Origin of the sequence: Methanobacterium formicicum DSM 3637 (assembly GCF_000302455.1) — an archaeon.
Lineage (GTDB): Archaea > Methanobacteriota > Methanobacteria > Methanobacteriales > Methanobacteriaceae > Methanobacterium > Methanobacterium formicicum_A.
The window spans coordinates 1-111,173 of sequence record NZ_AMPO01000011.1; the positions used below are offsets into that span (position 1 = coordinate 1).

Sequence of the window (111,173 nt, forward strand, 5' to 3'; positions counted from 1 at the left end):
TCCTATTTTGCCGGGGCCGATCAGTCCGTAAGGGGCTGCTTGTTGGTTGTTGTTCATGTAGTCGTTTAGTCTTTGGGCGAAGTCGACGTAGTCGTTGAGGGTTAGGCTGCCGGTGTTCAATTGTTCCTGGGTGTATGATGGTGCTTGGTCATTTTTAAGAAGTATAGGGTTGTTATTGTTATTTTTTAACTGTGTTATTGCTGTTATGGCCAGGTGTAGGAATTGTGCGGTGTTGATGGTTGTTCCGTTGATGGTTACGGTGTTGGGTATTGTTTTGGTGGTTTCTATAATATTTTGTAGGTTGGTTGCTGTTTGGATGATCTGTGTAGGTGTGAATGTGGTTGGTGGTGTGTAAGGTATGGGTATGTTGTTGGGTGTGAATGGTTTTATGGTTACTGCAAGTGGTAGGCTTCCTGTGCTGTTGTAGATGGCTAGTATTCTTGCGAAGAGATATACTTGTGATTGGTATCCTATTTTGCCGGGTCCGATCAGTCCGTAAGGGGCTGCTTGCTGGTTGTTGTTCATGTAGTCGTTTAGTCTTTGGGCGAAGTCAAGGTAGTCGTTTTTGGTTAAGGTGCCGGTGTTGAGTTGTTCTTCAATGTTTTTTGGGGCTTGGTCTTTTTGTAGTGTTATGGGTGTGTTGTTATTGTTCTGTAGTTGACTGGTGGCTTGTATGGCTAAATGGAGATACTGAGCTGTGCTGACGGTTTGGTTACCTATTGTTACGTTATTTGGTAGGTTATCGTTGGTTTCGATCTGTTTTTGAACTGTAACTGAAGCATTTGCGATTTCACTGGGAGTAAAACTGGTGGTATTGGTAGAATTAGCTGCAGATACTGCACTGACACTGGAAACAAACAAAATTCCTATGAATAACGTCAAACACAAGAGTCTCTTAATATTAGCATTATTGAAAATTTTAACGCCTCCATCTTGCAAAAAATTTAACATTATATTAGGTCCAAATGTGTGAATCCTAAATAATTTAGGTCCAAGTGTATGAATCCTAAATAATATTAATTATCATCTAATGTATGTCATTTTAAATATATAAACTTACTTTACTCTCTATTAAATCTCATAAACCTAATTTTTATTCTATCTAAACCTAGATCATGATAATAAAACTTATTTGTTTTTTAAATAGGATTCTGCTTCATTTTCTTAAATTCATAGCAACATAGATCCAGATTAAAAGGGAAGGCTGGTATAGGTACCCTTTAGAACATAAGATCCAGTATCCCAGTTGCTGATTGTTCCAAAATCATTCCAGTAACTGGTAGCATCTGCCCAGTACCATTGATTGTTAACATAAATCATGGCCCACACATGACCGTACCAGTTACCACTACTGAAGTAACAGTCTCCCTGCACATACCTGGCAGGTATACCTGATGCGCGACATAGAGCTACCAGTAAATGGGTAGTATCAACACAGTTACCTGCTCCGGATTGTAAAGTGCCCACTGCACCTTTTACTGTGTTATAATAGAATTCAAAACCAATATTATCCCTTACCCATTCAAATATAAGCACGGCTTTATCATAAACCGAAAATGCACTCACTGTAATGCTATTGGCAAGAGCAATTATACTTGGATCATCAGACTGACAGTAGCGTGTTGGCACACAGTACTGTTCATAGCCAGCTGGTATATTATAAATAACTGACAACCAGGGTTTAATGTTATCTGAAACAGCAGGTAATGAACCCCTTATTCTATAGGAATCTAATATGCGGCTGTAAATGCAGACCTGCGATTGGAAACCAATTTTACCCAGTCCAATGTATCCGTATGGTGGGGCCTGCTGGTTTTCATTCATGTAATCCCTGATTCTTTTTGCAAAATCAATGTACTGTTCAGTACTTAACGAACCAGAACTCAACTGTTCTTCACTATAACCTGGTATACTGTAATTTTTAACTTTAATTGGACTGGAATCATGATTGTTTATTTGTACCACTGCCTGTACTGTTAAATATAAAAACTGGGCAATATTAACTCTTAAACCTTCAATGTATGCAAATTCAGGGAGCGCCTTGTAAATTTCTACATTATTCCTAACTCCATTGGAAGTTAATGCAATTTGATCAATGGAAAATGCAATATTAACCTGGTTAAGGGGTATATTCTGAGAAGACCATGATTTGACTACAATGTTATCTGCTAAACTTTTTGAAGTATTATAATAATCCAGAACACGCACAAAAAGGTAAACCTGGGACTGATAACTGATAGTTCCCAGTCCAATGTATCCATAGGGTGGTGCCTGGTGGTTTTCATTCATGTAATCAGAAACACGCCGGGCAAAATCAAGATATTCATCCTTAAACAGAACACCATTAACCAGTTCCTCCTTACTGTATCCTGGAGGTTCATCAGATTGTAAAAATATTTTATTACCGTTATTTTCATTTAATTGAACCGCAGCTTCCACAGCCAGATGTAAAAATTGTGCAGTGTAAATGGTTATACCATTTATAACTACAGTAGCTGGAATTGTTTTTGTTAATTCAATTGTATTTTTTAATTTAACTGCAGTATCAACAATCTGTTGTGGTGTAAAACTAACACTCTGCATTGAAAGTATGGGTATATTGTCAGCGGTCCAGGATTTAACAATTATAGAAGAGGGTAAACTTCCAGTACTGTTGTATATTGTTAATATTCGTGTGAATAGGTATACTTGTGATTGGTATCCTATTTTGCCGGGGCCGATCAGTCCGTAAGGGGCTGCTTGTTGGTTGTTGTTCATGTAGTCGTTTAGTCTTTGGGCGAAGTCTAGGTAGTCGTTTTTGGTTAGGGTGCCGGTGTTCAATTGTTCTTGGGTGTATGATGGTGCTTGGTCATTTTGTAGTGCTATTGGATTGTTAGAAGTGTTTTTTAGCTGCAGCGTGGTTTGTATGGTTAGATGTAGGAATTGTGCGGTGTAGATGGTTGTTCCGTTGATGGTTACTGTGTTGGGTATTGTTTTGGTGGTTTCTATGGTTTTTTGTAGGTTGGTTGCTGTTTGGATGATTTGTGTGGTTGTGAATGTGGTTGCGGGTGTGTAGAGTATGGGTATGTTGCTGGATGTGAATGGTTTCATGGTTACTGTAAGTGGTAGGCTTCCTGTGCTGTTGTAGATGGTCAGTAGTCTTACGAAAAGATATACTTGCGATTGGTAACTTATTTTTCCGAGTCCTGTAAATCCATAGGGTGGTGCTTGTTGGTTCTGGTTCATATGATTTGTAATTCTCTGAGCAAAGTCCAGGTAGTCATTTTGGGTCATAGTTCCCACATTGAACTGTTCTTCAGTGTAAGTGGGTTGATCATCATTTTTTAGAAGGATGGGATCAAAAATATTGTTTTTTAGTTGCGTGATTGTTTGTGTGGCCAGGTGTAGGAATTGTGCGGTGTAGATGGTTGTTCCGTTGATGGTTACTGTGTTGGGTATTGTTTTGGTGGTTTCTATGGTTTTTTGTAGGTCGGTTGCTGTTTGGATGATTTGTGTGGTTGTGAATGTGGTTGCGGGTGTGTAGAGTATGGGTATGTTGCTGGAAGTGAATGGTTTGAGGTTTATGTAGAGTGGCAAAGTACCGTTGGTGTAATATATACTCAGGATTCGGCTGAACAGATATACTTGCGACTGGTAACTTATTTTTCCAAGCCCTATGAATCCATAAGGCGGCGCTTGATGGTTGTTATTTATATACTCATCTATTCGGTTTGCAAAATCAAGGTAGTCTGCCCTGCTTATACTGCCACTAATCAAGGATTCTTCACTGTACTGTGGGATCTGGTCATTATTCACACTTATAGATCTGTTGTTATTTTGCTGTATCTGATTGGTTGCTTCAACAGCTAGATGGAGGTACTGTGCGGTGTTAATAGTTTGATTACCAATAGCTACCTTATCCGGTAGTTTTTTGTTGGTTTCGATCTGTTTTTGAACTGTAACCGAAGCATTTGCTATTTCACTGGGAGTAAAACTGGTGGTATTGGTAGAATTAGCTGCGGAAACAGTACTAACACTCGAAATAAACATAATTACGCAAAAAAAGACAAAAAAACTAAAGATAACTTTCGGAACAAATTTAACATTCATACCCACCCCTCCAATAATAACACCAACCCCTGTTTTTGGATAGAGAATTAAAGAAAGTTATGTATATATTAAAAATATTTAATAATAAATTTTTCCACTGAAGATAGATATAAACTCCATCCAGATTTGATTTACATTAACTTTTGACATGTATATTATCTGAAATTGCATTATATATATAATTTTTGTTCTAAAATGAAAATCCTTCTACATAAATTCTTAATTTAATTCAAAATCAATTTTAAACACTTTTAACTGCTAATTTAGCTATCACTCATTTAATGGTGTATTTTTTTTAAATAAATATCCAAAATACTCATTTTTAGCAATAAGCGGTTCCTGTTATTAAATACTCAATTTTATAATAGCAATGCATCTCCGATCGGTAACTTTACAATTTCTTCCGTTAATTTAATCATTTTTATAACTTAATTACAGAGTATAATAATATAATTAGGTTTTATATGGTTAAATTAGCTTTTTTTGCAAAAATCTCTGTTGATCCATTGGTTGATTAAAATTAAGAAAGAAAATCTACTATTTGATATTAATAAATAAAATTATTACAGGGGACTGATCCTAACTGATATGATTTCCTCATAAAATGGGGAATTGTTAATAAGTTTATTAGAATTACAGTTTTAGATTATTACAGTTGACCCAATAACAAAAGTATATAAGCTTTAATTAATTAATGATTGATTTTAAATAGAATCAATTTGTAAATAGTCGTGATAATGATATCAACGATAATGATATCAAACTTTCTTATACTGCAGTTTTATAATCAGTGCTGATACCCATGAACACCGCTCAAAAAATTGTAAAAAATACAACCTTGCTCATGGTAGCTCAGGTGTTGAGTTTCCTACTGGCATTTTTCTACACCATTTACTATGCAAATTATCTGGGAGCAGCTGGTTTTGGAATGCTTTCAGCAGCACTGGCTTTAGCTGGAATATTAACTATATTCACTGATCTTGGTTTAAGCTCATTAACTGTACGTGAAGTAGCAAGGGATAAAGAGCTTGCCAGTAAGTACATGGGAAACACTACCATTATCAAGCTAATTTTCTCCGTTTTAACCCTCCTGGCAACTTTTATAATAGTACAGCTATTTGTTCATGAACACACATCAGCCATGGTAATATATATCATTACGGTGGCTCTGATTTTGAATGTAATATCTGGAACATTCAGTTCTGTATTTCAGGCTTACGAAAAAATGGAATATCAATCAGTAGCAACAGTACTTACCAGTATTTTGATGTTTGCTGGTGTTTACATTGCTATTTTTTACAAGGCCGATATCATGACATTTGCCATGGTTTATCTGGTCATTAACTTTATTATTCTAATTTTTAACGTGGTTATCTGTTTATGGAAATTTGCGGTCCCCAAGTTTGAACTGGATTTTGCCTTCTGGAAAGACCTGATTATGGAAGCATATCCCCTGGCAATTGCCAGTATATTTGCAATCATTGCCTTTAAAGTTGATACAATAATGCTGGCGTTTATCTCAGGAGATGTTGCTACTGGACTTTACAGTGCTGCTTATAAATTACTGGAAGCATTAATGTTCATTCCTTCAGTATACGCCACTGCAATTTTGCCGGTGTTTTCCAAATTTCATGTTTCATCTCAGGATTCTTTACAATTCTCCTATGTTAAATCATTCAAATATCTCACAATGCTGGGTATTCCAATAGCGGTGGGTACAACTTTACTCGCGGATCAAATCATTTCATTAATCTACAGGAATGGATTTGCTGATGCAACCATTGTGCTTCAGATACTAATATGGTCCATACCCATAATCTTCGTCAGTTACGTGCTGGGAGCTTCTATAACCTCTATCAATCGTCAGCATGAAACTGTTAGAATTAGCTTTCTGTGTATGCTTTTAAATGTTGTACTGAATATCATTCTTATTCCGACCTACGGTTACATTGGTGCGGCAGTGGTAACAGTAATCACTGAACTATCATTGTTCCTGTTCTACTTCCATCTAATCTCCAAACATATGTACCGGATAAAACTTCGGGAGGTGCTGGTTAAGCCAATTATCGCCAGTTTAGTCATGGCACTTTTCATAATACTGGTTAAAACTAACCTGTTCGTGGTTATAATCCTGGCTACTGTCATCTACTTTGGAGTTCTGGTTATTCTCCGATCATTTTCAGAAAGTGACCTGGAAATATTCAAACAGATCACAGGCAAATACCGGAATTAATTAGAATTATTACATATAATGTGACAAGGATATTTTAATTATTATATTATTATTCCCGATAGATGGGTTTATTTCACATATATGGGTTTTATCAGATGGATATGGGTCGAAAAATAAAATTAACTGGAAATGTATTTTTAGATGGCATATAAATCTCTAAACGGTGTTAAAATGGAAGTATCTGTTCTTATAAATACGTTAAATGAAGAGAAAAATATAAAAAATTGTCTTGAATCTGTTAAATGGGCTGATGAGATAATTATCGTGGATATGCACAGTGAAGATCGTACCGTGGAGATAGCCAGGGAGTACACCGACCAAATTTTTTTCCATAAACGAATGGGCTATGCTGATCCTGCTCGCCAGTTTGCTCTGGATCAGGCCTCTTGTGAGTGGGTTCTGGTGGTGGATGCTGATGAAATAGTTCCTCGGAAATTAAGGGATAGATTAAAGGAGGTAATGGAAAGTGACCTGGCTGATGTAGTGAATATCCCTCATAATAATTACTTTGCAGGCAAACAGGTATGCCATATGGGATGGGGCCCTCTGCAGGATCTGCATCCTCGATTTTTCAAAAAGAAATATCTTCATTTTGGCGATCAAATCCATGATTTTATGAGAATCAGTGAGGAGGCCCGGCATTATGATCTATCTGATCCAGAGGAAGGATTTATCCACTTCAGTTACCTTGATTTTGAACACTACATTGACAAAGCCCTCAATCATTATACTACAATAGAAGCTAAAAACATTTTTGAGGGTAAAAAAGTCGGTTATAAATTGGGGGAACACGTTCCTGGAATATTGTTCCGGTTATTCCGTGGATTTTTCGATGTGTACATCAGGGATAAAGGATATAAAGATGGTTTCAGAGGATTATCCATTAGCTTTCTATCGGTTATTTATAATCTGATTGTTTATTTAAAGCTGGGATTAATGAAGGAATATAATACCACCCATACCCGCGAAAAAATAAGAAAAGAGTACCAAAAAGTTACTGATAATGTTCTTTTAGAATACAGGGATGAATAACCCGTATTAAAATTTTGATAATTTGTTGATGGTAAATAATTCGTTGATTGTAATATTAATAATTTAAAAATTTTTAACTACAAATTATCAATTTAATATAAAATTCACTTCTAACGGGTGTTTCTACCTGCAGAAGGGTGTTTTCACCTGTAAACGGTGTTTTTACTTGCAGGATGGTGTTCTCTAAATCTTAAAAAAATTAGTGGTGATCTTCCAGATTCCTAAAAAGATATAATAAATGCCATCTAATTGTTACATATTGAAATCTGTTTTCTCATATTTTAGTAGGGTGATTTAATGAATGTAGGTATTTTGTCCTGGATTATTGACCGACAACGGACCGGTGTGGATAACTATCTTTATGGCACAGTAAATGAAATGATTAAAATGGGCAAGTCCAATAACATTACTCTTATTCATCATAAAAAAACGGATGATGATATTTATAAACACTGCAGGGAAGTGCTGATTCCGTATCTACCCTTAAACCTCACCTGCCATCTGGGAATGCCCTACGCACTAATGAAGTCTAAAGTGGATCTGGTACACTTTCCCGCACACTGGCATACTCAAACTTCTGCATTTTTTTTAAACCGGGGTGTTAAAAAAGTATTGACTATCCATGACCTTATACCATTACTTTACCCTGAAAGTTATCCTCCTAACCTTGCTCGGCGATGGAATACATCTTTAAAAATGATAGTTAACCATGCTGATCATTTTATTGCGGTTTCCCAAAAAACCAGGGAGGACTGCGTTAAACATCTCAACATGTCCCCTGATAAAATTACAGTTATCCCCAACGGTTATAATCCTATTTATCATCCAATGGATAATCGGGATGAAGTCAGAAAATATATGAAAGATAAATACAATCTTAATCAATATATTCTATTTGTGGGAAGAGTTGAAGCAAGAAAAAATATCATTCCAGTTATAAGAACTTTACATGAGATCAAAAAATCAGGACTACCTCATAAACTGGTTATAATTGGTGGAATGGGTTGGGAACATGAAAAGGTTCTTCAAGAAATTGAAAAATTGAATCTAAATGACCAAGTGATATTCCCGGGATACATATCAGTGGAAGACCTGGTCCGGTTCTACAATGCTGCTGACCTTTTTGTTTATCTTTCATTCTATGAAGGGTTTGGTTTGCCTCCTTTGGAGGCTATGGCTTGTGGTACTCCGGTGATAACTTCAAATACCTCTTCTTTACCTGAAGTGGTGGGTGATGCAGGGGTCATGGTTGATCCTTTAGACGAGGAGGCCTTAACCTCTTCCATGCACCAGATTCTCTGTGATGAAAGAAAGAGAAATAAATTAAGAGATAAAAGTATACTAAGAGCTAAAGACTTTAGCTGGCACAAAACCGCTAAAGAAACATGGGAAGTCTATGAAAAAGTTTGCAGAATATAAAAGGGATAACTATGCATGATAAAATTAGGGTTAATGCTATTCTGGGATTATACTCCGGAGAAATGTACGGAAAATACAAAGTTTACCTAAAAACAGCAGAAAATTTAGATGATCTGGCGGTTTTTAATGAAATTCCTTACCAGTTACCAATGTTTAACATCCCTCATTATGATTTAATTCATAAAATCGTCATTTATCCCCATAGGGTTAAGAAATCTTTAGATGGTAATGCTGATCTGACCCATATATTTTCACAGGAAGAAACATATTTACTGAATCGGATTGACTTTAAAACTCCAAAAATTGCCACTTGTCTGGATATAATACCTCTTCTATCTGAAGAAAATACTCAAATGTCCATGAAGTTTTTAAAATATTCCATGGAAGGAATGAAAAAGGCAGATAAGATTATAACCATCTCCGATCACACTAAAAGGGACATTATTCAACACCTGGATATACCTTCAGAAATGATAGAAACTGTTCATCTGGGAGTTGACCCTTACTTCCAGTTAATGCCCCCAGTGAAACTTCAGGAAATCCGCCAGAAGTACAATCTTCCTGAAAAATTCATTCTGTACGTGGGATCAGAACAGCCCCGGAAAAATTTCAACACTGTGGTCAAGGCGTTCCACAGTTTAAAAGAAAAATATAATTTAGACGAAATGAAATTGGTAAAGGTGGGAAAACCTCAGATAGGCGAATCAGACCGCAAAATACTGTTCGATCTTTTGGATGATTTGAACATCACTTCTGAAGTGTTTTTCATGGATTATGTTCCTGAAGAAGATTTACCGGCATTTTATAATCTGGCTGATCTGTTTGTCTACCCTTCACTTTATGAAGGGTTTGGTTTGCCTCCTTTGGAGGCTATGGCTTGTGGTACTCCGGTGGTAACTTCAAATACTTCTTCTTTACCTGAGGTGGTGGGTGATGCAGGTATCATGGTTGATCCTTTGGACGAGGAGGCTCTGGCCAGTGCTATGCACCGGATACTCTCTGATGAGGAACTCCAGTGTGAACTACGAGAAAGAGGCATCAGTCGTGCCAGAGATTTTAGCTGGCAAAAAACAGCTCAAAAGACCTGGAAAGTTTATCAGGAAGTTTTGGGGGAATATTAAAATGATTCGCATTATTAGCATAATTAATGGTTGATTATTCCATTTAATGGTTGATTATTCCATTTAATGGTTGATTATTCCATTTAATGGTTGATTATTCCATTTAATGGTTGATTATTCCATTTAATGGTTGATTATTCCACGTGAAGATATAATTTATACAATAGATTTAATACGGAGATTTGAATGTCAGAAAAATTAAAAATAGCAATTTTCCATAACCTCCCTTCAGGAGGAGCTAAAAGAGCTTTACATGGATTTGTAAAGTACTTATCTACTTCCGGTCATACAGTTGACCTTTACATTCCGGAAACAGCCAATGAAGAATTTCTGCCCCTGGAGGGTATGGTGCGGGATATGCATGTTTTCCCGGTTAAAAAGAGTTGGTTCCGCTCCCTGGTGTACTCCACCTTTTCCTATGTACCAGCCATATTCAAACCCATATCCATAAAAAATGTGGACCAAGCTGAAAAAGCCATTGCCCAGACCATCAATCAGGGAGATTACGATGTGGTATTCAGTGAACAGGACCAGTTTGTCATGGCTCCTTACTTCCTGAAGTATGTTGAAAAACCCACTGTTTACTACTGCCAGCAGCCTCCACGCAGAGAAAAAATACTGGAAAAAATTTCTGAGGATAAGAGGAAAAAGAGGTTACTGGAACCCCTGATTAAGCGATACATCAACCATGTGATTGCCAGTGAGATGAACCTGGACCTTAAAAATGTGCAGTACGCAAGGTACATGATTGCTAATTCGTACTACTCTCATGAATCTATTTTAAGATCATATGGATTAAATTCCTATGTTTCATACCTGGGTGTGGATGTAGAACTCTTTAAACCACTGGGACTTCCCAGAGAAGGTTTTGTATTATCGGTGGGTACCTGCATACCTCCCAAGGGTTACGATTTTATCATAAACTCCCTGGCCCTGGTGGATGAGAAGGTCCGACCCAAACTGATTATTGTCTCCAATATGGGTGATGAACAATGGAAGGATTATCTCCGGGAAATGGCAACTGGTTTGGGAGTAGATCTGGAAATATTAAGGGGTATTGATGATGATAAACTGGTTTCCCTCTATAACCGGGCTAAAATGGTATTATACGCACCTTATCTAGAACCATTTGGACTGGTCCCCCTGGAAGCAATGGCCTGTGGAACCCCTGTGGTTGCAGTTAAAGAAGGGGGTGTTCGGGAAACTGTTATCCACAATGAAAATGGATTCCTAACTCAGCGAGACGAAATACTATTTGCAGAAGCAGTTACTCAACTATTGGATAATGAAGAAAAAAGAATAAAATTAGCTCAAAATGCTCTGAAAATGGTTCAAAGGGACTGGTCACTTGAAAGTGCCGGTGAAAGATTGGTTGATCATCTTAAACGATCAATAAATGGGTATGATTAACGATAAGGGATGGTTAACGATCTATGAATATGGTTAACGATCTGTAAAGGAAGATTAATATCCATAAGAGATGTGATTAACATATTTGGGGAATTTACTGTTTGAAGGTTAAAATCATCAAATTTATAGGGAGTTAATTATTATTTTGGGATAAATTTGTTCAATCTGATGATTAAACAATCATCTTGAGATTTTTCAATCACTAAAATATATCATGAATTCGGATATCCATGAATTCAGGGGAACAATTTATAATCATGAAAATAAATTAAGAACTATTCATGATTAATCCTAAAGGTAAAATTAATTTGATTTGTTTATAAATTGATTATGTGGAAGATACTATGAACTGGAATGGAAAAAATATTCTGATAACTGGGGCCAATGGATTTGTTGGCTCTTACCTGGCAAAAGAACTATTGGATGCTGGTGCAGAGGTCTACGGTTTTATCCGGCCAGAAGACATGGCTGCAATGGAGAAAAACCTGATAGACAAAGGTATTAAGGATAAACTTATTATGTTGGAGGGGGATCTGACTGATATAACCTCACTGGCCAGTGCATTTGATGCATCTCAACCAGACTATCTTTTTCACCTGGCAGCACAGTCTTTTGTGGAGTTATCATTCCGCCGTCCTCTGGAAACCCAGCATATAAACTGTATAGGTACTGCCAACCTCCTGGAAGCTGCACGTGTTAAGGATATGGATACCAAGATGATCTTCGCTGGTTCCAGTGAAGAATACGGTATGGTTCTATCCTCAGAGGAACAGTACCACAGTGCACTTAAGGATGGTAAAACCATCTTTCCAGAACCTACCGCCATACCTGAATTACCGGTCAAGGAATCCAATCCTTTAAGACCAATGTCACCTTATGCAGTGTCAAAGGTTTACGGAGATCTCTTGATGCAGAATTACCATCATTCCTTTGGCATGGACACAGTAGTGTCACGGGCCTTTAACCACGAAGGAGCTGGAAGAGGGATCATGTTCGTAACTTCGGTGATAACCAATCAGATCATGAAACTCAAACACCAGGAAACCGACCGCATTCTCATTGGAAATCTCAATGCCTTCCGGGACTGGTCCCATGTAAACGATATAATCCAGGGATACCTTCTCCTGGCAGCTAAGGGTAAAAGTGGAGAAGCATACAACCAGGGATCCATGCGAACCAACTCTGTCCTCAGTTACATACTGCTGGGACTGGATAAAGCAGGATGGAACATCAACAGTATCGAAACCATCAATGGTGATAAAAACGTGGATAACCCTGTAGAAATCAACAAAGACCCTATATTTGGGGTGAAGTTCGATAAAACCAGGGTGGACCAGATCATGCTGGAAGAAGGACTGGAATACACCATTCAGGATAAAGGAATCAACGTGAACACCGACCAGGGAAAGGTGGTTATTGAGTTCAACCCGGACCGTTTCCGACCAGCGGAAGTTCCAATGATCCTATCGGATAACCAGAAAATACAGAAGATCGGAGGAAAAATCCAGTACAGTCTCAGTGATGTTATAGAAGACCAGTTGAATTACTTCGATTTGAAAGAAAACCGAGTGTAATTCCCTTTATTAATTTTTATTTTTTAAATCAGAGTACTAAAACATCTGTGAATTATAACTAAAACATCGTGAATTATAACTAAAACACTGTGAATTATAACTAAAACACTGTGAATTATATTTACCAACCTTAAAATCCTTAATAAGGGTATTCTACTTAAAAATCAGTTATTGACAATTAGTACTGTCCAAATTAATATAATAAAAATAGTATTTGTAAAAATATAATCCAATGATTCCCATGCACCCTGAAGTTGCAATTATACTGCTAAACTGGAATGGCTGGAAAGACACTGTAGAGTGTCTGGAGTCACTTTACCAGATCGATTATCCTTCCTACAATATCATCGTGGTTGATAATGATTCCCAGGATGATTCCCTAAAAAAAATAAGGAAATACTGTGAAGGAGAGATGGAAGTAGAGTCCAAATTTTTCCATTACAATTCACTCAATAAGCCGGTAGAAATATTTGAATTTGATGAAAATGAACTGAATTCACTTAAAAAAAAAGATTTTACCATTGAAACCCTTACAGTATCTGATAATACTGGAAAAACCATCGCGGATGATCTGAGGTCCATCACTAACCGGATAAGGAATACTCCCTCCAGTGGTAAGTTAATTCTTATCAAAAATCATGAAAATTATGGATTTGCCAGGGGAAACAACATTGGGATAAGCTTTGCCAGGGAAATATTAAACACTCCCTACAATCTTCTTTTAAACAACGACACAGTGGTTGATAAAAATTTCCTCCAGGAACTCGTTAAAGTTGCAGAATCAGATGAGGAGATAGCCCTGGTTGGTTCTAAAATATACTATTATGACTTCAATGGCAAAGATGATGAAATATGGTGTGTTGGTGGTAAAATAAACCTGAACCACTACCCAGGTCACTACGCTGTAATGGAAGATGTGGATATAGATTCATACCAGGGCCAGACACTGGATGTGGATTGGGTTTCTGGAGCAGCAATGCTGATAAAAGCAGATAAGGTACCCTTCAACTACCTGGATGAAGATTTCTTCTTTGGATGTGAAGATGCTGACCTGGCAATAAAACTCAACAATCACGGGTATAAAGCCAGAACTGCCCTTAATTCAATAGTGTGGCACAAGATCGGTGTTTCCAGGAAGAAGGGTAAACTGATTAACACCACCATTTCCGAGATAAAAACCAGTTTAAAATTCATGAAGGCCCATAAAAAAGGTTACGGGCGCAGATTGCCGATTTATTATACTCAGATTCTCTATTTTTACCTATCTGGATTCTTGAAGAGGTTTTTTTAATCTAATATTTTAAAATTTAGTATTTTGAATTGAGGGTAGTAATATTTCTTTTTTTAAAATTAGAACTTATTTAAACCAATTAGAACTTATTTAAACCAATTAGAACTTATTTAAACCAATTAGAACTTATTTAAACCAATTAGAACTTTTTTAGATTAATTAAAATTTTTTTAGATTAATTAGAACTATTTGAAATGCTTAAAACACTAAATGATATAAATCTATCAATAATTGCTTTTTTCAGGACACATACAAAATTTGAGGATATTGAAGGTTATGTTTTAGATAATATTGTCTCATTATTTTCTCAAAACATAATTCACTGCTTTCTGGAATCCTTCCACCATGTGGGGATAACAGAATCCTTCCTGGATAATCTGGAATGATCTTTGACCCATCTTAGATCTTAGATCATCATCTTCCATTATCCTGTCAATGGCCTCCTGAAGTGCACTGGCATCCTTTTCCGGGACAGTGAATCCGTTTTCACCTTCAATGATCATGTCACTGGCTGCGCCCACTGCATCGGTGGCCACTACTGGCTTTTTATAGTACATGGCTTCGTTCAGTACCAGCACCCAGGGATCACCAATTCCCAGGGTTATGGAGGGAATCACAACCAGATCACTCTGAAAATAGTAAGATACCAGTTCATCCTGGGAAACATTACCTGTAAATATCACCCGGTTCTCCAGTCCCAGTTCCCGGACCATACTTTTAAGCTCATCTTCATATTCCCCACTACCCACTATTAACAGAACCGCATCTTCACTTTTGCTCATTTTAATAGCCTGAATAATGTACTGAACCCCTTTTCTTTCAATTAACCGCCCCACATAAAGAACGATTCTTTTCCCGGAAAGATCTTCCATCCCTTCCCACTGAGTTATATCTTCTGGGTCATGTTCTTGAACGGTTTGATTACTGACATTGGGCATGATAAATGTTTTTTCAGGTTTTGCACCCAGATCAAGGAAGTATTCCCGGTGTCTGGTTCCAGGAACCACGATGGCACTGGCAGTTTGGACCATCCATTTAATAAACGGCTTCAGTAACCTGGATTTCAGGGACTCATCTTCCCAGCCCCAATCCTCCCTCCAGAGAATAACTGGTTTCCTTCGAAGCCAGGACACACTAAAACAGTAAATACTCTCCATGATCTCAGGGATACTATCCCAGCTACCACCTACCAGGACCTGATAATCACCCCACACTGCACCGGTTAATCCCCAGGCAACACCCAAATGATTGGTCAGGAGTGTGTAGTTAACACCCTCCATGCCATCTATTTCGCCCTGAGTTTCCACTCCGTAGAGCGTTTGGGAGATGTCTGGATGATTGAAAAGGTAATTCATGGAATAAATATCAGATAATGCCCTGAAAAAGGGTATGCGGTACCACATTATGGTGTTGTGTATGAAAAGTATCCGGGTTGATGAATCATCGCTCATTGGTAAACCTCGGCGTAGTAGTTATCGTAGATCCTGCTTTTATCCTGGAAAAGGTAGTTGAAACTGGACCAGTCACCAATAACATCCAGGGTTTCATAGACATTTCCCTGTCTGGTGCCTACATATCCCAGGAAAATATAACCGGGCAATGTTTTGTTTGTCTCGAAATTTATTCCACTGGGCCGGTAAATGCTGATATTGCCCAGCATAAGTCGGGAACCACCAATAGAATCTGCATATATCTTTTGGTTGGGATCACTGTACTGGTTCAACCACTGGGCAGCGATCACTTCCTGGTCGAAGATGAAATTCTCACCCCTTATACTACCCGTGCTATCGTACTCTGCAGAGTAGGGTGTTCCGGTAAGGTGATACTGGAGATGAGTACCAACCATGAACATTGATATTAACAGTACCAGGAATATGGCGGGTTTCCATTGTGGTTTTTTGATTATATTGGAGAATTTAATAACTCCAATAATGAAAAGTGGGGCAGTGAATATTAAAAGCTGGAAGAAAAGCCGATCTGCTCCGTAGAAGAATGATACTCCGGGTAAGATGACGAACATGGCAAGTAAGGTGATGGAAAGGAGTATACCTACTATGAATTCATCATCCAGAATCTTCCTCCACTTTTTATGATCCCTGAAGATGGCGAAAAGTCCGATTCCCATCATCAGGAATACAGCATCGTTTACAATAGCGCTGATGGTGTTGGGCAGTGATTTTAAACCTATTCCCAGAACACTTAAAACCAGGGCATCTCTACCTCCGCCTGCACCACCACTAGCGCCCCCTGCAATCCCAGCAGTGGCTGCCACAACATCTCCAGCAGCATTGAACTGTACTTTGGCGTAAATCATAAACCAAACCGCCAGGAACAGCAGGTACAACAAGATAAGGTCGAAATTTTTAAAGTTGAGTTTTCGTTCCTTGATGACTCCCTTAACAAATGGTAAAAGGAGTATGGGAACCGTCAATCCCAGAGCCACATAGGAAGTGGTGTAGTGGGACATTATCAGTGAAAAGATAAATATGAGAAACAGGAATTTCCTCTGCACCATCTTTTCCAGGTAACTATCGAACAGGATCATCACTGCCAGGAAGAAGAATAGAATTGCTATTTCCTGACGCACAGCACCGGTTAAGTTTATGAAGAACAGCTGGAATACAAACAGAAGGCCTGCGAAAAAGGCGTATTCTGTTTTGAAATATTTCCTGGATACCAGATACAGCACCAGGGGAATAAAAGATCCAATAAGACTGAAGTAAAGTTTAAATATGTACTCCCCAGCCATACCTGTGAGAACCTGGTACATGGTGGGTAATATTGTAATGTCCAGACAGGCATTGTAGGGGTTATAATAGGTGTTGATATCCCAGTGAAGGTTGGATAGAGTTAACTGGAAACAGTAATATTCAGCGTGCACATCCCTGCCCATTATATGACTGGAAGTAAGCCCGTGCATGAGTAGTATTCCCATTCCAATTAACCACAGTGATAACGGAAATGTAAGGGGATTTAAACGGTCTTTAAAGTAGAAGATCACAACCAGATACAGTGGGATGGAAAGTAGCAAAACCATCAAAATAATGTTATTCAGATAGTTATTCATGAGATAAGTGCCCATGATCGCTAGTACCGGAAACAGCAATGGGAACAGTAATGGGGAAACTAGTTTTCCAGGGTAGTTTAACTGAAAGTTAAAGATACGTTCCATACTGAAAGATTGGCCACTGCGATGGTAATCCAGCAAGGTGAAAATGATAACTTCCAGGTTCAAAGCTAAAAGCAAAGGTTCCATTGCCAGGGGCTTAGACAAATATGGATAAAGAAGGTTAAGCACAAATCCAGTAAATATTAAGAGTGAAATACTTAGACCCACACTTAAAACTATTTTCTTCAAAAAATCCATTTTATGCATTTTTAAAGCGTTAACCAGGAGTAATCCAGGGACTACTGTAAAGAAGATAAATGGAAGGGTTTGTTTTAAAAGACCAATGTCAAGTAAGATGATGAGATCGGTTACAATCAGTAAGATTAAGACTGATAAAACCCATTCAAATCGATTGAAGTTTTTGATCCTGTTTAAAGTACTTTTAATCATTTCACATCCCATTTCTTTGTGGTGGTGTTTATAAATATTATTTTTTGGATATTATACCAATTATTTCAGAATATCAATTTATTTCAGATATACCCATTTATTTTAGAATATTATACCAATCTCATAATCAGTAACAGTGGATTTAGATTTTCACTGTAATTTTAAAGTTTTGTAGATATCTTCAAATGATTTAACGTAATTTTCCATACTATAACTGGATGCAGATTCAAATGCACCCTTTTCAAGTGGTTTTAATGATTCTGGATTTTCAATTATTTCCTCCAATATCATTCGAAGTTCTTTTTCATTTCCGGGCTGGAAAAGATAGCCATTGTGTTTGTTTTCAATTAATTCTGGAATTCCACCAATTCTACTGGCCACCACAGGGGTGCTGCTGGTCAAACTCTCGTAGATCATCATTGGTGAATTATCGTAACATATAGAAGGAAGAACAGTAAGGTTGGCTTTATGATATGAGTCCAGGAGCTGATCCCGTTCCAGGTAACCATGGAAGATAATGCGGGGATCACCACCAGCAATCTCTTTAAATGCATCTTCATCAATCCCCTTACCATAAATGTGTAACCGAATATGCTCATTTTTTAGTTCCTTAAATGCCTTTATGAGTACATGAACCCCTTTAATCCGGTTTAAACCACCCATATAAGCAATATCTATGGTTTGGTAATCTTTAGTGAATCTCTCAGAGTCTAGTTCAACACCCAGCGGTATCCTGGAGGTTTTAACATCATTGAAGAAGTTAAATGACTTTAATTTATCGATTATGAACTGGGAAGGTGCAGTTAACCAGTCCACTTTCCCATTGATTAACCTTCGCTGCAGGTTACGGTACACATTACACACCATCTGGGGGTCTTCACAGATCTCCCCATTTGCGTGTAAGAGATTGGCCCGTGGACATATCAGGGAACAGTCATGGGCCGTGAATACCAGTGGAATGTCACAATCTTTCACTGCTTTAAAAATGGACATGGAAAACCCTTTGAAGTTGTTAACATGTACCACATCTGGTTTTTCATCTTCTAAAATCTTTTTAACTTTCTGGAGAGAATTAGGATTCCAAATATCAATACTGTGCCATAATGCTTTTTTAGGCGCAGATTTATCCTGATGATCGTAAACTGTGTAAACATTCCATGGATTGATCCGGTGGACCTTCACTCCCCTTACTGAATCTGTGGATTCTTCCTTCTCAGGGCTGGTGGTGATCACCAGAACCTCATGACCCCTTTCAGTGAGGGATTCGGCCAGCTTAGCCACTATTATTTCTGCCCCACCAATGATATGGGGAGGGTAAAGATTGGAAACAATACAGATCTTCATTTTAACTTTCCCTTATTTTATATTATCCCTGTTTATAATTTCGGAAATTTTCTTTAAACCATTAATTTTCCTTAAACCATATATTTGTGAATTAAATCAGCTCTTTGTAAATTGCTTCGGTCATCATGGCCACTCTCTTCCATGTGTACCTATCTTCAACAAGTTTACGGCCGTTTTGTCCCATTTTTGAACTGTTTTTTGATTTTAGAACATCAAGTATGGCACCGGCCAGAGATGCTGAATCTCTGGGGGTTACAATTACTCCTGAATTGGTTTTTTTAATATCTTTAGATATTCCAACTATTTCAGTACTTATCACTGGTTTTGCACAGGCCAGGGCTTCCAGGGCCACAATACCAAAACCTTCCTGGGCTGAAGATATGGATGGAAGAACAAATGCCTGGCATTGATTGTAATATTCCAGAAGACTCTCTTCTGGTATGAATCCATGGAACTCCACGTTTCCTTCTAAGCCTAGAGATTTAACCTGTTTCTGGTAGTAATTGATCAGATTACCCTTTCCACCTACAATAAGTTTAACATCAGGTATTTCCTGTTTAACCTCAGTCAGGGCCTCTAGTAAATAATCCAATCCTTTATATTTATGAAAATCATCCAGAACACTTAAAAAGAACATATCACTTGATTTTTCGTCTTTTTTGGGGTTTGTGGGATAGAATGTGCTGGTATCCACTCCACAGGGTACCACCACCACTTTATCCTGATATTCTTCCAGGTAGGGTGAAAAGTGAATGTAATCTTCCTGGATGATTATTATTCGTTGGGCTGCTTTTAACAGGAGTTTTAAACTGGTGGAATTGTAGAATCTGGCAAAGTAGTTGGATAAACCGGAACCAATAATATCGTTGTAGTAAGAAAGAACCAGTGGTTTCTTTTTCAATTTACCGATGATCATACTCCAGTCTGCACTCCATGGTGTGGGTAAGTGGGTGTGCATGATATCAAAATCAGTTCGGGAGATTTCCAGGGGTAAACTGGGTGTAATATTAGTATTGGCAATTTTACCATAGTAAGGAATTCTTTTAACCTTTATTCCCTTTAAAATTTCTGTTTCAGGTGATGGGGGATCGTTTGCACAGATAACCTGTATTTCATGGCCTGATTTTACCAGTTCCTGTGATAAATAGTAAACGTAATTTTCCACTCCTCCAATAAATGGATAAAACCTTACTGGGGTCTGTAATATGTTCATAATTAACTCCCTATTCCGTGAATAGTAATTGGTAGTGAATAGTAATTGGTGAATACTGTTAATTTGGTAAATGGTTAATTTAGTAAAAATTATGGTTTTAATTTTTCTTTAAGGTTTTAATTTTTCTTTAATCATTCGTTATCTATACTTCTTTAATATTGGCGTTAATGGTTAATATTCCTAACTGGTTATTTAGAGGCTTTCCTGGTAAAATCTTTCCAGTTTACTTACAATTTCTTCCCAATCATATTCCCTAGCGGCATTAACACAACTTTCTTCCATGGTGGTACTGTTTTCCAGGGCCAGAACTATTTTTCTGGAGAGGTCTTCTGGGTCTGAGTCAGCAATAAATCCATTTTTATCGTTTTCTATCAGGTCCACGGCAGCATTAAGTGGGCTGTTAATCACCACCACCGGTAGTCCGCAAGCATTGGCTTCCACTACCACCATTCCAAAACCTTCTCTCCTGGAAGGCAAAACCAGAATTTTAGTGGATTTAAAGCGAGAAATAAGATCTTCCTGATGTTCTAAAAATCCGGTGAATTCCACCGAGTCTTCCAGATCCAGATTTTTACACAGATTCTGCAGTTTATTTTCTTCGGGTCCTTCTCCAATAATAAGACATTTAACACCCGGATGAGTTTTTTTAACGTTACTCACAGATTTAATGAGGAGATCAACCTGTTTATCCCTTATGAGTCTTCCTGCATAAATTATATCCCATTTTTCACTATTTTCTGAGAATGGTCTGATCTCCTGGATTCTGTTGAAATTTATTCCAGGAGGAATAACCACGGAATCTTTCGTTTTACTGATCTTATGTAGCTCCCGATCAGTTCGGGGTGATATGCAGATGATCCGGTTACTCAGTTTCAGGGTTATTTTTTCGATCAACTTCCCAAAAATCCCGATTTTTCCCATGTAATGGTACCAGTAATCACCCCACACTTCCAGAAGGGTTATGATCAGTGTGGATTTTCCACGCATAGAATGTTGTTTGGCCGTGAAACAGGAAAAAAATGGAAATCCCTGGCAATCCACAACATCAAATTTTTCCTGGTTTATGACCGGTAAAAGTTTCCAGGCAAATGTTATTGCTTCTTTGATGGATCTTTTATCATCTTTATAAAGATCCATTGGTTTACCCACTCCATGGAGGTGTATTCCGTCAATGGTTATATCGTTCTGGCCATTATCTGGCCACCACCACCCCCATGAATAGCAGTGTACCTGATGTCCTCTCTTGGCCAGACGAGTGGCAAGTTCATACACTCTTTTTTCGGCCCCTCCGGTAACCCAGGGGTACATGGCATCGTAGATAAAGGCGATCTTCATAATTAACCTCAAATCAATGTATCTATAAAAACAGGTTTATTCTTATTTAAGTTATTTTATTATTAAAAGATTTTGCTAAAATATAATCACTTAAAAAGAGTATAAAAGATGCATTTTCAATGATTAATCTGTGGAGACTTCGGTTACTTTGTATTTTAAACTGATGTTTTTTTTTCACATGCATTTTTTTTAATTTTGCACATATAATTTTCAGTTCAAATAACAGTCCATTACCCCTAAAAATGGATTACCCTCTTAAAAAGGAATTACACTCTTAAAAATGGATTACCCTCTTAAAAAGGAATTACACTCTTAAAAATGGATTACCCAAAAAAGGGGACAAGCTCATAATCGCATCGATGTAATTCATTTCAAAATAACTGTCCAGTCCCATGCCTGTTTTTTAAGGAAGAATGGAGGATTTATTTAATCCTTTTTTTCCTCTTTGTTTAAGAGTAACAGACTTAAAAACATTCCAGAGAATATGGTCTGTATTCCCAGTATGGATAGTATCATGGCCAGCACTGTACTCTGGATCTGGTACAGTGGTCCAAAACCACCGGTACTCCAGTTGTAAAGTACAAATAATCCGATAATAATTCCTGCTGCCAGAAGAACTGCACCTAAAAACAGTTCTTTTTCAAGGGAGTGATAACTCATTATTTTTTTGATGGTTCCTGAACTTCTACTGAATCCATAGGCATCTCCGAATGCTCCAAAGTAAATCCAGGAAAGGAGCATCTGGTAACCAATTAACAGTAATAATCCACCTAACATCAGGGAGTGCATTCTGGATATTCCCTGTATCACTACAATTGCAGTAAGCAGTATTCCGAAAAGCAGTGCGATAGTACCGGGTATTAATAAGAATGGGCCCGGTCGGTACATCATCATAAAACGAAGGTGTCTCCATCCATCGGAAAATGAACTGAGCTTTGATTCTCCACCACGAGGATAATAGGTAATGGGTACTTCAGCGATCTTAAGATTCTTACGGGATGCTTCTATAACCATTTCAGACGCAAATTCCATACCCGCAGTTTTAAGATTCATTTTATCCAGAGCTTCTCTGGTCATAGCTCTCATTCCACAGTGAGCATCAGATATTCCAGTGTGGAAAAGCGCATTTAAAACCCAGGTGAGAAAAGGGTTACCTATGTATTTGTGTAGGGCAGGCATTGCACCGGGCCTTATATCTCCTTTTAATCTTGACCCCATGATAAACTCGGCATCGCCTTTCAAAATTGGTTGAATGAATTCAGCCATTTCATCAAAAGGGTATGTTCCATCTGCATCTCCCATTACAATTATATCACCAGTGGCTTCTTTAAATCCACGGCGGTAAGCATTACCATAACCTCTTTTGGTTTCTAAAACAACTCTTGCTCCAGCTTCAGAAGCTTCATTGGACGTATTATCAGTGGATGCATTATCAACCACCAGTATTTCTGTTTCAAGACCAATATCATGCAATTTTTGGATGGGCACTGTTTTAACAGTTTTGCCCACAATACCTTCTTCATTCAAAGCGGGGATAACGACAGAAACTTTCATAGAATCACTTTACAAATATTAAGCACTTTACAAATATTAAAAAGATTATTTAACTTAGTTTTTCATGTTATATAATTTATGTTCTTTCAGTTCTTGCTTAAAATTATTATTCAATATTTTCATGAACTTTCGTTGGTTTACCTATTAAAATCATACAATATACAAGGTTTTGTAACTTAATATCTCTTGTCCTCAATATCTTATAATTCTTTAAACCAATATAATTGATTATATAAATCTATTTTGTGGTTAATAATCTACTCTGCACACAATAAAATCCTGATTTTCGTAGACCTTTGTGGCATAATCAGGTTTTATTCTGTCAAAATTTGTTGTGATATTTTGACTGAAGTAATATAGGGGGAAAAATTCCGATTGAATGCTCATAACACGTAACCAGGAATCTTCATTGGGAACCACCAACCTCTTATCATATACCAGATATCCAATTTTCTGATCTTTAACCTGGGATAAAGTCATGTTAGGGTAAGTTTTAGTGGCATAAAATTCAAAACCATAATTCATAGGCATTCCTGCTTTAGATCCCAGGAACATCCCGGTGAACTGATTTGAAATCACCAGTGAACGGCTTTTGTTACCGTTTTCCTGGAACCAATTGGCAAGATCTACTTCAGAATCGGATGGAGGAGCTATCTGCACCTTTCCAAATTCATTTTTCACACTGAACACTGAAATATCGGGATCAGTAACTGTTAACACGGCACTTAACATAGAAATGACCAGTATTGCTGATAAAAATATGATTTGAACCTTTTTTGATGATAAAAGTTGGTAATTTTTGATTTTATGGTAAGTAATATGTATTCCGTAACCTCCCAGTATGGAGAGGGGAATTAAAAGATATATGAGCACCCGGTAGGAGATTACATTCACACCAAACCAGTAAGCATTACTTAAAAGAATCATAGCAATGATCCACACCAGTATCACATTGTCTTTTTCTTGGTGTCTTTTAATGGCAGCTATTGCTCCAATTACTGAAAAAATCAGGACCAAAGCTCCCAGGTTTTCCAGATAACTGTAAAGTCCCAGTGAACGATTAAATGGAAGTGAAGTACTCATACCAGTAATAGCAGTTATTCCCTGTTGCATGATAGTTTGCAAAAGTTGAGGGGCTATGATCCAGATTGAAATAACACCTATAACTCCAATGGCTATTATCGCCGTGAAAAAGGATATGAAATTTCCCAGTGCCTTAAAATTCCTGTAAACCACCAGTTCCATGAGCGTAATGCTTATAATTGCTAGTACCAGGCAAAGAGTAGCGGCCTGGTGGGTTGCAATTATCACAATCAATAAAATTCCACCAAGAAGAGCAATTTTGCGATTCTTCTCTTTCAATGATCTGTAATAAAGATAAACTGCCAGGGGGAGAAAGATCAATGCAAGGTTCTCTGGAAGGGCTAAAAACATTCTTCCCAACAGTAAACTGGATAACATTAAAAATCCAGCACCAAACCCTGCCAGTTTACCGTAGAATTTGTTGGCAACGTAAGAAACTGATAAAACGATCAACGATGCTAATACTGGTTGCAGGAATCTTGCAACCTGGAAAAAGTCAACACCCAGACCAGTGCCAATAACAGCAATTAAAAAGTGAAACAACGGAGGATATCCAATTTTTTGACCATTGGGTGCGTTCAATAGTGGATCAATTAATGTGAATCCATTATGTGCGTAAACCTGGGCGTACTGCACATGGTAAATTATATCCCATCCCACTGGCCACTGGTATTTCAAAGTAGGAATTAAGGCTATGATAAAAGCGGCTATTGCCGGCAAGAGAATTAAATATTTTTTATTGTAAATTGAAGTGTAATCCATGTAATTTCACCATGTAATGTGGATTTTATATTATAGGCTTGTTATTATGAATATTTAGGATATTAAATCAATGGAACTCTTCTACGCATTGTAATAAGAGCATATTAACAACCGTTGGTTGGTTTTAGATGATTCCCCTATAAAACAGGATATATGCCAGTATCATGAGAACAATAGCACCTATTACTGCAACTGAAACCATATTCTTATCATTTCCAAAGACTATGGGGATAGGTCCGATTAAAATCACTCCCCCTGTACTAACCTTTGCATTTTCACTGCTTTCCGTTTTTCCAGAGGACTGGAATGCAGTGCCTATGAATATAAGTAACATACCCAGAATTACAGCTGCAATTCCAACGAAAATAATGGTTTCTCCCTTGATCATGTACTTTCACTTTTTCATTTAACAACAATCTATTTTACATTTGGTAAATGGGTAAACTGTTTAGGGTTTATTAATGTAATAAATTATTTATGTTTATTCCTTGTTATTTCGATTGGAATTTAGAATTAGTTGTGTATTTTAATTTATTCTAATTTAACTAATTTATTCTAATTTAATGTTTGCAAATTTAATTTTAATTTAATAAAATGTTTTAAATCATTTCAATTGGTCATGTATCCAACTGTTATCTATATATCCATCAAATTTATTCTAACTTACTAATTTTAATCTAGGACTTATCTATTTTCATTCGAGAAATCTTTCTATTCTTGAATCTTTATAATCAATCTTTTGTAAATAATTTCAATGTAATATTTTAATTTAACCTTCATCTTCTTTTAATATCCTATAATAATTAGATTGATCTGTACCGGCCTTATCTTTACTGGCACGTTTTTCTATGAGTTCAAGGGATAACATCAGGTCCAGACACTCTTCAAGGTTTTCATGGTATTCCTCTGAAATAGCTTCCTGGTGAATCCAATCATCAGTCTTACAAAGAATGTTGTAAATGTCCATTGAGCCTATAAGATTACTCTTCAAGGGTTCTTCAACTTCCAGTTCCTCAATTTCCCCTTTAAGTTCACTGGCCAGTTCCTGAACACTTGCTACTTCATTGGCAGGCACTAAAAATATTACTTGGACTTCTTCGGATAAGAAAGAAGTTCCACGACTGATGTGGATGCGGTTTTCCTGGAATAACAATCCTCCAATGTCTTCCACATGCTCTGCCAGATGTTCGAACTTGTACACCCCACCACTAAAATGCAATATTTTGTACATCAATATCCCCCTTTCACTTAAATACCCCTCTTTATAGATCGTGCAGGGGTTGTACATAAAATTTCCTTAGTTTCCTAAATACAATTATTTAGAAATAATTTTTAAAGGAATTCAAGAATAATCTCCAAGAATTTACCTTTCATTCACGTAAAACCCCTATTTTATGGGAATAATTTTTAGAAGAATTTCTTAATAAACAGGAATGGGAAAAAGTAGGGCATGGTAAATGCGAATTTGATTAGGTTCGTGTTTTGTATTCTGCTTCTTGAAAAATGATTTCAAACTGGGTTCCTTGTTTTAAGTCCAGTTTTATTGTACCATCAAGCTGGTTGGTTAAATTATGTACCAGTTGCAAACCTAAAGTTTCCTCATTTAAGTAGTCTTTGCTGGGTAATCCTATTCCATTATCACTGATTGTTAAATGCCTCATTTCTCCTATTAGTTTGAGGATTATTTCCACCTTTCCTTTTTGTCTTTCTGGAAATGCATTTTTTAAACTGTTTGATACCAGTTCACATATTATTAATCCGCAGGGCATTGCTGTTTCCAGGTTCAGCTTTATATCATCAACATCAGTCACCAGAGTGATCTGATCTTTCTGGATATGGTAAGAATAAAATAAATCATTAACTAAACTTAGGATGTAGTCATGGATGTTTATATTGGTTAAATCCTGTGATTGGTAGAGTTTTTCGTGGACCATTGCCATGGATCTGATTCTGTTTTGACTTTCTTTTAAAACATTAACTGTTTCTTCCTCTTTCACGTATTGTGTTTCCATGCTGAGTAAACTGGAAATGATCTGCATGTTGTTTTTCACGCGGTGATGGATTTCCCGGAGCAGTGTTTCTTTTTCAGCTAAAGAATTTTTAAGCTTCTCTTCAGTCATTTTCAGTTCAGTGATATCATGACCAACTCCCTGATACCCTATTAAATTTTCTTCCACTTTTATTGGTACCAGATGGGTTTGGCAGCAGTGTGTTTTGCCATTTTTATCAATGAACCTCATTATAAAAGGTTCTTCTGGGTTTGATTCAATTATTCGTTTTATGATTTCCTGGCGGCTGTTGATTTTATCTTCAGGATGGAATAACCCCAATTCAGTGAATGTTAGTCCTTTAATATACTCCAAGTCGTGACCCAGATCTTTAATGCAACATTATTAACATCCAAAATCTGCCCTTCAGGATTTATAAAAACAGTATAATCTGGATTTAACTCAAATAACGATTTATATTTAGCATCACTTTCTTTTAACAAATTTCCCATTTGTACATGGTGACTGATGTCAAATATTGCAGAAAAAATTAAGTCCTGGTCATCATCCTTTAGCAAACAATTATTGGTTACGATTTCTACTATTTTTCCATCTCTATGATTTAACTGACCATAATCAATGGATAATGGTTTTTCCTGTTTAAGTTCTGACCATATTTCTTCATGGTATTTTGTTTTTAGGTTAAGGTCCATGTCGAATATTTTCATCTGAAGGAGTTCATCTTTTGAATAGCCTGTAATTTCAGAGGTTATTTGATTGACATCAACGATATTCCCCTCAAAATCATGTATTAATATGGCTTCAATTGGATTCGTGACCATAAATCTATAATTATCATGATTCAAATTATCCGTAATCTTTTCTTCCTTTTGCAATTAAACACTCCCTCTATTGAGGAATATTTCACCTTTTTCATGTTTTTAAAGATTGATCTTGTCAGATTTTTCTTTAATCTTTCATTAGCTCCTAATCACGCTGAGATAATTAGATTTCCTATCAATATTTCGCTCAGGTTTTATTTTTTTCCTGATTTCAGGTTATAATATAATATTTACAAAATTGCTTACGTGGCACATAGTTTTCACAATAACTTAAGCATTAAAACTATTTTTGTGACGAATTTCACGAAGTAAGTGATTTAATACTAAATAAATCAAGGAATTTTATAATGGAATTCCTCTTTCGGTTATTGATTGTTCAGATAATTTAAGAAGTATAACTGCAGGAAAAATCTTTAAATACCAATTTCTATTTTTATTGTGCTTATTCTATCTTTAAGTCAATAAAAAAAAATAAGAATAGATAAAAAATTTATCTATTTCTTTTCTATTTTAATTCGTATTGGAGACTTTATGTCCCTTTTCCTGATCTGCCATCCCACAAATAGAATCAAGATCATAATGATCAACCAGCTAGGGAATAAATTCAAATAAAAATTGGATGATTCATGCAGATAAGGTTTTCACTGATAAAATTTTGTTAATAAAAAAATAAGCTAAAATTTATAAATTGCAAACGTTTAAGAAGGGGTTTACTTAAGATCCTTCTTCCTTTTGGCGTATCAAAAAACCATTTTGGATTAACATTGAATATTTGTGCTTAGAATATTTGTTATAAGAGGCAATGTCCGTGAACCGTGAATGAATGTTTTTATCTTTGTATTTGAATTGTGCGGATACTATGCCTAATTTTTGAGATTGAGTTTTTATACCATCTTTTTCAAGGAGTTCTTTTGTTTTGTGGACTTCAATAGAATTCTGAAAAACACCAAGACATGGAATTTTCTCATAGTCGTAAATAAAATTAATAATAGGAATTGTAACGTGGGCAAATTCATAGGTAACTGGTGGTGCAACTGGCCCTGTTTTTAAACTGAAGATAACATCGGTTAGTATAATGTTCATTTTGGATTCACTAACCGTGTATCCTGCAATGACCTTATTGATTATATCTGAATATTTTTTAGTTATTAGTGAGGGTTTTTTGTCATTGTCCATTTTATCCAACCTCCCTATAAATTAACTCCCCATAACTATACATTATACATCTTTTTTAACAATTAAAGCTTTTTAATATTTGATTTTTTTTTATTGGAATTAGTTAAGCTGTTAAGATGTGAAAAAATGTAGATTCATGGATTTTTTCAGATTTTTAATCAATTGATGATTTTATGAATTGGAAGTATGAGTAAATTTTGAACTAGTTTAAGTAAGTCAGTTTGATTACTAAGCCTGATTGAATTAGAGTTTCTAGAACAAATAATGGATATATGGAATTTAGATAAAGGTAATGAATATAATAAATGGAATTATTAATAACATTCTTCCTCTATCTATTTTTCCACATAATATCATTTTCATTTCATTAAAATCTCATCAGGCCGACAAACAGCAATCCCGGTATCTTCACCCAGTTCTTCTATTTGGATTATCCAGTCTGTGTTTTTATTATGGTATTCAAGGTTCAGCTTGTCATACAATTCACCGGATATCTGATTGATTAATTTATCTGGTGAAATGATACTGTCTAGGCCCCTCAACCCCTCATCTTTCAATTGGCATTGTACTGTGAAAGATTCATTCTTATCTATCTTCTGGGATGCCAGTTTAAGAATATCTTTAATTACACTCTCCACTGGTGAAGATACTACTGAATCTAGGGGAACTGCTCTTTCAATGGCAATAGTTGAAGTTTTTCTCAGTTGATTTATGGTTTCAGCGGGGTTTACGTTCATTTCTACAGTAACTATGTCATAAAACTCTGATTCGGTGATATAGAACCAAGCATCTGTGGAGGTAAGTGCAGTTTCTATTTCCTCAATTCCTTTATCTTCTGTTTTTATGCCTTTTATTCCATATTCTGCAAAGTCACCATCTTCTTTAAATTTTACCATTAAAACAAAACAATCTACATTTTTTTCAGATTTTTTATTGTTCATTTAATAACCCCCTCACCCCTCAGTGGGATAAGATATTCGATAAGTATTAATAATAGTATGAAGTTAATAAATTTTATGGTATTTTTGCTTACTAATGATCAGTCAGCAACTCTTAATATTGATTTTGTGATCTCAATGTTGTTTCTGCTGGTAATTATTGGCAGTGTTTTTAGCATTGCTGAAGGACGTTTTGAAACAGTGAATAAAGCCGATGAAGCTGCACAGGCACGTTCCATTTCAGAAAAAGTTGCTATAACCATTGAAGAAGTTTATGCAGGTGGAGAAGGTCATGAAATAAAAATTGAAATGCCACCAGATATAAAAGGGTCAAATTATGATGTAAGCGTTAATCAGTCCGGAGTATTGATTCAAGTGGGTGGTTGGAGCGGATATTCCTATTCTTTTTTTAAAAAGATTTCTAACTATAATCTGAACCAGGAAGAAGTAACAATGCACCCCAATAAAAATTACACTGTTAGAAATGTAAAAGATGGTAAAAGTAATAAGGTGATAATATTTTAAAAATTCAATCCTACCCCTGCAATTATTACTTTCTCCCTATTCTTACACTCCCCTTATCTCCACTTATTACTTTTTCTTTCTTCTTACGTTTCCATATTATTCCTAGCATCTCCCTTATTCCTATAATTATTCCCCTCCCCCAAAGTGATGATTTAATATGGACATTAAAGGACAGCTTCCCATTGAATTTCTATTAATGGTGGGTTTAAGTGTGATAATTTTAATTCCTCTGACTGTTGCTCTATCTGATTCGGTTGAACTCAATCAGGCCATGAGTGCCGCCAGAACAGGGGCGATGCAGGGCGCAATATCTGATAGTCTGGCCATATATCCTACTGAAAGTTTCCAGGATTATACTAGGGAAAATCAGCGATTGCTCAACCCTTCTGGAGTAAAAATTCTTAAAATCACCTATTCAAATCAGGGATTCCACCAGGGTTATCAGAAGACCAAGATTCAACTTAAAATCTATGCATCAGCCCCACAGGTTAATAATAAAACAGATAGAAACTGCTTAGGGGATAGGATCAACTTCAATGCTCGAAAAAAAATAACAGAATCATTCAATACAGAAGATCTTACCAATACTCTTTACAATCCTGCTTTTTCAGAAAGGTATGTATTCACCACTGCCGATGTCCAGTGGCAGTAGAATATTCATGTAGCTTTAATTCTTAATGTAATGAATTGAAAGCTAACAAATTGAAAGTCTCCTGTTTTTGGAGAATAATAAAGAAAATTTAAAACATTTAAAAAACAATTTATTATTGTACAATTATAGTAGCACCGATCACAATGAAGAAGGCTGCTGTTTAAAGATGAGCTATTTATCTTACTGCTCATTTTATTCAGAATTCCGGGTTAATTTCAGAATTTGAATTCATTAAGATAAGGGTATAAAGATAATAGTATTATAAGATAAGTTAGGGTTATAATATAAATGGAGCCTAAATAATCATAAATGAGGGAAATAAATGGCCAAGACTAAGAAAGAAGAGCTGGACGATGTGCTCACAGCCCTTATCCAGGTAGGGCAGATCAAGGCCTGCGGAATAGTTTCTAAAGAGGGACTTTTGATTAACTCCAGAACTCCCCCTGATGTTGATGCCCGTATCTTCTCTGCATTATGTTCCACTATAATGGGAGCAGCAGAAGCAGCATCAGGACAGATGACCACTGGTAAAGTTAGTCAGATTTCAGTTAAAACTGAAAAAGGAACCATAGTCCTAATACCTGCTGGTTCTAAATCTATTTTAACTGCTTTAACAGAACCTGAAGCCCAGTTAGGCCTGATATTCTTTGAAATGGAATCCATAGCCCAGCAAGTAATCCAGATTATGGGTGGTATGTAAATGAAGCAAACTCACATTCCCCAGTTGGATGAGTTTCTGGGAGGAGGGATACCCGAAGGATCATCGGTACTGTTTTATGCTGATCCCGGAGTTGAGTGTGAGGCTTTTGGTTACCAAACCCTGCAAAGCCGGTTGGAAGAGGGGGATCCAGGTTTCATATTCACCAACGTGACAGAACCCAGCTCCATAATTTATGAATTTGATAAATTTGGATGGGACATTGGAAAAAGTGTGGATGAGGGAATGGCTTTTTTCATTGATGGATGTTCATATTTTATAGGGGCCCCTGTAACTGCTAAATATTCTATAAAAGATTATTCTCAAGTAGAACAGGTTGTTATTGATGGAATAATAGATGTTCAGGATGGTGTTGGGGTTATAAATAATGTTTCAACCTTAATTGACTATCTGGGTGAAAATGAAACTGTTCAAATTATAAAAAAATGGAACCAAATTGCAAAATCTAAAAATACTATTTTATTGTACATATTCACAGAATGGGATTATGAAACAGAATTAGTTGATGAAATTAAAGGATCAATGGACTGCCTGGTTAATCTAAACACCATTGAAGAAAGAGTTATCATTGGACAGGGGTTCATGGTCACCAGAGCATCCTGGACCACTCCACCCAGCAGCATGGTACTTTTCAATATATTACGTCCTGGTGGAATAAAAATATTCATACCAAAAATCCTGGTGACTGGACCATTTAACGCAGGAAAATCCAGTTTTGTTAAAAAAATAGCCTCTAATTCAGTTTCGGTAGACAAAATGGCTCTGGGTCAGGTTCCAACCACAGTAGCTATGGATATAGGACACATGGATTACAAAGGATTTGAAGCCGATATTTTTGGAACACCCGGTCAGGAACGCTTCGATCTGATACTGGATGTTCTCTCCAAAGAAGCAGTGGGCGCATTTATCCTCCTGGATTCAACTGATCCTAAAACATTTGCCCGGGCCAAAGAAATGATAAAAAAGTGCAGGGCAGAAGCCATACCAAAGGTTATTGTAGCCAACAAACAGGATCTTCCAGATTCATTATCCATAAATGAAATAAGGAAAGTTATGAACATAGATGAAAGTATACCCATAATCCCAGTAAGTACACTTCATGATGAAGGGATTACCAATGCTCAAGATGCACTTTTAAAAATACTCTATAGGTGAACCCATGATAGTTCGTATTACCTCAGGTATACCTGGTTTTGATGAATTAACCTCCCCTATGAATGATCAAAGCCCTGGTTTGGGTGGGATCCCTGAAAACACAGTAACCCTTATTTATGGTCCCGAAGGAGTTGGAAAATCCATATTCTGTTCTGAGTTTGCTTACAATGGATTATCCCATGATGAGCCATGTCTTTATTTAACAACCGACCTTGGAATAGAAGATATTTATGAAAATATGCTGGATATGGGAATTAAAATTGATGGATATCTTGAAAACGAAATGTTACACATCATTGATGCATCTGGAAGTGGTACTGAATTTGAAAATTCAAACATATACCAATCATCAAATGTAAAAAACCCCACCGACATCCTGGTTAAGGTAACCAGAGGTTTGAATTTTATCACTGAAAATAATCCACGTTCTCGGGGAGTTATAGACTCTGTGACCACCATATTAGAATCTAATGATGAAATGTTAATAATGAGGGTTTTGAAAACCTACATTTTGAGGGTAAAAGAGGCAGGGGGTACTGCCGTAATCACCCACATGGAAGGTGCATCAGATCCTCATATAGAGGTACTTATTAAGTCAATGGTTGATAACATCGTTAAAATGGATGGAGAAACCATAATTATTGAAGCCATGAAAGGCATTGGAAAAAAAGAAGCTCCCTACCATATGAGCAAAGAAGGTATTACTGTGGGTAAAGGGAGATCAATCTAAGTAAAGGTAGATCAATCCAATTAAATGGAGATCAATCTAAGTAAAGGTAGATTAATCTAAGTAAAGGTAGATCAATCCAAGTAAGGGGAGATTAATCCAGGTAAAGGGAGATAAATCCCTAATTAAAGAGAAGATCAATCAGAATAATAGGGCGTAGTGATAAAATGAGCACTTATGAATCAGGTGTACCTGAACTGGATCAACTTATATCATCAACCGGGAAACTGGATGGTTTTCCAAAAAACACCACCACCCTGGTTTACGGACCACCCAAGGTGGGTAAATCCATTTTTTCTTATCAGTTTACATATCATGGGCTGAGTATTAAAGAACCCTGCCTCTATATCACAGCAGATGATGGAATGAAACAATTCCAACAGAACATGATGGATTTCGGATGGTTCCTGCAAAATTCAATAGATGAAAACCTTCTGTATGTTATTGATCCAATATCCGCACTTTCAGGAGCTCAAATTGAAAATACCAACACCTACACTTTATCTAAAATTAATGACCCCACCGATTTCATGGTTAAAGTTGGATTGGGAACTCGTTTTGTTTTCAAAAGATCAAATGAATTCCGTTCTGTTATTGATTCGCTCACCACATTTTTCACATTTAACCCGGAAGCAATGGTTATCCGATTTTTAAAAACATACCTGCGGCGGTTAACCGAAGCCGGTGCCACGGTTGTTGTTAATTATACTGAAGGTGTAGCCAGTGAGAATACAGAGAAAATATTGAAATCTATTGTGGATAACAAAATAATGCTCGATGGAAATTATTTAACATTCAAATCCGGTTCTGATCTCATTGTAACCGCAGATTATGAAATCACAGATAAAGGGCTAATTTTAGGAAAGGGTGAGATATTGTGAATAAAATTGACCTTCAGGAGCTTTACTACTTACTAATGAGTAGCTGGATTTACAGTATTGAAAAAACCAGGGATGAATTACTGGGTGATAACATTGCCTACACCAGGAGACTGGGCTGGAACGCCACCAAATTCGTCATGGATCATCTTGAAAATTCATGTGGCTTCCGAGTGGACACTGAAGGAAAAACACCTGTTGAACTAATGAAATCAATAGTTGAATGTTTGGAAGATGCGGGTTTTATCCAAAAAGGTACAGTAACTGTTAAAGATCAAGGAAACAGGAAACTGTCAATATCCGTGACTAAATGCCGGGCTGATGCCTGTAAAGATCTGATAAAAAAAGGGGTGGCACCCCATGTATGTTTACGTTCCATAATACTGGCCAATTTTCTAGAAAACCTTACCCAGGAACAGTTCAGTTACCATCTTGATGCAGACCCAGAAGGACAGCCCAAGGGTATATGCACCAGCTATTTATGTGATGTTGGTTGAGGATGTAAGTTAAAATGAAAATTAACTTCTAGTATGTTAATTAATCTAAGAATTCATTAATCTTGATGAGTCATTGGTCCAAGTAAATTGTTAATCTTACAATATTTACTTTAACAATTAATTAAGCTTTAGAAATTTATTTAAATACAGTTATCATGATAATTTGAAGGAGGAATCGCCTGTGGGTATTTTTGATGGTAAAAAGGACAATGTTGCTTCCCTTAAAGTGCTCTTAGAACAACTCTGGGAGTATCAGGAAGCTGAAGCCAATTTAATGGTTGAAATTGCAACCCTCCAGTATGAAATGGGAGATACGGATGATGCCATTGCATTTCTAGAAAAAGCGGTGGGAATATACCATGAATTAGGTTATACTGAAGAAGAAGCCACCATTCTGGATCTAATTGGCGATGTATATATCAGTACAGAAAACGTTCAAAAAGCCCTGGATACCTATCAAAAATCTTTTAAGTTGTGTTCATCCTTAGACATACCCTTACGAGAGGAAGTTTTAAACAAAATAAAAGAATGTGAAGTAGAACTTGAAGCTACTAAAACTAAGAATGTTGATAAAACAGCAACTGTTGAAGGTGGTTCTGATTCTATTCCTGAATCTGGAGTATCAACTGGATCTCAAGCTCCAGGTGATGAATCAATTGATTACGTGAAAATTGGTAAAAGGCTGGATGATATCATCGGACTCCTGGATGAATCAGCAGTTTATTCTACTTACCAGGAATTTGAAAACCCAATGGCCCATATGAGGGATGCTATCCAGATGGCCAGCAGTATTGGTGATCTGAAAGGGGAGGCAGCATTACTCCTGATCATGGGTGATATTACTTTAAAAGAAGAAAAAACCCAAAAATCTCTGGAATTTTTCCAAAAGTCTTTAAAGTCCTTCCAGAAAATTGATGATAAAAAAGGAGAATCCATATCCTACCTGATGATGGGGACTGCTTACTTCCTGCTGGGTGAAACAGATGAAGGTTCCAACTATCTTCGCCAATCAATGAATATCATAAAACATTTAAATGATCCTGCAATTGAAAAAGCAGCTCTGGCGTTATTGAATTCCATTTACGACTAGTTTTAATTTAGTAATTGTGATATCTGGATCCAACCCAGATATTCACATATTTTTGTGTATTACTACAACAAAAAGTTGTTATGTTTATTTAAAAAGCATTTTTAAAACATACGTGCTTTTAAAACATAAGCCAGGATTATTCCCACTGCACCAAAGAATATTCCAATGAGCCACACAATCAGAACCACATTTTTTTCTTCCATGGGACGTTTTAAGATCCATCTTATCAGGGAATTAAAACCAGATTCTGGAGCCATAAGTTTCCCATCTTCTCCCACCTGGGTGGGCTGGTGCTGCTGTCTTTCCATTACACCGGCACTGTAGAGTTTGAGCAGCATATCAATTATGTTGGGTATCAGTACAATCAGGGCAATGATCTTCACCCGCCCAATAAAAGCCACCACTACAATGGTTGCCCCTATAATCAGTGTTCCCACATCCCCTGGGAATACATTTGATGGGTGTCGGTTGTAGTAAAGGAAGGCCAGTAATGCTCCAGCCATACACATGCTGATTACTGCTACATCAGACTTTCCCATTATTATACAGGAAATACTGAGGGAGATCATGGCGATTGCCCCTAATCCTGATTCGATACCATTTAAACCAGCCAGCATGTTGGTGAGATTGGCAGCAATGGAAACTGCAATGGGTATGGCCAGAATATATAGTAAGCCCACATTGGGGGGTGCAATCCAGATTAAAGGCATACCTGCCAGCCAGAGAAGGATTAATTTTTCCTTGGAGGATAACATAACCAGGTCATCCACCATTCCCACTATTCCCACCAGGAGGATCACCAGCATAGTGATGGTTAGCTGGAACTGGAGCTCGGGATAGAAATAAATACCCAGAAATATCCCGATGATAAATCCGAAAAGAATACCAATACCACCCATTTCAGCCACAGCTGGCCTGGATGGTTTGTGAATATCCCTGCCCACGATATCTGCATCTTTCAACTTTTTAATTAGGCGGGGCATGCTTATGAATGTTACCAGAAAGGCTACCAGGGCACAGATGGCCGAGGTTAAAAACAGGTCCTGGTTAAGAATTATAAGATTAGGTTCCATTTTTTCACCGTTTTAATAGGGAGTAAACAGTTCTAAGGGGAATTTTCAGGTCTTTTGAAATATCCTTAGCTGGGACTCCATTTTTATAAAGGTTTTTAACTTTTTTAACTTTTAAGGTATCGTATTTCATTTTTCGCCCGGGTTTAAGCCGGGACCCCTTGAGATAATAAACAGTTTTCAAGGGAATACTCATGATTTCCGCAATTTCCTGGGGGTTATGGCCAGATTTTAATAATTCCTGAATATTTTCTGCATCTTTTTCAGTATATTTTCTGGGACGCCCTTTCTTTTCAACTGATACAACAGTAACTCCCAGTTCCTCCAGTGCCTGAAGATACTTTGGTGAAATTCGTGAATATAAACTGGGAGGACAGCTTATTTTCTTCAGATCCGGATGCTGATCCAGGAGTTCCATGATCCTGCTGAAGGACAGTGGTTTATTCACATAAATTTCGTCTTTCAAATGGAAAACACTCCTGGATGGTGGTTATTTTTTCATCATTGCCATGAACTGCTTGGCCTTGGACGTAGCAGGTTTTTGCAGGGTTTCAAGGGTTTCTTTCTCTTTTTGAACATCTTTAAGTGATATGGAAAATAATTCTGAGGTTTTTTTGGTCGGAATATCCCCTTCAATAGAAAGTATGGCTGCTCCCAGAGCAGGTCCCATCTGCAGATGAAGACCTTTCATCTTCTTTTCAACCGCGAATTTACTGGATAGAACCTTTCCCATATTGTGCACGTATTCAATCTTCAGGGGGAGGTGATCCTGCATGATCTGCACCACATCCTGTTTAAAATCCTTGAAGGCTTTTATCTGGTTTGAATCAAGGCTGGGGCGAAGGTAAGGGAAAGGGCCTGAATATTTATTCCGGCGGTCATAAGAAGTGGTTAAGTAATAATGTAAAAGATCCCATAAAATGTATATACGGGGTATTTCCAGGAAAAGACTTTTTTCAATGGATTCTTTTTTCTTTAAATCTTCCTGTATTGTTTCAGGAAGAACTCCATCATCGAGGAGTCCCCTCTCCTCCAGTTCTTTTTTTAAAAAGAATTTTTTAAGGCTTTCAGGTTCATCTCCATTTTCATACTTATTAGCATTCCTCTCTGCAACTTCCAGTGCTTCCCGGTACTCTTTAACTTTTTCCATGTTAGAGAGGGATTTTTCAAGTAAATCCGGTAGAAAATTCAGGATCTCAGTTTCTGCATACTTAACATAACCCAGTGAAAGGGCAGTTTGCATCTGTTTGTCATTGATTATGGATGGTTTTTTACGATGGAACTGCATCATTTCAATACGGGCATTGGAACCATACTGACTGCGGATCTCCTTTTCATAGTTGGCCTCATCCTGGGCGTCGATGGTAACTCTTTTCCTAACCCATCTACCATCTTCCATTATCTTGATAACAAGGGATACTGTTTTAACAATTCCCCTTTTTTCCTGTTTTAGGATGCGCACCATACTACGGAATGCTACTCTGCTGTGGGGGCTTAGTTCTGAGAGTTTAACCATGTAATCTCCAGAAAGAGGTAAAAATGGGATGATTTCAAGACGATAAACAGCCTCTTTATTTACATGTAAACTGAGATTATCCCCCCCACATTGGCAGTTGCCGCCAGTCAGGAGGGATAACTCATGACCACTGTACTTGTGATGGCAGGATTCACATTCCATGGTGGCAAACTCTTCCAGGTGTCCGATTGCAATACGATGAGAGGACATGGCAGATTTAACACGGTCCAGTATATTTTTTTTGGCAGCCGCGTTGAGCCTGAAGTACTGGGTATGGCGGCTGATATCATACATATCCTCTGCCTTGGCTTCACCACTTAAGGGACGACCATATTTATTTATGGAACGATATGGAGCAGTATAACCCTTAATTTCCATGGTTTCCCTCATATCCTGCAGGGTATCCATGTTCTTCTTCAGGTAAGTGTAAAGTGTCAGGAACTTTTCAGGGCTCTCAATACCACTTAATGAAATTTCCCTTCTTTTTATCTGATCCAGAAAACGCTCAGATTTCCCAATAAGTACAGATTCATTCATCGTATTCCTTCGTTAAAGTGTGATTTTTACCCGATTTGTAAAGGTGAGATTTTTAAGAAAATAGAGATATTATAATAATCCATTACCTCATTAACACCCGATTACCAATTAAATACTCTATTATCCATCAATTTCACCACTTAATCAATAAATTTCATCCATCACTGTCACTTTGACATCCACTGTTGGATATTTAGCATTATATATCCAAATTTGACTTTTGTATATCCAAATTTGGTTTTATATACATTCAATTTGGCATTGCAATATTTAGGAGTCTTGAATATCGGGTTTTAGGAGTCTTGAATATTGGGTATCCTGAATACCTGACCATTATCCTGAATATCCAAGACCCCCCCCCCCCAATATACTTATTTATTGTATTCTTTCACCAATGGTTGCATCAGGAGCAGTTAGGAGACTGAGGCTATCTCCAGCTGCCAGTACCATTCCCTCGGATTTTATGCCGAAGAGTTTGGCTGGTTGGAGATTCACCAGTACAATTACCTTCTGGTTTAGTATGTCTTCTGGTGAATATTTGGTGGCTAAACCTGCCACAACCTGTAACTGTTTGTCTTTAACATCAACCATTAACTTTAAGAGTTTATCAGACCCCTTAACTTTTTCTGCTCCAATTACTTTACCTACTCGCAGGTCCAGTTTTATAAAATCATCAATACTGATTAGATCATCCATAACTTCGGTCTCCTCTAAATTTTTATAAAGTGCATCTTTTTCTGCTGCAATTACATCATCATCAATTTTGGCAAATAATGGTTTTGCCTTGGAAATTGGGGTTCCAGCGGGTAAAAACCCGGCAGCATCATCCCAGCTTAAAGTATCACCATTACCAGCATTTAAACCTAGGATTTCTCTCATCTTCCCGGCTTTAGATGGTAAGTAGGGGCTTATAATGATACTGATTACCTTTGCAATCTGATTACATAAATAAAGGGTGGTGGCAGCCCGGTCACCTTCTTCTTTAACTGTTCTCCATGGTTCCTGGTCATTGAAGTATTTGTTTCCCAGTTTGGCCAGTTTTATGATTTCCTTGAGACCTTCCCTGAAATCGAAGTTTTCAATATGCACACCAACCCGTCCTGGACTTTCAGCTATTTCCTTTTGAACTTGCTGGTCATAATCATTGAATTTGCCAGGTTCGGGTATTTCACCCTGGAAGAAACGGTGGGTGAAGGAGAAGGTACGGTGCATGAAATTACCCACCACATCGGCCAGTTCATCGTTAACTCTCCTCTGGAAGTCATCCCAGGAAAAGTCAGTGTCCCGGGTGAGCGGTGCATTGGCCACCAGGTAATATCTTAATAAATCTGCATCAAATTTCTCCATAAAGTCCGCAGCCCATATCACCCAGTTTTTACTGGTTGACATCTTACGGCCCTCCAGTGAAAGGTATTCTCCAGCTACTATGTTATATGGTAATTTGCAGCCGTAAGCCATGAGCATTGCCTGCCAGAATATACTGTGGTGGTAAATGATATCCTTACCAATGAAGTGCACTGCCCGGTCATTCCAGTAGGGCTCCCAGGGGGTGTTTTCACGACGGGCCCACTGTGCAGCTGAAGAGATGTAGCCCAAGAATGCTTCTCCCCAGACATAGATGATCTTACCATCTGCACCCTCCAGTGGTACCGGGATACCCCAGTCCATGTCTCTGGTGAGGATCCAGTCTTTTAATCCTTCATTGATCCATTGCAGGGCATAATTACGGACATTTGCCGGGAATTGTGTGTTATTCTCCAGGGTTTCCTTAAGTTGTTCCTGGAAGTTGCTTAAACGGAAGTAGTACTGTTCAGATTCCCTGGCTTCAGGTTCGCTGTTGCAGATGAGACACCTTGGCTCCACCAGTTGCACTGGTTCCAAGTGCCGGCCACAGGTTTCGCAGTGGTCACCCCGTGCACCTTCTGCATTACAGTGGGGGCAGGTGCCCTCCACGTATCGGTCCGGGAGGAATCGTTCACATTCCGGGCAGTAAAGCTGCTGGATGGTTTTGGGATAAATGAAATTTTTATTGTAAAGGTCTAAAAAGAAGTTCTGGGATATTTCATAATGTAAGGGGTCGGTGGTTCTGGAAAAATTGTCAAAGGAAATATCTGATAATTCCAGATCCCTTTTGATTAACTCGTAATTACGGGTGGCAACATCCAGGGGTGATACTCCTTCCTTTTCTGCCTGAACAGCTATGGGTGTTCCGTGTTCATCAGTAGCACAGACCAGTAACACATCCTTACCCTTCATACGGTTATAACGGGCGTAAATATCTGCGGGTATATATGTTGAACGCAGGTGTCCCAGGTGACACGGCCCGTTGGCGTAGGGCAGGGCACAGGTGATAAATACTTTACTTGAATCTTTACTCAAAGAAATTCCTCCTATAATAACATATTTAGTGATAATGACGTTTATTCTGCCTTAGATATCTATTTTTAAATATTTATTAACTATCTTAAGGTAAAAACTCGAGTTGGAGTTAATGATAAAGAATATTATCTATTTTTATCTAATTTCTATATAAGATTTGTCCATTGACCTGAATAATGGGATGATTTTACAGGATAAATAAATGGATTATCGTACCGGGATCATTATATAAAGTTTATTTGTTTACTTTTTTTTAAATAGGATTACTTTTTTAAATAAATATGGAAAAATTCGGTTTTATATCAATAACCGGATGTTCAATCAATAAAATTTTTTAAGCTGGGAAGCAACAGTTAATCATGGTTTCAATCTCTTTTTTAAACCCCCTATCACCAGAAGGAAAAGACATTGTAAGGGAATTGGGCAGCTTTGAAGGGATATCAGAGGATATTCCAGAACTTAGAAGTTTAGTAGCCCATAATCCATCCCAGGAAATTGTAGATGATCAGGAAATACCATCAAATTACCTGGAACTTGCCCTGAAGAGGATGGAATGGTATATCCAGAAAAAGCATGACCGGGAATTTAACAGCAGGAAATATGCATTTCTTTCTGATTATGCCATAACCAAGTATGATGTTATCTCATTTTACCTTCTCTGCCAGGCTATTGGAGTTAAATTCGGACCTAACTCCCGTGAAACCAGGGTTATGGTGGAGGCACAGGGTGATCTGGTTCAGGAGAGGTTGGGTAAATTACGTACTGAAGATAGCAGGTTTATTGTGGAAAAGTCCCTGCAGATGTTACTGAAAGATGACCTGGTGCACTGGACCTTCTTCCAGGAGCTGTTGAGCACCCGTAAGATACGCCTCACTGATCTGTTACTGGACAGTGGAGAACTGATACTGGACCGGGAAGATTTCCTGGACCGGTTCGGGCCCCGGATAAAGCAACGGAATCCCAGCAGCATGTACGAGCTGTTAATTGGGGATGAACTCAAGGAACTTATCATGGTCAAGATGATCATGCAGGAAACCGAGGACTACATTAAACAGGTTCATGAAAAGGCACGGATCATGGTAGAACCCAACCCCATACTCCTGGAACTGGCTGATGAGGTGGCCGAGGTACTGGCCGAGCCAATGCAGAGTTACGGTTATGGTTCAGGTAGGGGTGGAAGCGGGCCAATGAAAGCCGGTCCACTGAACCCACTGGCATTCCCACCCTGCGTAAAAAAAGCCCTGGAGGGTATAAAATCAGGGGGGCGGAACGATGCCATAGTACTCTTCATGACACCGTTTGTTTCCTATGCCCGGTTGTATCCTGATGTTTTCAGGATGAATATCTCCAAACGTATCTCTGACCAGGATCCACAGCTGGAAGTTACAGAAAACGAGGTCCTGCCACTTATCTACGAGGCTGCACAGCGATGTGTGCCACCATTATTTGATGACCAGCCCCAGGAAAAGGTTAATATAAATGCCAAGCTTGGTTTTGGAATGCACTCCACCCTGAAGATGGAGCACGAGGGTGAAACCACCTGGTACACTCCCATGAGCTGTGAGAAGATAAAACTGCACCTTCCACATCTTTGCCGGCCAGATGAGGTTTGTAAAAAGATAGGTAATCCTTTAAGTTACTATAATAGGATGATATGGGAAGTGAGTAACCTGGACAAAGGAGGGCCTGATTCTGGTAATTCAAATGCTTCAAATAACTTTGCTGCAGAAAGTCCACGAAATACAGGTACAAATGGAAAGTCTAATGTTAATACTGGGGCTAATGGTAAAAATAACCAGTCTGTTCCTAAATCATCTAATAAAAATAAATCACATGATAAAAAATCAGGGGAGGCCTAATGTAGATGGAATTAAAAGCAGCCACCCCCAATGAACGCCGCCAGTACTACCGGGAAGAATGGAATGTGAAGGATGTTCCGGATTTCATTCTCAACACCCTCACCCAGAGGGAGTTCGGTTTTGACCATATGGGGAGGGGCCCCAATGACCGTTACCGTGTATTCCAGGATACAGATTATTTAAGAAAGTTCATGCGGGTTCGTACACCATTTGCTGCCTACTCATCAGTGGCATTTTACCATAAACCCCGACGCAGGGATGGATGGATAAAAGCAGAAGTGGTCTTTGATGTGGATGCCAAGGACATACCCATTAGATCCTGTGGCTGTGACAATGTCTGTGAAATATGCCTGGGTCAGGCAAAAGGTATTGTACAGGGACTGGTGGACACCCTTAAAGGTGACCTGGGGCTTAAAAATATATACGTGGTTTATTCGGGCCGTGGTTATCACATCAGGGTACTAGATGATATGGTGATGGGCATGGACAGTGATGTACGTAGCCAGATCGTCAAATATTTAGTGGGTTCTGAAGTTCCACGCAGTGAATACTCCAGTCACGGGATGAAATACAAGTTGGAGCACTTCACCATCCCCTTTGGATATCCACAGGTATTCACCCAGCAGGTTAAACAGGCCCTATTGAGCCTGAGCTTGGATACAGAAATTGATGATGTTAGCAGGGATATTAAGAAGGCAGTTATCAAACATCGTGAATTACTAAATGATGACCAGTGGGGACTTTTTAGAAAATCAATAGGCCCCCAGAGGTACGCCAGACTGGTTAAAGGCATAGCATCTTTAAACCTCACATTAGTTGATGCCAAGGTTTCCATAGATCTAAAAAGGATTCTAAGATTACCATCTTCCCTGCACTCTGGAGTCAGTATGAAATCCACTCTTATCAAGAACCTGGAAACATTCGACCCCTTCCGTGATGCAGTTCCTAAATTCGTTTATGAAAGGAAGGATTGACCCAGAAAATGGTTTGTTTACGGATTTTTTTTTAAAAGTTGATGTAAATTAATTTTTTTCTTCAAATAATTTTTGATTCGAATTAATGATTGGTTAAAATTTATAAGTTTGGTTAAAATTTATAAAATAAAAAATTTAAGAAGTTAAAAAAGTTGATTATATGGGTAACTAAATTATATGGGTAAAAAAACTTTAATCCCGGGTTAAAAGCTCATTCTTATGCAGGTAGCAATACAGGAATTTAAGTATATCCTCATCTGCATCTTCGGCAATTAACAGATCCAGAACATCCACCAGCTGGTATTTATCCAGGATTTTCTTCTTCAAATGTTTGCCCACCCTGAGATTCCTGATCCCCTCTGGTGTGAGGGTTCCCTGGATAAGGGAATGGGCATCAGGGTATTCACGTTTGGCTAGTGTAACCCACTGCTCACCTTCGGTCCATGAATCTGGATGCTTCTTAAGGAATCTCTTTCCATTTTCATCATCCCATACCATGGGACCATAATGCTTTTTATAAGGTGGAAGATGCCAGGTGTTCATCTCCAGGAGTATTAAACCAGTTTTATCCTCATCACTCCATGAATCACTGCCCATAACCTGGAAGTCTTCATTTTCCATGATCCTCACCAGGGATTTTTCAGTCTTCTGGATCTGTGGGTGCAGGGCATCAGCAGAAATATCCGGAGCAGGGAAAGCCAGGATAAATGAATGAGTTTCCCTATTTTTAAATTCATCCCTGATACTTTCTCTGGTGAACTTAAGATTTTTAGGATAAAAATATGAGGTTTTAGGATCATCCAGGAAATTACCTGCTGCCACACGGAACTCTGCCATTTTCTGCAGTGTAAGTGCTGCTGAAACATTCCGGTTTCCATCTGTGGGATCCACCACCACCAGGGGGTCCTTAAAGGACCTGGCAGTGCCGAATTCCATGAGGTCGATCTCAAACCCGGGTTTCCACTGGTCAAAAACCCCTCGAAGAACATCCATGAATGAACCGTAATGAATTACCAGTAATTCACACAGGTATCCTGAAAATCCACCCACCTTGAACTCAGAGCCATAGGTTCCCACCATCTTCATGAAGCGTTTCAGGAGACGAACTTCCTGGGTCTGTTCTGGTTTCAAATTGGCCATAATGTACTGGGTATGGAGAAGGGTGCGATCCACTGCAGATTTCAGCTGACTTGCATCTTCAATATCATAACAGGGAACAAAATCAACCATGTAACCTTGAATGGTACCGGTGAGGTAGGGGTGTGATGCGTACCGTGCTTCGTAGGTTCCATTAACTTCTTTTATACATTTTTTTGCAAGTTCCAGACCATGGACCTTCAGATCATCTAAAGAAGTGGTGAGTGGGAATTTTATGAAAATATCAATATCCAGGTCCTTGCCTTCACTGTTATTGCCATTGGATATCCATGTATTCTTGGCCACTGAACCTAACAGCACTGCCTCTGCATCAATACCCTCCTTTTGGGCATTACGGTTTATAATTTCAATTAACTTATCTGATAAACTGTGAACATTTGATACCTCTTCTTTTGAGGGTTCAATATCATCTAAAACCTGTTTAAAATCAATCACTTATAATTACCTCTAGTAGTTTCATGAATCTTTATTGCCTGTTTGATTTGTTATTATAACGGAGTTGTTATAAAGGAACTTTTAATCGTTATTTAAACTTTTGATCGTTTTTTTTAAACGTTTAATTGTTATTTAATACTATTAATCTTTAAATGAAAAATTCCTTTACATCGGTGTATATGGGGCCAACCGGGGTGAGTTCACTCTTTTTTAAAACCAGTTTTTCCAGGGTCATTTCACTAATTTCAACGGACTCTAATTCCATTATTTTCTCCTTTAAGAGTTCCCTGTTTTGAGGACCTTTCACCCGGGCTATGGTGAGGTGGGGTATGTAACTTTTTTCCTTTTTGAATCCCATTTTGGCAAATTCCTGGTCAAGGTCTTTTTGAAGCTCAGAAAACTGGCTTGGATCTTCAATTCCCAACCATATAACCCTCATATAATCCATTTTAGGGAATACACCTGTTCCCTTGATGTGCAGTGGAAATGACTGGTATTTTTCCAGTTTTTCCTGCATAATGCTGATTATCTGGTCTGCATGGGATGAGGAAATCTCACCAAAGAATTTGAAGGTGAAGTGTAGGTTTTCTGGTTCCACCATCTTCAATGGGGCGCGGGTTTTCTTAAGTTCCTTCTGTATTTTCTGTATTTTATAGGATAACCTGCTATCCACATCAACTGCTATAAATGCTCTCATTGAAATCACCTGATTAGCTGTTTTTTTAGTATTCTTAGTTAATTTGAAGTATCGTATTATCTAAGTTTTAGAATCATCCATTATTATTATTTCATTAGATTATTAGATTTGTTAATGTTTTTTATCAACTTATATAGATTCATATCAACTTATATAGATTCATATCAACTTATATAAATTTATATCAAATTATAAGATTTTTTATCCGGTCCAAACTTTCCTGGGGAGTTTCCACGGTATTCAGGAGGTAAACATCAACTGCCGGGAATAACTCCAGGAAGAAGTGTTTCCTTATTTCGAGTTTACGTTCATCCCTTATCAGCTGGTGGGGGTTGCAGAAATCCTTCTCCAGCATGAAATCCAGGGCTTCTTTGTGGTCCAGTTTGCGGAAAGGAGGATTTGTCGGGTCCCGTTCCAGGAGAACTACAGTTTTCAGGGTACTTGTTTCCCTGACTCTTCCCTTAAAAAGGGTGTTAACATCAGCAATACCCCTACCCCGGTTATCCAGCTGGACCTGGTTAACCTCCTGGGAGAATCCCTTCCAGACCTGAGCTAAATCATCACGTATGTATGAATTCTTTTCAGAGGAATAGACAACTGCTGCATTGTTGAAGAGTCTGGTGAAGAACCAGTCATCGGATATGTAATTGAAATCATCGTACTGGAGCAGTCCATAGGTTAAGGTGGTTTTACCTGTCCCAGGGGGTCCGATAATGGCCATGGCATGTCCATCGTAATCAACTGCCGATCCATGGGTGGAGTAACGCCGGTGCTCAGAATGGTATTCTTCAAAAAAATCGGAAATCGTGGCCAGGGCTATGCTTTTAATCCAGCCATAATAATCACAGTTTTTAACAATACATGTTTTGGAAACAGGTTCATACAGGACCTGCAGTTTTCCACCATCTTCGGTTGAGAAGATCTTGGCATGGGGGCGGATATCCTCATTCATGAACTTGAAGTTATCTTCCCATTCCTCTTTAAACTCCTCATTGTCAGTTAAAAGTTTAACACAGGCACCGTGGATGTTGGCCTTTCTTTCGAACTTAACCTTACTTTTAAGTTCATTTAATAGCTCATCCTTGTCAGAAGGTGTTATCAGTTCCACATTGTATGTTGACATTCCATTAACCCCTTTTATAATATTAAATTCCATGTGAATTTATATTATATTTTGTTCAAGCTGGTTGATAAAAATAGTTAGGGATCATAGAGGGATACAGAAAGTAAAAAAAATGATTACCAGAAAAATTAATCCTAAAAAAATAATAATTTTGAGATAAATTTAAGATTTATCCCTTGATTTAACAATTATTTCTCAATAATAGTCTCTTCAATGGCCATCCCAAAGTGCCGGGCATTGGGGTCCAGGTAGATCATTATCTTATCCCCTACTTTCAGTTCTGCCACGGAAGTGGGTTTACCGTCTTCTGTAACCAGGCGGATTGTTTCTGCATTTTGAAGAAGGGTTCTAAGAACCACTTCATCGTATTCTGCTTCCACCAGCATCAACGGACGTTTTTCTATTTTAACCCGTCCCACTATGGCTACTTTACTTTTACCATTCTGGTCCACGGTTAGGACTTCGTCTCCGGTTTCCAGTTCTGATAGGTACTTGGTCCTGTTTCCAGGGGTCATGACGTAGGCATGCACTGGTCCTGCGTTAACCCGGAAGGGTCGTGAGGCAACGTATTCGCTTTCCATGGACTCACTGTGCACCAGGAACAGTCCCTGGGAGTAGGATCCCACCAGCATCCCTTCTCCTAACTGCATCATGGAGCAGGTGTCCACACAGACCCGGTCTCCAATACCCACTGGTTCCACCTTGGTGATGGTGGCTGGTTTCAACTGGTAATCTTCACTCTGTATTTTCTCCATTAACTCGGCTACCTTTTTTATCTGGCTGATTTCATGGGGACATAGCAGTATACCATCGGTTCCGTGTTCCATTGTTTCCAGGGCCAGTTTTGCCTCATCATAGTCTGCTACTGCTGCTATGATCTTAACCTTTTCATCCTGTAATCCTGCAATAAGGTTCTCCAGGGGTATGACTTTCCAGTCACGGCCCATTAGGATGAGGTAATCTGCTTCTTTTCCCAGTGTGGCAGCCAGTTCTTCGTGTTTTTTACTGAGGATTTCAACGTAGGCTGCTACCTTTTTATCCCTTCGTTTCAATCTCTTCACTGCAGCCAGGTCCTTGGATTTGGAAAGATCATCAGGTATGATGAGGGTGCCATCTCCTTCACTGTTTCGACCCACCAGCACCACATCGGCACTTTCTATATCTGAGATGAGCTTTACATTACCCAGTTTGCGGATGTTTTCCACATCGCTGAAGTCAACGATATGATCCATCCCTGATTCTAGTCCAGTGGTAATGAATTGTTTTTTCTTATCCCATACATTACCTTCGGCCATTATCCATGCAAATTTCATAGCTTAACCTTCTAATGGATTATCTTATTTATTAGTGGATTATAATCCTAGGATTATAAAAAAATTTAATGAATTAAATATTTTAGTGGATTTATCGGCCGTTAAGGATTTTAAGGGCCTCATCAACATCCAGGTCATTGTGAACAATCTCAGCAATGGCCCTGGTGGTTTTCTGTGGTGATCTGGCCTGGAAAATGTTTCTTCCTATGGCCACACCAGCTCCACCCATGTCCACTGAGTTTTTAACCATTTCCAGAAGTTCCCGGTCGGTTTCAACCCGTGGTCCTCCAGCAATAACCAGTGGTACTGGACAGCCATCAATAACTTCTTTGAATGTGTCCGGGTCTCCAGTGTAGTTGGTTTTAATGATGTCGGCTCCCAGTTCGGCACCGGCACGGGCAGCCAGTTTCACTACTTCTGCAGAGTGTTCGTTGTCGATTTTCCTGCCTCTAGGGTACATCATGGCAATTAAGGGCATTCCCCAGTCATCACATATCTCGGAAATGCTTCCCAAGTGCATTAACATCTCGGGTTCCATTTCTGATCCCACGTTTACGTGTACTGATACTGCATCTGCTCCCAGCTGGATGGCTTTTTCCACTGAGGTTACCAGAACTTTATGATCAGGGTCAGGTCCCAGAGCAGTGCTGGCAGATAAATGAATAATCAGTCCGATATCTCGTCCATATCCTCGGTGTCCTGTGCCAACCATTCCTTTATGCATTATCACAGCGTTGGCACCGCCGCTTGCAACTTCGTCAATGGTCTCTGCCATTTTTATTATTCCATCCACAGGTCCAATTGAAGCACCGTGGTCCATGGGCACAATAACACAGCGCCCGGTTTTTCGGTTGATAATTCGTTCAATCCTGATTTTCTTTCCTATCATAAATACCCTCCTTCTTATAGTTTTGGAGACCAGAGTTTTAGTTCTTTTAATCGCGGTGGGATTCCATCATCTCCACAGGACTCCAGCCACCCATTTTCCGATCTGATAAGTTCAGAAGTGGATGTTGAGTGTATGAAATCTAAAAGACCTCTGTTTCTTAGTAATGTTTTGAAAATCAACCCTTTTTCGATTTTCTTAAACCACCCTAAACAAAGTGACTCTTATGAATAAAGAAGATGAAACTCTAATAAAAACTTTTTTCAGTAGTAACAGTTATTCTGAAAACACGAGAATTTTATATGAATTGGCCCTTCGAAGATACAGTGAATTTCATGGTCTTAACCTTGAAGAATTAATCGAAGAAGCTGAGAATGAAGAAGAACAGGGCGTAAGGAAACGAAGAAGAAGAATTAAATCCAGAGTAACCGCATTCAAAGTACAACTTGAAGATGAAGAAAAAAAATCACGCAGCACAGTGAAAAATTATATCAGTGCAATCAGAACCTTCTATGATTTTAATGACATAACCCCACCTAAAATAAAATTTCCAAAAGGATCATCATGCCTGGACAAAAACTATGGTCGTCTACTAAAAAGAGAAGACATCCGAAAAATGTGTGATGCAGGCAGTACCAGGGCCAGGGCAGTGATATACACTTTAGCCCTGACAGGTTTGAGCCAGGCAGAAATGCGAAACATCACAATATCACAGCTACTCATAGCAGCAGGTCAAGTACTGGGACAAGAGTTTAACACGGTTGAAGAATTAATCAACCTGGAAAACAGGTTGAATGATGAAATACTCACCCTCCACATTACCAGGGAAAAAGTTCACCACCGCTATTTCACATTCCTCCCACCAGAAGCCACAAGACAAATACTAGCATACCTCCGGGAAAGAATCAGCATCCCAGGTGGGAAACTTCACCCTTCAAATCCAAAAACACAAGGGAAACTATTCCTCAGTGTAAGTGGCGAACCCATGTCAGTATATGCTGCCAGAACACTCATAATCCGATGTGGCCGAAATGCAGGATTCAAAACTTCAGAAGAAATGGAATACAGTTACTGGCGAGGTCACGCTCTCAGAAAATACTTCATATCAACAATTAAAAATAAAACAGGAGACAGTGAACTAGCAGAATGGTTAGCAGGTCACAAACCAGAATACACAGATGAAACATACTGGTACAAAGATGAAGAAGACATCAAAGAAAGATACTTAATCGCCCTGAAATTCCTGAGTATTGATGAAGCCCGCGTCAAAACAATGGAAAGCCCAGAATACAAAGAAGTCATGAAACACCTATCAGGTGTAGGATGGGTCCTAGAGTTACTCGATGATGATCCGCAATTCCAGGAAGAAGCTAAAAAAGCATGGAAAAGAAGGAAAAAAGATTAATTTTTTTATTATACCTTCGGAGAATATAATTTCAATTCTTTTAATCTCTTAGGCACACCATCATCCCTACAAGACTCCAACCACCCCTCTTCAGATCTGATAAATTCAGAAGTAGATGTGGAATGAATGAAATCCAAAAGCCCCCTGTTCCTGATGATAGTATCACGGGGTTTTAAAGTAGAAGACCAAATATAAAATACTTTAAAAGTAGTGTCAGGATGATAACCTCCACCAAGATCCACAGAAAGAACGTCACAACCCCCTAATTCATTGACCTTTTTAGCCACTTCTTCTAAGGTTTCATGAAGACGCACATCACTCTGGATAAATTCAATAGAGGTTCCAACTTCTTTATTTAACTCTTCTAATTTTTCTATAGACTCAGTGCCTTTATCCAAAGCTATTATTTTACCTTTAGGTGCCAGTTGGGATATTATGCGGGTGGAATTACCCACATGGCAGCCCAGTTCCACCACTACATCATCTTCCTGGATGATTTCTTTTAGAACCTGTCTGTAAACTTTGATATCATATACAACATTGATCATGTTAATCTTCCTGGTGATTATTATGGTAGTATGATGATTTAAGGGTAATTTTTGATATTTTTATAAAAAAATATCTATAAACTCATAGAAGATTAATGTGGCCAGATGGGATATAAGATATGAGGATTATAAATTTTGAACTAGTAACATATCTGTGAGTAACAGATGTTTTTTGTTATTTTTAGGGGGAGTTATTTTGGGAAAAAAGAATGAGCCTATTAAAGCCAATGAAATAGAAGAACACCTTAAAACTAATTTTGATGATTTTTACCAAGTATTTCTTCAGAATATGATTTCTTCAATACCTGCACCATTTGGACCATTTTTTAGTGCCATATTCAGTACAGTGATATGTCCTGCACCAATTACTGATAAAATTAGTCGATTATTAATCCAATTTGGAAATGATATTGAGGAATTACAAGAAAATGGATTAGTTGATATTGAAGAATTAATAAAGGATCCAATATTTACTTCTGAACTATTATATGCGATTCAAATTGCTATGCGTAACACTCAAAAAGAACATCATAAAGCTTTACAATATGCTCTCCTAAACTCCGCATTATCTAATCCCCCTGACCAAGATATCAGAAAAATGTTTTTCAATTACATTGATTCATTCAATTCGACTCACTTTAAACTATTAAAATTTTTCCACGAACAACAAAAAACCTCGGAATGGGTTGATGAATTAGTTGAAACTTTCTGTCATGATGATTCTTTCTATAATAAAGTGGGTGAGCAATGTCAACCCTCAGATCATGGTGCAATGAAAACAATGAAATTTGCTTTTGGGGATGTTCTAAAGTACGAATTTCTCAATCAATATAATGATGACGAAATTGAGCTTTTATTTTTATTATTTAATCAAAGCATCAAAGACATTAACTCTAATTATATGATAGGTTTAAGTCCTGAACAGCCTATGTATGTTTTGGTAGGAGAATCAGGTAATATAGGTCCTCGTTTAGAAAAACCCGGAAAATTATTTATGAATTTTATAACATCTCCTTTAGATTTTGAATAATTAATTTTTTTAACATTTATTTCCATTTTTTAAAATTTAGCGAACACTATGGGGAAAAGTATGGTAAAATAACAAGCGAAGGTTGGTGATGTGTCATCTAATCATGGGTGGATTGCCAGAAAATTAATGAAGCTGATTACATGATGGAAATTTCGATGCAGAATGTCTATTCAATAACAAATAGTTCTTTGTAAACGCTCCAATTGTATGACTGTTTAATTGACTTATGAGATCAATATGAATCAGTCCTTTGATCATTGCTGCTTTTTTAGGTACTCTTATCCGCTTAATCTTGATCCATCAACTCCTATTGATAATATGCCCAATTTTTCTTAAAGATAGGAAAATCTAACGAATCTGAGTTGTAACCAACAACTATGCATATTTCGGTTTATAATCAAATTTAAAGAATCTTAATGATAAAGGGGTATGTTTCAAATTCTTTCCCTATATTCCGCCTCTTTAAAACTAATTTTATACTGTGTCCCCTGTTCAATATCCAGTTCCAGTTCACCATCAAGCTGATTGGTTAAAGTCTGTATCAGTTGCATGCCCAGTGATTTATTTTCCAGGTAATCATTTTCTGTTAATCCTATCCCATTATCACTGATTGTCAGATGGAGAGTATCATCCATAAATTCAAGGCATATCCTGATTTCTCCTTCTCCATCTGGAAATGCATACTTTAGACTGTTGGTTATAACTTCACACAGTATCAATCCGCAGGGCAGGACTGTTTCTAGGTTCAGTTTTATATCACTTATTTCTGTTACCAGGGTTATCTGGTCTTTTCTAATACCATATGAGTAAAATAAATTGCTAACCAGTTTCAGAATATAATCCCGTATACTTATCTGGGTTAAATCCCCTGACTGGTAAAGCTGTTCATGAACCATGGCCATTGATTGGATCCTGGTCTGACTTTCATGAAAAGCTTCAATGGCTTTGGGGTCTTGGATAAAGGATGATTGAAGGTTCAGGAGGCTGCTTATAATTTGCATGTTGTTTTTTACCCGGTGATGGATTTCACGCAGCAGTATTTCCTTTTCCATTAAAGAATTTTTAAGTTCCTTTTCAGCCATTTTCAGGGTGGTTAAATTATGGCCTGTGCCCTGGTATCCTATTATTTTTTCATCAATTTTTATGGGGGTTAGGTATATTTCAAACCACTGTGTGTTCCCATTTTTATCAATTAATTTAGGGGTTACTGGTCCTGAGTGGTTTAGGTTAATGATCTTCCTTACACTTTTTTTAAGGTTTTCCGGGTTATCTTCTGGGCGAATTTTTCCTATGCCATTTATCCAGACCTCTTTGTATTGATCAAAGTGAGGTCCTACAGTTTTTATTGCAGCCTCATTGAGTTCTACAAGTTCCATATCATGGTTTAATAAAATTCTATAATCTGGATTCGAGTTAAAAAGAGTCTTGTATTTTTCTTCACTTTCTTTCAGGAGCTGTTCTGTTTCTTCGTATTTGGTGATATCGTGTATCAACGTAAGAATTAATGGTTGCCCCTGGGAATACACCAGGGAACTTTGAGCACTAATGTATATTCTCTTCCATTTTTAAGTGTTAAAGTACCATAATAAGTTGAGATTGGCATATTTAAGTTCAATTCGTCCCAAATCTTCTTTAAAGTTATTTTTGATCCGGTATTAAATTTAATGTTTGATATATTCTCATTTAGAAGTTCTTTTTTTGAGTATCCAGTGATTTCACAATATTTACGACTTGCATCTACAATTTTCCCATTGTAATCTGCAATTATAATAGCTTCTGGTGAATTTTCAATTTTAAACTCATATTTTGCAATGTTTACATCTAGATCGCTTTCATTCCAAACCTTTTCCATACGCTCACTATCTCTTTTAGTTATACAATGTTTTATTATGATAAAATAGGCTTATTTTGCATCGTGATCATTACAAAATGTGGTCACATAGATTTAAAACGTAGCATTGATTTTTGTGACTGTAATCACAAAATATGTAGTTAATCACTATAATTTTTTTAAATTTTTTGAGGGAAAGTATTATATATTGTTATAATAAATCATAAAAAATACATAAAGGGGGCATTGTGAGTGAGCACAACTAAAATTATTGTTGTTGAAGATGAAAGCATAGAAGCGTTGGATATCAAAAATACACTGGAATCATTCGGTTACCAGGTTCCCTACATTGCTTCAAGGGGAGATGAGGCAGTGGCCAGGGCTCAGGAAATCAAACCGGATCTGGTTTTAATGGATATTATTTTAAAAGGGGATCTTACTGGTATTGAAGCTGCTTCTGAGATTAAAAAATTGGACATTCCTTTTATTTATTTAACCGCCCACTCCAATGAAAAAACAGTGGAAAAGGCTAAACTTACCGAACCCTACGGCTATTTACTGAAACCTTTCAATTCCAATGACCTCAAGCACACCATCGAACTTGCACTCCACAAACATAGGATGGAAAATAAGTTAAAAGAAAGTGAAAACAGGTACCGTTTACTTGTAGAATCACAAAAAGACTTTATAGTTGAAACTGATGCTAAAGGCAGGTTTACATTTGTAAATCCAAGTTTTTGCGAACGCCTGGGTATCACTGAAGACGAGATACTGGGAAAAAGTTTACTAGGATTTGTGGATGAAAAATACCATGAAAGAACTGTAAAATCTTTCCGCTCTTCATTTTCCAAACCTCCTTTCACTGGTAACCATGAAGTTTGCATACAAACTAAGAATGGAAACTGCTGGGTTTCATGGTCTGGCCAACCAGTTCTGGATGATGAACAAAATCTGATTAAAATATTTGCAATAGGCCGAGATATTACTCAGCAGAAAAAATTGTAATTTTTCTGTTGAAAAAAAATACTTAAAAAAAATACTTTTGATATATAAATTAATCAATCCCTAATTTTCTCTTTTTATTATGGGTTGATTATATTCTTAAATCTTTATTAGGGGTTTAAAATCATTATTAGGGGATCATTGCGTTCTTAAATCTTTCAAATCCTATTCTTTCAATGAATCTTCCTAAACGTTTGGACTTTTCATTTTCCTGATAGTAATTAATGATTTTTCCTATAAATTCTACGGCTTCCTCGTCTGTTAAGTTTTTGGCTACAAGTTGTCCAATCATGGGTTTTATGCCTGCAGTTCCACCCACATACAGATTCCATCCTTTCCTGTAACCAATGAGTCCAATATCCTTTACTCGGGATTCTGCACAAGAATTTGGACATCCGGATACTCCAATTTTTATCTTATTGGGCATTTCCATTCCCTGGAACTTTTCATCAATTGCAATTCCCATCTTTATAGAATCCTGCTCTGCCCGTTTGCAGTGGGTGGTACCTGGACAGAATTTGGTGGACCTTACCCGTTTTCCAATAAATCCTCCGGGTTTCATGTCCAGATCTTCCCATATCCGGTCAATATCCTCAAATTTAATTCCAATAATGGCTATGCGCTGGTTGGAAGTTACCTTAAGAGTTTTAGCATTATATTTTTCGGCAATATTGGCTATTTTTATTAGTGTGGCCGGGTCTACCAGACCGCCGGGAATATAAGGAATTATTGCATAGGTTTCCAAGTCTTTCTGGATTACAGCACCCTTTTCTGGAATATTTTCTGACATTTTTACCCTCCGTACCCATCCATTTTTTTTAATGAAAGTTACACATGTACTGATTTATTTGTTAAATTATAACAAATTAATTATAAAATTCGAGCTTTTCTTATTTTAAGGTTATCTCCTTATTTCAGGTTATTTTCTTACTCTTTTTGGTGTAATTTGTAATTTAATATGTAAATTTAATTTCAATTGGACCAATCAGTGTCACAAAATAAATGAGCAAAATATTTTTTTAACAGTTTTAACCTAATAGAAATGTGCATTTGATTTACTGGATTAAAGATGTGCATTAATTGACTGGATTGCATTAATTTATTTGGAATAAAAATTCACCGAAAAATATGGAGGACAAACCCTTGATTCCAAAGTGTATGAGTACTCAGCACCCAGATAATGTAAACTCCCCTTTCTTTTCATCTTCCAATGAAATAGGTGGCGAAGATGAAATAGCAGAGGCATACTATGTTTTTTCCCATTTAGGCTGTGATGAGCAGATGTGGGATTGTGAGGGGAAGGAAGTTGACAACTACGTTGTTAAAAAATTGTTAACTAGATACGGGGAGTTCTTCAACCAGAAAAAGTTAGGAGAAGATTTACGCCTCACACTGAGGGTTCCCAACCCCACCGTGGAAAAAGCAGAAGCTAAAATACTCTTAGAAACCCTGGAAAGCATACCACGGTCATTTGATGTGGCTAAATTATTTTACGGAGAGGACATAGCACCAGTTTTTGAGATAATTTTACCCATGACTGGATCTGCCAGGTGCATTGACCGGATATACAGATATTATTCAGATTTTGTAATTGGAAAACAGAACAAATCATTTAAAGATGATGATATTACCATTGCAGAATGGATTGGTGAATTTAAACCCACAAAGATAAATGCCATCCCTCTTTTTGAAGACAGGGAGGGTATGTTAAATGCACATGAGATAACCCGCAAATACCTCAGTGACAAAGACATCCACCAGCAAAGAATTTTCCTGGCCAGATCCGACCCAGCCATGAACTACGGATTAATCGGTGCAGTTTTAATGAATAAATTAGCTCTGTACAACTTCAATCTCCTCTCTGAGGATACAGGGGTTGATATCTACCCAATCATTGGTGTGGGTTCTGCTCCTTTCCGGGGGAACCTGAAACCACAGAACATTGAAAATCTGACCACCGAATATCCCAGTGTGCACACCTTCACCATCCAGTCCTCCTTTAAATACGACCATCCCACCAGCGAAGTGATCAAGGGCATTGAAAAGTTAAAATCAATCAAAACTTCCAGGCCCCATGAAGTTGACCCTGAAAAATTCCTGGAAATTATAGATAAGTATGGTCAGGAATTTCAGAAGCAGATCCTGGAATTAGCCCCACCCATAAACAGCATAGCAAAGCACACTCCCAACCGCAGGAAGAGGAAATTACACATTGGTCTGTTTGGTTATTCCCGAAATATTGATGGAATTTCATTACCCCGGGCCATATCATTTACCTGTGCTCTATATTCATTGGGCTTACCTCCAGAAGTCTTGGCTTTAAATGCCCTGGATGGGGATGACTTCGCATTTCTGGATGAATACTATCTGAATTTCAGAAACGATCTGAAGGATGCTCTGCAGTATTTAAATCTTGATTCTCCGTTTTTACCCGAGCCTATAAAAGAAAGGTTAAAATCCATGGATTATGTAACTAACGAGGAACATAAAGAAATCACTGATCAGATCATCGACTTATTCCGGAAGGATAATGTTGATGCAGTACCAGAGCTCATCTTAAGAGCAGCTAACCTGCGTAAATTCGTTGGCTAAACAGGAGTATCACCGAATGAATAGGTGATATAAATAAGTTTTTTATTAGCTAGGTTTTTTTTGAGTATTAACAATATATTATGGTTTGACCGGTAATATACTGGTTACTCCATATATACGTGTTTAGTTATGATATTCAAATGGTCAACGTTTCCTGTTGTATTCATAAAACAACTACGTTTGTAACAATTATCATTTTTTTTTAAATTTTTTAAAATTCTTTTTACGTATTATTTAATATTCCACTGTAATTTCAACCAATGTAATTTCAAAATTAGAATCTAGTAATTTCCAAACTTAGTTATCTTTATAATTCCCGGATATTTCAATCATTAAGGAAGATTTTATATCCATCTTATAAGTCTATACTAAATAAATTATTAATTTCATCTAAAAATTAATATATTCCAATATATATAATAAGTTTAGATTTATGTTGGGTCTATAGCACCTTAAACTAATATCCTCAGGTGGGGGATTTGTCATGGCTGCAGAAGAAGAAAAAAAATTGGAAAAAAGTGTTGATGAATTGAATCAACAACGGATTGATCTTGAAAAAGAGATCAACAATTTAAATCTCACAAAAATCGAAAAATTAGAATCCATCAATGGTGAACTTGAGACTAAAATTGAATGGCTGGATAAAGAAAGAATAAGAGCCACCAAGGAACGTGACAACCTCCTGCGTAAGGTCCGCCACTCCAAGGAGAAAAACTGGAAAAACGCCCTGAAGATGGTTGCTATTCTGGGAGTTCTGGATCTGGTGGTTATACCATTAATCATCACTTTACTGAAGATACCCTTACAGTGGATATTTGTTTCCATGGGATTGGTAACCTTCTTCGGAGTAATGCTCATTGTGAATTACATGTCCGGAACATCACCCTTTAACACCGGTGAAATCAGAAAAGCCATTACTGTATCTTTCTTAACAGTGTACCTGGCAATTGTGCCCATGGCATATGGAATGGTGATATTCCCCGGAGGAAGCTCAGCATTACCCATAGTCAATAACCTCTCCTGGTTAATGGGAGCTATAATCATACTTTACTTTGCCACCCGACCACTGGAACAGTACATTAAAACAATATATGAAAAGAAATAAGTGGATTTAAACTATTTTTTTTATTACTTATCTATTTTTAAAATCACTTTAACCCTATCAGAATTCCCTATTTTTCTGATAAATTCCTAATTCACTCCACTTTGCCTCATTTTCATGGTTTACCTGCTGCATTACTTCCTGCAACAAAACCTGTTGAAAATGCCTGTTGAAGATTATATCCTCCACTGGGGGCGCATCCTGAAATTATTTCTCCTGCAAAGTACAATCCCTTAACCAGTTTTGATTCCATGGTTTGAGGATCAATATCCTTTTTAGATACACCTCCACAGGTAAGCATGGCTTTATTCATGGGAAGATGCCCGGTGATTGTTAATGGGAGGGCCTTTAATATATTCACTAATAACAATCGCTCTTTTTTGTTGATCTGGTTCAATTTTTTATAAGGATAAATTGATACAATCTCTAAAACCGGGTCTATGGTACTGTTAGGGAGATGGTTTTTCAGGTAATTTCTCAAAATCTTTTTACTGTGACTTTCAAAGTCTTTCATCAGCTGGTTGTTAAGGGCTTCCTGATTGATCCCAGGTTTAAAATCAATGTAAAGCTTCAGATCACCATGTTTATCCATGGTTTTAACGATCATGTTACTCATATCAAGAATAACCGGTCCTGAAATTCCAAAATGGGTTAGGAGTAGGTTTCCATCAGGTAGTGATATTTTTTTCCCACCATATCCTATAGTGAGCCCCACATCCTCCAGGGTAACTCCTTTAAGGTCGTGAACCCATTTTTCACGTACTCGTAAGGGAACAAAGCCAGGTTTCAGCTCAGTTATATGATGCCCCAGTAACCGGGCAACAGTGTAACCATCACCGGTGGAACCGGTAAATTCATAAGTTGTCCCTCCAGTAGCGATGATAACGTTATGCGCGGAAATTATCTCGTTTTCAGTTGAAGAGAGCTTGAAAATCTGGGAACTTTTATGAAGATGCTCTAAACGGTAATTATACTGGATTTGCACCTGGTTTTCGGATAGAACATTTTTTAAAATATCTACCACAGATTCAGCTCTTTCTGTAACTGGGAATATACGACCATTTTCTTCTTCTTTTAATTCCAGGTCATGACTTTTAAAAAAATCCATGAGGTCATGGTTGGAAAATTCACCGAAAACATTCCGGTAAAATGAACCTCGCCTACCAAATTTTTCCAGGAATTCATCCAGTGTGGCTGTATTGGTAAGGTTGCATCGACCATTACCAGTTAAAAGGAGTTTGCGGCCTATTTTATCATTTCTTTCAATTAAAATTACTTCCTGGCCGAGTTGTGCCCCTCGAATTGCAGCCATGCAACCTGCAGGTCCAGCTCCAACTACCGCTATGTCGTATATTTTCATATTTGAATTCCTCTGGAGTGAGTTTCTTTAATGATTTTGGAATTGATTATATTTAATGAATAATTTGACCTGTTCATTATTGATTAATGTTTAATGAAAAGGTAATGAATTTAAAAAGAAGGGAAATTAAAAAAAGGAAATTTTATTTAACTTTTTTTAATATTCAACATGACGAAAATTCATGTTTTTGTTCAACTTTTTTTTAAAAAGGTTGGTTGAACTTAAGGAGTCAACCTTCTCCTGTCCCTTGGGAAGAGCACTGTTTCACGGATGTTTTTCATTCCGGTGATGCACATGGTGAATCGTTCTGCTCCCAGTCCCCAGCCTGCGTGTGGTGGCATTCCGTACTCGAATGCTGCCAGATAACGCTGGAATGAGTCGGGGTTAAGTCCCTTGCTTTTTATCTGTTCAACCAGCAGGTCATGCTGGTGTACCCTGGTTGCTCCTGAGGATATTTCCAGGTCCCGGTACATCAGGTCAAAGGCATAGCTTTTTTCGGGTGCATCTTCATGGGGCATTACATAGAAGGGTTTGATTTCACTGGGCCAGTTGGTTATGAAGTAGTATCCGTCCATGGCTTCTCCCAGTGCCTTTTCAGCAGCACGGGAAAGGTCCTCACCATGACTTAATGATACTCCTCTGGAGTTAACGATATCAATGACTTCATCGTATTCTAAGCGGGGGAATGGTAGTTCAGGTACTTCCAGTTCCACTCCCAGGTCTTCCAGTTCTGCCTGGCAGTTTTCCTTTACCTCTTTAATGGCATTGTGCACCAGTTTCTCCAGTAGGTTCATGGCATCTTCCTGGTCAGCAAAGGCCATCTCAGCATCGATGGATATTACTTCGTTGAGGTGACGCATGGTATCGTGTTCCTCAGCACGGAAAATAGGGGCAATTTCAAAAACCTTGTCCAGTCCAGTGGCCATCATCATCTGCTTGTAAAGCTGGGGGCTCTGGCCCAGGAAGGCTTCTCTTTCAAAGTAGGTGATTGGGAAGAGTTCTGTTCCACCTTCAGTGGCTGATCCCACCAGTTTTGGGGTGTTAACTTCCATGAAACCTTTTTCTTCCAGATAAATGCGGACTGAGTGCAGCATTGCACTTTTTATCTTGAATATGGCGCTGATGCTGTGTTTTCTAAGATCCAGGTATCTGGAGTCCAGTCTGGTGTCAATTTCAGCTCGCACCTTTTCGGTTGGATCCAGTGGTAATGGCTGTTTGGATTCGTTTAAAACCTTTACTTCGGTGGGTATGATCTCCACTCCACCAGGGGCTTTAGGTGATCCCTGTACAGTTCCTTTAACTGCAATTACAGATTCTTTTTTGAATTTCCTGATTTGTTCAAGTAACTCTGGAGTGATCTTTTTACTGGGAGCGGTGATCTGGGTGATACCGTTCCGGTCACGTAAGAGTACGAATATGATACCACCGAGGTCACGGATTTCATGAACCCAGCCCATGAGTGTCACTGATTCAGTGTCCATATCTTCGTCTAATTCCTGTGAATAATGTGTTCTTTTCCAGTCTCCTAATGAATCTGTCAATTTAATTCACCTCTATTTATTATAATTATGTGGGGATTATTTATTTTAGAAGGATTATTTCCATTTTAGAAGGATAATTCCGATTTTGCGAGGATTTCCTTTTTAGGCAATTTTCTTATTATTCATCTTTGGGATTTATATCCTTCTTTAGAGTTAATCCAATTTTATTAACCATACAAATTGATAAAGATGCAGATTTATTATATGAATCTCTAAAAAAAGCTTTAAGCTTAAATTTAGATTTATATCTTTAAAATATGTATAATATAATATTATTTATTCAATTGATTAATTATTTATTCAAACTAATTATTTACTCCTCTAATATCATTGGGGTATTATATTATATATTAATTTAGCACTTATGATCTGCCAATAATTCCGAGATCCAGATTGATATTATCTATCCTAATTATAAATCAACTGGATTAAAATCTAATCACCACTTCTTGATAAAAAGACCTGCACTTATTCATCATCAAGACGCTTTTTAAATGACTCAGCGTGAGCGTATAAACCTTCATATTCTGCTAAGGGTATCACCACATCCTTAAGATTCTCCAAACCTTCTCTGGATAACCTTTGTACTGTTGGTTTTTTCAGGAATGACTCGGTGGAGAGTCCGGAGTACATCCTGGCACAGAATGATGTGGGTAACACATGGTTGGTACCAGACCCATAATCACCAGCTGCAACTGGGGTTAAGTTTCCAAGGAATATGCTTCCTGCATTCTTAATATACTTAACCACTTCCTCAGGGTCACGGGTCATGATCATCAGGTGTTCTGGTGCATATGCATTGGAGAAATTAACTGCCTCATCAAGGGAACCGGCCAGAATGATTTTCCCATTTTCTTGGAGTGATTCTGTGATGATCTGGTCCCGTTTCATCTGGGGAAGTTTTTCCTTGATTTTGGTTTCAACTGACCGGGCAAGCTCCGGGGATGTGGTTACCAGTACCGATGCTGCCTGGGGGTCGTGCTCGGCCTGTGCCAGAAGATCCAGTGTTATATAATCAGGGTTACCAGTTTCATCTGCTATTATCAGCACCTCTGAGGGTCCTGCAGGGAAGTCAATATCCACCTGGCCGTAGACCATCTTTTTAGCCGCAGTAACAAATACGTTACCGGGCCCCACAATTTTATCCACTGCGGGTATTGTTTGGGTTCCATAGGCCAGGGCTGCAATGGCCTGGGCCCCTCCCACCCTGTAAACTTTATCTGCACCAGCCAGGTATGCAGCTGCCAGTACAATATCCTCCACCTTTCCATCTGGACCCGGTGGAGTGCAGCAGATGATCTCATCTACTCCTGCAACTTTGGCTGGAATTACGGTCATAAGAATGCTTGAAGGATAAACAGCCCTCCCTCCGGGTATGTAACATCCCACCCGCTCCAGGGGGCGGACAATTTGACCAGCTGTTATACCTTCATCCACTTCCATGGACCAGTCCTGGGGTAACTGGGCCTGGTGGAATTTACGAATGTTGGATGCGGCCTGTTTAAGGCTGCCAACCAGGTCATCTTCAATCTTACTGAGACTCTCTTTCAACTCTTCTTCTTTGATGAGAAAATCCTTTAGATCAACCCCATCAAACTTTTCAGTATACTGGCGGAGTGATTCATCGCCATTGTTCTTAACATCGCTAAGGATATTATTCACAATATTCATAACAGAATCAGAGTCTATCTGTGACCTTCCCAGGAGTTGGCCTATGTTTTCATCGTTAATTTTTACGGTTTTCATTTTTTAACCAGGTACGATTTTATTAATTAATTATAAACGTGTAATAGGAGTTGTTGTGATTGAATAGTAATGTTTAATAGATCAGTCAAAACCTTTATTTGTAATCATAGGTAAACTATAATTTACCCACTATGCCCAGCACTTTATTAATATATACCTTATGCTTATGGTTTTTTCTGGGTATAGCTTTTGGTAAAAAGTTATATATGCATATTGATCGAATCTTAATAACTCAAATTGTAGGTGTCTGGTAAATATGTACAAAGATGAGCTTATACAGTTGCATCAATTTTTGGTATACGTTTTGAAGCATCTGGACCATGAGTATGAGGTGAAGGATGAGTGTAAGGATTATTTATGCCTTAACATTAGCCCCCATCACATACACCGCACCAAAGCAGAACATAAATATGCTATTTTTGTATTGTCCAATTCTATTTCTGAGATCATTGCCGCCAATAACGGAGGAACTTCTTCAAACATTTCCAATGGCCTCTCAGAACTGGTTAAAAGGTCGCGGAAAGAACTCATGAAATTCCAGAATGAGGATACATTAGCTGCCCAAAAAATAAAGATGCAATAAATACGAACCCCCACTGGCTGGTGATAATAGATGAGTGCTTTATTGAAGATGGTATGCTTGATCGATGGCGAGCACTACCTCCCGGTTACAAGATCAGCATTAAACACCCTTGATAACCTTGAACACATTGAAGTTGTGGCTGCGGTATTTATTGGCGGCACAGAAAAACTGAGAGATGCCACTCCCGAATCAATCGGAGAAAAACTGGGAGTTAAAGTTTATTTCGGATCTGATCATCATAAAATCCCTTACGATCTTATTGTTAAGGTTTCAAAAGAACACCAGGCAGATGTTGTCATGGATCTTTCTGATGAACCTGTTGTTGATTATTCTAAACGTTTTAAAATCGCATCGCTGGTGCTGGAAGAGGGAATCCTCTATGAAGGCCCCGACTTTTCTTTTCAACCCCTGGATGAATACGATGTTCTCACCAAACCCTCAGTCAAGATACTGGGAACTGGTAAACGCATAGGTAAAACTGCAGTATCTGCCTATGCTGCCCGATTAATACACAAAGAACAATACAATCCATGTGTGGTAGCAATGGGCCGTGGTGGTCCAGAGGAACCGGAAATTGTTCGGGGTGATGAGATCAAAATCACACCCCAGTACCTTATGGAACAGTCTGATAAAGGAATTCACGCTGCCAGTGACCACTGGGAAGATGCCTTGATGAGCCGCATACTCACCATTGGATGTCGCCGCTGTGGTGGTGGAATGGTGGGCCAGGTGTTCATAACCAACATGAAAAAGGGTGCCCAGATGGCCAATGAGGTTGATTCAGAATTTGTGATAATGGAAGGTAGTGGAGCAGCCATACCACCCATTAAAACCGACCGACACATTGTACTGGTGGGAGCTAACCAGCCAATGATCAACATCCAACGATTCTTCGGACCTTTCAGAATTAAAATGGCAGACCTGGTGGTTATCACCATGTGTGAAGAACCAATGGCCAGTCCGCAGAAAGTGGAACGCATTGAAAAGGTTATAAAAGATATCAACCCTGATGCCATGGTAATACCTACAGTGTTTCGTCCCAAACCATTGGATTCAGTGGAGGGTAAACGAGTTTTATTTGCCACCACAGCCCCGGATTCTGTTAAAGATGTGTTAATAAAACATCTGGAAGATGAATACGGCTGTACTGTTGTTGGAACCACACCCTACCTTTCCAACAGACCATTACTCCAGAAAGATATTGAAAAATATATCGATGAAGTGGATGTTATGCTAACCGAGCTTAAAGCTGCTGCAGTAGATGTGGCCACAAAAGATGCTCTAAAAGCCGGTTTGGAAGTGGTTTACTGTGACAATATACCACTGGTTATAAGGGAAGAAGATGACCTTGATCCAGCCATACTTACCGTGGTGGATAAGGCCATTGAGGACCACCAGAATAAATAAAATAACCTATTCCTGTGATTGAAAACAGTAAAATTATGCTTTTTTTAATCATCATTCTTTTTTATTTTTCAGGATTAGTCTGAAAATATGCAATATTTCAGGATTATCTGAATATGCAATAACGGTACATCTTGATTTTAAATGAGATTTAAGAGTGAAAGATTGTAATAAGAGAGTATCACTTGTATCTATATTTTTAAGTGTATATTTAAGTTTATTTTAAGTTAAAACTACTTTAATTAGATTATTTAAGTAAAGGATTTTAAGTTAAAAATTTTTTTAGTGAATATTTTAGTGAATATTAGTGAATATTTTAAGTCATAGTTTTAGGTGAATATTTTAAGTCATAATGTACTAAATATTTTAAATAATTAGAATGGTGATGCTGTGGAATCTCAAGATTATGATAAATTAAGTTTTGATAAACTCAAAAAACAGCTTTCTTTCAACTTCGCTGAGAATAAGGCTATAAATGACCTCCAGATTAAACCGGATGCATTCATACCAGTGTTATTCTCCCTCAAATTCGGCGGGGACTGGAGTTTCAAAACCCGGGATCTGGAAGCCATGGCAGTAAAGGAGAAAATAACCCGTTACAATGAAGATGAAGGGGAAGGTTATACCTTAGAACGGGTTACTCTCTTTGTGAATCCCATTTTAATCTCCACAGAGGGTAAAGTGCTGCGTCTGGAAAAGTGTGGTAGTAAAAATGAACGTGAACTGGTTGAAAGACCATTCCGGGTTAAACTAGATGCAGAAGATATTATCAAGGCAGAACTTAACCCTAAAATCATGGAGATAAGTCTTGAAAGGATTAAAGGACCCCTGAACTTTGAGGGATCTGCAGCTTATGGAGTTTCCCATGAAATAGAGCACCTGGCAGGATGTGAACATACTGGAAAATTCATATGGGAGTTCCAATACAAGGTTGAAAATTAGGGTAAAGTTAATTCATTTGATAATGAGGAAAGGGTTTTAGGAAAGGGTTTTAATAATAAAATAAGAAGATGAAAATTCAGATTTTATGAAAAATAAAATAAAAATAACCTAATAAAATCTAATAAAAATACTTGCATTTAGCCTGGATAGAAGTTTTTACCGAAGCTTTCCTTTTTTTCTATTTTTCCATCTTCAGTGTGGATAAATACTTCAACATTGTATCTTTGACCTTCCTTCTCGGCAAATTCGATTGCTTCTTCTTTGGTGTCAAAGTGTCCAGAAGCCTTTACAGCCCCGTCTCTTTTAACATCCCAACCTCCTTTTTTACCGGTTATAACATGAATATTTGCAGCCATTTTTTTCACCTCTTAAATATTACCTTAATACGTTAATGGAATCTTACTTTACCTTAGATATGTATTATAACCTTTAAATAGATTGTTAAAAACTTGTAATATCCAACAATGAACTATGTTTATGAAGTTGATTCCACATTTTTAATGTTAACCCTTGATTTTCGGTTTTTCCGATTCTGGCGGTAACTGATCAGCCGGGATGAATTGGCCACCACCAGTACTGATCCCATATTATGAATCAAAGCACCCGCTACTGGTCCAATAATACCAAAACCAGCCAGCAATATGGCCATGAAGTTTATCATGATGGGAACCACAATATTTACATTGATGGTGCCCCTGACTTTTCTGGAAAGATCAATGAGTTCCGGGACTTTAGATAGATCATCGGACATCAGTGCCACATCCGCGCTTTCAATGGCCACATCTGATCCCAGTGCACCCATAGCCACACCCACACTGGACCTGGCCAGGGCAGGAGCATCATTTATACCATCCCCAATCATACACACCCTTTCACCATTTGCTATCCGCTCTTCAATTACTTGGACCTTGTCACCAGGAAGCTGCTGGGAATATACATTATCGGCACCAATTTCCCTGGCAATGGAAGCAGCAGTTACCTCGTTGTCACCGGTTAAGAGCAAGACCTCATTTATACCCATTCCTTTAAGTTCTTGCACAGTTTCTTTGGATTTTTCTTTTATAGTATCGGCCACAGTTATAATCCCTGAAATTGAGTCTCCTATGGCAACCATCAAAACTGTTTTTCCCTGATCTTCATGGGCAGTGATAATCTCTTCCTGTTGTTGTTTTACTCCAATTTTATTGTCATCTATTAGTTTTTGATTACCAACCAGAACCCTTTCATTACCAATCAGTGCCCTGACACCATGACCAATTTCAACTTTAAATTCATGGGGGTCACTGATCTTCAGTGATTCTTCTTTAGCCCTGTTAAGGACAGCCTGGCCAATGGGATGCTCTGAGAACTTCTCAGCAATGGCTGCTATTTGTAGAATTTTTCCAGGAGTGTACTTTTCTTCAAATGATATAACATCAATTACTTCTGGTTTACCATATGTTATGGTGCCGGTTTTATCAAATGCAATTGTTTTGACCCTTCCCACATTTTCTAGGGCTTCCCCACTTTTTATAAGAATTCCCTTGCGTGATGCATTACCAATTCCGGCCATGATTGCGGTGGGGGTGGCCAGTACCAGGGCACAGGGACAGAACACAACCAGAATGGTAACCAGACGTATGATATCCTGGGTTATGATGTATGTTATCAGGGAGGCTGCTACAGCAATGGGAACAATGATGGTGGCAACCCGGTCAGTTAACCTAACTACGGGTGCTTTCCTACTTTCGGATTCTTTAACCAGTCTTATAAGTTCAGCCAGGGATGTGTCTTCACCAACCCTGGTAGCTTTTACTTCAATTGCCCCTAACTGGTTTAAAGTACCTATGAAGACTTCATCACCTACTTTTTTATTAACAGGCATGGATTCTCCGGTTAAAATTGATTGATCTATGGAGGTGCGTCCACTGGTAACAACTCCATCAACAGGAATGGATTCTCCAGGCTTTACCAGAAGAATATCACAGATTTCCAGTTCACTCACCCTTACTTCCTTTTCCCCCTGGGATGTCTTTATCCGGGCCACCTGGGGTGTTAACTGGATGAGTTTTTTAACACTTTCATGAGCTTTCCTAACGGTTCGATCCTCTAAGATCTCACCGATCATCATGATAACTGCAATTTCTCCAGCTGCAAAATATTCACCTATTGCAACAGATGCAATAAGGGCAATACTAACCAGAACATTTGCTTTTAAATCAAAACTAGTGATCAAACCCTTTCCTGCTTCAATGAGTATGGGTGTTCCACTGATCACCACACTTACCAGTGCCACATCAAAGGGCAATATATCTTTAGGGATCCCTGACCAGCTGATTAACAGGAATACTCCTGAAATAATAGTTAAAATTATGGAGCGATACTCATTATCTTCTTTAAATTTCTGTAAGCTTATATTCTCTTTAATTTTTAGGCTAATATTCTCTTTAATCAGTCCAATATTCTCTCCAATATTTATATCACTCATTACAGCACCTTTTACACCTAGTATTACCGCATTATATTTCGATTATTTTTTATAACTCCCAGTTTCCTGATTAAACTTCATTCACCCGCCAACCGATGATAATGATTTTATTCTAGATTTTTTTTAACATTCCAATGGATTTTTTTTAAATGGATTTGTAAATTATAAAAAGAGAAGAAATGATTTAGTATGGGTCTAAGTATTACCATAATTCTCCTTAAATCCATCTACATTATAACAATAATTTCTAGCCTATTTAAAGGTTATATAAACCTTTTTTGATTAATAATAAAGTTTATTTGACCTTTGGGATCAATTCAATTTGTTAAAACTTTTAAAATGGTGATTAGAGTAATCAAGGGTTTTTTAAAAGGATTTTTAAAGATTAGTAATGGAAATAATATTATAAATTAGTAATACTCTGTAATTATTCTATGTGGCTGGGTTTGATGAAATTGGCTTGATTAAAAATAGGAAACAGGAATTTACATAGGGGATTAATAATTGTCAATGTAGATGTTTAAAAAACTTTTAAATAAAAAATCAATCATTGTGATTCATTTATCTTAATGACACCGCTTTATCTGCTCTGGGTATCTGTTTTTTTTAAATATATTGCAGATTTTGAACTCAAACATTTTACACAAACATATTTATATAACCTCTAACCCACTGATAAAATACCAATTGAAAAGAAAGGAGATGATAATGTGGCACAATTAGGACAAGGTCAAGGACAACCTATTATTATAATGCCTGAGGGCTCTTCTAGAGTTTTAGGCCGAGATGCTCAAAGAATGAACATAATGGCTGGAAAAGTTTTAGCTGAAACCGTTAGAACCACTCTAGGTCCCAAAGGAATGGACAAGATGTTGGTGGATGGTATGGGAGACATCGTAGTAACCAACGATGGAGTAACCATCCTCAAAGAAATGGACATTGAACACCCCGCTGCTAAAATGCTGGTGGAAGTAGCTAAAACCCAGGAAGATGAAGTGGGAGATGGAACCACCACTGCAGTCATCATTGCTGGGGAATTACTCAAAAAAGCAGAAGATCTTCTGGACCAGGAAATACACCCCACCACACTGGTAATGGGATACCGTAAAGCAGCAGCAAAAGCACAGGAAATGTTAAACCAGATAGCTATTGATGCCAGTGACCGTGAAACCCTCCAAATGGTAGCTATGACTGCCATGACTGGTAAAGGAACCGAAAAAGCAAGGGAGCCACTGGCAGAACTGATAGTTGATGCAGTGCTCCAGGTGGAAGAAGATGGTGAAGTTGACGCTGACCAGATTAACATACACAGGATACAGGGCGCAACAGTCCATGACTCACAGATCGTCAACGGAGTGGTTATTGACAAAAGCAGAGCAATCAATTCCATGCCTAAGGACTTAACTGATGCCAGCATTGCTCTTTTAAAATACCCAATAGAAGTTAAAGACCTGGAAACTGATGCCAAGATCAAACTCACCGACCCAGCCCAGATGCAGGCATTCATAGAACAGGAAGAACAGATGGTAAAGGACATGGTGGACAAAGTTGTTGCCAGCGGAGCCGATGTCATCTTCTGTCAGAAAGGAATCGACGACCTGGCCCAGCATTTACTGGCCAAAGCTGGAATCCTGGCAGTTAAAAGAGTACGTAAATCCGACATGGAACGCATTGGAAAAGCAACCGGAGCTCAGGTTGTAACCAACATCGAAGAACTTTCTGCCGATGACCTGGGACACGCAGGACACGTTTACGAGAAAAAAATATTCGACGAAGTTCTCATATTCGTGGAAGAGTGCGAAGAACCCAAAGCAGTTTCCATCATCCTCAGGGGCAGTACCCGACATGTAGCCGAAGAAGTGGAAAGAGCAGTAGAAGATGCCATAGGTGTAGTTTCTGCCACAGTGGAAGACGGTCAGGTAGTAGCTGGTGGAGGAGCACCAGAAATAGCCATAGCCCGAGGTCTCAAAGATTACGCTGACACCATCAGTGGAAGAGAACAGCTGGCAATAGCAGCCTTTGCTGAAGCCCTAGAAGTAGTGCCTAAAACCCTGGCAGAAAATGCAGGACTCGACCAGATCGATGCACTGGTGGACCTGCGAGCAGCCCACGAAGAAAACTTCTACATGGGACTGGACGTATTCAAAGGTGAAGTCACCAACATGAAAGACGCTCAGGTTATTGAACCTAAACGGGTTAAAAAACAGGCCATACAGTCTGCTGCAGAAGCCGCAGAAATGATCCTGCGTATTGACGACATGATCGCCTCTACCGGAAGCAGCGAACCTGACATGGGTGGAATGGAAGGTATGGGTGGAATGCCTGGTGGAATGCCACCAATGATGTAAGTCCCCAGGACTTACCCTTTTTTCATTTTTAAAAAACTAAATATCCTATTTAATACTAAATATCTAATTTTAACTTTCAATACCTTATTTAATTCTAAATATCTCATTTTAATTTTCAATACCTTTCTTTTTAATTTACATTACCTTATTTAATTCTAAATAGTCTATTTAATGCCTAATGTTTTATTTATTTAAATATTTTAATTTGCAGTGTCTTATTTAATTTTAATAGCTCTTTAAAATCGAAATATCTTATTTCAATGCTTCAATATAATATTTAAATATTAATAGCATTTTAAATCCTAATTTCCATGGATTTCTACTTTACTTTTGACATTTTCTTGAAAAGTAGAATTAAACGAGGTTTTTTAAAAAAATATCTCATAAATTCCACTCGTTTTAGGTTGCAGCAATTTTTTAACTGATCTTTACAGGTCTTAGGTTTCCCTAACTTTTATATACTATAAAATTCCAATAAAATTTAGGTGACCTTAAATGTCTTCTGAAAAAACTTTAAGTGAAAATGCAGAGGAATATCTAGAAGTTCTATATAAACTCTCATTAAAGGAACGTCCAGTTAAAACTACCAATATATCAAAAATGCTCAATATATCCCCGGCTAGTGTAACTCAGATGTTAAAAAAATTTGAAAAAGAAGGTTACGTTGATTACTCACCCTATAAGGGTGTCACTCTTACTGAGGAAGGATATAAAATTGCTTCCAACATCACCAGAAAGCACAGACTTCTGGAGAGATTCCTGCACGATGTGCTTAAAATAAAGAAAGAAAAAGTTCATGATCAGGCCTGTGAAATGGAACACGTGCTATCCGATGATGCTGAACGTGCATTATGCCACCTCCTGAAAAATCCTGATGAATGTCCTGATGATGAGGAATTGATACCAGTTTGTGACTTCAAATTTGAAACCTGTGAAGAATGCCGCAGGCGCAAGCAGGAAGAAGTCAACCAGGTGGGGAAACGTGATAAAAACCTGGTTTCTCTTACCAACATGAAGAAAAATGAAAAGGGTAAAGTTTCATTCATCAGGGGTGATTATAAGATCATCCGTAGGTTAATGGATATGGGAATAACCATGGGTGCCCAGGTAAGTGTCATGGAAGTTGCTCCTTTCAAGGGACCAGTGGAATTACTGGTTCGCGGATCTAATCTGGCACTGGGAAGAGATATTGCTAAAAACGTTTTCGTGGAGATCATCAGGGACAACACATCCACCTCCGGAGGAGCATTATCATATGGTTAAAATTCCTGAATGTATTGAAAAATCTGAATATGAAAAAACCCTTTCATCCCCTCCGGATACAAATAAAATATCACCTCAAACCGGTGACATTACCCTAGCCCTGGCTGGGAATGCCAACGTTGGTAAAAGTGTTATTTTCAACTACTTAACTGGTTCAGACCAGGTAGTTGGGAACTGGCCAGGTAAGACTGTGGACCGTGCGGAGGGAAATTTTCAGTTCAATGGTCAGAATATTCACATCATTGATTTACCCGGAATATACTCATTTTCCACCTTTTCCATGGAAGAAATAGTTTCCAGGGAATACATTGCCCATGAAAAACCAGATGTGGTTATAAACGTTCTGGATGCATCTGTACTGGAGAGAAACCTTTTTTTTACATTACAACTAATTGAAATGGAAGTTCCAATGGTGGTCTGTGTTAACCAGATGGACATTGCCCGTGCAAAAGGATTTGAAATTGACACCAAAAAACTGGAAAAAGCACTGGGAGTTCCAGTGGTTCCCACTGTAGCCATACATGGTGAAGGTTTACAAAAACTCATAAAAAGTGCAGTTAACACTGCTCAGAATAAAAAAAAGGCCCAAATGGATTTGGAATACGGTGGTGAAGTTGAAAAAGCAGTAAAACAGCTTCAAACCTTTTTGGAATCAGAAAAAGTTGAACTGGACTATTCCAACCGTTGGGTGGCCATTAAACTTTTGGAAAATGATCCTGAAATAAATAAACTGGTTGAATCTAAACAAAATCGTGCCATTCAATTAGCCAATTACCTGGCCCTTGAACTGGAACAGATACATGATGAACCCTCCTTTTCCATCATTGCCTCAGAAAGGTATTCACTGGCAAACCGGATAGCTGCCGGAGCACAAAAGCAGACCGAATACAAAATTACCCTATCAGAAAAGCTGGATAAATTTCTCATACACCCAGTATACGGTTATTTCACATCAGCCATGGTAATAATAGGACTTTTAATCTGGACTTTCATTGTGGGAAATTTCCTCTCAGAACTGATCACCAATGCAATGAGCTTTTTCCAACCAGTAGATCCCACCTTATCTGGCCCCATATTTGCAGTACTATGGAACGGGGCGTTCGGAGGTTTGGTTGCTGGATTAACTTTGATAGTGCCCTTTGTGATTCCATTTTATATCATGCTAGCTTACATTGAAAATTCTGGGCTCCTAACCCGTGTGGCATTCATGATGGATAGTTTCATGCAAAAAATCGGCTTACATGGTAAGGCACTGATCCCTCTAATACTGGGTTATGGATGCAGTGTCCCGGCAATTGACAGTACTAAAATACTGGAAACTAAAAGAGAACGATTACTGGCAGCTTTTGCCATAACATTCGCTCCCTGCTCTGCTCGGACTATTATAATATTAAGCCTGGTGGCAGTTTTTGTAAGTATTTGGTGGGCTTTAGCCCTTTATGTCCTGGACATATTTATAATATTTGTAATGGGAAAACTGGCCCTTAAGGCAATGCCTGGTGAACGTACAGGACTCATCATGGAAATGCATTCCCTGAGGCTGCCTTCATCTTCAACAATTATTAAACAAACCTGGAATCGTGTAAAATCATTGGCATACCTGGTATTTCCTGTTTTCATCGTTGGAAGTGCTTTAATTCAGGTATTTTATGTTCTGGGTATACTGGGACCAATAAGTAATTTCATGGCACCTTTAACCGTGGGCTGGTTGGGACTTCCTGTATTTGCTGGAATCCTACTGATAGTGGGGATAGTACGTAAAGAATTTGTGCTGTTAACTCTGGTTTCATTCGTGGGTACTAACCTTGCCCTGGCATTGACTCCGGTGCAGTTCATTGTTCTGGCATTAATTGGAATGTTATACATTCCCTGTTTATCCACCATCAGCATACTCATCAGGGAATTTGGAGTGAAATCTGCTTCTGTTATTTGTATAGCAAATTTAGTCACAGCCTTTGTGGTAGGTGGAATTGTGGCTCATTTACTGCCTTTTGTCATGTGATTTTTAAAAAAGACTAGATTTTACCCCCTATCTTTATTAAGTTCAAAAATCATTAGATAAACTTCAAACCAAATTAAAATTTACTTCAACTATTAAGTCAAAAAAATTCAACTATTAAGTCCTAAAAAATTATTAAATCCCAAAAATATCAGATCAACTTCAAACAAAATTAAAAAAAATATCTAAATAATAATTGAGTTAATGAAATTAAATTTTAAGAGTATAGCAGAGTAATTAGGTGATAGAAATATGAAATGGTCCTTAGTTGCAATTGTCATTTTGGTGGTAATTGTAGGTTATACTGTGGTTGCTGTTGCCAGTGGCCCATTCACTCCATTGGGTAGAATGTCCTTTGTTAAGGTTGCAAATCCCGATTTTTACCCGGGACATCCTCATTCAGAGCTTTTAGTCAAGTACGCTGAGGAAAGGAATTCCAACTGTGCCCTGATATGTCACTTTGCAGGTAGTTCCAACTACCGTAGCTATCAAGATGGAAATGTATTTATCATTGAACTGGCCCTTATTGACACCCAGGGTACCGGTGCTGCTGATCCCATTAACTACTGGGATTCGGTTAAACTAGCTTTATTCGGTGCTCCTGAAGGCCGATATAAATATAAGTCAGATGGGCTGGTCTTCGACACCTATGATGAGGCAATGAATCATGTAAACACCCTTGCTAGAGAACATAACCAGAGTGGTCCTCTTCCTATTGCCTGGCACGGTAACGCCCGTCAGGGTAATGCAATTTTAATACAGGGATGTGGATTCCCACTTTACTTCCAGGTAATGCAAAAAACTTATGGAATGGTTCCAGCATACCTGTGCATGTTCTATGGTATGGTTTTCCCCTACATGAATACTCCCTACCGGAACTTTGAGCTGGGGCACGCCACCGAACTCCAGTCACTTTACAATGAAGGTGAATTGGACTATACATAGAGCTTTTTAATCTTTTTGAAACATAGGAATTGTCCTTAGATACTAAAGGGTAGTTCCTTCTTTTTTTTACTCCAATTAATTTATAATGATTAATCATAATCTATAATGATTAATAATAGCAATATATAAATAGTAAAAGTAACTAAGTAATTACAATCATGGATAGAAATGTCAAAAATAAAATAGCAAAAGAAGGGTTAATAACCAAAAAAGGGCGGATGAAAAATGGTACAAGATACATCAGTCCTTCTTGATGAGAGAAGGGTTTTCGAACCAAAAGAAGAGATTCAAAAAAGAGCCCACGTGAAAAATTGGGAAGAAGAGCTTGAAAAAGGCAGGGACCTGGAAAAATACTGGGCAGAAAAAGCTGAACAGTTCGAATGGTTCCAAAAATGGGACAAAGTCCTGGATGAGGATAACAAACCATTCTACCAGTGGTTCACAGGGGGGAAGATCAACCTGGCCTACAATGCCGTGGACCGATGGATCGAAACTGAAAAACGTAATCAGGTTGCAATTTTATACATTAACGAACGTGGACAGGAGAAAAAAATCACCTTCTACGAGCTCTACATCCAGGTGAACAAACTGGCCAACGCCCTTAAAAATTTAGGAGTTAAAAAAGGTGACACAGTCTCAATGTACCTTCCCATGTGTCCCGAGCTCCTGATTGCCATGCTGGCCTGTAACAAAATAGGAGCAGTGCACAGTGTGGTCTACTCAGGACTTAGTGTTGGTGCCTTTGTGGAACGTATGAATGATGCCAAGGTCAAAGTCCTCTTCACTGCAGATGGAACCTACCGCCGAGGAAAGATTATCAACCTAAAATCCATTGCTGATGAAGCAATACTGCAATGCCCCACCATTGAAACCATAGTGGTGGTTAACCACACCGGAACACCCATTGAAATATCAGAACTATCAGGAAGGGAACTCTTCTACGAAAGACTGGTAGATGGTGAACCTGCCTACTGTGAACCAGAATGGATGGATTCAGAGGACCCTCTCTTCATACTCTACACATCAGGCAGCACCGGAAAACCCAAAGGAGTACTGCACACCACTGCCGGTTACATGGTAGGTGTTGCCACCACCCTACGTAACATATTCGACATACACGAAAACGACCTCTGGTGGTGTACCGGGGACATTGGATGGATCACAGGACACAGCTATGTTATCTACGGACCATTACTCCTGGGAACCACCACCGTGGTATACGAAGGAGCACCAGACTACCCAGACCCAGGAGTGTGGTGGAAGATCGTGGAAAAATACGGAGTAACCAAGTTCTACACCGCACCAACAGCCATCAGGCACCTCATGAGATTCGGTACCCGTTACACCAACCTCTACAACCTGGATTCACTCCGCATCCTGGGAACAGTGGGAGAACCCATAAACCCAGAAGCATGGATGTGGTACTACAAAAACGTGGGAAAAGAAAACTGTCCAATAATGGACACCTGGTGGCAGACAGAAACCGGAATGCACCTCATATCTCCATTACCAGTTTCTAATTTAAAACCAGGATCAGCCACACTCCCCTTCCCTGGAATTGATGCTGATGTGGTGGATGAAGAAGGTCATCCTGTACCTCAGGGCAAAGGAGGATATCTGGTTATCAAAAAACCATGGCCCGCCATGTTCCGCACACTGTACAATGATAAGGAAAGATTCCTGGATGTATACTGGAAGGACATACCAGGATGCATCTACAGGGCAGGGGACATGGTTCGAAAAGACGAAGATGGATATTTCTGGATACAGGGACGTAGTGACGATGTTCTCAAGATAGCCGGCCACCGTATAGGTTCAGCAGAAGTTGAATCCGCCTTCGTAGGGCACCCTGCAGTTGCAGAAACCGCGGTTATTGGAAAATCAGACCCCATTAAGGGTGAAGTCATCAAGGCATTTATCATCCTCCGTGAGGGATACGAGCTCAAGACCCAGCTCATTGAAGAACTAAAAAAGCATGTTCGATATGAACTGGGACCAGTTGCAGTCCTGGGTGAAATCGTACAGGTGGATAAACTACCCAAAACCAGGAGTGGTAAAATAATGCGCAGGATACTCCGTGCCCAGGAAATGGGTGAGGATCTGGGTGATACTTCCACTCTGGAAGAATAACCTAGAATATCTCTGGGAGAAATAGAATTTGAAGATTCTTGGTAGAATATCTTAGGAAAAATTGATTTGGCCTAGGAAGAATGGATTGAGTTGGGCTAAGTCAGAATTGACCTAAAATTAAATAAAAAAGGGAGATGATGAATCAAATAGATTAACCCATTAATGTTGTGATAGTATGGAAGAAAACAAAAAATCTGTCTTGATAGAGGATTTAACAGCCAATCCAGCACCTCTTGGACTACTGGGATTTGGTTTAACCACAGTCCTGTTAAACATACATAACGCAGGGTTTTTCCCAATTAACAGTATGATACTGGCCATGGGGATCGCTTATGGTGGAATTGCCCAGATAATGGCCTGTGCCATGGAGTACAAAAAGGGTAACACATTTGGAATGGTAGCTTTCGGTTCATACGGCCTTTTCTGGTGGAGTTTCGTACTTCTCTTGATCCTTCCCAAAATGGGTCTGGCTGCAGCACCAGATAAACTGGCACTGGCATCATATCTATTTATGTGGGGATTATTCACCCTGGTGATGTTTATTGGCACACTCAAACTTAGCCGTGGATTGCAGGTGGTCTTCCTATCTCTGGCAGTACTCTTCTTCCTACTGGCACTGGGAGATATAACAGGTAATGCTACCATAACCCTGATTGCAGGTTATGAAGGTATATTCACTGGTTTCACTGCAGTATACGTTGGACTGGCACAGGTTTTAAATGAAACCTATGGGCAGGATGTGTTACCTACATAAATTGATTACCCACTAATGGGGTATCACTCTATTAAGTGTGTAAACCAACATAATGGGTATCAATGTGTTCCATCCATATGCTCCACCACAAATTCCAAAGAAATAAGTCAAATTTATTTAAAATAGCTAACCGCCTCCAGCTATTTAAATAGAAAACTAAAACTTCCCCTTTTTTTATTGGGAGGGGAAGTTCTTTTTTTAATTTTATTTATAATCATAATAAACTGATGATTAGATTAACTCCTGATTTAATTTGTTATGTTAATATAACAGAAATGCTTTTAAACGTTTAAAACTTAATTAAAAACTTTAAAAAGAAATATAATGAATCTAATTTATTAAATTATTAGAGAATATAAATAAAAATAAAAAAAATTAAACATCTATTTTAAATCCAAAATCCACTTCACTGGCTGGCTGCCCACCGCGAACACCCCAGTTTTCCATAGGTGGCTCCAGAAGAATGATAATAATATCATTACCATCAATACCCGGATTTTCACCTAGATTGTGGACAATATCATGGTATAGTTTCTTTTTAGCATCAAAGGAACGTCCTGGGAACAATGTAATCTGGATCAATGTCACAGCGTCGGTACGATCAGGTGGACACTCAAAATCCTCCTCATCCAGTTCATAAATCCTTTGAAAACGGTCACTATCCGGGATACCAAGTGCATCCACCAGTGCCTGGTGCACACCATCTAAGATTGATTTTTTATATTCTGAGGAAAATCCTTTACGAATTTCTATTTTAACTAGTGGACACATTTTTTTTAACCTCTAATTGTAAATTTGTTTATAAAATCATATTAAATCTTATTTTATTCATTCATCACGATTATATATTTTTACAAGTGTTAAATTTCATCCAACAGATCTTTAATATCGTCCTGTCTAATCATTCCATTAACAACTATCTCACCATCATTACCCAGCCTAATTTCAATTTTATTGGGGATTTCATTGATATGTGATTGAATATGTTGATAACGTTTAGTTAAAAAATGGTATCTTTGATTAGATGAGCCCACCCATGGACGCTTGAGATCAAATTTATCTTTCATGTAAGGACCATCAATCAGCAGGTCAGTTACAGATAGCAAATCGTGCCAATCAACATTTGAAGATTCTCTAATATTTTCTAAAACATGACCCGTAAAAGTGACAACGGACAAACCTTCCTTTTGTAAGATATTGCCCAATTTTGCCAAAGCTTTAGCTTGTTCAAATGGTTCTCCGCCAGAAAATGTAACTCCTTCAATTTCAGGACCATGCAGAATGGTTTCTGCAATATCTTTCACATTAATCTTTTGATTAATCCTTTTCTGCCAACTTTGTGGTGTAATACATCCTTCACATCCAATAGAACATCCTTGTACATAAATACAAGCACGCTCACCAGGTCCTTCAACAATGGTGTATGGCAAAAATTTGTATACATACAGAAACATTAAATATCAATCCTACGACCCTTAATCTCAGGTTCTGTCAATGTTTGATTTTCATTTAATGGGTTTATGATTATAAATGGTTTTATTTTTTCCACTATGTGGGGTTTAAGACCTAAAGCCATGCCAAAATCTTCAGCCGACTCATAATAAATTCCAGATTGGCGTAATTGAACCGCCTTTTTGGCTAAAATCAAACTAACACCTGGAAGTTCAGCAAGAGAATCTTCAGGATCATTATTGATGTCTATAGGAGTTGGAAGATGTTTTAATGTTAAATCTTTTACAAATCCAGAGTCTAATTCACTTTCTTCTCTCTTAGGAGAATTTTTGGAGGTTTTTGACAAATTTGCATTGTTTGATTCATATTCTTCAACGATCTGTTGCCTGAACTGATTATCCCTCATTTCTTTCAATGTTTTTAAACGGAGTAAATATTCTTTACGTAAATAAAATGCATGAATAATTGAAATAATACCCATTACAAATAGTAGGGTTAAAATAATCCCTAATAATGAATTTGTTTCAACTATCATGCCTTGTTCTGGTGCAGATGGTGCAAAAATCTGGATAAGTATGGCTGGAATTAAATAGATTACACCAAAGAGAATCCAACGACGGTTTTTTGCAGTTATTCCTATGTAAATAAAAGCTATCCAATTTATATATACAAAAAAGCCAAATGTTAATGCAATCCACCATGAGTTAATTAATTCCCAAGAATTTCTTGACATATCAATCTCCATTACTGATTTTTCTGTTTCTCAATATTTCGGTTTTGTATATTTTCTTTTTCAAAATATTCTGGGGTATGATCAGAATCTACAGTTTCGGCTTCCAGTATTTCCTCTAATATTTTCATATAATCCATGCATTTTTTACCTTTTATTCCCTTAGTTTCTGCTTGAATAGTACCGTCACTGAAAATTTCAATTTTAACTGTTTTTTTCATACTTTCAATCCTCAACAACCAGTGTAAGCACGATAGAATTGTCTTCTGTCACTTCTTCAGATTCAAGGTGAAGGTTACGATCTTTTATTTTTTCAACCAATTTTTGATATGTCTTCTGTTGAACTATTGTAGTGTACTCATCATAAATTTCTGACACATACGATTCTATCTGTGTTTGGGAACATTTATCACGGACTAATGCCTGAAAAACATCATTTTCATCTTTTTCAAACAGTATTATACTACCACTATCTGTATTAATTTCCATCTTATGTGTATCTAAAATTTCAACTTGGTAACCTAGGTTAATAACAGATTCTTGTAATATCTGGGAATTTCTCATGAGAGTTTTAAATTTATTAAGTTCCTGTACCTGGCTTTTATTGTTTTCTTGCAAAAGTTGGGTTTTTATTTTATCTTCTTCCTCTTCAGTGATACTTCGTTCATTATTAATCAAAGTCCCAACACCCATAGTTCCTACAGCAGCAATTGCCATAGGAATCAATACTAAAGTCACGCTCATTTTATCATCCTTTTATTACAAGTCAATTGCCCGACCACCACGTGAAGATCCAATATCTTCATCAATACCATGTTTATCTGGTTTTAATTCAGATTCTCCTATTTCTTTAATATAATCAGCGCTATCGTCTGCAGATGTGGCTGCTACAGCACGAACATTTGCCCATTCACGAATTGCACGGATCTGTTCTGATTGTGTTACAGATAACGGTACAGTATTTTTAATAGATTTCTCAAAATCCTCAATTTTTATAGGTCGATCTTCTGAAAAAGCCTCAAAAAGCCCGGAAATCACAATCTGTTCAATTTCTGCCCCAACGTATCCCTCTGTTAATTTTGCCAAGTAAGAGTAAAAATCATCATTTAATTTGAAATCTCCCATAACTTCTTTATTAAGACGTTTTTTCATGTGGATATGGAATATATCACTCCTTTCTTTGTAGGTAGGTAAATCTACAAAAAATATCTCATCAAAACGTCCTTTCCGGAGAAATTCAGAAGGTAACATTTTTATGTTATTTGCAGTTGCAGCAACAAAAACTGGTTTTTCTTTTTCCTGCATCCAGGTCAAAAATGTTCCAAAAACGCGACTCGAGGTTCCACCATCTCCTCCCCCACCACTGAACCCCTTTTCAATTTCATCAATCCATAATATTGAAGGAGAGGTAGCTTCTGCAATTTTTATTGCTTTGCGCATATTTTCTTCGCTGCTTCCAACTATGCCACTGAAAACTTTTCCTATGTCCAGACGAAGAAGGGGTAACTGCCACATGGCGCTAATGGCTTTTACTATTAAACTTTTCCCACAACCTGGAACTCCAGTGATTAAAACACCATTGGGGGCTGTAATCCCATAATGTTTGGCTGAGTCTAGCCAGGATTTATTTCTTTTTTCTAACCATCTTTTAAGGTTTTGTAAACCCCCAACATCCCCCATCTGGAGATCACTATTAATGAATTCGAGAATTTCGCTTTTTTTAATTATCTGACGTTTTTCTTCAAGAATCACATCTAATTTTTTAATATTGAAGTTTCCCCCTTCAACCATAGCCCGAGCAAATGCGTTTTCGGCCTCTTGAAGAGTTAATCCTAAAGCTGATTTTGCAATGTGCTCTTTTTCATTTGGACTGAGGTCGATTATTATTTTTCCAGGTTGATTTACAACTATCATATCTTCCAGTAGATTCATAATGTCTTCAACGGGTGGTAAATTAAAATCAACAATACTTACTTCTTTTTGTAACTCATCAGGTAACATAACTGATGGTGAAATAAATATTACATTTTTAGGACTTTTACCCTCTCTAAGTAACTGTGATAAATCTCTAATTTTCCGTATTATTTGAGGATCGGGATTACACATACCTGTAGAGCCCAAGTATATGTGGAAATCTAAAAATATAAATATTGCGGGTTCATCTGTTTTTTCTATATATTCAAGTGCTTTTAGAGGAGATTTAGTATCACTACTCACATTTTTACCATTTTTGGTAAGTCCAGTTGTGAGTTTCCATATATAAACAGTTCTGGAAGTCTTAATCAGATTGGGATCCTTTGAAATAGTATTAATAACTGATAAAACACGATCTTCTTCCCAAGTAGGAATGTAGATATATGGAAATCTAGCTTTTAATAAGTTAGAAAGCAAAGATTTAAATTCAAGCTCATCCGCCATAGTTACCTCCCCGCCATTAAGATATTGTTATGATTACATTATGATTAATAATTAAACAATTTTATATAGTAAAGATATACTTTTAAATGTAACGAGATTGTTCTTTAGACTATTCACATCTAGAGAAGTAGGGTAATCATTAGATGATTTTTTTCAATTCATCTAATTTTTTAGATATATTAACAATCTCTTTTAGATACATTAACAATCTCCAGCTTATCTGGCAGTATAGGAGAGAATAATAAAGGTTAAGCGGATATTATGAGATATAAAGAATCTATCTAAGAAAACATTGCCCGAAATGTGGAACTACGAACAGTTATAGTGCACGTTTCTGCTATAAGTGTGTGAAGATTAGATAAATATTCTGAAAGTAAAACGAAGGTTACCTCACTTGATAGTGGTGGATGAATATTTTAGGTTATTTTCTGTAAATTGAACCCTATTAATCACTATTTTCCTCGTTATTTAATATTCAGATTTTAAAATAGGAGATTTAAATTAGGATTGGTTTTATATTAATTACAGATTCTTTGGTTATTCTCACCTGTTTGAGCAAAAGAATGTGATCAATCATTGATTTATTATATGTTTAGCCAATCTCTTGGCCAGTGCCAGAATAGTAAGAACAGGGGGCGCACCCGGTGCCCTGGGAAAAACACTGGCATCGCACACGTAGAGACCTTCAATTTCTGTTTCCAAATCTTTATCCACTACCTCTCCCACTGCAGCTGTTCCACCGGGATGAGCACCTCGGGCTGGGGTGGAAACCAGCGTATCCGGGTCAACACCAGCTTCTGTGAGGATGGCTCCTGCAGTAGCACATCCTTCAGCCAGAAGCCCAACATCATTGGCTGTGCTCTGTTTAAACACACAATTTTCATCCACTCGTCCGGAAGATTCATCCGGTATCTTAACCATCATTCCCAGTATATCCTTTTCCTGGATGCGGTTTTGACCAATCCGGGGTATCAATAAACTGGAGTAATGTGGTGCCAGTATAAAGCCCTCCTTTTTCAGGAGACTATTCATGGACACCTCTTTATAGAATCCAATATCGGGCAGTGCCCCGCCTACTGTAACAAAGGTATCTACAAAGAGTTTTTCACCGGCCACCAAACCTGCGGATCTCAGCAATCCCGGTGTCTGGATGGCACCAGAACACAATATGACCATATCTGCATTATATTCATTTTTAAGTCCATTTTCAGGGTTATATGTTTTGACACCTTTAACCCGTCCATTTGTAGTTGTAACCCCAGTTACAGTGGTGTTTTCAATAATCTGTACACCCTGTGCTAGTGCGTCGTCCAGAAATTTGAGAGAACTCCACTTGGCATCCCGTGGACATCCAAAGGCACACTTACCACAGGGGATGCATTTTTTAGGGTCAATGGATTTGGGCATCTTCTCCATTACTAAACCCAGAGAAGAAGCAGCTTCCATGATTTTGAGAGTGCCTTCTCCAAAATGAGTATCTGGAAGTGGTCCCACATTTAATTCATCTTCGGTTTCCTTAAATTCAGAGGAAAGGTCTATTCCCATTTGTTTAAAATCTTCCTGACAGGTTCGAACCGCGTTTCCTGCAGTCACCAGGGTAGTGCCTCCCAGACAGGAAGTTTTAAGAAGTTCCACTCCAATATCCAGGTTATCATAACACTGGAAAGCTATATCCGTTGTAACCCGTTTTCCCATTTCAATCAGTGTAACTGATACTCCCTTTAAGGCAAGTTCCCTGGCAACAGTTGCCCCACCAGCTCCGGATCCAACCACAATCACATTTTTCATTTTGATCACGTTATAAAAAGAATATGTTATTATATAACCTCTTATTTCCTGTAAAGGGTTCTCCTAGGAGGTTGTTTTGGTTTTCTTTTAATAATTCTTGGTGGTCTTTCACTGATTTTGGGACTTTTAGGTTTATCCTGGGATTTAAAGAGTTTATCTGCGAAGTATCCTCCAATAGCACCCATTAAACCATAAATTAACAAGCTCACAATAAGTCCCAGAAACAGAGTGAATATTCCATCCAGTGTATAACCCACTCCAATTACCACTGCATTGGGCAGTTGGTAGGGTATGTCTGGTGAAGTAAACAGGGAGAAAACGTAATAAAGGAGACCAAGTAAAGCAGCTGCCAGTGCTCCAACCTTATAACTGGCATCTTCATCTGTAGTAAGGAAAACCGCCACAAAACCCACTATAGCCAGTGCAAATATGCCTCCAAACTTAAAAAAGGCCATAATAAGGCCTATTATCATGCTGGTCAAAATGGCCATTTCCATACTAAATTTTGCCATGTTAGGTTCCTCTTATAATAAATATAAACTCAAGTTATTATAGACTTTAAACTTCACTCATCTATAACTTCAATTTAAACACTTAATCTATCTATAATAAGGTTTATAAGTATATCAGAGTTTATAAGGATTTTCATTAAGATTTTAATTTGATGTGCAATGGAATTTGAACCAGAGAAATTTAAGGTTTCTGATATTATGTATAAAGATAAAGTTAATAGAATAAAAAAACAGAATTAACTTACAATGAGTGTTAAACCTATGAAGATAACCCGTAGTGTGGAAGATTACCTGGAAGCCATGTATTCACTGGAACAGGAACACGGAACCATCAGAGTTAAAGATGTGGCTAAAACTCTGGATGTAAAACCCCCCAGTGTTGTGGAAGCTGTGAAAAAACTTTCCAAAATGAATCTGGTTTCTTATGAACGTTACGGTACAATCCAGTTAAAGGATGATGGTATTAAGATTGCTGAGGAGGTAGTTTGCCGTCACCATCTTCTCAAGGATTTCTTGATAATGATGGGTGTGGATACTGAAATAGCAGAAAATGATGCCTGTTCCATGGAACATGTGATGGATGTATCATCCATTAACAAATTACGTAAATTTGTAGAGTTCAACAAAAGTTATCCACCTGCTCATCAATATATGGAAAAATTCAGGGAATACGCAGAAAAAGGAACAAATAACTTTTAATGAGGATTTATATCCTTAATGAAATGTTGAAATCCTAATTGGAAGTTATAACCATTAATTTATTCAAATCTTCCAGATATCTTCAAAAATCATCACAAAAATTTCAATTAATAAAAACTCAATATCACCAAATCTCAGGATCATAAAATTTCAATTGGGCTTTACCATAAGAGGGGGTATTTTAGATATGGGTATTTTTAATGGAAGTTTCAATCCTGATGTGGATAAACTGGAAAGTGAAGGAGACATGGGTGGCCTTATTAGAACGCTCCAAAAGGGCAATAATAAAAATCGTGCTAAAGCTGCCAGGGCACTGGGAAGATTTAAGGAAGAAAACGTAGTTAAAGCTTTAATAGGGGCATTAAATCATGATGATGCTGATGTCCGTTGGAATGCTGCCAGTTCTCTGGGTAAAATAGGAAATCCTGATGCTGTTCCTTTCCTCCTCAAAACGCTTCGTGATGAAAAATGGTATGTTCGATTACAAACTGCAGATGCTCTGGGGGAAATTGGTGATGAAAGAGCATTATTGCCCCTTTTAGAATCACTTAAAGATGAAAAAATACGCAACAACGTTGCCATTGCACTGGGTCATTTGGGCGATTCAAGGGCAGTTGATCATTTGATTGATGGGCTTAACGATGATGACTTTAGTTTCCGCAGTGCATCAGAAGAGGCACTGGGTATGATTGGTGATGAAAAAGCAGTTCCCATTCTTATTGAAGCTTTAAAAGATGATAATGTTAGTGTTCGCAGGCATGCTGCTGGAGCACTGGGTATGATTGGTGATGAGCGTGCAATAAAACCACTCCTGGACGCAGTGGATGACGAGAAATGGTACGTCCGCCTGCAAGTAGAAGAAGCAATACAGGAACTCAATGCTCGTTTGAAGAAAAATGAAAAATAATGAAATTAATTAATAAAGGGGATGTACGTTTATTTATGGAATTTAGGTTTATTAGTGGAATGTACGTTAATTAATGTGACGTACGTTTATTAAGTGGGATGTAAATTAAATAAATTCTCTTATTTTATCCGCAATCTTATCACGAACATCAGAAGAGATATTTTTCGGTGGTCTGGGACGCATATAACCAAAGTGAGGATCATCAAAGGTGAAACCAGCAAAATTCACTGCATGTTTGTAGCGGGGAATGAAATGCCAGTGTAAGTGTGGTTCTGGTTTACCCTCCAGATAAAAAGTGTTCATAAGGCAGCCCCAGTTAAAAAGAGTAGCATCAAATGCAGATTTAACTGCCTTCTCCATACTCTCCAGGAGCAAAATAAAATCATCCCATTCATCCTTAGATAGGCCGGTTAAAGTTTTCTGATCCCGTTTCAGTGCAACCACACAGGTAGCCAGATTACTCTGATTAGGAGCCAGAAACACAATCCAGTGATCAGTCTCCATTAGTGGATCTCCAAAGTTATAATCAACCAGTTTCTCACAGTAAGGACACTCGATACTCATTTTTATCCCCTACTAATTACACATTCTTAATATCAGTATACATTTTTTTCCTAGTAACTGATAATATCCTGTTTCATTATCTAGTTCTCATATATTTATTCCTATTTATCTAATTTAGTCTGTATTTATCTAGTTTTCAATTTAATCTGGGTTTCCTACAATTTGGAAAGAATAAAAGAAATTGCAAAACCAACTACAGTCACCATCCCTGCCAGGTTATGGGTTTCAGAGAATGCTTCAGGGATCATGGTATCCACCAGCATGGCCAGAATACCCCCCGCAGCAATAGACAGGGTGATTGCAGTCACTTCCACTGGTAACTGACTGAATATGGAGTAACCCACCAGTGAAGATAAGCTTGTAACGATGGCAATAGTCAGCCATAAAGAGAAAACTTTACTGGTTTTCCACCCTTCTTTTTTCATACCCGCTGAACTGGAAAGACCTTCTGGTATGTTGGATAAAAAGATAGCAACAACAGTGGCGGTACTCACCACACCCCCACCAATCATTGTCAGTCCAATAGCAATTGACTCAGGAATACCATCAATGACCGATCCTGCAGCTATAGCCATAGCCCCATTATCTGTGTCATTGTCTTCAGGTTTGACCGATCTTTTTCGGTGCTTGGCTCCCTTACGTGCCAGGTAAATGTTGGTTATGGTGAAAATTAAGGCACCTAACAGGAATCCCGCTACCAGGTGGGCTGGTCCTCCCAGGGTATAGGCTTCATCCAGAAGTTCAAAAGAAACCGCGGACATGAGAACACCTGCTCCAAAGGCCATGATAGAGGCCACCCAGCGCTGTGGGATTCTGAAGAAGTAGCCAAAGAATGCACCTATAAGAAGGGCAGATCCAGCAACAAAACCCCATATTCCGGCCATTATCATACTTGAAAACATAGGATCACCATAAGAATATTCATAAATTGTCTGGGATAACTTATCATTTATTAATTACTTAATCAAGAAAGTATTGGTCAACTTTGCCACTTAAAGGACTTATCAACTAAGGAATAGTCAACTTTGCCACTCTAAGGACTTATCAACTAAGGAATAGTCAACTTTGCCACTCTAAGGACTTATCAACTAATGATTTATCAGTTAATATGGACTTAATCCTAACAAGGATTTTAACATTAATCTACAATCATCTAATGTATTCTATAGGAGGAGTATATAATTATACTTAAGTAACTTAAAATTTCCAAGTAAGTAAACAATCCACAGTGATTAGGGATGAAATTAGTGTGTGAATAACTAAATATAAGACATTGCAGGTTATAACAAGAATTATGGGATAGTGATGGGGGAAGTTATATCCATGACTTTAAAATCAGGTGAAAAATCCGTTTCAGGGGAAAGATGTGCACTGGTCCTGGTGGTTATTGGATCCTTTTTAATACCCTTTATGGGATCATCCCTTAGTTTGGCCCTTCCCCTTATCCCGAGTGACCTTTCAGTTAGCATACTACTTTTAGGGTGGATTCCAACAGCGTTTGTTCTGGCCAACGCTGCCATGGTCTTGCCATTTGGAAAACTGGCAGACATACACGGTCGGAAAAAAATTTTCACCTATGGATTAGCCATATATACTGCAGCATCATTACTAGCATCTTTTTCAAATTCAGGACTCATACTGGTGTTATTCAGCTTCCTGCAGGGAGTTGGTTGTGCTATGATCTTTGCCACTGGAATTGCCCTTTTAATTTCCATCTTTCCCCAGAATAAAAGGGGGCAGGTGCTGGGGATCAACACCACCGCAGTCTATATTGGACTGTTTATGGGACCGCTCCTGGGCGGTTTCCTGGCCCAAAATTTTGGATGGAGAAGTATATTCTTTATTAATGTCCCCATAGGATTATTTGCACTAGCTTTAATCATGACCAGGTTAAAGGGTGAGTGGAAAGGATTTCCCGGTGATAAATTCGATCTATCAGGGTCAGTTATCTACATTTTTTCACTCACTGCATTGATGTACGGATTTTCAACTCTCCACGATTTAACAGGTAAGATCATCCTATTAATAGGCCTCATTGGGCTGGTCGTCTTCTACATGGTAATCAAGTCTTCTGATAATCGCGTGTTAACCCTTAAAATATTTAAGAATAGGATAACCAGTTTTTCAGGCATATCCCTTCTCCTGGTGACCATCGCTACCTCAGCAATGTGGACGCTACTGAGTTTATACCTTCAGGACCTGCGTGGACTGGACACCATGACCACCGCACTTATACTAGCTGTCCAACCACTTGCAGTGGCATTACTGTCCCCTCTTGTGGGCTACATGGTTGATAAAAATGATCATAAAAGCTTTATTATTATGGGAGCGGCAATAGGCACTATAGGATTACTTATACTAACCTTACTGGATATAACTACATCCATAACACAGGTTGTGATAGGATTAGTCCTGGTTGGAGTTGGTTTAGGCTTGTTTTCCACACCAACCAATAGAAATTTCCTGGGGTCCTTAACCAGCAAGTACTATGGAATTGGATCAGCAACACTATCCACTATGGTCTTTATTGGTCAAACCATGAGTCTTGGTATTTTACTATTTGTTTTAACTGGATTAATGGGTAACGTGGAAATAGCACCCTCTAATTATCCTTTATTCCTGGAAGGACTTCATATTTCCTTCTTTTTATTTGCAGCTTTCTGTGCAGGGGGTGCATTACTGTCATTTGCAGGGCTTGGAAAATTATCCCCAAAATAAATTTTTATTTACTAAAATTTTTCCATATTCATGGTCATGGTCAAAAAACGGTCAAAAACTGAATTAATTTGAAATTATAAGTAGAGATAATTAGTAGGAATAAATTTTTAAATTATCATCATCAAAATTGTATTATAAAAATTATATCATTAAAATAGATATAAATTGATAATTGAAATTATAGGGGTATTATGTTTAATATCTGCCTGTATAATTAATAAGGATTAATACTACTATGAGGGTGTGGTATTGTGAAGGAAACAGATAATGGGGAAAACAAGGAAAATGGGAAAAATTTCCTTAAAAACTTTTTAAAACAAAAGGAGCCTAAAACCTCAGAATTTATTGTAGCCATTATTGCTAACTTGATCTTCTTATATATTGTTAATAACCTGCTTTCATGGAACTTAAGCTTCATATCCCCATCTTTTCAGGATGTTCTGTGGATCTTTAACATTTCCATCTCTGCGACCATAATTGGGAATATCATCTTCTTAATCTATCATCCTACTTGGTTCAGGAGTATAATTCGGATAATACTCAACATACTGGGATTTCTGGTTGTTTACTATTTATACACTGTATTCCCATTCATATTCAGCAATTATCTGGTCACATTCTCTGTAAAATTTGCTCTTATCGTGGCAATGGTGGTAATGGTAATTGCGACCATTGTTGAAATGATAAAATTAATCTTAAGGATTATAAAATCATCATAATCCTTAAAAAAACTTATTTTTTTCTTATTGTTAAATAATATTCTTCAAGTTATCCATTAAATTATCATTAATAATTAAATTATTCATAAAAAGAATGTTTATCACAAATTATTCATCTAAATAGTATTAAGCTAATAAAATCTTCATTCGGTATTCAACTTCAAGTTTAATGGAATTAATGAGTTCTTCTAACGGTTCATCTTCCCAGGGCTCTGCTATACTGAGAAAACTGTTGAAATAAATTATGGGAGCTTTTATTTCGATATTAAAATCCTCTAAATGCTTAAGGGCTTCATAATCCATTAGGGAAAGTTCTTCTGTTGTGAGAAGGACCTTTATTCTCACATTCCAGTTTTGACCTGATTCCTCCAGACAGTCCACATCAACCTGCATTTTACACATCCTTAGAATTTTTAATTAACTAAAAGTCCAATAATTAAGATTCAATAATTAATAGGACTACAATAAATAATCATATTCCTATAACTATTTTACAGGCCAGGTAATCATTAATTATCATCATTACAGGCCCAATGTACGTTTAAAACCATTAACCACATCTCCAGCTGATTTTAAGAGGGGATTACTAACCTTTACTGGTGTTTTCATATTTTCCAGGCGATCTATACGGAAGTAGATTGGTGGATGGGGATCGAAGTTTATCCAGGATGGAAATCGGGTGGGTGAAATCCTTTCGGCGTGGAGTCGCTGGTAACCAATTTTACGCAGTGCACTGGCTAAAACCTGAGGTTGGCCAATTTTCATGGCGGATAAAAGATCGGCACGGGTTTCAAAGAACTTGGCCACAAAGAAAATAAACCCTAATGCCACAATTAGGTAAATTAGTGGTGATAAAACTACCAGTGGGAATAGGATGGTGAATCTAAGTATGAACTCCGCGGAAATTATACTGAAAAGTATTATTGGGTCTCTACCTGATAGATGGCCCATTTCATGACCAATCACGGATAGGATCTCATCTTCTTCCAGTTGCACCAGGAGTCCAGTGGTGATGAGTACCAGTCCCCGGTTGGGGCTGGGGCCAGTTGCAGCTGCATTGGGGATCATGGTGTTACTCAAAGCAACCTTGGGCATGGTAACATTGAACTTACTGGCAGCTTCTTCCACTATGCTGTAAACATCAATCACCTTGGCGACCTTCAGATCAGCCTGGCAGTGGAAACCATATTCGGTGAATATGTCCTCTCCCAACTCACAGGTAGGTTCCAGGCCCACAGCCAGGCTTTTCTGGTAAATTTTCTCTTTCATTTTAATTATACTATCTTTACCGAATTTTTTCTGGAATTTCTGGAAATCCTCCAGGGGTAGCTGATACTCAAGAATATGCACCCGTGGATTTTCAGGTGTGATCCTCCAGTCACTGGTATTAAGTAATATTCTGTCAGATAATAGAACGATAACCAGTTGAAAAATGAGTATGCCTATTATAGCCAGGAATACTCCCAATAAAAGGAAAAGAAGGATGTTAACTCCGAAAAAGAGGATGTAGATCATGATCATGTTGCTACCAAACATGCGGAAAGATGCCTTTTTACGACGGGTGGGGGGTGCCTCTGGTATGATTTTTTCTCCCTCTACCCATGCAAAGTAAAGGGTGGCCTGGCGGATGGCATCCTCAAATGCCTGGATTGCAATGAAAAGTTCTTCTTCCAGGAGATCAATTTTAGGGGAGATTTTAAAATTAGTAGGAACCGTAACTGGTAGTAGCTTTACAGAAAATGGGTTTGTTGCCTGTATTTCCACACGAACTTCCCATTTATCCTCTTTGTTGGTAGCAGTGTATCTTAAAACTCCAACACCATCTACTACTCCTTTGGAGATATTTTGAAATGAGTCCGGTTGAGGTAAAAGATAAAATTCTCGCAAAAAATCAAGTGCTTCTTCCAGGTGCCCTGATGAGAGTTCAGTGTCAATAATGAAGTTTTTTTCCAACATTGGCCTCCCATTTATAAAACTCAAAAACATTTTCAAAAGTTAAGGAATATATTGAAGCTTTATCTGGGTTCTAATGTTATTATATATCTCAATTTTAATAAATTGAACGGTGACCAGTCATAATAAGTGAACGAATACTCCCTTAATATTCAGCTGACTTTAATAAGTAACCCAATATTCTCTTAATATTCCTCTGATTTTGATAAGTAATCGAATATTCCTTTAATATTCGGAATCCCTTATTCCTCCGAACTATGCCTAAAAATCTATTGTTGGTATCATTAGATTATTCACAAAGCATCTGGAAAGTTATTGCAAATTATTTGCAAAACAGGGGGATAAGTTATAGCAAGTTATTGCGAAGCATCTGGAAAGTTAGCAAATAGTTTAAAAAAATGATCCCACCTACTCGAATTACAAATAAAAAATTTAAAATGATTTCACAGTATTGAAAGCTGTAGGATTACTCCCAATATGAGTTTTAGTTATATAATATCCTGCAGGAGTAACTGTCATTATTTTACTTGATTCTATTTTGTATACTATTACATTTGAGACAGCTTTAGATGATACCATGGCTGTTGGCATTGTTATTTTTTTAAGTTTTTCCAATTGTTCCATATCAATTCCCCCTATTTTATTATTATGGGATGATGTTGTATATACTAATCTGTCAAAATTTGTAAAGGTCATTAATCATTTTTAAAAAAGATAATTGGGAATAATAATTAAGATCTTGGAAGAGGATGTTTATATCGTTAATAGGTTGGGCGGGGAGAATCTGGTAAAGTCTACCTTGAATATAATGTAAGATTCAGGAAAGATGCTGATGAAGCAGAAGAATTAATCCTGGAAACAGCTCGTAAAGAAGTCCGTGGATCGGTATCTTGAAAAACGTGGCTTTGTCAAATTCTTTTAATCAATTAATTTTCTATTGTAGGCAAATATGATCGAAATAACTAAATAACGAAAGTACTACCATATATAAATAATAGTCTTATTATGGTGTGTAAAAATGATCTTAACTGGAATTGAGGATAATCTACATTATGGAATTTTTATACTGGTTGGTATACTTTCTTTTGTAGTTGCATTTCTTGTTAGACCAGCATTCGATAAACATTATAGAAGTTTTCAAATTGAGAAAATAGCCGATTATACATATTTCATTGCAGGTTTTTTGATGTTAATCGGTTTATTTGGTTATTTATACTATTCCAAAAACATAGATCAACAATTTTATGAAGCATTCTCCTTTCTCATTACAATGTATATTGGCTTTTTTTTACTAGTATTCCAAGCATTTCTAAAAGCATAACTCTAAAAAACTTTTTTTTCCATATTCCTCTTAATTTCGTTAATTTTTATTGTTTATTAAATTAGGATTTAATATTAAACGCTATTAAAATGATTATAGTATGATAATAGTGAAATACTTTTAATATAAGCTCTGAAATTCTATATTATGAAACTGGTGGAAGAAAGAAACCCTGAAACCCAGCGGGTACTGGAGATTATTAATGAAGGATTATCAAAAAGAGCAGTTATTACTATCATGGCTTCATGCCGTGTTAATTATGATGGAAGAGCTGTGAGTCGCCTGGGAGTAGGTGACAGGATCATTCTAATCAAATCAGATGGTTCATTCATAATTCACCAGGACCGAAACCTGGAACCTGTAAACTGGCAACCACCCAAAACCAAAGTCACTGTTGAAACCTACCAGGGAATGGTCAAAATAAGGGGAGTCAGAAGAAATCCCTCTGAATCACTGGAGGTGGAAATTCTACAGACACACCTGGCCTCATATTTCATTGGTGAAGATGTGGAAAGCCTGGAACTGGCAGGTTACGAAGCAAATATGGGAGACCTCATATTCAAAGACCCTGAAGTTGTTGAAAAAGGGTTCCGACCTACCTCCCGTGAATACCACACTCCCCAGGGATTTATCGACATACTGGGCAAGGATCAAAATGGAAATATCACCATCCTGGAATTGAAAAGTAGAAAAGCAGGCATTAATGCAGTTAAACAGTTAAGAAGATACGTTGACTGTTTCAGTGACCATAAAGAGGCTGTAAGGGGAGTATTAGTTGCTCCTTCCATCACGGATGATGCCAGGCAATTGCTGGAAGAACAAAAGATGGAGTTCAAGGCACTGGAACCTCCAAGGGAACTGGGAACTGATAAGGTAGTTACCCTGGAAAATTTCTTTGGACGGAGCAGTTCCTAAACCAATTGAAGAATATGTTAAAAACATAAGTTTTATTTAACCGCTATTATTAATCTATCTTTTTTTTCAACCTTTTTTTATTTTCAAATTGATTTTTAAAATTAAACAATTTTTTTTAAGTTACTTCCCTTTATAATTTCATGTTTTTTTATTCTAAATACTAATATTATTAACACAAATATTCCAGATAATCATTTAATCTAATATTCCATCTGATAACTTTAATCAAAACAGGAATATTCCAGTTAAATATCCCTCACCAGAGTTGCCAGTTGATTGAGATTGCGCACCTCATGGATTTTGGCTCCTGCGTCACGATAATGGGAAACACAGCTATCAACCACATCCCATTTTTTCTTATCTTCTGGATTGAATATCATCACCTTATGACATTTACGACTCATTTTTTCCACCAGATGGGCACTTTCTGGTATGCCATCAACCTTGGGACCGGCCCAGTCCCTGCAATCAGTGAGTATCATCAGGGTGGAGCGACGGTTAAGCTGAACACTGTCCAGAAATGATTCAAAGGCCTGGAACATGTTACTGGTTCCATGGATCATCAGTTTTTTCTGGCGGATGTCACGTACTTTGATAAAGGCATCCATCATGCTGGGTTCGGTCATGGCATTGGTGGTTTCAACTGTTCTATGGTCAAAGTCAAAAACCCTAACCCTACGAAAAGAGTTCTGGGCAGCGTAAATAAGACAGAAGAACCAGTTACTGATCCAGTCACAGGATCCACTAACGTCATTCAGGAAGAAGTGATGGTTCTTTTTTATGCGGGGCTTGCTTTTCACCAGATCTATGAGCGCCCCACCATTTTGAAGATTTTTACGTATGGTACGCCTGACATCAGGACGCATGATACTGGCCTGGCGCTGCCGCCTGCTACGGACCATGGCAATCTTCTTACCTATCTTCTGGCATAAAATGAAAAGTTCCGGATCAAGGGAGGTTAGGGTGTTGATATCTCTGGAGAGAAGATCTGAATCATCCTTTGTTTTGGTGTAATCATCCAGTGGAGGGTGGTAATTAAATTCATTGGGACTTATTTCCGGTGCCTTACAGTTATTGGCATCATCTTCCTGATGGTGAATCACCCATTTCTGGGTTTTTTTAGTGGACCAGACATTTTTTTGGGGTGATGGGGATGTTCCATCCTCTTTTTCATCTTCTGAATCAGCAACTGTAACTTCTCCAAAGAACTCTTCAAAAAGCTGGTTAAATGATTCCCTTTGTTTCTGTTCTTTAACATATACAGCGGCCAGGGCTTCCTTAAAAAGAGGATCATCCTCCTTAATTAACTTTGAAACCTGTGTACCAGTATGAGTACTTCTGATACTAACTGGAATCCCTTTTTCTCTTAACAAACCAGAGAATGTGACGATCTTGTCCATAAAGTCCTCACTCATAATTTAAAACATTTTCTTTTGGTTAGCCACTGATTAAGTTCTAAAATATAAAATGGATTATTGTTTCCCTATTATTTCATTGATTATATGATAGATTATAGAACGAATGGTAATATACGAGAATCACGGAAATTATCAGAATATAAGTGTAATCAGTGGAATACTTCAATCAGACTATAAGTTTAATCAGTGAAATCATCAGGGATACATACAATCATCGGAATATGCGTGTATCCACTTTCTTCCGGTCTTCCTCTGACTTTAAAACCACTCGTACTGTATTTTCAAGGGATTCATCATTGGCATCTTCTTCTCCAGTGGCCAGGAGTGTTCGAACCCAGTCAACAGTTGCCCTGATTGAGGGTATTTTCACCAGGTCCAGTTTCCGTATCCTCTGGATAAGTCCCACCACCTTCTCCACCATTTCGTGTGGTGCATCAGGAACCAGTGCTTTCACGATTTCAACTTCTCTTTCCAGAGTGGGATAATCAATGTACAGGAAAAGGCACCTATCCCTGGTCTCATCCAGTAACATTCTCTGTGAATTGGAGGTTAAAACTACCAAAAGATCATTTTTAAGGGTGAAGGTTCCCAGGTCATTTACAGTGATCTCTTTTTCACCCAGTGCCTGGAGAAGGAAGCTTTCCACCTCTTCATCTGCCTTGTCAATTTCATCTATGAGCATTACCGCAGGATTAGGATTGATGAATGCCTGGAGTAATGGTCGTTTAATGAAAAACTCCTCACTGAATACATCCTGATCTGTGTCTTTCAGACGGGACATCTCCAGATGCAGTAATTGCTTCTGGTAATTCCACTCTCCCACCATCTGCTCGAAGGTTATTCCCTCATAGCACTGCACCCTGAAAAAATCCCTTTCCAGTGCTCGTGAAATAGCCTTAGCCAGTTCAGTTTTCCCGGTTCCAGGTGGTCCTTCAACCAGGATAGGTTTTCCCAGTTCAAGGGAGAGGAAAAGGATGGTGGTTATGTTATCGTCAGGGATGTAATTTGTCCTGGTAAGAGCATTTTTAATGTCTTCAGTGGTAACTGTTTTTTTGTTTGCAGATTTAATGGGGATAACCTCCCTATTACTTGATGAATTTAACCCTATAAATTGATGAAGATAAATATGTTTATTTCATTAAACCGATCCTTATAATTACTACTAATTATAACACATGTTATATAAAAAATGAACCCTAAATCTACTGATACAAAACTAATTAATATCATTAATAACACTTAATTAAGAAGTTTTATGTAAATTAATAGTGAATAATTAAAAATTAAAACCATAAGATTCGTTACTGTTTGCAAAAGCTTAAATGGCTTATTACTAAAACTAGTTATTGATTCATATGCCTTACTTAATTTGCGAGAATTGTGGTGGTTATTACCATCTGGATGATGATGAAAATCCTAATGACTTTAATAGGTGCCAGTGTGGGGGTAAGCTGGTATATTCAGAAACCCTGGATTCGAAACCCCCACGGAGTAGAAAAAAGCTTTATGCGGCTTTATCACTCATCTTAATTTTAACAATTACTGGTGTATCTTATATTATTTTTTTCATGCCCCACAATAGTGGATTAGAAGTATCAACTCCAACAGTGATTGCCAGTGATTACCGTGGAACTGTAAGTAAACAGACTATTACAGCTGCCAATGCCACATCTAACAGTACTGCTAATAAAACCATAGCTGTAATTACTGGAATGCACCCCCGTGAGAAATTATCCATACGAACTGTATCGGATATGGTTACTCAGTACAATTTAACATCAGATCAGGCTATTATTCACTACATGGTAAATGTCACCGATAATCCGGATAACTATGTTAACGGACGAAGTAATGGAGAGGGACTTGTGTCACAGTACATAATTCCAGATGTAAAGAATTCCAGTGCAGAAGTGGTGATCATATGTCATGATCATGCTCCTGGTTATGGTATGGGCTACTACGTGGCCACACCAAAAATGGACTCTCCTTCGGTAGCACTGGGAGAAGTAATTGAGAATACCCTGCCTGAATTTACCTATTACCGTGCAAGTTCCAATGCGGAGCACGGTTCATCCACCCTCACAGTTTCCAATCCACTGGCTGCAGCTGGTTTCCGTACACTGGTCTATGAGCTGCCAGAATGGGCTTCCTACAATCAGGCATACTCAGAAAGTAAAAAACTGGTCGCAACCTGTTTTCAGGCTATTTAATTTTATCACCATGAAAAAGAGTGAGTATAAAAATCTTTGGTGAAAATTAACAGAGGAAAAAAGTCTATAAAAATAAATAATTAATAAGATACTTTATATGCTTTCAAAAACAATAGATTATTGCCGAAAGGTAGAAAATTGGAAGTGAAATTATGTTCGGAAGTAGTAATGATAGAGGAAATTCTTCACCTATTAATGAAGGTGGAGAGTACGATGTAAAGATTGAAGATACTGGTAGGGACGGAGACGGAATTGCCCGTATTGAAGGTTTTGTGGTTTTTGTTTCAGGTGCAAAAGAAGGAGAAGAAGTTAGAATCAGAATTAATTCTGTTCGAAGAAACTTCGCCTTTGCTGAAGTAATTGACTAAACATCTCAATATGAAAAAGGGATTGTAAAAAACATCCGGTATTAAAGCCGGTTAATCTTTCATTTTTCAGGATAATAATTTATTTTAAATCAGGTTAATTCTATTTTCTAACAGATTAAGTGAACTAATTTTCTTATAATGTATTTTAATTTTGACTTTCTAAACAATCATTAATCTATTCTGTATCAATATTTAATTTATCTAGTTTTTGCCCTGTCAATTGGATACTAATTTAATCTTTTATAAACATAGTTACTTTATGTGAACTTTTAAAGGGGGGGAGTGCCATGACTGGAGGAAACCATTACAAAACATTGGATCGATGGTGGAAAATTGATGATGAACAGCTGAAAACAAATGAACATGATAATTTGCTCATCTGGTTGCTAAAAAAGGATAATTTAAAAAAAATTATCACATCCAAAGATCCCGAAGCTATAAACTGGGATTGGGAAAACGTCAAAATCCATGCTGAAGAATTTATCATTGCTGAAAATGGTTACAGAGTCGGTGCACCAGATATCATATTCTCCATCCCCCGCAGTTCATCTAATGAATGTGAAACCAATCTAAACAACGAGAACCCATCAGTACATTGCGATAGTGGTGATACCAAATCTCGGTATAATTCTCATGAACATTACCAACATTATTCCAGATATTTCATTGAAATTAAGCCTAAAATAAAAAATTTTGGAACAACATTAAGACAACTAAAACTTTATATCTCCTACGGATATGAAGGTAGAGCATATCTTCTCACCCAAGACCAACGTTTTAATGAAGAGTTCGAAAACCAGGGAATTAAAGTAATAAATCCCAATAAAAAACTAAAAAACCCTAAATTTTAAATTAATGATAATTCAACTGGAATAAAATAGTTACAGTAGGCAACAATTACAGATTTACATATTTTAAGTCAGTATATCTTTCTATGAAACATATTAAGCTATTATGTCTTTTTATGAAACATATTTATAATTAGACCCCTCATACAAATTAAACAGATATTATTCAATATAAGAAAACAAATAATATTAAAATATTAGATTGTAATCTGAAAATAATCTTTAAAGAAAATTAATGATAATATGCCTGATCATCTAGATTCTAGTGAAAATTTGAGCATTTATAAGACTATTTTTCAAACTAGTTTAGATGCTATGTTACTCAGTATGCCTGATGGTTCTATTCTTGCTGCAAACCATACAGCTGAAGAGATGTTTGGTATGAGTCAAGGTGAAATTATAGCTGTTGGCAGAGATGGTTTACTTATTCAAGACGAATCTTTCCAGGCTGCAATCAAAGAAAGGGCCCAAAAAGGTAGGATAAAAGCAGAATTAATATTTAAACGAAAAAATGGTTCCCTTTTTAAGGGGGAATTGACTTCTACATTTTTCACTGATGAAGATAAAATTTTAAAGACACATAGTGTTATTAGAGATATTTCGGATCGTCAAAAAGCTGAAGAATCTCTTCAAGAAAGTGAAAGAAAATGGAGAACACTTTTTGAAACCCTGCCTGTAGGGGTTTCGGTTCTTGATAAAGAAAGAAATGTTGTGTATCACAATCCTTCATTGGGTAAAATTTTGGGGTTATCGAAAGATGATTTAATATCAAAAAAATTTGCGAATCGTAAATATGTATATTCTAATATGAAAGAATTATCTTTTGATGAAATTCCCAGCAACAAGGCTTTTAATGAGAAAAAACTAGTTCATGAAGAAATTGGAGTAATAAAAGAAGATAATTCAATTATTTGGACCATGGTAAGTGCAACCCCTCTTCCCTTTTCTGATTTGAGTGTTATAATAGTTACTTCTGATATTACTGCCCGTAGAAATATAGAAGAAGATTTAAAAAGGCACGCCGCTTTATTAGATGTTTCTTATGAAGCTATTTTCTCCTGGAATTTTGAAGATGGAATATTATCCTGGAATCAGGGTGCTGAAACCTTGTATGGATACAATAAAAAAGAATCCATTGGCTTAAATAGTCATAATTTACTTAAAACTGAGTTTCCCATGGATTTAAATGAATTCATTGAAAAGCTAAAAAAAGATAAAATATGGTCAGGTGAATTAGTCCATACGCGAAAAGATGGAAAAAGAATTATTGTTGAAAGCCGTTTACAGTTAATAGAGGAAAATTCTGGGGAAAAAGTTGTTATTGAAACCAATCGGGATATTACAGACCGTAAAAAATCTGAAATTAAACTTAAAGAAACATTGGATAATCTTGAAGAAATAGTTGAAGAACGCACTAAAGAATTAGAATTGGCCAATGATTACAATCGTAATTTGATAGAAACATCCTTAGATCCACTGGTTACAATCGGACCGGATGGTAGGATCACCGATGTGAATAAAGCCACTGAAAAGGTTACTGGCTATTTGAGGGGGGAACTTGTGGGTACTGATTTTGCAGATTATTTCACGGAACCTGAAAAAGCTGAGAAAGGTTACCAGCAGGTTTTCCAGTATGGGCTGGTTAGGGATTATCCATTGGAGATCCGGCATAAAGATGGCACTTTAACACCTGTTTTGTATAATGCTTCCATTTACAGAGATGGGTCTGGAGAAGTAGTGGGTGTTTTTGCTGCTGCACGTGACATAACTGAACGTAAAAAAGCAGAAAAAGAACTCAGGGAATACTGGGAAAATCTGGAAGAAGAGGTTAAACTGCGCACTGAAGAACTTGCAAAATCTAACGCTGAACTGGAACAGTTTGCTTATGTTGCTTCACATGACCTTAGGGAACCTTTAAGGATGATTACTTCGTTTTTACAGTTATTAGATCGACGTTATAGTGGTCAGTTGGATGGAGATGCTCATGAGTTCATAAATTTTGCTGTGGATGGTGCTAAACGTCTGGATAAAATGATCATTGACTTGCTGGAATATTCTAGAATAGCCAATAAAGAAATGATGTTCAGTGAAGTTGACTTTGAAAAAGTAATGGAACAGGTTAATTTAAATCTCAACATCATAATTTACGAGAATAATGCAGAGGTAACTTATGATTATTTACCTAAACGTGTCATGGCTGATGAGAGTCAGATGATTGTCCTATTCCAGAATCTTGTTGGTAATGCAATTAAGTATCGCAGCAATGAAGAACCTAAAATCCATATATCTGCCCAGAAAGAGAAGAAATTTTTCATTTTTAAGGTAAAGGATAATGGAATAGGTATGGAATCTAAATATTTAGAACGCATTTTCACCATTTTCCAGAGATTACACACTCATAATGAATATGAAGGTTCTGGAATTGGTTTGTCCATTGCCCAGAGAATTGTGCATCAACATGGTGGTGAAATCTGGGTTGAATCCCAACAGGGAAAAGGCAGCACATTCTTTTTCACCATTAAAATTTGATTTTTAAATATCTTCTCTTTTATTGAGTAATTCGAGTAAAACCACAGCATTGTTATGTTTTTCATCCTTGGCTGCGTAAATAAGAGTTATAGTGTCCATTTTTTCTTCTAATTTTTTGATCATATTAATTAATTCACTTTTATCTTCCAGTTCCCTCCTGTATCCTGTCTGAAAAGTTTCCCATTTGTCAGGGTCATGTCCAAATGATTTTCGAAGTTCATCTGATGGAGCAATTTCCTTTATCCACTGATCTATTTTCAGTTTTTCCTTGCTTACTCCACGAGGCCAAAGGCGGTCAATTAATATTCTATAACCATCCTTTTCACCAGCTTCCTGGTAAGCTCTTTTTATCTGGATCATTTTAGTCCTTTTTTTTGTTTTTATAACCAACCTAAATTTCAATAAAACACGCATTTTCAATAAAACATCAATATATATAATATTACTTGGTTTCTGCCCCTTTTTCACAGTAAAACAGTCCAACTAAGTTGTATTCCAGTGCTACCGGGCATCTTACACATTTACATCCCCATTTTTCAAATTCACATTTGGTGCTTCCTCTAGAGCAAAAAAGTAATTCTTCTTTTGTTTTTAAACATTCATTGTAAACTGACATACTGGACAAAGACAATTAAGAGCATTCTGTTCAGTGTCAGGGACTTTGGTATGTGTAATTTGATCACCCCCCCCCATTTATTGAAAATTTTGTTAGCACCTATTTTAGCACAGATTTTGTTAGTACTATCCATTTAAGCACTGTTTTTGTTAGTACCATCTATAAGCACGGTTTCGTTAGTACCCTTCATCTATTTATTAAAGTCCGATCATTGCCCCGTATTTAGAGTAAACTTCTTTGACTAGCTCTCCAGCTTTTGGGTTTTCCCAGTCATGCATCCACTCTGATACCAGGGACTCTAAAGTAATGGGAATAACCCCTGCCTGCAGCATTCTCTGGACACCATACTCATGAGCATCTGGTGTAGAATCACCTGCAGCATCAATTAAACCATAAACTTGGTGTCCTTCCTTTAAACCATGCAGGGTTGTATATGTAAAGCACATGCTGGTCCATAATCCTGAAATTACTAGCTTTTCTCTACCCGTAGCCCTGACAGCATTCCAGGTTTTCTCATCTTCAAATGCATCAAAACTTAGTATTTCCCTGGAAAATACTTCCTGGTCCGGGAATAATCTCGTAATTTCTGGGAAAAAATCCCCATTTTGTCCGGGATTAATGGTAGATAAAACCACTGGAACGTCCAAGATCTTCGCTGCCTTTGCAGCGCCAATTGCAGCATTTTTAATCAGAGTTTTATCTCCGGAAGCTATGCTTTTAATCATGGATGGCTGGTAGTCAACTAAAACTAGAACACTGTTTTTATCGGTTAACAAATCCAATTTTTTATCTTTTAAATCTATCAATTTAGTCCCCTCCCCTTAAAAAAATTAATAAATTGAAACTGGTTTATTTTTCCGGTTTATCCCTTTTTTATGTAAAATTCACCTTATTACATCTTAATACATCATAATTTATAAATATTTTTAATTATTGATCTATTCTTGAAAATTATATAATATCCTTAAAAATACGGTTCGGGTAAATTTCACTAATAAATCCTTTGAATGGAAGTCATTGGATAAATTTAATACATTATTAATAGTTAAATTACCAAAAAAATAGATATCATATTTCCACTAGATTTAAGCTTATTTTAATTAATTTAATATTAAAATCCATTGAAAAGCGATGAATCAGATAATTTAATTTCTACAAAAATAAAAAAAGGGATAGATAGGAGTTATTGGCGCTTTAATACCATTCCTGAGAACACTATAAACACAGCCAGTAGTATCATGTTTAGGGGTGTTCCGGTTTCCTGCATCCCTATGGTATTAGTTGCTGCGTTTACTGATGTTGAGGACTCCTGTGATCCTAGTATGGTTACGGCAGTCTGAACTATTTGATAATCAGCTGCAGTTACCGTGGCAACACCAGGACCCTCATCTGCTCTTAAAATTGCCGTTGCAAAACCATTGATCCATGAAGTTACCACGGATTTACTACCCAAGTTACCCAGGTCAGTGGTGAATGTAACTTGGGGTCCACTGAAGAACATTGCAGCATCGGTACTGTGATCACCACCCTCTGAATCATGGTAAACATCTGCAGTTATAGTAGAAGTTTCACCTGCATTGATTGTGGATGGACTGGCATTAATATTTAAAATCAGCCAGGGGGTATAGTTTAAAGTTCCATTCCCTTTGAAGAATTTACCATCCGATGGTGAGTTGGTCCCATACCAGTTATAGGTGGCAGTGGTATTGCTGTTTTCCAGTTGGTGAAACATCTTATCCAGGTCATCCCGTATGGGTTTTAAGATGGGTTCCAGTTCAGGATGTTTCTTTATGGCATCATCAATGGGTTTAAGCATTTCATCGATACTTGGTCCAAAGTTGGAGAATAAGAAGTTCTGGATATAATAATCATAGTTTACAATCCGGTTATAGTTTATTGTCCCATTGGGTGAACATATAACCATACCAATCCCTGAACCATCCCCCTCCAGGTTGTTTCCCTCAACTAGGGTAGTGTTAAAACCAGCAGTAACCATGGAAACATCATTGGCTCCAGTTACTCCCATTACAGTATTGTGTAGCATCTTAAGATTTTCTAGTGATACACCCACAATTCCAGCTGCTGTACTGGGAGATGTGACATTGTAAACACTGTTGTTTTTGAAGGTTGCATTATTTAACAATCCTAAACCTAAAATTCCAACTGATGCCTTGGCTTTATTAATATCTGAAACCAGATTTTTTTCTAGTTTTAAATCTCCTAAAGCTATGGTTACGATTCCAACGGCCTGTTCATCTGTATCTATGTGAGATATTTGGTTTTCAGAGACCAGTACAGTTCCATTTCCAATAATTGCAGCTTCAAGTGCAAAAATTGAGCCACCAGTTCCAGCACTTAGTTGTGATATGGCATTATCAAAAATCAGGGCATTAATACTGTTACTAATCAGTTCCATTCCCATAACGGCACTGGTTGCGTTGATCTGGGTTATTATATTGTTGGCAACTATCAAATTGCTAACATTGGCCATTTCAGGATTACCATCAGCACCTTTACTCTTTCCCAGTTGAATTACAAAAACACTACCATTAACCCCCAATGCACTGATTTTGGAGATGGTGTTTCCGGAGATATTAAAATCTGTCACACTACCATTGGTACTAACTGTAATACCATTTGCTAACCCGGCACCAATAATATTCGATATATTGTTTCCAGAAACTGTGAAGAAACCTCCAGTTAAATTTCCTAAAATACCGGTTTCGGACTGCCCAGTTATAATATTGTCAATTAGGGCGCTATTAGCGCCATTAACTGTAATTCCAGTCGCACCTCCAGTGATATCATTATTTTTCACAGTACAGTTGTCTGCACTGATATTAATCCCTGTTCCTGAGGCGGAATTAGTTATATTGAACCCATCTATAGTACTTCCACTACCATCGCCAGTGCTATCGTTCACTACAGTAAATCCAGTGTTGGTGGCCTGTAATTGGACTTCATCACCGGAGTTAACTTGGATGGTCAGTTTTTTATTCACAATAACATCTTCAGTGTAGGTTCCACTGTGAACATTGATAACATCATCATCAAGGGTATTCCCATTATCAATTGCTGATTGGATGGTGGTATAAACTTGATCACAACCTACTTCCCATTGAGCTGCAGATGCATTACTGGCACTAAAAAATAAAATCATTATTAAAAATAAACTCTTAAAAAAATTCGTTCTAAATTTTCTTTTCAAATTTCCACCTTCTAACCACCCGTTACTTACTATCCCTGGTTTTGGTATGAAGTCTAAATTTCATACTATTTCTGGTTTTTGATTTGATTTTTAATACAGTCCCCTCTTACAATATGACTGATATTCTGTTTTTGTGTACTATCCGGTCGGTAAATATTTTAATTCATTAAAAAAGCATCTAAAAAGATGATAAATACCTCCTCAGACATTAATCAAGAATATAATAAAAAAGTTCTGAGATAACTATTTATGTTTAATTAAATTAATTGTACATACAACTGATTACATTATCAAATCAGTACAGATATGCACATTTCATATCAAGAGTTCTCTTAGAGTCATAGAGTGTAATTAATGTATTAAAATGGATACTAAAAAATAAAGTATAAAAAGTGGTTAAAATGAAAGTAATAGGATTTACCGGAAGTCCAAGAAGTGAAAGTAACACTGAAATTCTTGTTGAAGAAATGCTTAAAGGATCATCGGATACTGGAGCCCAGACAAAGATATTCAACTTGACTGATATGAATATAGTCCCATGTAAGGCATGTATGCATTGTAAAGTTAATGAAGGTGTATGTGCTACAGATGATGATATGCAGGAGATTTACAAAGAATTAAAAGAAGCAGATGCTTTTATAGTAGGTTCACCTCTTTACTTTGGAGAGATGTCCGCCCAAACAAAACCATTCATAGACAGGCTTTTTGCTTTTTATATACCTGATTCTGAAGTAAACAGTAAAAAAAATATGGCATTTGTATTTTCACAAGGAAACCCTGATGAAGACACGTTTTCTGAATATTATAACTACATGAAAACGATTTTTGAAATGGCGTATAACGTGGTTGATGTTTTGGTTTCCTGTGGAAATCAACTACCCGGTGATGTTAAAAATAAAACCGATGTCCTTGAAAATGCCAGGAATATAGGTAAAAAGATAGTTGAATCAAATTAAAGTTCAACTTATTGGTTATATCAAACCAAACTATTTTTTTAGAGAATATTGACACGTTTTTATGAGATAGATATAGTTTTAAAAACTGTTTTATCTGCCAATTGTAAAAATAATATCATTATTTAAATTTAAGTAATATGGAATGGTTTTTTTTAAATTATTCAATGAACTTATAACTATTCCAAAGATTCCTGAATCCGATCTACAATACACACCCGGTTCCATCCCACAACACCGCTGGCAATTCTCTCCAGCTCCTCAGGAACATCTTCCAATCCATAAGGGCGTATTAAAACAAGGGGTTTTCCGAGTTTTTGGGCTATATTTACCTGTTTTTGGATTAAATCATGGTGCTTGGAGTAAAGGCCGGTTAATATGATCACCACCTCGGCTGGTTCAATTTGTTGTTTTAACTCTTCCAGACTGTTTTCTCCAGGAACACCATGATCCTCCCATTCAAAGTCATGTGCTTCAATAAGTTTCTGGATAAAGGTGAGGTATTCTTCATCACCTTCTCCATTATGGCTGATAAACAAATGATAAATTTTCAGTTCTTCTTCAAACATTTCCACCACACACCTTTGTGTTGAAGTTAAAACAGGGTTTATAATGATCCATTAGATTATATTAATCATTAAACTACATGGGATTTAAATTTAATTTTAATCGTTCTTTAACTTTTCAATCAATATTTGCTTTTTATTTTCATCCTGAAGCCAGATTTTAACTTCCTTCCAGACCAGGTTGCACTTATCTTCGGCTTTCATTCCTATGATCTTTCGAATGGAAAGGTCAACTTCTTTACGATCTTTTTTATCTTCCGGATGTAAATCTGCTTCGGTTAAAACATCCTTCATATACCTAAGATAACAGCTCATGATCATCACTCCTTAAACTCTATCTTTCCTCACTATGAGTAGTATTACACAGTATCCTTTTTAGAGCATCTACCATAACTCCAATATAAATATAATTAATATTAATAATAATTAAATAAAAATATTGAATAACGAAGGAGTTACTTCAATGGAAAAACTGAGTAAAATTCTTGCAGTATTGTTAATTATTGTGTCAGCATCCTTTGCTTATGTTTTAATTTTTGGATTATCTTTTGAAGGTAGTGAAACTGATTTCTATGTAACTCCAGTCACTGGAGATGAAAACATCTCCACCTATAAATATTCATGCTCTGAACTTAACGTATCAACAATATTTGATTATAATGCTTTAAATGGCCAAATGGTAAAAGTAACAGGTCAAATATTTAATAAAACAGAATATTTTCAATTTAACAAAACACGAACCAGTCTAATAATCAAAGTTCCTGAGATTTCAAATCCTTATCCTGCACCTTACATTCTTGCTTCATACACGGGTACCATACCTTATAATATAAACGATACAATAACCGTTTACGGAGAATACTCCTACCCTGCCTGTGTTGATTCACCACCAGAATTAGCTAAAATAGGCTTAATAGACATAAGAGCAGGATACATTGAAAAAATGTAAATAAAACATGGGTAGTTTTTTCGCATTTTAGTGTAATCTTGAAGATAAATTTAATGAATACTAGAATAATAATTATGTGATAAGTTTATCACATTTATATCAAAACAAGCTCTAAATGTTGTACATTTAATACAATTGGTACTTCTAATAGTTTTAATGGAATATTCAAGCTTAATGGAATAAACAATATGTTCCAATAGAATGGTAATTAAATAATTAAAGCCAATATTAAATTATATAGTTATTGATATAGCTATTGCAAATGTTAATTGTGTAATTAGTGTTATACTAGTAATCAGTGTTATATCTACGTAATTAGTAGTATATCTTGTGAGAATGGTAAAATGAAAGATAATTTTCAAGTGGCACTGTGCCAGATGAAGGTAGTGGCAGATAAAAGTGAGAATATTGCCCGGGCAATTTCCATGATCCATGAAGCTGCCCCTAACTCGGATTTGGTGATATTGCCTGAAATGTGGAATTGTCCTTACCAGACTTCGCTCTTCCCAGAATATGCTGAGGAAAGAGGAAACAGTCCCACCTTAGATGCCATTTCTAAATCTGCGAAGGATGATGGTGTTTATATTGTGGCGGGTTCCATTCCTGAAAAACAAGATGGTAATATTTACAATTCCTGTTTTATTTTCAATCCCCAGGGTGAAATTATAGGAACACACCGTAAAGTTCATCTTTTTGATATTGACGTACCAGGAGAAATCAGTTTCAAGGAATCAGAAACCCTCACAGCAGGTAACCAGATCACAGTAGTGGACACGCCACTTTGCAAAATAGGAATATGTATCTGTTATGATGTGCGTTTTCCCGAATTATTACGGTTAATGGTTCTGGAAGGGGCTGAGTTAATTGTTGTTCCAGGGGCATTCAACCTTACCACTGGACCTGCTCATTGGAAACCATTAATTCAGGTGAGGGCAGTTGATAATCAGGTTTTCATGGCTGCAGCATCACCGGCCCGGGACCCTGATGCTTCCTATGTGGCCTATGGACATTCCATGGTATGTGATCCATGGGGAACAATCCTAAAAGAAGCAAGAACAGGTGAACAAATAATATATGCCACAATTAACCGGGAAATGATTCCGAAAATTCGCCAGGAACTTCCACTTCTTCTCAACCGGCGATCAGACATCTATCAATTAAAGAAAAAATGAGTATGGACTTTATTTAGATGTAAAGTAACTTATTTTAATGTGGGGATTCCATATTTAATTTGATTTTTTTTATGTGCTGTAAATTTCCTTGTTACTGTGAAGTTTCTTAATTACTGTGAAGTTCCTTATCATTGAAATTTCCTAATAATGTGGAATTTCCTATTTTAAGGTTCTTATAATCTAATGATTTAAACAAAAATGTTTTGATTCAGAATTTTACTTCTGAATCTTTTTAAGGGCTTTATTGCATGCTTTTTTAAATTCTTTATCTCCAGTTGCTGCACGGCGGGCTTTTTTAATGGGGTCAATACCACGTTCGTCCCCAATATCTCCCAGTGCTTTAACTGCAGCCACCCTAACACCCCAGTCTTCATCAGTTAACATTCCAATTAACGGATCTACTGCAGCGTCATTACCTATCTCACCCAGTGCTTTGGAGGCGAATTTACGTACACTCCAATCCTCATCAGATAAAGCTTCCACTAAATGGTCAACT

Annotated in this window: 98 protein-coding genes and 1 pseudogene; 44 read left to right on the top strand and 55 right to left on the bottom strand. The window is 37.5% G+C overall.

Annotated features, from left to right (window positions below; genetic code table 11):
- Positions 1–882: pseudogene (locus tag A994_RS10905) on the bottom strand (hypothetical protein); the annotation flags it as partial.
- A gap of 309 nt (positions 883–1,191) precedes the next feature.
- Complete coding sequence (locus A994_RS13575; RefSeq protein ID WP_237739738.1) at positions 1,192–4,029, bottom strand: transglutaminase domain-containing protein; 2,838 nt, start codon at positions 4,027–4,029, stop codon at positions 1,192–1,194.
- Between the two features lie 862 nt (positions 4,030–4,891).
- Between A994_RS13575 and A994_RS10915 the strand changes: the two genes are divergently transcribed.
- From A994_RS10915 to A994_RS10945, 7 genes are all read left to right on the top strand, one after another.
- A complete protein-coding gene (locus A994_RS10915; RefSeq protein ID WP_004031649.1) occupies positions 4,892–6,322 on the top strand; it encodes a flippase in 1,431 nt (476 codons plus the stop codon).
- Between the two features lie 171 nt (positions 6,323–6,493).
- Entirely contained in the window at positions 6,494–7,354 is an 861-nt protein-coding gene (locus A994_RS10920) for a glycosyltransferase family 2 protein (protein ID WP_004031651.1), read from the top strand.
- Positions 7,355–7,651: 297 nt separating this feature from the next.
- Complete coding sequence (locus tag A994_RS10925; protein WP_004031653.1) at positions 7,652–8,773, top strand: glycosyltransferase family 4 protein; 1,122 nt, start codon at positions 7,652–7,654, stop codon at positions 8,771–8,773.
- An 11-nt stretch (positions 8,774–8,784) separates the two neighbouring features.
- Positions 8,785–9,894: a glycosyltransferase family 4 protein gene (locus A994_RS10930; protein ID WP_004031654.1), complete on the top strand. Its 1,110-nt coding sequence runs from the start codon at positions 8,785–8,787 to the stop codon at positions 9,892–9,894.
- 186 nt (positions 9,895–10,080) lie between these two features.
- Complete coding sequence (locus A994_RS10935) at positions 10,081–11,304, top strand: glycosyltransferase family 4 protein (protein ID WP_004031655.1); 1,224 nt, start codon at positions 10,081–10,083, stop codon at positions 11,302–11,304.
- A gap of 344 nt (positions 11,305–11,648) precedes the next feature.
- Positions 11,649–12,878: a GDP-mannose 4,6-dehydratase gene (locus tag A994_RS10940; protein WP_004031657.1), complete on the top strand. Its 1,230-nt coding sequence runs from the start codon at positions 11,649–11,651 to the stop codon at positions 12,876–12,878.
- 241 nt (positions 12,879–13,119) lie between these two features.
- The gene (locus A994_RS10945) at positions 13,120–14,169 is read left to right on the top strand and encodes a glycosyltransferase family 2 protein (RefSeq protein WP_004031659.1); all 1,050 of its coding nucleotides are present in this window, start codon (positions 13,120–13,122) and stop codon (positions 14,167–14,169) included.
- Between the two features lie 299 nt (positions 14,170–14,468).
- Here A994_RS10945 and A994_RS10950 read toward each other — a convergent pair whose 3' ends face one another.
- The 13 genes from A994_RS10950 to A994_RS11010 form a co-directional block, all read right to left on the bottom strand.
- Entirely contained in the window at positions 14,469–15,620 is a 1,152-nt protein-coding gene (locus A994_RS10950; RefSeq protein ID WP_004031660.1) for a glycosyltransferase family 4 protein, read from the bottom strand.
- Positions 15,617–17,728 (bottom strand): DUF2206 domain-containing protein, encoded by a 2,112-nt coding sequence (locus tag A994_RS10955; protein WP_004031661.1) that lies wholly within the window; start codon positions 17,726–17,728, stop codon positions 15,617–15,619. Before A994_RS10955 ends, A994_RS10950 begins: the two co-directional genes overlap by 4 nt.
- 150 nt (positions 17,729–17,878) lie before the next feature.
- Positions 17,879–19,072 carry a glycosyltransferase family 4 protein gene (locus A994_RS10960; RefSeq protein ID WP_004031662.1) on the bottom strand — a complete coding sequence of 398 codons (1,194 nt, stop codon included), beginning with the start codon at positions 19,070–19,072 and terminating at the stop codon, positions 17,879–17,881.
- Between the two features lie 91 nt (positions 19,073–19,163).
- On the bottom strand, positions 19,164–20,285 hold the full coding sequence (locus A994_RS10965; RefSeq protein WP_004031664.1) for a glycosyltransferase family 4 protein: 1,122 nt from the start codon (positions 20,283–20,285) through the stop codon (positions 19,164–19,166).
- A 192-nt stretch (positions 20,286–20,477) separates the two neighbouring features.
- Complete coding sequence (locus tag A994_RS10970) at positions 20,478–21,620, bottom strand: glycosyltransferase family 4 protein (protein ID WP_004031666.1); 1,143 nt, start codon at positions 21,618–21,620, stop codon at positions 20,478–20,480.
- Positions 21,621–22,046: 426 nt separating this feature from the next.
- The gene (locus A994_RS10975; protein WP_004031667.1) at positions 22,047–23,174 is read right to left on the bottom strand and encodes a glycosyltransferase family 2 protein; all 1,128 of its coding nucleotides are present in this window, start codon (positions 23,172–23,174) and stop codon (positions 22,047–22,049) included.
- Between the two features lie 249 nt (positions 23,175–23,423).
- Positions 23,424–25,019, bottom strand: a complete 1,596-nt coding sequence (locus tag A994_RS10980) for an STT3 domain-containing protein (RefSeq protein ID WP_004031668.1) — start codon at positions 25,017–25,019, stop codon at positions 23,424–23,426.
- A 124-nt stretch (positions 25,020–25,143) separates the two neighbouring features.
- Positions 25,144–25,407 carry a TIGR00304 family membrane protein gene (locus A994_RS10985; protein ID WP_004031669.1) on the bottom strand — a complete coding sequence of 88 codons (264 nt, stop codon included), beginning with the start codon at positions 25,405–25,407 and terminating at the stop codon, positions 25,144–25,146.
- A gap of 381 nt (positions 25,408–25,788) precedes the next feature.
- Positions 25,789–26,250: a methyl-coenzyme M reductase family protein gene (locus tag A994_RS10990; RefSeq protein WP_004031670.1), complete on the bottom strand. Its 462-nt coding sequence runs from the start codon at positions 26,248–26,250 to the stop codon at positions 25,789–25,791.
- A 238-nt stretch (positions 26,251–26,488) separates the two neighbouring features.
- Positions 26,489–27,382 carry a sensor histidine kinase gene (locus A994_RS10995; RefSeq protein ID WP_004031671.1) on the bottom strand — a complete coding sequence of 298 codons (894 nt, stop codon included), beginning with the start codon at positions 27,380–27,382 and terminating at the stop codon, positions 26,489–26,491.
- Positions 27,361–27,903: a PAS domain S-box protein gene (locus A994_RS11000; protein WP_004031672.1), complete on the bottom strand. Its 543-nt coding sequence runs from the start codon at positions 27,901–27,903 to the stop codon at positions 27,361–27,363. The genes A994_RS10995 and A994_RS11000 overlap by 22 nt, the downstream gene beginning before the upstream one ends.
- A 660-nt stretch (positions 27,904–28,563) precedes the next feature.
- Entirely contained in the window at positions 28,564–29,025 is a 462-nt protein-coding gene (locus tag A994_RS11005) for a hypothetical protein (protein WP_004031673.1), read from the bottom strand.
- 359 nt (positions 29,026–29,384) lie between these two features.
- A complete protein-coding gene (locus tag A994_RS11010; protein ID WP_004031674.1) occupies positions 29,385–29,966 on the bottom strand; it encodes a THUMP domain-containing protein in 582 nt (193 codons plus the stop codon).
- A gap of 135 nt (positions 29,967–30,101) precedes the next feature.
- On the opposite strand from A994_RS11010, the gene A994_RS11015 reads away from it, so the two are divergent.
- From A994_RS11015 to A994_RS11050, 8 genes are all read left to right on the top strand, one after another.
- The gene (locus A994_RS11015) at positions 30,102–30,488 is read left to right on the top strand and encodes a hypothetical protein (protein WP_004031675.1); all 387 of its coding nucleotides are present in this window, start codon (positions 30,102–30,104) and stop codon (positions 30,486–30,488) included.
- 157 nt (positions 30,489–30,645) lie between these two features.
- Complete coding sequence (locus tag A994_RS11020) at positions 30,646–31,140, top strand: hypothetical protein (protein ID WP_004031676.1); 495 nt, start codon at positions 30,646–30,648, stop codon at positions 31,138–31,140.
- Positions 31,141–31,462: 322 nt separating this feature from the next.
- Entirely contained in the window at positions 31,463–31,840 is a 378-nt protein-coding gene (locus A994_RS11025) for a roadblock/LC7 domain-containing protein (protein ID WP_004031678.1), read from the top strand.
- Positions 31,841–33,013: an ATPase domain-containing protein gene (locus A994_RS11030; RefSeq protein ID WP_004031679.1), complete on the top strand. Its 1,173-nt coding sequence runs from the start codon at positions 31,841–31,843 to the stop codon at positions 33,011–33,013.
- Between the two features lie 4 nt (positions 33,014–33,017).
- Complete coding sequence (locus A994_RS11035) at positions 33,018–33,743, top strand: RAD55 family ATPase (RefSeq protein ID WP_004031680.1); 726 nt, start codon at positions 33,018–33,020, stop codon at positions 33,741–33,743.
- Positions 33,744–33,907: 164 nt separating this feature from the next.
- Positions 33,908–34,621, top strand: a complete 714-nt coding sequence (locus A994_RS11040) for an RAD55 family ATPase (protein ID WP_004031682.1) — start codon at positions 33,908–33,910, stop codon at positions 34,619–34,621.
- Positions 34,618–35,115 carry a hypothetical protein gene (locus A994_RS11045; protein WP_004031683.1) on the top strand — a complete coding sequence of 166 codons (498 nt, stop codon included), beginning with the start codon at positions 34,618–34,620 and terminating at the stop codon, positions 35,113–35,115. Before A994_RS11040 ends, A994_RS11045 begins: the two co-directional genes overlap by 4 nt.
- A gap of 181 nt (positions 35,116–35,296) precedes the next feature.
- Complete coding sequence (locus A994_RS11050; RefSeq protein ID WP_004031684.1) at positions 35,297–36,205, top strand: tetratricopeptide repeat protein; 909 nt, start codon at positions 35,297–35,299, stop codon at positions 36,203–36,205.
- Between the two features lie 101 nt (positions 36,206–36,306).
- Here A994_RS11050 and A994_RS11055 read toward each other — a convergent pair whose 3' ends face one another.
- From A994_RS11055 to metG, 4 genes are all read right to left on the bottom strand, one after another.
- On the bottom strand, positions 36,307–37,278 hold the full coding sequence (locus A994_RS11055; RefSeq protein WP_004031685.1) for an MraY family glycosyltransferase: 972 nt from the start codon (positions 37,276–37,278) through the stop codon (positions 36,307–36,309).
- A 4-nt stretch (positions 37,279–37,282) separates the two neighbouring features.
- Positions 37,283–37,741 (bottom strand): helix-turn-helix domain-containing protein, encoded by a 459-nt coding sequence (locus tag A994_RS11060; RefSeq protein WP_004031686.1) that lies wholly within the window; start codon positions 37,739–37,741, stop codon positions 37,283–37,285.
- Positions 37,742–37,765: 24 nt separating this feature from the next.
- On the bottom strand, positions 37,766–39,328 hold the full coding sequence (locus A994_RS11065; RefSeq protein WP_004031688.1) for a DUF530 domain-containing protein: 1,563 nt from the start codon (positions 39,326–39,328) through the stop codon (positions 37,766–37,768).
- Between the two features lie 375 nt (positions 39,329–39,703).
- Positions 39,704–41,707, bottom strand: coding sequence for a methionine--tRNA ligase (gene metG / locus A994_RS11070; RefSeq protein WP_004031689.1), 2,004 nt, complete (start codon positions 41,705–41,707; stop codon positions 39,704–39,706).
- 359 nt (positions 41,708–42,066) lie between these two features.
- On the opposite strand from metG, the gene A994_RS11075 reads away from it, so the two are divergent.
- Complete coding sequence (locus A994_RS11075; protein WP_004031690.1) at positions 42,067–43,566, top strand: DNA primase; 1,500 nt, start codon at positions 42,067–42,069, stop codon at positions 43,564–43,566.
- Positions 43,567–43,571: 5 nt separating this feature from the next.
- Complete coding sequence (gene priS / locus A994_RS11080; protein ID WP_004031691.1) at positions 43,572–44,540, top strand: DNA primase catalytic subunit PriS; 969 nt, start codon at positions 43,572–43,574, stop codon at positions 44,538–44,540.
- A gap of 192 nt (positions 44,541–44,732) precedes the next feature.
- On the opposite strand, the gene cca is transcribed toward priS, so the two are convergent.
- From cca to A994_RS11105, 5 genes are all read right to left on the bottom strand, one after another.
- Positions 44,733–46,133, bottom strand: a complete 1,401-nt coding sequence (cca, locus tag A994_RS11085) for a CCA tRNA nucleotidyltransferase (RefSeq protein ID WP_004031692.1) — start codon at positions 46,131–46,133, stop codon at positions 44,733–44,735.
- Positions 46,134–46,281: 148 nt separating this feature from the next.
- Positions 46,282–46,830, bottom strand: a complete 549-nt coding sequence (gene thpR / locus A994_RS11090) for an RNA 2',3'-cyclic phosphodiesterase (RefSeq protein WP_004031693.1) — start codon at positions 46,828–46,830, stop codon at positions 46,282–46,284.
- A gap of 184 nt (positions 46,831–47,014) precedes the next feature.
- Positions 47,015–47,953, bottom strand: coding sequence for a phosphoenolpyruvate carboxykinase (ATP) (locus A994_RS11095; RefSeq protein ID WP_004031694.1), 939 nt, complete (start codon positions 47,951–47,953; stop codon positions 47,015–47,017).
- A 188-nt stretch (positions 47,954–48,141) separates the two neighbouring features.
- Positions 48,142–49,266, bottom strand: coding sequence for a 3-dehydroquinate synthase II (locus tag A994_RS11100; protein ID WP_004031696.1), 1,125 nt, complete (start codon positions 49,264–49,266; stop codon positions 48,142–48,144).
- 91 nt (positions 49,267–49,357) lie between these two features.
- Complete coding sequence (locus tag A994_RS11105; protein ID WP_004031697.1) at positions 49,358–50,155, bottom strand: 2-amino-3,7-dideoxy-D-threo-hept-6-ulosonate synthase; 798 nt, start codon at positions 50,153–50,155, stop codon at positions 49,358–49,360.
- 223 nt (positions 50,156–50,378) lie between these two features.
- On the opposite strand from A994_RS11105, the gene A994_RS11110 reads away from it, so the two are divergent.
- Positions 50,379–51,557: a tyrosine-type recombinase/integrase gene (locus A994_RS11110; protein WP_004031699.1), complete on the top strand. Its 1,179-nt coding sequence runs from the start codon at positions 50,379–50,381 to the stop codon at positions 51,555–51,557.
- A gap of 8 nt (positions 51,558–51,565) precedes the next feature.
- On the opposite strand, the gene A994_RS11115 is transcribed toward A994_RS11110, so the two are convergent.
- Positions 51,566–52,105: an SAM-dependent methyltransferase gene (locus A994_RS11115; protein ID WP_004031700.1), complete on the bottom strand. Its 540-nt coding sequence runs from the start codon at positions 52,103–52,105 to the stop codon at positions 51,566–51,568.
- Between the two features lie 196 nt (positions 52,106–52,301).
- Between A994_RS11115 and A994_RS11120 the strand changes: the two genes are divergently transcribed.
- Positions 52,302–53,135 carry a hypothetical protein gene (locus A994_RS11120; RefSeq protein ID WP_004031701.1) on the top strand — a complete coding sequence of 278 codons (834 nt, stop codon included), beginning with the start codon at positions 52,302–52,304 and terminating at the stop codon, positions 53,133–53,135.
- 434 nt (positions 53,136–53,569) lie between these two features.
- Here the strand turns inward: A994_RS11120 and A994_RS11125 are convergent, their stop codons facing one another.
- Positions 53,570–54,628 (bottom strand): PAS domain-containing sensor histidine kinase, encoded by a 1,059-nt coding sequence (locus A994_RS11125; protein ID WP_004031702.1) that lies wholly within the window; start codon positions 54,626–54,628, stop codon positions 53,570–53,572.
- 8 nt (positions 54,629–54,636) lie between these two features.
- On the bottom strand, positions 54,637–54,987 hold the full coding sequence (locus A994_RS11130; RefSeq protein ID WP_004031703.1) for a PAS domain S-box protein: 351 nt from the start codon (positions 54,985–54,987) through the stop codon (positions 54,637–54,639).
- Positions 54,988–55,218: 231 nt separating this feature from the next.
- On the opposite strand from A994_RS11130, the gene A994_RS11135 reads away from it, so the two are divergent.
- Positions 55,219–55,971, top strand: coding sequence for a PAS domain S-box protein (locus tag A994_RS11135; RefSeq protein WP_004031704.1), 753 nt, complete (start codon positions 55,219–55,221; stop codon positions 55,969–55,971).
- A gap of 127 nt (positions 55,972–56,098) precedes the next feature.
- Here A994_RS11135 and A994_RS11140 read toward each other — a convergent pair whose 3' ends face one another.
- Positions 56,099–56,758, bottom strand: coding sequence for a nitrite/sulfite reductase domain-containing protein (locus A994_RS11140; protein ID WP_004031705.1), 660 nt, complete (start codon positions 56,756–56,758; stop codon positions 56,099–56,101).
- A gap of 353 nt (positions 56,759–57,111) precedes the next feature.
- Here A994_RS11140 and ppcA point away from each other — a divergent pair, with 353 nt between their 5' ends.
- Both ppcA and A994_RS11150 read left to right on the top strand, forming a co-directional pair.
- Complete coding sequence (ppcA, locus tag A994_RS11145) at positions 57,112–58,560, top strand: phosphoenolpyruvate carboxylase (RefSeq protein WP_237739739.1); 1,449 nt, start codon at positions 57,112–57,114, stop codon at positions 58,558–58,560.
- A 484-nt stretch (positions 58,561–59,044) separates the two neighbouring features.
- Positions 59,045–59,665 carry a hypothetical protein gene (locus A994_RS11150; RefSeq protein WP_004031707.1) on the top strand — a complete coding sequence of 207 codons (621 nt, stop codon included), beginning with the start codon at positions 59,045–59,047 and terminating at the stop codon, positions 59,663–59,665.
- Between the two features lie 112 nt (positions 59,666–59,777).
- Here A994_RS11150 and A994_RS11155 read toward each other — a convergent pair whose 3' ends face one another.
- The 3 genes from A994_RS11155 to hisD form a co-directional block, all read right to left on the bottom strand.
- On the bottom strand, positions 59,778–61,022 hold the full coding sequence (locus A994_RS11155; protein ID WP_004031708.1) for a BaiN/RdsA family NAD(P)/FAD-dependent oxidoreductase: 1,245 nt from the start codon (positions 61,020–61,022) through the stop codon (positions 59,778–59,780).
- A 221-nt stretch (positions 61,023–61,243) separates the two neighbouring features.
- Positions 61,244–62,563: an aspartate--tRNA(Asn) ligase gene (gene aspS, locus A994_RS11160; protein ID WP_004031709.1), complete on the bottom strand. Its 1,320-nt coding sequence runs from the start codon at positions 62,561–62,563 to the stop codon at positions 61,244–61,246.
- Positions 62,564–63,031: 468 nt separating this feature from the next.
- Positions 63,032–64,309, bottom strand: coding sequence for a histidinol dehydrogenase (hisD, locus tag A994_RS11165; protein ID WP_004031710.1), 1,278 nt, complete (start codon positions 64,307–64,309; stop codon positions 63,032–63,034).
- Between the two features lie 256 nt (positions 64,310–64,565).
- Between hisD and A994_RS11170 the strand changes: the two genes are divergently transcribed.
- The 3 genes from A994_RS11170 (at position 64,566) to A994_RS11180 (ending at position 67,238) form a co-directional block, all read left to right on the top strand.
- Positions 64,566–64,892 (top strand): UPF0058 family protein, encoded by a 327-nt coding sequence (locus A994_RS11170; RefSeq protein ID WP_004031711.1) that lies wholly within the window; start codon positions 64,566–64,568, stop codon positions 64,890–64,892.
- Positions 64,893–64,922: 30 nt separating this feature from the next.
- Positions 64,923–66,299, top strand: a complete 1,377-nt coding sequence (locus A994_RS11175; protein ID WP_004031712.1) for a cyclic 2,3-diphosphoglycerate synthase — start codon at positions 64,923–64,925, stop codon at positions 66,297–66,299.
- A gap of 387 nt (positions 66,300–66,686) precedes the next feature.
- On the top strand, positions 66,687–67,238 hold the full coding sequence (locus A994_RS11180) for a putative ATP-dependent zinc protease (protein ID WP_004031713.1): 552 nt from the start codon (positions 66,687–66,689) through the stop codon (positions 67,236–67,238).
- Positions 67,239–67,375: 137 nt separating this feature from the next.
- Here A994_RS11180 and A994_RS11185 read toward each other — a convergent pair whose 3' ends face one another.
- On the bottom strand, positions 67,376–67,594 hold the full coding sequence (locus tag A994_RS11185; RefSeq protein ID WP_004031714.1) for a DUF2188 domain-containing protein: 219 nt from the start codon (positions 67,592–67,594) through the stop codon (positions 67,376–67,378).
- 119 nt (positions 67,595–67,713) lie between these two features.
- Positions 67,714–69,705: a heavy metal translocating P-type ATPase gene (locus A994_RS11190; protein WP_004031715.1), complete on the bottom strand. Its 1,992-nt coding sequence runs from the start codon at positions 69,703–69,705 to the stop codon at positions 67,714–67,716.
- Between the two features lie 752 nt (positions 69,706–70,457).
- On the opposite strand from A994_RS11190, the gene thsA reads away from it, so the two are divergent.
- The 6 genes from thsA to A994_RS11220 all read left to right on the top strand — a co-directional run bounded on the left by thsA (position 70,458) and on the right by A994_RS11220 (position 79,144).
- On the top strand, positions 70,458–72,053 hold the full coding sequence (thsA, locus tag A994_RS11195; protein WP_081580344.1) for a thermosome subunit alpha: 1,596 nt from the start codon (positions 70,458–70,460) through the stop codon (positions 72,051–72,053).
- Between the two features lie 495 nt (positions 72,054–72,548).
- Positions 72,549–73,316 (top strand): metal-dependent transcriptional regulator, encoded by a 768-nt coding sequence (locus A994_RS11200; RefSeq protein ID WP_004031717.1) that lies wholly within the window; start codon positions 72,549–72,551, stop codon positions 73,314–73,316.
- The gene (feoB, locus tag A994_RS11205; protein WP_004031718.1) at positions 73,309–75,318 is read left to right on the top strand and encodes a ferrous iron transport protein B; all 2,010 of its coding nucleotides are present in this window, start codon (positions 73,309–73,311) and stop codon (positions 75,316–75,318) included. Before A994_RS11200 ends, feoB begins: the two co-directional genes overlap by 8 nt.
- Before the next feature lie 249 nt (positions 75,319–75,567).
- A complete protein-coding gene (locus tag A994_RS11210) occupies positions 75,568–76,260 on the top strand; it encodes a hypothetical protein (RefSeq protein WP_004031719.1) in 693 nt (230 codons plus the stop codon).
- Between the two features lie 225 nt (positions 76,261–76,485).
- Positions 76,486–78,390 (top strand): acetate--CoA ligase, encoded by a 1,905-nt coding sequence (acs, locus tag A994_RS11215; RefSeq protein WP_004031720.1) that lies wholly within the window; start codon positions 76,486–76,488, stop codon positions 78,388–78,390.
- Between the two features lie 175 nt (positions 78,391–78,565).
- Positions 78,566–79,144 (top strand): acetate uptake transporter, encoded by a 579-nt coding sequence (locus A994_RS11220; RefSeq protein WP_004031721.1) that lies wholly within the window; start codon positions 78,566–78,568, stop codon positions 79,142–79,144.
- Positions 79,145–79,519: 375 nt separating this feature from the next.
- On the opposite strand, the gene A994_RS11225 is transcribed toward A994_RS11220, so the two are convergent.
- From A994_RS11225 to A994_RS11260, 8 genes are all read right to left on the bottom strand, one after another.
- A complete protein-coding gene (locus tag A994_RS11225) occupies positions 79,520–79,915 on the bottom strand; it encodes a tautomerase family protein (RefSeq protein WP_004031722.1) in 396 nt (131 codons plus the stop codon).
- Positions 79,916–80,004: 89 nt separating this feature from the next.
- A complete protein-coding gene (locus A994_RS11230) occupies positions 80,005–80,598 on the bottom strand; it encodes a 4Fe-4S single cluster domain-containing protein (protein WP_004031723.1) in 594 nt (197 codons plus the stop codon).
- Positions 80,598–81,329 (bottom strand): ComEA family DNA-binding protein, encoded by a 732-nt coding sequence (locus tag A994_RS11235; RefSeq protein WP_004031724.1) that lies wholly within the window; start codon positions 81,327–81,329, stop codon positions 80,598–80,600. Before A994_RS11235 ends, A994_RS11230 begins: the two co-directional genes overlap by 1 nt.
- Positions 81,330–81,340: 11 nt before the next feature.
- Positions 81,341–81,547, bottom strand: a complete 207-nt coding sequence (locus A994_RS11240; protein ID WP_004031725.1) for a DUF2997 domain-containing protein — start codon at positions 81,545–81,547, stop codon at positions 81,341–81,343.
- A 4-nt stretch (positions 81,548–81,551) separates the two neighbouring features.
- Complete coding sequence (locus A994_RS11245; protein ID WP_048204235.1) at positions 81,552–82,070, bottom strand: hypothetical protein; 519 nt, start codon at positions 82,068–82,070, stop codon at positions 81,552–81,554.
- A 15-nt stretch (positions 82,071–82,085) separates the two neighbouring features.
- Positions 82,086–83,744 carry an AAA family ATPase gene (locus A994_RS11250; protein WP_004031727.1) on the bottom strand — a complete coding sequence of 553 codons (1,659 nt, stop codon included), beginning with the start codon at positions 83,742–83,744 and terminating at the stop codon, positions 82,086–82,088.
- Positions 83,745–84,317: 573 nt separating this feature from the next.
- The gene (locus tag A994_RS11255; protein WP_004031728.1) at positions 84,318–85,532 is read right to left on the bottom strand and encodes a GMC family oxidoreductase N-terminal domain-containing protein; all 1,215 of its coding nucleotides are present in this window, start codon (positions 85,530–85,532) and stop codon (positions 84,318–84,320) included.
- A gap of 41 nt (positions 85,533–85,573) precedes the next feature.
- Positions 85,574–86,044 carry a hypothetical protein gene (locus A994_RS11260; protein WP_004031729.1) on the bottom strand — a complete coding sequence of 157 codons (471 nt, stop codon included), beginning with the start codon at positions 86,042–86,044 and terminating at the stop codon, positions 85,574–85,576.
- A gap of 246 nt (positions 86,045–86,290) precedes the next feature.
- Here A994_RS11260 and A994_RS11265 point away from each other — a divergent pair, with 246 nt between their 5' ends.
- Together A994_RS11265 and A994_RS11270 are read left to right on the top strand one after the other, a co-directional pair.
- The gene (locus A994_RS11265; protein ID WP_237739740.1) at positions 86,291–86,743 is read left to right on the top strand and encodes a metal-dependent transcriptional regulator; all 453 of its coding nucleotides are present in this window, start codon (positions 86,291–86,293) and stop codon (positions 86,741–86,743) included.
- Positions 86,744–86,930: 187 nt separating this feature from the next.
- Positions 86,931–87,650, top strand: coding sequence for a HEAT repeat domain-containing protein (locus A994_RS11270; RefSeq protein WP_004031731.1), 720 nt, complete (start codon positions 86,931–86,933; stop codon positions 87,648–87,650).
- Positions 87,651–87,755: 105 nt separating this feature from the next.
- Here A994_RS11270 and A994_RS11275 read toward each other — a convergent pair whose 3' ends face one another.
- Together A994_RS11275 and A994_RS11280 are read right to left on the bottom strand one after the other, a co-directional pair.
- Positions 87,756–88,214 carry an HIT family protein gene (locus A994_RS11275; RefSeq protein WP_004031732.1) on the bottom strand — a complete coding sequence of 153 codons (459 nt, stop codon included), beginning with the start codon at positions 88,212–88,214 and terminating at the stop codon, positions 87,756–87,758.
- A gap of 155 nt (positions 88,215–88,369) precedes the next feature.
- Positions 88,370–89,116, bottom strand: coding sequence for a ZIP family metal transporter (locus A994_RS11280; protein WP_004031733.1), 747 nt, complete (start codon positions 89,114–89,116; stop codon positions 88,370–88,372).
- A gap of 421 nt (positions 89,117–89,537) precedes the next feature.
- Between A994_RS11280 and A994_RS11285 the strand changes: the two genes are divergently transcribed.
- Positions 89,538–90,932 carry an MFS transporter gene (locus tag A994_RS11285; RefSeq protein WP_048204248.1) on the top strand — a complete coding sequence of 465 codons (1,395 nt, stop codon included), beginning with the start codon at positions 89,538–89,540 and terminating at the stop codon, positions 90,930–90,932.
- Positions 90,933–91,183: 251 nt separating this feature from the next.
- Positions 91,184–91,651 carry a hypothetical protein gene (locus tag A994_RS11290; protein WP_004031735.1) on the top strand — a complete coding sequence of 156 codons (468 nt, stop codon included), beginning with the start codon at positions 91,184–91,186 and terminating at the stop codon, positions 91,649–91,651.
- Positions 91,652–91,777: 126 nt separating this feature from the next.
- Here the strand turns inward: A994_RS11290 and A994_RS11295 are convergent, their stop codons facing one another.
- From A994_RS11295 to A994_RS11305, 3 genes are all read right to left on the bottom strand, one after another.
- Positions 91,778–92,044 carry a hypothetical protein gene (locus A994_RS11295; RefSeq protein ID WP_004031736.1) on the bottom strand — a complete coding sequence of 89 codons (267 nt, stop codon included), beginning with the start codon at positions 92,042–92,044 and terminating at the stop codon, positions 91,778–91,780.
- A gap of 129 nt (positions 92,045–92,173) precedes the next feature.
- On the bottom strand, positions 92,174–93,607 hold the full coding sequence (locus tag A994_RS11300) for a M48 family metallopeptidase (RefSeq protein ID WP_048204236.1): 1,434 nt from the start codon (positions 93,605–93,607) through the stop codon (positions 92,174–92,176).
- Between the two features lie 429 nt (positions 93,608–94,036).
- Positions 94,037–94,228: a hypothetical protein gene (locus A994_RS11305; protein ID WP_004031738.1), complete on the bottom strand. Its 192-nt coding sequence runs from the start codon at positions 94,226–94,228 to the stop codon at positions 94,037–94,039.
- 394 nt (positions 94,229–94,622) lie between these two features.
- Here A994_RS11305 and A994_RS11310 point away from each other — a divergent pair, with 394 nt between their 5' ends.
- Both A994_RS11310 and nucS read left to right on the top strand, forming a co-directional pair.
- Positions 94,623–94,925 carry a hypothetical protein gene (locus A994_RS11310; protein WP_004031739.1) on the top strand — a complete coding sequence of 101 codons (303 nt, stop codon included), beginning with the start codon at positions 94,623–94,625 and terminating at the stop codon, positions 94,923–94,925.
- A 147-nt stretch (positions 94,926–95,072) separates the two neighbouring features.
- A complete protein-coding gene (gene nucS / locus A994_RS11315; protein ID WP_004031740.1) occupies positions 95,073–95,840 on the top strand; it encodes an endonuclease NucS in 768 nt (255 codons plus the stop codon).
- 245 nt (positions 95,841–96,085) lie between these two features.
- On the opposite strand, the gene A994_RS11320 is transcribed toward nucS, so the two are convergent.
- Both A994_RS11320 and A994_RS11325 read right to left on the bottom strand, forming a co-directional pair.
- Entirely contained in the window at positions 96,086–97,255 is a 1,170-nt protein-coding gene (locus A994_RS11320; protein ID WP_237739741.1) for a vWA domain-containing protein, read from the bottom strand.
- A 214-nt stretch (positions 97,256–97,469) separates the two neighbouring features.
- Complete coding sequence (locus A994_RS11325) at positions 97,470–98,327, bottom strand: AAA family ATPase (protein WP_394295007.1); 858 nt, start codon at positions 98,325–98,327, stop codon at positions 97,470–97,472.
- Positions 98,328–98,613: 286 nt separating this feature from the next.
- On the opposite strand from A994_RS11325, the gene A994_RS11330 reads away from it, so the two are divergent.
- The 4 genes from A994_RS11330 (at position 98,614) to A994_RS12970 (ending at position 103,213) form a co-directional block, all read left to right on the top strand.
- Positions 98,614–99,468, top strand: a complete 855-nt coding sequence (locus A994_RS11330; protein ID WP_004031743.1) for a hypothetical protein — start codon at positions 98,614–98,616, stop codon at positions 99,466–99,468.
- Positions 99,469–99,620: 152 nt separating this feature from the next.
- On the top strand, positions 99,621–99,836 hold the full coding sequence (locus A994_RS11335) for a TRAM domain-containing protein (RefSeq protein ID WP_004031744.1): 216 nt from the start codon (positions 99,621–99,623) through the stop codon (positions 99,834–99,836).
- Between the two features lie 287 nt (positions 99,837–100,123).
- Complete coding sequence (locus A994_RS11340) at positions 100,124–100,687, top strand: hypothetical protein (RefSeq protein ID WP_004031745.1); 564 nt, start codon at positions 100,124–100,126, stop codon at positions 100,685–100,687.
- A gap of 240 nt (positions 100,688–100,927) precedes the next feature.
- On the top strand, positions 100,928–103,213 hold the full coding sequence (locus tag A994_RS12970; RefSeq protein WP_081580343.1) for a PAS domain S-box protein: 2,286 nt from the start codon (positions 100,928–100,930) through the stop codon (positions 103,211–103,213).
- A gap of 3 nt (positions 103,214–103,216) precedes the next feature.
- On the opposite strand, the gene A994_RS11350 is transcribed toward A994_RS12970, so the two are convergent.
- From A994_RS11350 to A994_RS11360, 4 genes are all read right to left on the bottom strand, one after another.
- The gene (locus tag A994_RS11350) at positions 103,217–103,573 is read right to left on the bottom strand and encodes a DUF488 domain-containing protein (protein WP_048204238.1); all 357 of its coding nucleotides are present in this window, start codon (positions 103,571–103,573) and stop codon (positions 103,217–103,219) included.
- An 82-nt stretch (positions 103,574–103,655) separates the two neighbouring features.
- Complete coding sequence (locus A994_RS13090; protein WP_004031749.1) at positions 103,656–103,829, bottom strand: DUF2769 domain-containing protein; 174 nt, start codon at positions 103,827–103,829, stop codon at positions 103,656–103,658.
- Between the two features lie 197 nt (positions 103,830–104,026).
- Positions 104,027–104,635: an isochorismatase family protein gene (locus A994_RS11355; RefSeq protein WP_004031754.1), complete on the bottom strand. Its 609-nt coding sequence runs from the start codon at positions 104,633–104,635 to the stop codon at positions 104,027–104,029.
- A 377-nt stretch (positions 104,636–105,012) separates the two neighbouring features.
- Positions 105,013–106,989: a hypothetical protein gene (locus tag A994_RS11360; RefSeq protein WP_004031756.1), complete on the bottom strand. Its 1,977-nt coding sequence runs from the start codon at positions 106,987–106,989 to the stop codon at positions 105,013–105,015.
- 449 nt (positions 106,990–107,438) lie between these two features.
- On the opposite strand from A994_RS11360, the gene A994_RS11365 reads away from it, so the two are divergent.
- Complete coding sequence (locus A994_RS11365; RefSeq protein WP_004031757.1) at positions 107,439–107,993, top strand: flavodoxin family protein; 555 nt, start codon at positions 107,439–107,441, stop codon at positions 107,991–107,993.
- A gap of 176 nt (positions 107,994–108,169) precedes the next feature.
- On the opposite strand, the gene A994_RS11370 is transcribed toward A994_RS11365, so the two are convergent.
- Together A994_RS11370 and A994_RS11375 are read right to left on the bottom strand one after the other, a co-directional pair.
- Positions 108,170–108,559, bottom strand: coding sequence for a TIR domain-containing protein (locus A994_RS11370; protein ID WP_004031760.1), 390 nt, complete (start codon positions 108,557–108,559; stop codon positions 108,170–108,172).
- A 96-nt stretch (positions 108,560–108,655) separates the two neighbouring features.
- Positions 108,656–108,871, bottom strand: a complete 216-nt coding sequence (locus tag A994_RS11375) for a hypothetical protein (protein ID WP_004031761.1) — start codon at positions 108,869–108,871, stop codon at positions 108,656–108,658.
- Positions 108,872–109,019: 148 nt separating this feature from the next.
- Between A994_RS11375 and A994_RS11380 the strand changes: the two genes are divergently transcribed.
- Entirely contained in the window at positions 109,020–109,505 is a 486-nt protein-coding gene (locus A994_RS11380; RefSeq protein ID WP_004031762.1) for a hypothetical protein, read from the top strand.
- Positions 109,506–109,849: 344 nt separating this feature from the next.
- On the top strand, positions 109,850–110,677 hold the full coding sequence (locus A994_RS11385; protein WP_004031763.1) for a carbon-nitrogen hydrolase family protein: 828 nt from the start codon (positions 109,850–109,852) through the stop codon (positions 110,675–110,677).
- Between the two features lie 216 nt (positions 110,678–110,893).
- Here the strand turns inward: A994_RS11385 and A994_RS11390 are convergent.
- Positions 110,894–111,173, bottom strand: a 280-nt coding sequence (locus A994_RS11390; RefSeq protein ID WP_004031764.1) for a HEAT repeat domain-containing protein, incomplete at its 5' end; no start/stop codon positions are given.

Coding starts and splice junctions, on each gene's coding strand:
- A994_RS13575 (WP_237739738.1), bottom strand. CDS start 4,029: ATGTTTATTTCGAGTGTTAGTACTGTTTCCGCAGCTAATTCTACCAAT.
- A994_RS10915 (WP_004031649.1), top strand. CDS start 4,892: ATGAACACCGCTCAAAAAATTGTAAAAAATACAACCTTGCTCATGGTA.
- A994_RS10920 (WP_004031651.1), top strand. CDS start 6,494: ATGGAAGTATCTGTTCTTATAAATACGTTAAATGAAGAGAAAAATATA.
- A994_RS10925 (WP_004031653.1), top strand. CDS start 7,652: ATGAATGTAGGTATTTTGTCCTGGATTATTGACCGACAACGGACCGGT.
- A994_RS10930 (WP_004031654.1), top strand. CDS start 8,785: ATGCATGATAAAATTAGGGTTAATGCTATTCTGGGATTATACTCCGGA.
- A994_RS10935 (WP_004031655.1), top strand. CDS start 10,081: ATGTCAGAAAAATTAAAAATAGCAATTTTCCATAACCTCCCTTCAGGA.
- A994_RS10940 (WP_004031657.1), top strand. CDS start 11,649: ATGAACTGGAATGGAAAAAATATTCTGATAACTGGGGCCAATGGATTT.
- A994_RS10945 (WP_004031659.1), top strand. CDS start 13,120: ATGCACCCTGAAGTTGCAATTATACTGCTAAACTGGAATGGCTGGAAA.
- A994_RS10950 (WP_004031660.1), bottom strand. CDS start 15,620: ATGAGCGATGATTCATCAACCCGGATACTTTTCATACACAACACCATA.
- A994_RS10955 (WP_004031661.1), bottom strand. CDS start 17,728: ATGATTAAAAGTACTTTAAACAGGATCAAAAACTTCAATCGATTTGAA.
- A994_RS10960 (WP_004031662.1), bottom strand. CDS start 19,072: ATGAAGATCTGTATTGTTTCCAATCTTTACCCTCCCCATATCATTGGT.
- A994_RS10965 (WP_004031664.1), bottom strand. CDS start 20,285: ATGAACATATTACAGACCCCAGTAAGGTTTTATCCATTTATTGGAGGA.
- A994_RS10970 (WP_004031666.1), bottom strand. CDS start 21,620: ATGAAGATCGCCTTTATCTACGATGCCATGTACCCCTGGGTTACCGGA.
- A994_RS10975 (WP_004031667.1), bottom strand. CDS start 23,174: ATGAAAGTTTCTGTCGTTATCCCCGCTTTGAATGAAGAAGGTATTGTG.
- A994_RS10980 (WP_004031668.1), bottom strand. CDS start 25,019: ATGGATTACACTTCAATTTACAATAAAAAATATTTAATTCTCTTGCCG.
- A994_RS10985 (WP_004031669.1), bottom strand. CDS start 25,407: ATGATCAAGGGAGAAACCATTATTTTCGTTGGAATTGCAGCTGTAATT.
- A994_RS10990 (WP_004031670.1), bottom strand. CDS start 26,250: ATGTACAAAATATTGCATTTTAGTGGTGGGGTGTACAAGTTCGAACAT.
- A994_RS11005 (WP_004031673.1), bottom strand. CDS start 29,025: ATGGACAATGACAAAAAACCCTCACTAATAACTAAAAAATATTCAGAT.
- A994_RS11010 (WP_004031674.1), bottom strand. CDS start 29,966: ATGAACAATAAAAAATCTGAAAAAAATGTAGATTGTTTTGTTTTAATG.
- A994_RS11015 (WP_004031675.1), top strand. CDS start 30,102: ATGTTGTTTCTGCTGGTAATTATTGGCAGTGTTTTTAGCATTGCTGAA.
- A994_RS11020 (WP_004031676.1), top strand. CDS start 30,646: ATGGACATTAAAGGACAGCTTCCCATTGAATTTCTATTAATGGTGGGT.
- A994_RS11025 (WP_004031678.1), top strand. CDS start 31,463: ATGGCCAAGACTAAGAAAGAAGAGCTGGACGATGTGCTCACAGCCCTT.
- A994_RS11030 (WP_004031679.1), top strand. CDS start 31,841: ATGAAGCAAACTCACATTCCCCAGTTGGATGAGTTTCTGGGAGGAGGG.
- A994_RS11035 (WP_004031680.1), top strand. CDS start 33,018: ATGATAGTTCGTATTACCTCAGGTATACCTGGTTTTGATGAATTAACC.
- A994_RS11040 (WP_004031682.1), top strand. CDS start 33,908: ATGAGCACTTATGAATCAGGTGTACCTGAACTGGATCAACTTATATCA.
- A994_RS11055 (WP_004031685.1), bottom strand. CDS start 37,278: ATGGAACCTAATCTTATAATTCTTAACCAGGACCTGTTTTTAACCTCG.
- A994_RS11065 (WP_004031688.1), bottom strand. CDS start 39,328: ATGAATGAATCTGTACTTATTGGGAAATCTGAGCGTTTTCTGGATCAG.
- A994_RS11075 (WP_004031690.1), top strand. CDS start 42,067: ATGGTTTCAATCTCTTTTTTAAACCCCCTATCACCAGAAGGAAAAGAC.
- priS (WP_004031691.1), top strand. CDS start 43,572: ATGGAATTAAAAGCAGCCACCCCCAATGAACGCCGCCAGTACTACCGG.
- thpR (WP_004031693.1), bottom strand. CDS start 46,830: ATGAGAGCATTTATAGCAGTTGATGTGGATAGCAGGTTATCCTATAAA.
- A994_RS11095 (WP_004031694.1), bottom strand. CDS start 47,953: ATGTCAACATACAATGTGGAACTGATAACACCTTCTGACAAGGATGAG.
- A994_RS11100 (WP_004031696.1), bottom strand. CDS start 49,266: ATGAAATTTGCATGGATAATGGCCGAAGGTAATGTATGGGATAAGAAA.
- A994_RS11105 (WP_004031697.1), bottom strand. CDS start 50,155: ATGATAGGAAAGAAAATCAGGATTGAACGAATTATCAACCGAAAAACC.
- A994_RS11110 (WP_004031699.1), top strand. CDS start 50,379: ATGAATAAAGAAGATGAAACTCTAATAAAAACTTTTTTCAGTAGTAAC.
- A994_RS11115 (WP_004031700.1), bottom strand. CDS start 52,105: ATGATCAATGTTGTATATGATATCAAAGTTTACAGACAGGTTCTAAAA.
- A994_RS11130 (WP_004031703.1), bottom strand. CDS start 54,987: ATGGAAAAGGTTTGGAATGAAAGCGATCTAGATGTAAACATTGCAAAA.
- A994_RS11140 (WP_004031705.1), bottom strand. CDS start 56,758: ATGTCAGAAAATATTCCAGAAAAGGGTGCTGTAATCCAGAAAGACTTG.
- A994_RS11150 (WP_004031707.1), top strand. CDS start 59,045: ATGGCTGCAGAAGAAGAAAAAAAATTGGAAAAAAGTGTTGATGAATTG.
- A994_RS11155 (WP_004031708.1), bottom strand. CDS start 61,022: ATGAAAATATACGACATAGCGGTAGTTGGAGCTGGACCTGCAGGTTGC.
- hisD (WP_004031710.1), bottom strand. CDS start 64,309: ATGAAAACCGTAAAAATTAACGATGAAAACATAGGCCAACTCCTGGGA.
- A994_RS11170 (WP_004031711.1), top strand. CDS start 64,566: ATGTACAAAGATGAGCTTATACAGTTGCATCAATTTTTGGTATACGTT.
- A994_RS11175 (WP_004031712.1), top strand. CDS start 64,923: ATGAGTGCTTTATTGAAGATGGTATGCTTGATCGATGGCGAGCACTAC.
- A994_RS11185 (WP_004031714.1), bottom strand. CDS start 67,594: ATGGCTGCAAATATTCATGTTATAACCGGTAAAAAAGGAGGTTGGGAT.
- A994_RS11190 (WP_004031715.1), bottom strand. CDS start 69,705: ATGAGTGATATAAATATTGGAGAGAATATTGGACTGATTAAAGAGAAT.
- thsA (WP_081580344.1), top strand. CDS start 70,458: ATGCCTGAGGGCTCTTCTAGAGTTTTAGGCCGAGATGCTCAAAGAATG.
- A994_RS11200 (WP_004031717.1), top strand. CDS start 72,549: ATGTCTTCTGAAAAAACTTTAAGTGAAAATGCAGAGGAATATCTAGAA.
- feoB (WP_004031718.1), top strand. CDS start 73,309: ATGGTTAAAATTCCTGAATGTATTGAAAAATCTGAATATGAAAAAACC.
- A994_RS11210 (WP_004031719.1), top strand. CDS start 75,568: ATGAAATGGTCCTTAGTTGCAATTGTCATTTTGGTGGTAATTGTAGGT.
- acs (WP_004031720.1), top strand. CDS start 76,486: ATGGTACAAGATACATCAGTCCTTCTTGATGAGAGAAGGGTTTTCGAA.
- A994_RS11220 (WP_004031721.1), top strand. CDS start 78,566: ATGGAAGAAAACAAAAAATCTGTCTTGATAGAGGATTTAACAGCCAAT.
- A994_RS11225 (WP_004031722.1), bottom strand. CDS start 79,915: ATGTGTCCACTAGTTAAAATAGAAATTCGTAAAGGATTTTCCTCAGAA.
- A994_RS11230 (WP_004031723.1), bottom strand. CDS start 80,598: ATGTTTCTGTATGTATACAAATTTTTGCCATACACCATTGTTGAAGGA.
- A994_RS11235 (WP_004031724.1), bottom strand. CDS start 81,329: ATGTCAAGAAATTCTTGGGAATTAATTAACTCATGGTGGATTGCATTA.
- A994_RS11240 (WP_004031725.1), bottom strand. CDS start 81,547: ATGAAAAAAACAGTTAAAATTGAAATTTTCAGTGACGGTACTATTCAA.
- A994_RS11245 (WP_048204235.1), bottom strand. CDS start 82,070: ATGAGCGTGACTTTAGTATTGATTCCTATGGCAATTGCTGCTGTAGGA.
- A994_RS11250 (WP_004031727.1), bottom strand. CDS start 83,744: ATGGCGGATGAGCTTGAATTTAAATCTTTGCTTTCTAACTTATTAAAA.
- A994_RS11255 (WP_004031728.1), bottom strand. CDS start 85,532: ATGAAAAATGTGATTGTGGTTGGATCCGGAGCTGGTGGGGCAACTGTT.
- A994_RS11260 (WP_004031729.1), bottom strand. CDS start 86,044: ATGGCAAAATTTAGTATGGAAATGGCCATTTTGACCAGCATGATAATA.
- A994_RS11265 (WP_237739740.1), top strand. CDS start 86,291: ATGAGTGTTAAACCTATGAAGATAACCCGTAGTGTGGAAGATTACCTG.
- A994_RS11270 (WP_004031731.1), top strand. CDS start 86,931: ATGGGTATTTTTAATGGAAGTTTCAATCCTGATGTGGATAAACTGGAA.
- A994_RS11275 (WP_004031732.1), bottom strand. CDS start 88,214: ATGAGTATCGAGTGTCCTTACTGTGAGAAACTGGTTGATTATAACTTT.
- A994_RS11280 (WP_004031733.1), bottom strand. CDS start 89,116: ATGTTTTCAAGTATGATAATGGCCGGAATATGGGGTTTTGTTGCTGGA.
- A994_RS11285 (WP_048204248.1), top strand. CDS start 89,538: ATGACTTTAAAATCAGGTGAAAAATCCGTTTCAGGGGAAAGATGTGCA.
- A994_RS11295 (WP_004031736.1), bottom strand. CDS start 92,044: ATGCAGGTTGATGTGGACTGTCTGGAGGAATCAGGTCAAAACTGGAAT.
- A994_RS11300 (WP_048204236.1), bottom strand. CDS start 93,607: ATGTTGGAAAAAAACTTCATTATTGACACTGAACTCTCATCAGGGCAC.
- A994_RS11305 (WP_004031738.1), bottom strand. CDS start 94,228: ATGGAACAATTGGAAAAACTTAAAAAAATAACAATGCCAACAGCCATG.
- A994_RS11310 (WP_004031739.1), top strand. CDS start 94,623: ATGATCTTAACTGGAATTGAGGATAATCTACATTATGGAATTTTTATA.
- nucS (WP_004031740.1), top strand. CDS start 95,073: ATGAAACTGGTGGAAGAAAGAAACCCTGAAACCCAGCGGGTACTGGAG.
- A994_RS11320 (WP_237739741.1), bottom strand. CDS start 97,255: ATGAGTGAGGACTTTATGGACAAGATCGTCACATTCTCTGGTTTGTTA.
- A994_RS11330 (WP_004031743.1), top strand. CDS start 98,614: ATGCCTTACTTAATTTGCGAGAATTGTGGTGGTTATTACCATCTGGAT.
- A994_RS11335 (WP_004031744.1), top strand. CDS start 99,621: ATGTTCGGAAGTAGTAATGATAGAGGAAATTCTTCACCTATTAATGAA.
- A994_RS11340 (WP_004031745.1), top strand. CDS start 100,124: ATGACTGGAGGAAACCATTACAAAACATTGGATCGATGGTGGAAAATT.
- A994_RS12970 (WP_081580343.1), top strand. CDS start 100,928: ATGCCTGATCATCTAGATTCTAGTGAAAATTTGAGCATTTATAAGACT.
- A994_RS11350 (WP_048204238.1), bottom strand. CDS start 103,573: ATGATCCAGATAAAAAGAGCTTACCAGGAAGCTGGTGAAAAGGATGGT.
- A994_RS13090 (WP_004031749.1), bottom strand. CDS start 103,829: ATGTCAGTTTACAATGAATGTTTAAAAACAAAAGAAGAATTACTTTTT.
- A994_RS11360 (WP_004031756.1), bottom strand. CDS start 106,989: ATGATTTTATTTTTTAGTGCCAGTAATGCATCTGCAGCTCAATGGGAA.
- A994_RS11365 (WP_004031757.1), top strand. CDS start 107,439: ATGAAAGTAATAGGATTTACCGGAAGTCCAAGAAGTGAAAGTAACACT.
- A994_RS11370 (WP_004031760.1), bottom strand. CDS start 108,559: ATGTTTGAAGAAGAACTGAAAATTTATCATTTGTTTATCAGCCATAAT.
- A994_RS11375 (WP_004031761.1), bottom strand. CDS start 108,871: ATGAGCTGTTATCTTAGGTATATGAAGGATGTTTTAACCGAAGCAGAT.
- A994_RS11380 (WP_004031762.1), top strand. CDS start 109,020: ATGGAAAAACTGAGTAAAATTCTTGCAGTATTGTTAATTATTGTGTCA.
- A994_RS11385 (WP_004031763.1), top strand. CDS start 109,850: ATGAAAGATAATTTTCAAGTGGCACTGTGCCAGATGAAGGTAGTGGCA.